The organism is Streptomyces albicerus (assembly GCF_008905045.1).
GTDB lineage: Bacteria > Actinomycetota > Actinomycetes > Streptomycetales > Streptomycetaceae > Streptomyces > Streptomyces albicerus.
In genome coordinates, this window is record NZ_VWMY01000002.1 from 197,999 (window position 1) to 313,341 (window position 115,343).

The following is a 115,343-nucleotide window of genomic DNA, read 5'->3' on the forward strand; positions in this document are numbered from 1 at the left end:
GGGTCAACGACTGGGCGATGCTCGACCCCGCGGTGCCCTTCGGCGGAGTCAAGGCCTCCGGCTTCGGCCGCGAGTACGGGCCCGAGGCGCTCGCCTCCTACACCAAGGTCAAGTCCGTCGTCATCTCGCTCGACTGAGCGCCCCACCGCAGGCTCACCCTCACTCAAGGGAGTTCGCAGTATGTCCACCACCACTCGCGCGGCCGTGGTCGAGTCCGGGGGAGCGTCCTTCACCCTCTCCGACGTCGAGCTCGACGAGCCCCGCGCCCATGAAGCCCTGGTCCGTATCGTGGCCGCGGGCCTGTGCCACACGGACCTCGGAGTCGCGAGCGGCGGTCTGCCGTTCCCGCTGCCCGGCGTCCTGGGGCACGAGGGAGCCGGGATCGTCGAGGCCGTCGGCCCGGACGTCACCGGTGTCGAGCCCGGCGACCATGTCGTGCTGTCCTTCACCTCCTGCGGTTCCTGCCGCAACTGCCGCGATGGCCACCCGGCGTACTGCGCCGCCTGGCTGCCGCTGAACCTCCTCGGCGGCCGTCGCGCCGACGGCTCGGCCACCATCAGCCGGGACGGGACCCCGCTCGGCGGCCACTTCTTCGGCCAGTCCTCCTTCGCCGAGCGGGCGTTGGTGGACGAGCGCAGCCTCGTCAAGGTCGACAAGGACGTACCGCTGGAGTCCCTCGCACCCCTGGGCTGCGGCGTACAGACCGGCGTCGGCGCCGTCTGGAACGTGATCAAGCCCGAGGCGGGCAGCAGTCTCCTGGTCCTGGGTGCCGGAGCCGTCGGCCTGTCCGCCGTGATGGCCGCCCGCCTCACGCCCGCCACCACCATCATCGCCGTCGACAAGGTCGGCGAACGCCTGGCACTGGCCCGGGAGTTGGGCGCCACGCACACCGTCAACGCGGGCGAGGCCGATGTCGCCGAGGCGGTACTGGAGCTCACCGGCGGCCAGGGCGCCGACGGCGTCGTGGAGACCACGGGCAGCGTCGCCGTCCTGCGCAAGGGAGCCGACGCGCTCGCCCCGCGCGGCACCCTGGTCGTCGTCGGCGCCCCGCCGTTCGGCACCGAAGTCGCCCTGGACGTCAACGCGTTGCTCCCCGGCAGGCGGGTCGTCGGCCTGACCCTCGGCGACAGCGAGACCCAGACCGACATCCCCGCCCTGGTCCAACTGGTCCGCGACGGCCGCCTCCCCCTGGACCGCCTGATCGGCCACTACCCGTTCGCGGACATCGACCAGGCGGTACGAGACATGAGCGCGGGCAAGACAATCAAGCCGGTACTCACCTTCGGCTAGAGCGGGCACTACCTTCGCCTCTACCAGCGACGGCCACGACGGCGCCCCTTGAGGGGCGCGGGGAACTGCGCGACCAGCCACGACGGTCCCGCAGTCAAAGAACGACCCTCTGCCACCCCGCGCCCCACAACGACCTACCGCACTCGCAGAGCACGCTTCCCCACAGCCCGGCCGGTGTCGCCCAGCGCATCCGACCGGCTGCGACTGACGTCCTAGTGGGTAGCGTCCCATCGGGGGGCGTGCAGGGCCACGAGCAGACGCCACACCTTGTGCGCGATCTCCTCCGGGGAGCCTTCGATGAGCCCGTGCAACCAGTCGGCGAGGACGCCCGCGAAGGTCGCGGCGACGGCGGAGGCGACGAGGGGGGCCTCCGGGGCGCCGACGAGCTCGCGCTCGGCGAGGCTGCGGGCGCGCAGGTCCTGGTGGAGCACACGGCCGAGCGGTCCGCCGCCGCCCGGGCTCAACAGGGCGCGGTAGAGCGGGGCATGAGGGGGGAGGCCCGCGAAGAACGTGAGCAGCGCGGCAGGCGCCGACCTGGGGTCGGGCCGGCCCCGCCACGCGTGCAGGGCGTCCACGGCGTCGCGTACGACATCGGCGCAGGCGTCGACGGCCAGCGCCTCCAGGTCGGCGTAGTGCAGATAGAACGTGGCCCGGCCGACCCCGGCCGCCCGCACCAGCGCCGCGACGCTGACCTCCGCGAGCGGCCGCCGCGCGCACTCGTCGAGGAGGGCCCGGCGCAGCCTGGCCCGCGTGCGCTCGGCCCGGGGATCGGAGGTCACCGTGCGGCGAGGACGGCGGCGAGGGCGAGCGCGCCGGGCAGGGCCTGCGCGAACAGGATGCGACGGTTCGCGGTGACCGTCCCGTACACGCCCGCGACGATCACGCACACCAGGAAGAAGACCTGCGCGCGGAACCCCGTCGGGTCGTCGGCGACCAGTCCCCATACGAGGCCGGCCGCGAGGAATCCGTTGTAGAGCCCCTGGTTGGCGGCCAGCGCGGCGGTGGCCTTGGCCATCTCCGGGTCGAACCCGTGCAGCCCGCGCCCCGGCTTGCGCTCCCACAGGAACATCTCCAGAACCAGGATGTACGCGTGCAGGACGGCGACGAGGCCGACCAGCACGTTCGCGAGTGTCTGCATCGGGGTGAGCTCCTTCGGGGGTACTTCCTGGAAAGGTTTCCTGGACAGGTGTCCACCATACATGGACACCTGTCCAGGAAATCTCCCTGCGGCGATGCACACTGCCCGGCGGCCCTGTCAGACCCAGCCGCTAACGTCCTGTCCCATGAATGACCACCACGACCAGGCAGTCGTCCGCCCGGCCCGCCCCGAGGACATCCCCGCGCTCGTCGCCTCCAGCGCGGCCCTGTTCGCCGAGGACGCGGGCACGCGTGACGCGACCGTCGACGTCAACTGGCCGCACGTGCACGGCGCGGAGCGTTTCGCGTCGGGTCTGGACGACCCGGCGCGGCTGCTGCTCGTGGCCGAGCGCGCCGGCGAGGTCATAGGCCACCTCGCCGGCGAGGTCGCGGACGGCTCGGCCAGGCGCCCCGTGAAGATCGCCACTCTGCTCAGCATGTACGTGCGCCCGGCCCACCGCGGCACCCTGACCGGAGCGCGGCTCGTGGCGGACTTCCTCGACTGGGCGCGGAAACAGGGCGCCCAGCAGGCGGAGGTGACGGCGTACGCGGCCAACGCGGACGCGATCCGGTTCTACGAGCGCAACGGCTTCGGACCGCACACGCTCACCCTCGGCCAGTCGCTGTGACGCTCACCTTGCCCGGGCCGCCCTCCGGAGGTTGAGCGCCCGCAGGGCCAGCTGCATCTCGAACTGGGCGGTGGGGTCGTGGAGTCGCTCGCCGAACAGCTCGTCGAGCTGGCGCATGCGGTAGCGGACCGTCTGCGGATGCACGGCGAGGCGAGAGGCGACCTCGCTCGCGTTGTGGCCGCACTGCAGCCAGCTGAGGAGCGTCTCCGCGAGGCGCTGGCGCTGTGGCAGGCGGATGGCGTCCAGGGGGCGCAGATGCCGGTCGGCCATCGCCTCCACCAGAGCCTCGTCGCGGAACAGCAGCAGCGTCGCCAGGTGGTCCCGGCAGCGCACCATCTCCGTGTCCGGCAGCACGCCCCGCCGGGCCAGATCCAGTGCCTCGGCCGCCCACCGCAGCGACCTCGCCCCCTCTTGGAGCGGGACGCTCGGCCCCATGACGGCCCGTAACCCCTGGAGCGCCCCGGCGACGGCACGCGCCCGCCCGGGACCCTCCGGGTCGGGCACCACCAGCACGGCCGGCCGTACGTCGAACCGCGCCAGGAACTCCGGCGGCACGATGGGCCGCGCCGCCCCGGGCCGCGCCCCGTGGTCGATGACGACCACGGCCAGCGAGCGGGGCACGGGCCACTGCGCGGTGTGCGCGAGATCGGTGATGGCCGCGACCGACGCGGGCGGATCCACGATCAGCAGATCGATCAGCCGCGTACGCCGCTGCTGGAGCTCACCGGCCGCGTGCAGCCGCGCCTCCGTGTACCCCGCCGTCGTCGCGGCCGCCATCTCGTCGAGGTGCAGGAACAACGCCTCCCCGAACGCGGCCAGCACATGACGCGGCAGCAGATCGGCGTCGACCAGCGCGTTGATCCGACGCCACGCGACCCGTGCGCCGAGCCGCAGCGCCGACTGGAACGAGTCGAGACTGCGCCCCTCGTCCGCCTCGCCCCGGCCGATGCGCTGATACGTCGCCTTCACCGGCTCCCAGTCGGTGTCGGGCTTCGCCATCCGCTCCAGAAATCCCTGCAGTGCGTGCTCCACGCCCTGGTGCACGACGTGCATGTACGTGTCGTCCGTCGGCCGCGCGTACTCCGGGATCTCGGTTCTGATCGCCTGCACGACCTCGTCCGTGATGTCGGCGAAGTACGGTCTGAGCTGGTCGTGCAGGCCCGAAGGGAACGCCTTGAACGGGCCGCCCGTCTCCTCGGCCCTCGCTGTGGCGTTCGTGACCTCGCTCTCCAGAATGCGGAATCCGTTCACGCAGCGGCTCCTTCTGCGCACGTGAAGTGGGGCACTGTGAAGATACCCGCACGGATTGTGCCGAGCTTCATCGGTGACTGACAGGGCTGGGCCCGGTGTTTGTCACTTCATGACAAGCGGAATCCTGGTCCGCGCCGCCACCACCCGCCGATGGCGTCCACGACGGCGCAGCGTCACCAACGTCACGAGGGCGCCCGCCAGTACGCAGCACGCCGCGAGCCGGAGCCCCAAGTCGTAGCCCTCCAGGAAGGCATCGCGCGGATCTGTGCCCGCCCGCAGTTCGGCGCTCTCACGCCGGGTGAGGACCACCCCCACCAGGACCACCCCGAACACACCCGAGACCTCACGCGCCGCGCTCACCAGACCGGTCGCCATCCCGATCCCGGCCTCCGGGACCAGGGCGAGACAGCGCACCGTCAGGGGAGTGGTGAACGCCGAACCCCAGCCGATCAGCAGCAGCCCCGGCTGCAGATCCCAGAAGCCGGCCTGGGCGCCCGTCCCCGAGACGTACAGCAGGCCGACCGCCACCAGGCCGAGGCCCGCCGCGATCGAGACATGGGCGCCCAGCGCACGGGCCGCGAGCTCGGCCACCGGCGTCCCGAGCAGCAGCGCACCCGCCAGCGGCAGAAAGGCGAGCCCTGCCATGGTCGGCGAGAAACCGAGCACCCGCTGGAGATAGAGGGCCGTGAAGAAGAACACCCCGTTGACCCCGATGCCCCACAGCACCTGCGCGACGACCCCGCCGGTGAGGAACCGGTCGCGCAGCAGCCGGAGTTCGACGAGCGGCCGCGCCGTCCGGGCCTCCACGAGGACGAACACACAGGCGGCGACCGCCGCAACGCCCAGGCACAGCAGCACGGGCGCGGCGCCGAACCCGTGCTCCCCGCCGCGCACGAGACCGTACGTCAGCAGATAGAGCGCGAGTACGGACAGGACCACACCCGGCAGATCGAAGCCGCCGCGGCGAGGGACCGACCTGGCGGGCACGGCAGGCATCAGCAGCAGGGCGATCAGCCCGAAGGGGATGTTGAGCGCGAACACCCAGCCCCAGCCCCACCGCTGGGTGACGAAGCCGCCGACCACGGGCCCCAGCGCCAGCGCGACAGCCAGCGCCGCCGTCCACAGGCCCACGGCCGTCGAGCGCAGCCGCGCGGGCAGGTCGACCGCGATGACCGCGAGCGAGGCCGGAATGACCAGCGCGGCCCCGACGCCCTGCACCGTGCGGGCCCCGATCAGCACACCACCGCTGTCCGCGAAGGCGGCCGCCGCCGACGCCGCCGTGAAGATCGCGATCCCGGCGGCCAGCACGGACCGGCGCCCGAACAGATCGGTCAGCCGCCCGCCGGGCAGCAGCAGCGCGCCGAAACTGAGCACATAGCCGGCGGCCACCCACTCCAAGTCCGGGACGCTCAGGCCCAGTTCTCGCTGCACGGTCGGCAGGGCGACATTGATGACCGTGTTGTCGAGCGTCGTGATGAACCCGGTCAGCGTGAGCAGGGAGAACAGCGCGAACAGCCGTGCACGTCCCACGAGACGCTCCTTCCGCCGTCGCACGGATTGTCGGCGGGGGAGAGGCGCCCGGGCTCTGGCCCACGGCATGGAATCGACGGTGTGCCTTTGTCAGAGAACTGACAGAAGGCGGGAGACGAACTGTCAGCACGTCGTCTAACCCGTCATCGTCCGGAGGCGGAACCTGGGTCACCGCCCCGCGCCGACGCAATGGTTCAACTCGCGCCGTAGCCGACCCAGTTGGAGCCGCCCATGACCTCCGCCCGGCCCGCCGCCGACGCAGCCTCACTCACGGACCATCTGAGGCACTGGGCCAGACACCGGCCGCAGCAACGCGCCTTCAGTCACGTCGACTTCCCCGACAGCTCCTCCACCGGACTGCACCGCACGCTCGGCTGGCGCGCCCTCGACGCCCGGGCCAGAGCGGTCGCCGCCCGCCTCGTCACCGTCGCGACCCCCGGCGAACGGGCCGCCCTCGTGCTGCCCCAAGGCCTCGACTACGCCGCCGGGTTCCTCGGCTGCCTGTATGCGCGCGTGATCGCCGTACCGCTCTTCGGCCCCCAACTCCCCGGCCACGAAGGAAGGCTGGCGGCCGTCCTCGCCGACTGCGAACCAGCCTGTCTGCTCACCGACTCCGGCACGGCTCCCGCGATACGCGCCTTCGTCCGGGACCGGGACCTGCCGGACGTCCCGACCGTACCCATCGACCAACTCCCCATCCAGCGCGGCGGATTCGAATACTTCGAAGACACAGACGAACCTGAGCCCGCCGCGGAGCCGGACGACATCGCGTACCTCCAGTACACCTCCGGCTCCACCCGCAGCCCGGCCGGCGTGATGATCAGCCACGCCAACGTCGTCGCCAACGCCCGCCAGGCCATCGACGCGTTCGTCGCCGATCCGGAGGCCGCCACGACGGTCGGCTGGCTGCCGCTCTTCCACGACATGGGCCTCGTCCTCAGCATCGCCGCGCCCGTCGTGGGCGGTTTCCCGTCCGTCCTCATGGACCCCCTCGCCTTCCTCCAGGACCCCTCCCGCTGGCTGCGCCTCCTCGGCTCGTACGAGGGAACCATCAGCGCCGCCCCGAACTTCGCGTACGACTACTGCGTGGCCCGCACCGACCCGGTGCTCGTCGACGAACTCCGCCTGGACCGCGTACGGGTGCTCATCAACGGCAGCGAGCCGGTCCGGGCCGGGACGGTGGACCGCTTCGGTACCGCCTTCGCGCCCGCCGGGCTCGACCCCGCGGCGCACTGTCCGGCGTACGGCCTGGCGGAGGCCACCGTGTTCGTGACCGCGAGCTCCCCGGACGCGCCTCCCCCGACCGTCGCCTGCGACGCCGACGCGCTCGCGGAGGGGCGGATCGAGGAGACGACGGACGAGGGAGCGGCCCTGCTCGTCTCCTGCGGGGCACCCGTCGGGCAGGAGCTGCGGATCGCCGGTGCGGACGGTGCCGTGCTGCCGGAAGGGCGGGTCGGCGAGATCCAGCTGCGCGGTCCCAACATCGGGCTCGGCTACTGGAAGCGCGCCGGGCTCACGGCCGAGACCTTCGGCTTCGGCGCGGCGGGGGACTGGCTGCGGACGGGGGACCTCGGTGCCCTGCACGACGGCCGGCTCCTCGTCACCGGGCGCCTCAAGGACGTACTCATCGTGGACGGGCGCAACCACTACCCCCAGGACATCGAGGAGACCGTACAGACGGCCGTCTCGCTGGTCCGCCCGGACCGGCTCGCCGCGTTCGGAGTGACCCGGCCGGACGACGTGGGCGAGGAGCTGGTCGTGGTCGCGGAGCACCGGCGGGACACCGAACCGGCGGAGGAGGACATCCGGAGCGCCGAACGCGCCGTACGCGCCGCGGTCTCGGCCCGCCACGGCCTGCGCCTCGGCTCGCTGCTGCTCGTCCCGCCCGGCTCCGTCCCCCGTACGAGCAGCGGCAAGGTGTCCCGCACGGCCGCCCGGGCACGCTTCCTCGACGGCGGGTTCGGGCCGCGATGAGCGCGTCACGTGCGGAGATCCGCGGGCTGGTCGCGGAACGGCTCCAGGCCTGGTACGGCGTGTCCCCGGACGAGTTGCCCGACGACCGCCCCTTGGCGGAGGCCGGACTGACCTCACGGGACGCGCTGGCGCTCACGGCAGCACTGAGCGAGCTGGCGGGACGGCGGCTGCCGGACACGTTGTTGTGGGACGCCCCGACAGTCGACGCGCTGGCGGGACGGCTGGGTGAGGACGAGCCCCGTCAGGGGCGCGAGGCTGTGACATACGCGGCCTCGCCGCATGGGCGCGACCAGTCACCGACGGCCCGCACGTCCTCTCCTCCATCAACCCCCGTCACCCAGTCGACCCCTGTTGCCGTCATCGGTCTCGGCTGCCGCTTCCCCGGCGGTGTCACCTCCCCCGACGCGTACTGGCGGCTGCTCACCGAGGGCCGCGACGCCGTCGGCACGCTTCCGACCGGCCGATGGGACCCCTTCGTGCGGGATCCGGAACGGCTGCCCGACGACGTGAGCCGGCACGGCGCCTTCCTCGGCGGTCTCGACGACATCGCGGGCTTCGACGCCGAGTTCTTCGGCATCCCCGCGCACGAGGCCACCGCCATGGACCCCCAGCACCGCATGCTTCTCGAAGTCACCCGCGAGGCCCTCGACCACGCGGCCCTGTCCGCGCCCACGCTCGCGGGCACCCGCACCGGCGTCTTCGTGGGCATCAGCGGCAACGAGTACGCGCACCTCACGACCGCCGACCTCCGTGCGGTGGACGCCTGGACGGCCACCGGCGCGGCCCTGAGCATCGCCGCGGGCCGGCTGTCGTACGCCCTCGACCTGCGCGGCCCCAGCCTGTCCGTCGACACGGCGTGCTCCTCGTCGCTGGTCGCGGTCCATCACGCCGTACGCAGCCTGCTGACGGGCGAGAGCGACACGGCGCTCGCCGCCGGGGTGAACCTGCTCCTGACCCCCGCCGTCACCCTCGGTTTCCAACGCGCGGGCGCCCTCGCCCCGGACGGCCGCTGCAAGGCCTTCGACGCCACCGCCGACGGGATCGTACGAGGCGAGGGCTGCGGAGTCGTCGTACTGAAACGGCTCACGGACGCCGAACGCGACGGCGACCGCGTCCTCGCGGTGATCCGCGGGACGGCCGTCAACTCCGACGGCCGCTCCAACGGCCTGACGGCCCCCAACGCCGAGGCCCAGCGTGCCCTCCTCGCCGAGGCGCACGCCGATCCGGCGACCGTGGACTACGTCGAGGCGCACGGCACCGGCACCGCCCTCGGCGACCCGATCGAGGCGGACGCCCTCGGCGCCGTACTCGGCCGTGACCGCTCCATGGAACAACCTCTCCTGATCGGCTCGGCCAAGACGAACCTCGGCCACCTGGAGGCCGCCGCCGGCATCGCGGGCCTGATCAAGACCGTGCTCGCCCTGCACCACGGCGAGATCCCCGCCCACCTCCACTTCACCCGCCAGGGTCCGCACGCCGACCTCGACGCGCTCGGCCTGCGCGTGGTCACCTCGCCCGAACCCTGGCCCCGCTACTCGGGCACGGCCACCGCGGGTGTGTCGGCCTTCGGCTTCGGCGGTACGAACGCCCATGTCGTCCTCTCCGAACACCGTCCAGTCGGCCGGGCGAACAGCTCTTGCGAGCGCCCCGCGCTGCTCCTGCTCGACGGGCCGACAAAAGAGCGTGTGCGCGCGTACGCGGGCGAGTTGGCCGCCTGGCTGGACACCCCCGACAGCCGGCGCGTACGCGACTGTGATCTCGCCCGCACCCTGGCCGGCCGCATCGGCCGCGGTCGGCATCGCGCGGCCCTCGTCACCCGGGACCGCACGGAGACGACCACCGCGCTCAGCCGCCTCGCCGCGGGCGACCCCTCGCCGCATCTCATCACGGGGGAGGGAACACCGGGCGGACCCGGCCCTGTGGTGTGGGTCTTCTCCGGTTACGGCTCCCAGTGGCCCGGCATGGCCGGCCGACTCCTCGCGACGGAAGAGGTGTTCGCGGCCGCCGTCGACCGACTGGAACCACTCCTGCGCGAACACGCGGACCTCTCCCTGCGCGCCGGACTCCGGCCCGACGCCGACCTGTCGACGCCCGCCACCGTGATGCCCGTCCTGTACGGAGTCCAGGTCGCCCTAGCCGAACTGTGGCGCTCGTACGGCCTCGAACCCGCCGCCGTCATTGGCCACTCCCTTGGCGAGATCGCGGCGGCGGTCGTGTCGGGCGCGCTGGACGAGGCGACCGGCGCCCGCATCGTCGCCGTACGGTCCCGGCTGCTGGACCGGCTGACCGGCGGAGCCATGGCGGTCGTGGACCTCCCGGCCGCCGAAATCCCTTTGCTGGCAAGGGAGTTCCGCACGCTGGAAGTCGCCGTGCACGCCTCGCCGATGCAGAGCGTGGTCACGGGCTCGGCCGAGGACGTCGCCGGGCTGATCGCCCGGGTGACCGAAGCCGGCGGGTTCGCCCGTTCGCTGGGTGTGTCGGGAGCGGGGCACTCGCCCGAAGTCGATCCGCTGCTACCGGAGTTCGCGTGGGAGCTGGGCGAGGTTCGGCACACCGCGCCCCGCTGTCGCCGCTACTCCACCGCGCTCGGCGATCCCCGCGAGGCCGTGCCCTGCGACACGGAGTACTGGGCTGCCAACCTGCGCAACCCCGTCCGCTTCGCACAGGCGGTACGCGCGGCCGCCGAGGACGGACACCGCGTCTTCATCGAAGTCGCCCCGCACGCAACGCAGTTGCACCCGCTGACCGAGACCCTGCGGGAGGCCGGCGCGGCGGACGCGCTGATCGTCCCCACGCTGCGCCGCGACACCGACGACGCACTCGCCTTCCGCACCTCGCTGGCCACACTGCTCGTCCACGGTGTGCGGGTGGCCCAGCCACGGGAGGGCCTGCACCCCGAGGGGCGCATCATGGACGTCCCGCCGCCGCGCTGGCGTCATCGCCGGTTCTGGGCGGGGGAGAAGACGGCGGACGAGCCGCTCCCGGCCGAGCCGACCGACCGGAGTGCGGGTCCCCTTGAGCGCCTTCAGCGGTGCGTGGCCGGAGTCATGGGCTACAGCCCCGACCATCTCGACCCCGACACTCCGTTGACCGACCTCGGACTGGACTCCCTCACGGCCGTGCGGATACGGGCCGTCGTCGAGGGGGAGTTCGACGTCGAGGTGGAACCGGGTGTGCTGCTGAGGCGAGGCACGCTGAGAGGGGTTGCGGAGCTCCTGGGGGCCGGGGGAGAGCCGGTGAAGGCCGGCGGCCGGGGACAGCAGGGGACCGCGGCGAGCTCCGACTCAGAGACGGTCGGGCGCGATGGGCCCACGGTCGATCCCGTTCGCGGGGCGGTCGGAAGCGAAGCAGCCATAGCGCGCCCGGTTCGCGGGGCGGTCGGGCGCGAACGTCCCGTGGCAAGCCGCGCCTCCGAGGCGGTCGGGCTCCAAGGGACCATGGGGCACCAAGGGACTTTGGCGAGTCCCGCCTCCGGGGCCCCCGCACGGAGCAGTGCGGCGACAAGTCCCGCGCGCAAGCACCCCACCGGCCCCGCGCCCCTGCGCACCTTCCCCGCCGACGGCCCCCGCACCCCCCTCTTCCTCGCCCACGCCGCAGGCGGATCCGCGGACGTCTACGCCCGGCTGGCACACCGCCTCGACGGTGACCGCCCCGTGTACGGCTTCGACCGGCAGGCCGATCCCGACGATGTGCCCGGACGGGCCGCGGAGTTCGCCCGGCGCGTGCGGGAGGTGCGCCCCAACGGCCCCTGGGCGGTGGGTGGTTGGTCGTACGGCGGCGTGCTCGCGCACGAGGCGGCCGGACTTCTCGCCCCGCACGGGAGAGTCTGCGCCCTGATCCTGCTCGACTCGGTCCTGCCCCTGGCCACCCGCCTCACCTCGGCGGACCTGGCCCTACGGCACTTCCGGGACTTCGCCGCGTACGTGGAACGCACCTACGGCACCCCGCTCGACCTGCCGTACGACGAACTCGCCGGGCTCGACGACACGGAACAGATCGACCTGGTCATCAAGGTGCTGAGGGACACCGTCGACCTGCCGGACGCCGTCCTCGAGCACCAGCGCACCTCGTATCTGGACCTCCGCGGCGGCGAGCGTCACAAGCCCGGTCGGTACACCGGCCGCACCCTGCTCTACCGGGCGAGCGAGCCCGCCCCGCACACGGTCCGCGACCCCCGCTACGAGCGCGGCGACGCGACGCTCGGCTGGGACGCGCACTGCACCGACCTGACCGTCGTCCCGCTCCCCGGCCACCACCTGTCGCTGCTCGACCCACCGGTCGTCGACGAACTGGCCCGACTGCTCACACGCGAGCTGCGGGACTCCTGAAGGGACTTGCCGCCATGGCTCAGAAGCGCAGATTTGCCGCTCTCGCGGTGACAACCGCCCTGCTCAGCACGGGAGTTGTGCTCACCGCCCCGCCCGCGGCGGCCGCTCCCGCCGTAGCGGTGGCCGAGGGCGCCACCATCGTCGGCGAGAAGTGGCTGGACGCCCGTACCGTCGACCTCACGGTCGCCTCCCCGGCGGTCGGTGCCAACCTCCCCGTACGCGTGGTCCTGCCGACCGGATACGCCGCACACCCGGGCCGCACCTGGCCCGTCCTCTATCTCCTCCAGGGCGCGCACGACGACTACACGTCCTGGACCCGCGAGACGGACGTCGTCGACTTCCTCGCCGGCCAGAACGTCCTCACCGTGATGCCGTCGTCCGGCCCCACCGGCATCCCCACTGACTGGTGGAACTACGGCAGTTCCGACGCACCGGACTACGAGAAGTTCCAAGTCGACGAGCTGATGGGCCTGTTGCGGCAGAAGTTCCGGGCGGGGACGACCCGCGCCGTGGCCGGAGTCTCCACCGGCGGCTATGGAGCCCTGGCGTTCGCCGCCCGGCATCCCGGCACCTTCGGAGCGGCCGCCTCGTACAGCGGGGTCCTCGACACCACGGCTTTCGGCATGCCGACCGTGCTCAACGCGATCGTCGCCCGGGAACAGCTGCTGCCGCTGACCCTCTGGGGCAGCCCGCTGCTCAACCGGGACAACTGGGCGCGGCACAACCCGTACGCGCAGGCCCACAACCTCAAGGGCACGAAGTTGTACGTCTCCCAGGGCAGCGGACTGCCCAGCAATGACTTCGGCAACCTCGAAGGTGCGGTGCTCGAAGGCGTGCTGTGGTCCCAAGCACACCGATTTACACGGCAGTTGGAAGCCCTGGACATCCCGGCCCAGGTGCACTTCTACAGCGGGGGAGTGCACAACTGGCCGAACTGGCGGCAGGAGTTCAAGGCCTCGTGGCCGACGCTCGCGGCGGGTCTCGGCCTGAGCTGACCTCGGGCCCCGGTCTGAGCCGATCCCTTGCCCGAGCCGACTCTTCAAGGAGGAACCACCATGGATGCCCTGGCCGAAGCCGTCGTCGCGGGAGCCGCCCGCACCGAACTGGAGCACCTCCCGTTACCCGACCGCTTCACCGCCGCCCATCTGCGCGCGGAGGACGTGGACAGCTTCACCGGCGTCGCCGACAAGGACGTCCGCAAGTCCATCCACCTCGGCGACGTACCGATGCCCGAACTCGCCCCGAACGAGGTCCTGGTGGCCGTCATGGCGAGCGGCATCAACTACAACACCGTCTGGTCGGCGATGTTCGAACCCATCCCGACCTTCGCCTTCCTGAAGCACTTCGGCCGCCAGGACCGCTGGGCGGCCCGGCACGACCAGCCCTTCCACGTGATCGGCTCGGACGCCTCCGGCGTCGTCGTGCGCACCGGTTCGGGTGTGCGCCGATGGCAGGTCGGCGACCACGTCGCGGTGAGCCCGGTGTACGTCGACGAGGAGGACCCGGCGACCCACGCCGACGGCATGCTGGGCACCGGCATGCTGGCGTGGGGCTTCGAGACCAACTACGGCGGACTGGCCCACTACGCCGTCGCCCGGACCAGCCAACTCCTTCCCAAACCAGCCCACTTGACCTGGGAGGAGGCCGCCTCGAACCCGCTGTGCGCGGGAACGGCGTACCGCATGCTCGTCAGCGACCGGGGTGCCCGGATGACACAGGGCGACGTCGTCCTGATCTGGGGAGCGGCGGGCGGCCTCGGTGCGTACGCGGTCCAACTCGTCCGCAACGGCGGGGGCATCGCCGTCGGCGTCGTCAGCAGCGAGCGGAAGGCGGAGTACGCCCGCCGCCTGGGCTGCCACCATGTGATCAACCGGGAGGAGATCGGCCTCAGCGGCAGCAAGGCGCCCGCCGATCCCGCCGTGGTCGGCAAGCGGCTCGGCAAGCTGATCCGGGCCGCGACGGGCGAGGACCCGCACATCGTCTTCGAGCACGTCGGCCGGGCCACCTTCGGCGTCTCCGTCTTCGTCGTCCGCCGTGGTGGCTCGGTGGTGACCTGCGGCTCCAGCACCGGCTACCAGCACGAGTTCGACAACCGCTACCTCTGGATGCGCCTCAAGCGCGTCATCGGCAGCCACGGCTCCAACCTCCACGAGCAGGCCGCCGTCGGCCGCCTCCTCGACCTCGGCCACCTCACGCCCGCGCTCACCGAGACCTACCCCCTCGCCGACGCGGCCGAGGCGGCCCGCCTGGTCCAGAACAACGCCCACCTGGGCAAGGTCGGCGTCCTCGGCTTGGCTCCGACGCTTGGCCTCGGCGTCACGGACCCTGAACGCCGGAAGACGCTCACTGCCCGGGCGTGAGCGTCTTCCGGAAGCACACCCGGTCCTGCCCGGGCCCGTCGTAGTCACGGTGCACGGGCAGACCGCCGACCGCGTCGTCACCCGCCTCGAGGGTGAATCCCAGGGCGCGGTGGAAAGCGATGGACCCGGTGTTCCCGGGCGAGGTGATCGCCCGCACCTCGCTGCGGCCCGCCTCGGCGGCGCGCCGCAGGAACTCGTAGTACAGGGCGCGGGCCACACCTCGGCCCCGCAACTCCGGGTCCACGCCCACGAAATGGACGTACGCCTGGTCCTCGTCGTCCGCGGAGTAGAAGCCGATCAGGAATCCCGTGATCTCCCGCCCCTCGTCCTCCCACACCAGGCTCGTGCCGGCGAAGAACTGCAGGAACAGCCGCGGCAGCAGCAGCGACAACTCGCGCGCCTCCTCGGGAGTGCGCGAGTCGCCCCACCACTTCTGGACGCAGACGACGATCGTGGGGTGATCCCCGACGCGGGCTGGGCATATACGCGGCATCAGTCGAGCTGCTCCCCCTTCTTCTGGACCCGTTCGCGGGGCTGGGCGGTCATCTTGAGGGTGCTGGGCCTTACGGTGGCGCGGGCCACAGGGCGGATGCTCTGGCCGGGGGCGAGGTCGAGGCGCCAGGTCCGGGTGAGGGTCGCGATCGCAGTGGTGATCTCGGCCTGGGCGAAGCGGTCGCCGATGCACTTGTGCTTGCCCGCGCCGAAAGGGAGGAACGCTCCGTCGGCGAGCTGCGCCTGGCTCTTGTCCAGCCATCGATCGGGGTTGAAGCGCAGGGGGTCGGGGAACAGTTCGGCGTCGCGGTGCAGTGCGTGCTGACAGTAGGCGAGTTCGGTGTCGGCCGGGATTTCCCACTGGCCGAGACGGGTCGGTTGGAGAGTGCGGCGAGTGACGAGCCAGCCGGTGTGGTGCAGGCGGAGGGCTTCGGTGATGACGCGGCCCAGGTAGGGCAGTTGCGTGAGGTCGTCGAAGGTGACAGGCCGTTCGCCGAGCACGTCGTGGAGTTCGGTCTGGACGCGCTCGTCGATCGCGGGGTCGCGTGCGAGCTCGTAGAGCACCCAGGACAGTACGGACGCGGTGGTTTCGGTACCGGCTACCGCCAGCGTCAGGATCTCCGAGCAGATCTGGTGACCCGTCAGCGGCTGCCCGGTCGCCTCGTCCTGCGCCTGCAACAGCAGGGACAGCATGTCCCCGGTGTCGCGGCCGGACGCCCGCAGTGTGTCCACCGCCTCACCGATGGTGGCACGCACGGCGTCGCGGGCGGCGGTGAAGCGCCGGTTGGCGGGCAGCGGCAGTTTCTCCGCCCAGTCCGGCAGCATGATGCGGGTGCCGACGCCGTTCATGACCACCGACAGGTCGCTGCGCAGCCGGTGGAAGGCCGCCTCGTCGATGCTGGCGGAGAAGACGGTCGCGGAGAGCATGTCGAGGGAGAGTTTGACCATCACCTCGCGTACGTCGAGGACCTGGCCTGGCTGCCAGCGGGTCATGGCGGTGGTGACCTGCTCGCGCATGAGGTCGACGTACCGGGTGATCTCGGCGTGGCGGAAGGCCGGCTGGAGTTGGCGGCGTTTGCGGACGTGCTCGGTGCCCGCGGCCGTGACCACGCTGTCGCCGAGCAGCTGGCCCATCTTCTCGAAGAACCGGCCCTTGTCGAGGGTGGGGGCGACGTCGACGAGCATCGTTCGGATCAGGGCGGGGTCGTTGACGACGAGGGTTGGCTGCTTGGGTTGGAGGCGTATCTCGACGAGGGGGCCGTATCCGCGCAGTGAGGCGATGAACGAGAGGTTGTCGCGCATGAGCGGTATCGCGTGGCCGAGCAGCGGGAGCGATCCCGCCGCCTTGGGTATGGGGGGAGGCGCTGCGATGGTCATGAGTTCCCCTTCACGAAGATGACACCATGACTTCCCTCCTTGGCCCTGCAGCCAATCCCGCATTCCGCGTGGTATCGGCCACGTGAAGAGTGCCAAGGAGCTGCGAACCTGTGGTGTATCCACGGATCGAGTCGCATCGTTGTGAGCGGTCGTGGTGATGAGTAGGGGTATTTGTCGACTCGAATGTCCCAGGTCGGAGCATGGCCAAAGCTGCGGCCATGTGGTGGGAGAGGTTGATTCTCAGGAGATCAAACCCGATAAGGTTCCCTGAGGCGCGGCGAGTTGACGCGATCACAATCGGTTGTCGCTCGTTGCCCACGCATGCCCGTTGCGCGGGGGAACACACCACGCGACGAGTGCCGCCCGAGCTTTCACCCCCCGTTCGATCGTGTTGCTTCGAAGGATGCACATGGAACTTGCCACTCCGCCACCGGCGGCGCGGGCACCGGTCGCTTGGTACAGCTGGTGGCTGCTGCCACTGACCTTGGGTACTGGGACCGTCGTCGCCGCGGTCACGGGCTCCGACCAGACCCGAATAACCGCGATCGTCGCCGGGGCCGTGGCGACGACAGCAAGTGCTGTCTGCGTACGGCTCCTTATCCGATCACAGCGTCAACTGCACGGCAGTGCAGCCGAGTTCAGGACCTCGCAGGCCGAGCACTCCCAGCAGTGGCAGCAGCATGTGGCCGGCCTGGAGCGGAAGTACGCGGCCGAGCGCTCATCTCACGACGCACAGCTGGCGGAGCAGTCCAAGGCGTACGAGGCGCGGATCGCCGAGCAGGCCCAGGCCTGGCAGGTGCAGCTGGACCGGCAGCAGGCCGCCGTCGCTCTGCTCGCCGACACCCAGTTGCCGGACGCGCTGAAGCGGTTGCGCAGCGGTGAGGCCATCGACGACGTGCTGCCCACCGTCAACCAGTGCGCGGAGGTCAGCCCCGACCTGCGGGCCGAGTTGCGCAAGGTCCTGAGGACCGCGCTCATCGGCGTGGAGCAGGAGTTCAACCGCTCCACCTCCGCCGAACAGGCCGTCATCAGCATCGGCAGCCGCATCCACGTGCTGACCAGCAAGCTGCGCGGCCGGCTGCACGAGATGCAGGGCGAGCACGGCAGACTGCCCTCCGTCGCCCAGGGCCTGATGGAGCTGGACCAGCAACTCGGCCCCGCCGACTCACTGGCTGCGAGCATCGGCGTACTCGGCGGCTCGGACCGGCCCGGTCGGCAGTGGCAGGAACCGCAGCGACTGCTCAGCGTGGTCCGCGGCGGCATCGGCCGGATCAAGGACTTCGACCGCGTCCAGGTCCAGCACCTGCCCGAACTCGGCGTCGACGGCGGCCTCGTCGATCACCTCACGCTGGTCTTCGCCCACCTGCTGGACAACGCGGCACGCTACTCACCTCCCACCGAACCGGTGATTGTTTCCGGCAAGGAGGTGCCCAACGGCGTCGGCATCGAGATCCAGGACTCCGGCAAGGGACTGACCGAGGAGAAGAAGCGGGAGGCGCTCCAGGCACTCGAGGGCGAAGCCGCCGGCCCGGGTCTCGGAGGCGTGTCCGAGGACGCCCATCTCGGCCTCCGAGTGGTGGGGACCTTGGCCCGCCGCTACGGCATCAGGGTCACCTTCGCGGACTCGCCCTGGCTCGGCACCTCAGTGGTCATCGTGGTACCGCACAAGTACTTCAGCCAGCTGCCCGCCGCCGTCACGACCCCGGCTCCGGCCGCTCAGGTCTCCGCCGCGCCGGACACCGGTTCGCTCCCGGCCGAGGAAACGACGCAGGCCGAGCCGGAGGGGGCCGGGGACACCACGCCCGGCGGTCTGCCCAGGCGCCGAAGGCGGGCCGAGTCCGAGCGGCCCAAGCCGGCCGCACGCGAAGACGAGTCCACCGCCACCGCCTCGCACGCGGTGCCGCCGGACGAATCCTTCGCCGGCCTGGCCGCCTTCGCCACGGCCGGACGCGAGTCGACCGCCGGGCGTGAGGCGACCGCCGGACGTGAGTCCACAGAGCACCGCACTGAAGAGAGCGACTAGTCCACATGACGCAACAGGGAACCGACGTGAGCTGGGCGCTGCGCGATCTGGTCGAGAGCATCCAGGAGATCCGCTTCGCCCTCGTGGCCTCCAGCGACGGCAAGGCAATCACCTCCTACGGCGCCGACGACCCCGACGACGTGGACCGTTTCGCCGCCGTCGTGGCGGGCCTGCAGGCGCTGGCCCAGCCCGTGGCCGAGCAGTTCCCCAAATACGCGGGGCAACTACGCCTCGCGATGATCGAGGTCGACGGCGGTCACCTCTTCGTGGTGCGGGCCGGCGTGGAGACGTACCTCGGAGTCCTCGCCAAGGAAGGGCTCGACCAGGGCCTGCTCGGCCACCAGATGAGGGATCTGGCCCGCAGGATGGGTGAGCTCCTCGGCACCACTCCGCGCCTGGAGGAGCACTCTGGATGAGTGGTCCCAGCGGACCCCTGAACCCGTCCGGTCTGGAGCGCTACTACGTCCTCACAGGCGGCCGCAGCGGACCGGGCGGTTCGGCGTCGAGCCTTGACGTGGCGACCCTCATCATCTCCCGCGCCGCGGCCGTCCCCGGCATGCAGCACGAGCACGAGGAGATCCTCCGGCGCTGCCGCGATCCGCTGTCGGTGGCCGAACTGGGCGCCCACCTCGGATTGCCCTTCAACATTCTCGCGGTGCTCTTGGCCGATCTGCTGGACGCAGGACGCGTTGAAGCCCGTGACCCCATCCCGGCATCGAACGCCGGTCGCGGGCCCGACCTCGCGCTCCTTGAGGAGGTACTCAGTGGACTTGAAAGGCTTTGACCATCCCGACCGGCAGGCGGCCGACGGCACTCTGCCGGCCGGCGCCCGCTCGGTGAAGGTGATGATCGCCGGCGGATTCGGCACCGGAAAGACCACCATGGTCCGCTCGGTCAGCGACATCAAGCCGCTCACCACCGAGGAGACGCTGACCCAGGCCAGCGCCGACGTCGACAACCTGATCGGAGTGGCGGACAAGCAGGAGACCACCGTCAGCCTCGACTTCGGCAAGATCGGCATCAACGACCAGCTGGTGCTCTACCTGTTCGGCACACCGGGCCAGGAGCGGTTCTGGTTCCTGTGGAACGGCCTGTTCAAGGGCGCGCTCGGGGCCGTGGTCCTGGTCGACACGCGGCGACTGGCCTCCAGCTTCCGGGCGATCGAGGAGATGGAGCGGCAGAACGTCCCGTTTGTCATCGCGCTCAATGTCTTCCCCGACTCCAAGGACCACCCGGTCGAAGAGATCCGCGACGCCCTGGACATCTCTCCGCACACCCCGATCGTGTCCTGTGACGCCCGCGACCGGGCCTCCAGTCGTGATGTGCTCATCGCGCTGATACGTCATCTCAAGGAACGCTCTGCCGTCGCTCTGGAGTCCCGATGACCGATCACCCCTTGAACGGTCCCGATTCCCCGCGTGGCTGCCCCGTCGCGCATGGAGGGGGAGACGGACTCACCCGCCTCTACGGGCCCGAGGCGGCGACGGATCCATACGGTATCTACGCCAGGCTGCGCAAGGAACACGGGCCTGTGGCGCCGGTACTGCTCGAAGGCGATGTCCCCGCCTGGCTGGTCCTCGGTTACCGGGAGTGCAGGAGGGTGCTCGACAATCCCCGCCAGTTCGCCCGGGATTCGCGGATCTGGCGGGACTGGAAGGAAGGCCGCGTCGACGGCGCCTCGCCACTGATGCAGATGGTGGGCTGGCGCCCCGACTGCGTTTCCCAGGACGGCGAACCGCACCGCAGGCTGCGCGGCGCCGTCAACGACAACCTGCAGGCCGTGGCGAGCCGCGGCATCCGCCGCCATGTCACGCACTTCGCGAACAAGCAGATCGACGCGTTCGCCGAGGCGGGCAGCGCCGACCTCGTGGCCGAGTACGCCGAGTACCTGCCGATGCTCGTACTCACGAGGGTCTTCGGACTCGCGGAGGGTGAGGGGCGGCGGCTGGCCGAGTCCTCGGCTCAGGTGATCAAGGGTGGCGCGGAGGCGCTCACCCACAACGACCGCATCATGCAGATCCTCGGCGAACTCGCCGAGCGCAAGCGTATGGAGCCCGGTTCCGACTTCACCACCGGGCTCATGGAGCACCACGCCGACCTCGACGACGACGAGGTCCTCAGCCATCTGCGGTTGGTGCTGATCGCCGCGCACACCACCACCAGCAACCTGCTGGCCCGTGTGCTGCAACTGGTCCTCACCGATACCACGCGGCTCTCCGGGCTGGTCAGTGGACAACTGAACATCTCCGCGGTCGTCGAGGAGGTGATGTGGAGTACCCCGCCGCTGTCGGTCCTGCCGGGCCGGTTCGCCACTGCCGACCTCGAACTCGGCGGTCACCGCATCCATGAGGGCGACCTGCTGGTGCTCGGCCTGACCGCGGGTAACGTCGACCCGGAGATCCGTCCCGACGTCGGCATCTCCGTGCACGGAAACCAGTCGCATCTCGCGTTCAGCAGCGGCCCGCACGAGTGCCCGGGGCAGAACATCGGACAGGCCATCATCGAGACGGCCGTCGACGTCCTGCTGCACCGACTGCCGGGCCTGCGCCTCGCGGTGGCGCCCGAGCAGCTCACCTCAACGGCCTCCAGTTGGGAGGCGCGACTGGACCGGCTCCCGGTCGAGTTCGCCGTATAGAAGTACGTGCCGCTCAGCAGCCTGAGCGGGAACAGGAGCCCGTTCGGCCGACCACCGGGAGGCGGTCGGCCGAACGTGTCCGTGCGCCGGACTGTTTCCGTGCGTCAGACCGCGAGCGGGCCGTCGGCTTTGAGCAGGCCGTTCGACGTCAGACCGCGAGCAGGTCGTCCAACGACCCCTTGCCCGCCAACTCGGCGGCAGCCGCGGGGCTTTCCTTGTCAGCCGCGTAGCGGCCCGAGGTCAGGGCCCACTCGTAGTTGCCGTTGATCCAGTGCTGGATGGCCTCGACGCCCATCCCGACCCGGACGCGCTCGTCCTCGTCCAGGCCGAGCTCGTCGCACATCTGCGGTACCTGCGCCTCGAGTTCGAGGTACTCGGTGAGACAGTCCGTGGTCATCTTGACCGCCTCGTCGGCGGCCTCCTGCCAGCTGTAGCGGCGCTCGCGGTGCAGGACGGCTATCAGGTTGTGGCCGTCCCCTCTGCGTTTCTCGCGCTCGAAGGAGTGGATGTCGTTCATGAACCCGATGGTGTCGGCGGCGAGGTCCCGCATCCGCGCCATCAGCGGATGCGCCTGCACCTCGGCGGGCACCTCGAAGCCACGGCTGCGCTCCCCGGCGTCGATGCTGTGATGGATGCCGACCGTACGACGGCGGAACGCGGCGTACTCCTGGAGGTCGAGCGTGCCGGCCAGGCCGCGCGCCGCCAGGTCGACCTCCTCCGTGTGCGCCACGAGGAAGCGGCCCCAAGAGGCCGCGAACCGCGTACGCCATGTCAGAGACATGCCATCCGAAAGATGCGCCCAGACCTCGGCCCAGGCCATCGTGATCGGGCACATCACCCGGGGGGTGATGCCCGCCGGCCGCAAGGGGGTGACGATGAGCTCCCGCGCGACCTCCGCTATACGGTCGGCGCGGTCGGGTCGACCCGTGTCGAACTGGTCATCGAAGAGGAAAGCCAGGGAGAACCAGTTCATCAGGACGACCATGTCGTCGGCCGACGCGTGAGGATACGTACGGGCTGCCGCCTGGGGCAGATCCCAGGAGCGGTACTCCTCGAAACCGGCCTGGCTGCGCACCAGGCCCTTGTCCCATACCCAGCGCAGATGGCGCGAGCGGGCGTACTCGAGATGTTCGCTGACCGGGGTGGAAAAGGGGAGGTCGAACCTGACGTCCTGCGGCATTCGCGTCCTCTCTTGAGACGATTCACAGGGCCCCCCACCCCCTGTGGGCGAGCGTCGAATTTGACGCACGCTGACTCGAACTGCGCTTCCCGAGACGAAAGTTGACTCGATTTGCGCTACGAGACTGCCCCGATCGTAAATGATCTATGCCGCGACCTCGGTGACTTGACCGTGACCTGCGTTACACCACTCCGTGACCTGGGCGACTCGTCGGTCTCCGTGGCCGAATGGGCACGGTCGACGCCCGATGGACACGGTCGAAGCCGGTGCGGCGGGTTCGCGGCACACTTGAGGCCGTCCGGATGTCATGACCACAGAGCGCCGATCACCTCAGGAGGCCTTTCCGCGATGAACCCGCCCGCCCGTACCCCGAAGCAGCGCAAGCAGGACACCCTGGACCGGCTGGCGAACGACGTGGACGCCTGGGTGGCCACGGCCGAGAGCGGTACGCCGTATCTGGTCCCGCTCTCCTTCCTCTGGGACGGCGCGACCCTGCTCGTCGCCACCCCCGCCGCAAGCCCGACCGGCCGCAACCTGCGGTCGACCGGCAGAGCCCGTCTCGGCATCGGCCCCACCCGTGACGTCGTCCTGATCGAGGGCACGGTGGAGACGCTGGCCCCCGCCGAGCTGCCGGACGGAGTCGGCGACACCTTCGCGGTCAAGACCGGTTTCGACCCCCGCCAACTCACCACCGCCTACCTCTACTTCCGCGTCCGCCCGCAGCGTGTGCAGGCCTGGCGCGAGGTCAACGAACTGGACGGCCGTGACCTCATGAGGGACGGGCGGTGGCTCGTGGCCGACTGATTCCGCGCGGTGGGGTACCCGGTCGCCATGGAGCTGTGGGCGGATCGCCGCCCGCGCCCGGTCGGTGTACGGAGGAGACATGGCACTGGTGATGGCAGGCGTCGTGGTGCTGGACTGCGCCGAGCCCGAGAAACTCGCCTCGTTCTACAAGGAGTTGCTGGAGGGCGAGGAGACGGACGCGACGGCGAACCGGGTGGAGATCAGGGGTGCCGACGGGATCCGGATCGCGTTCCGGCGCGATGTGAAGGCCACTCCGCCGAGCTGGCCGCGCCCCGAGAACGCCCTCCAGGCCCACCTGGACTTCCATGTGGAGGACCTCGACGAGGCGGAGCGCAGGGTCATCGGGCTTGGCGGCCGGCCACTGGAGACAAAGGACGCCGGTGGTCCGTTCGAGGAGCGGGGATACGCCGACCCCGCCGGCCACTCGTTCACCCTGCGCTGCGTCCGGGCCACCGCTCCCAAGCAGGGCTGAACGGCCAGGACCGAACGAGCAGGACCGAACGAGCAGGACCGAACGAGCAGGACCGAACGAGCAGGACCGAACGAGCAGGGCCGAACTGTCAGCCGCTGTGCGCGCGCAGGGCCGCCAGGGCGCGGTCCGCGTGCACGCTCATCTTGATCTCGCTGCGCACCACGTCCAGTATCTTCCGGTCCTCGGAGATCACGAACGTGACCCGCTTCGTGGGTGCCAGCGAGAAGCCGCGCTTCACCCCGAACCGCTCACGGATCACACCCTCCGGGTCGGACAGCAGCGGGAACCCGAGAGTGTGCTTCCCCGCGAACTCCTGCTGGCGCTCGACCGTGTCACCGCTGATCCCCACCGGACGCGCCCCCACGGCGGCGAACTCGGCGGCCAGATCGCGGAAATGGCACGCCTCGGCGGTGCAGCCGGCGGTGAGCGCCGCAGGATAGAAGAACAGCACGACGGGCCCTTCGCCCACCAGCTCGGAGAGGCTCCGGGACGTGCCGGTCTCGTCGGGCAGCGTGAAGTCCTCGACGGTGTCGCCGACCTCTATCTGGTTCTTCACGGTTCGATCCCCTGACTCCCGGCCACCTGTGTGGAGGCCAACCGTACTGGGGACGGTGCGGGAGTCAGTCGCGGCCCCCCTTGTCACCGGAGGGCCACACTCCGGTGGACCGCTCGATGGCTGTCGCCCCCGTACGGTCCACCGCGCTGCGTACGACTGCGAAGATCGCCCCCTGGACGGCCGAGGCCAGCAGCACCTCGCCCCAGCTGCGGTCCTTGTCCAGCGCGTCGGGCGCGTCCTCCTCGTGGCGCAGCGCCTTCCAGGTCGCCCGGAACGCCATCCCGGCCAGGGCCCCGCTCATCCAGCCGAGCAGGAACCCCAGGGGCTTGTAGGCGAGGGGCAGCTTCTTCTTTCGCACCTGGGTCTCCTTCGGCTCGTGTTTCCCGGACCCTTGGCGAGTGTCCCGATCAGCGGCGAATACGCGGCCCGGCGGTCGATGCGCGACCAGTTCGGACTCGGTTGCGCGACAGGCTCGGACACGGTTGCGGGGCCGGTCCGGACACGGTTGCGCGGCCGGTTCAGGGCCGGCCCGCCGCCGGTACTTCCTCGCCCGAGCGCACGGGTCCCGGCGGACTGCCCTCCCCGAACGGGCGCCCGCCCAGCTCCTCGCGCCCATGGGACGTCAGCCAGCCGGACAGATCCGGACCGAGCGGCACGATGCCGGTCGGGTTGATGCCCTCGTGCACCTGGTAGTAGTGCCGCTTGATGTGGTCGAAGTCGACGGTGTCCCCGAACCCGGGCGTCTGGTAGAGATCACGGGCATACGCCCACAGGACCTGGTTCTCCGTCAACTTCCAGCGGTTGCACTTGAAATGGCCGTGATAGACGGCGTCGAACCGGACCAGCGTGGTGAACAGCCGGATGTCCGCCTCCGTGATCGTGTCCCCGACCAGGTACCGCCGCTCCGCGAGCCGGTCCGACAGCAACTCCAGCCGTCGGAAGACGCCCGCGCAGGCTGCCGTGTACTCGACCTGTTCGGTGGCGAACCCGGCCCGGTACACCCCGTTGTTGACGTCCTCGTACACCTCCGCCATGACCTCGTCGATCTCGTCGCGGAGCGGTACCGGATAGAGGTCGGGCGCCCCTTCCCGGTGCAGGGCCGTCCACTCGGTGGCGAGGTCCAGGGTGATCTGCTGGTAGTCGTTGGTCACCAGGCGGCCGGTCGGTACGTCCACGATCGCGGGCACGCTGACACCGCCCGGAGGGTCCGGCTCGCGCGCTTCGTACGCCTCGCCGAGGTACCGGATGCCGAGTACGGGATCGCGGCCGCCCGGATCCAGCCTGAACCGCCAGCTCCGGTCGTCCTGGATCGGGTCGGCGATCGCCATCGACAGGGCGTCCTCCAGTCCCAGCAGCCGCCGCGAGATCACCGCGCGGCTCGCCCAGGGACAGGCCCGGCTGACGACCAGCCGGTAGCGCCCGGACTCGACCGGCCAGCCGTCCCGGCCGTCCGCCGTGACGCGGTCCGTGAAGTGGCTCTTTGACCGCTTGAAGGACTTCCTCCCGTACGCGCGGTTGCCCTCGGTGTCACCCATGACGCCTTTCCTTCCGTACGTGTGCTCCGGTGCGAGTTCCCCGAAATCGGCCCTCACCCCTGTGTGAGGGCGGGTGACCGGGGCATTCGGCCGTAGTGACTCGTAAGCCCACCCGCTCGGACCGCAGGACACGCGTCACCGTGCTGGTGGCCCTGGCCGCCAACCTCGTGATCGCTGTGGCCAAGGCCGTGGGCGGCCTCGTCGCGGCGTCGCCCGCGCTGCTCTCGGAGGCCGCACACTCGGTGGCCGACAGCCTGAACGAGGTCTTCCTCCTCGCCGCCCTGCGCCGCAGCCGACGCCCTGCCGACAGAAAGCACCCCTTCGGCTACGGAAAGGAACGCTTCTTCTGGTCTCTCCTGGCCGCCGTCGGGATCTTCGTGATGGGTGGCTGCTTCTCCTTCTTCCAGGGCTTCGACGCCCTCAGGAGGGGAAGTACGGAGTCCCACGACGGCTACGTGGCGGGGCTCGTGGTCCTCGTCGTGTCCCTGCTGGCCGAGGGGACATCCCTCGTTCGCGCTCTGCACCAGGTACGCAAACAGGGCGGCCTCGCCTCCGGAGCCCGTGACCCGGCCCTGCGGACGGTCGTCGCGGAGGACAGCACCGCCGTGTTCGGTGTGTCCCTGGCGATCGCCGGGATGGGCCTTCACATGGTCACGGGACGGATCGTCTGGGAGGCGTCGGCGTCGTTCGCCATCGGTGCACTGCTCGTGTACGTGGCGTACCGGCTGGGCCGTGACGCGCGCGACCAGCTGATCGGGCAGGCCGCGGATCCGGAGCCGGCCCGCCGGATCCGCGCCCTGCTGGAGGCGCAGCCCGAGATCGACTCGGTGGAGTCCCTGCTGACCATGCAGCTCGGCCCCGAGTCGACCCTCGTGGCCGCCCGCGTCGACCTGACCCCCGGCCTGGACAGCGAGGAGGTCGAGCTGGTCGCCGTGCGCATCAAACGGTCCGTGTCCCGGACGATTCCGGAGGCCGACCAGATCTTCCTCGACGTGACGGACGCCCCCACCGCACGCCGCGCCGCGCGGGCAGCTCGCGCCGGCTCCCGCCCCGGGGCAGACGACGCCGGCCCCGCCGCGACGGGGGAGCGCGGCGGGGCCTGAGCCTCGGATGCCCTGTGGGCGGCGAATCATGCCTGCCTTTTTCGAACAATTCCGGGACCCGGTGAAAAGGCTGGTGACTCCGTCGCGACGGCCACCGACGGACCCTCTCACCAAGGGGGAACGGGGGAGTGGCCCGTACCGGGACGGAGTCCGGTACGGGCCACGGTCATGCTCCAGAGCCGGTCGAGCCGGTCACTACCCAGCGGCCGGCTCCAGGACGAATACCGGGATCTCCCGGTCGGTCTTCTTCTGGTAGTCGGCGTACGGCGGATACGCCGCGACCGCCCGCTCCCACCACAGGGCCTTCTCCTCGCCGGTCACTTCCCGCGCCGTCATGTCCTGGCGCGCCGGGCCGTCCTGAAGCTCCACCTGGGGATCGGCGACGACGTTGTGGTACCAGACAGGGTGAGAGGGCGCGCCGCCCAGCGAGGCGACGGCCGCGTAGCGGCCCTCGTGCTCCACGCGCATGAGCGGCGTCTTGCGGAGCTTGCCGCTCTTGGCGCCACGCGTGGTCAGCAGGATCACGGGCATCCCCGTGTCCATCAACGTCGTTCCCTCGGTTCCGCCGGAGCTCTCGTACAACTCCACCTGCTCGCGTACCCACTGGGTGGGGCTGGGTTCGTACTCGCCCTCAAGAGGCATGACATCCATCCCATCGATCGTTGATCGTGCCTACGGCTTGTTCCGCTTCAAGATTCAACACGCTCACCTTTGGGATTTCATCCCTCCCGCACGCCGCTCCGGCTCCCGCCGTACGCCGACGACTGCCGCCGAATACTCGGGTGCGGTTGACGTCGGCCTGCCCTTAGGCTCCCGGTCGAGGGCTGACAAGGCGCCCTGTCGACAGCGGTCAGTCAGTGGATCGGAGATGCACAGGGAATGACCTGTCAATTGTTCGCGCTCTGCTTCGATGCGATCGAGCCGCTGCGTCTCGCGCGGTTCTGGTCCGGGGTCCTGGATTGGGAGTTGGCCGACGATCCACACGACGGCATCACACTCCTGCCCAGTGATGACACCGGGTTCCGACTCCGTTTCCTCCCGACCCAGGAGCAGAAGGCCGGCCAGAACCGGATGCACTTCGATCTGACGAGTACCTCGCTGGAGGATCAGCAGCAGACGGTGGCCAGGGCGCTGGGACTTGGCGGACAGCACATCGACATCGGCCAACGCCCGGAAGAGGGCCATGTGGTGCTCGCCGACCCCGAGGGCAACGAGTTCTGCGTCATCGAGCCGGGCAACAAGTTCCTCGCCGACTGCGGATTCATCGGGGCGCTGGCCTGCGACGGTTCGCAGGAAGTCGGGTACTTCTGGAGCGAGACACTGGGGTGGCCGCTGGTCTGGGACCAGGACCAGGAGACCGCGATCCGCTCGCCGCACGGCGGTCCGAAGATCACGTGGGGTGGTCCACCGGTGGCGCCGAAGACAGGCAAGGACCGGCTGCATTTCGACCTCACTCCACCTGTCCACGGCGATCGGCAGGCAGAGGTCGACCGTCTGCTCTCCCTCGGAGCCACTCGAATGGGCACCGGCCAGGGCGAGGTCGACCGGGTGGAGTTGGCCGATCCCGACGGCAACGAGTTCAGTGTGTTGACGCCCCGGTAGCGCACCAGAACGGATCGCTCGGCGCCAGCGGGTCGGCGCTGTCCAGGAGGAGCCGCCGCCAGCCGACGGCGTCGTCACTGCTTGACCGGACCATGACGGCGACACGCGTGGCACAGGGGCCGTTGCGCGGCGGCCCGTCACGACGGCGCCACGAGCATGCGTACGGCCAGCGCCAGGATCACGGCACTGGACACCAGCGCCGTCACCAGTCGTCCGCGCCGGCCCGTCAGCACCCGGCCCAGCAACGCCCCGCCGCCCGCGAGCAGCAGTTGCCAGCTGGCCGACGCGGCGAAGGCGGCGAGGACGAACACGCCCTGTTCCAGAGGGGCCGCGGCCGCGCCGGCACTGCCGCCGAGCACCAGCGCCGCGAAGTAGACGACGGTGGTGGGGTTCAGCATCGTGATGCCCAGCAGGGCAAGGTAGGCGCGGCCGGGGCTCATGGGGGTCCGGTCGGAGCGGGTGGCGAGCCGTTGCTTCCGGTACTGGCGGAGCGCGGTGAGTCCGCCCCGTACGGCCAGGGCGACGAGCACGAGTCCCGAGGCCCAGCGCAGCGGGACCAGTACGGGCTGCAGCGCCGTGGCGAGTGCGGCACCGCCGACGGCGGCCACCAGAGCGTAGAGCCCGTCGGCCGTGGCCACGCCGAGCGCTGCGCACACGCCGATCCGCAGGGACGTACGGGCGGTGAGGGAGACGAGGTAGGTCGCGACCGCTCCGACGGGGATGGCGATGCCATAGCCCGCGAGAAGCCCCGCGACGAGCGCGGCGGTCACGACCGCGGAAGCGAGAGCCTCCAGGGCCGGCCGGACTGCTGCTGGACCCGCACCGGCAGAGCGGCGGCGGAGGTCAGCGGCAGAAGGGCTTCGGTGGTGGTCATGGGCAGATGCTGGCGGCGGGGCGGCTGCCGGGGCAACTCATTTATGGCGTCCGGGAGATCAGGGCGTACGTGATCGCGTACGCCGCTCTCGTCGGGCGATGGGCAGCACACCGCCCGACGACACCGGCACGACCGCCGCGGAGGCGCTCCCTCCCGGACGGCTCAGAACGGGAAGTGCGCCTGCTGCGTGGCCAGCGTCACCCAGCGCGTGTTGCTGAACGCCTCGACGCCCCAGCGCCCGCCGAAGCGCCCGTATCCGCTGGCCTTGAACCCGCCGAAGGGGGCGTTGGGCTCGTCGGCGACGGACTGGTCGTTGACGTGCACGATGCCCGTACGGATCCGGCGGGCGAGCTTGAGCCCGTGGGTGCCGTTCTCGGTGATGATCCCGCAGGTCAGCCCGTGTTGCGTGGCGTTGGCGAAGGTGACCGCCTCATCGTCCGTGGCGAAGGTGCTGATCACGGTGAGCGGACCGAACGCCTCGCCGTGGTACAGCTCGGCGTCCTCGGGCAGGTCGGTGAGCACGGTCGCCGGGTGCACGGCACCCTCGGGGGCGGCGCCGCCGGTCAGCACGGTGGCCCCCTTGGCGACGGCGTCCTCGACGAGTGCCGCGACACGGCGGGCCGCGTCCCTGGTGACGAGCGGGCCGATGACGTTGTGCGGATCGGCGGGGTCGCCCGACGCGAGCGACTCGGTCTTCGCGGTGAACTTGGCCGTGAACTCCTCGGCGAGGCTCTCGTGGACGAGGATCCGGTCGGCGGACATGCAGATCTGGCCGGAGTTCATGAAGACGGAGAAGACCGCGGCGTCGACCGCGTAGTCGACGTCGGCGTCGTCCAGCACGATCACCGAGTTCTTGCCGCCGAGTTCCAGGACCGCGGGCTTCAGATGCCGGGCCGCGTGCACGCCGATGATCCGGCCGACGCCGGTGGAGCCGGTGAAGTTGACGGCCCGTACGCGCTCGTCGGCGACCAGGGCCTCGGCGACGGCGGCCGCGTCCTCGGGAGCGTTGGTGATCACGTTCAGGACGCCGTCGGGCAGGCCCGCGTCGCGCAGGACGTCCGCGATGAACAGACCGCAGGCGATGGGCGCGTCCTCGCTCGGCTTCATCACCACGGTGTTGCCCGCGGCGAGCGGCGCGGCGACGGCACGGACGCCCAGGATGACCGGGGCGTTCCACGGCGAGAAGGCCGCCACGACACCCACCGGTTCGCGGACCGCGAGCCCCAGAGCGCCCTCCTTCTGCGCGCTCAGCACCTCGCCGCGCGGTGCGGTCGTCGCGGCGGCGGCCTCGCGGAGCATGTTCGCGGCGAGACCGACATTGAACATGGCCCAGGGCCGGGTCCCGCCGACCTCGCCCGCCATGATCCGTACGGCATCCTCCGTGCGGGCCTCCAGCAGGTCGGCCGCGTCGAGGAAGATCTTGCGTCGCTGCGCCGGACCGAGCGCCGCCCAGTCGGCGAACGCGGCATCCGCGGCGTCCACGGCCCGGGTGACGTCCTCGACGCCGGCCGCGGCGACCGTGGCGTACACCTCCGAGCTGAAGGGATTGACGTCCTCGGCGGTGCGGCCGGAGGCCGCGGCCAGGTCCTTGCCGCCGATCAGCAGGTCACGATGGAGGGTCATGCGCGGCTCTTCCCGTCGTGTGCGGCGATGCGACCGCGCTCCGGGGCGGAATCGCGGACGTTCGCCTGGTGAACAAATCTCCGTTGAATCTTCAAATTGGAGTCTGCAACTCGACGGGCCATCAGTCAATGGCCGACTGCCCCGCCATACCCCTTCACCAGCATCCGGGCTGCCAGCCCCGCCTGCACGGCGGGCTCCGCGCCGCTCTGCTCGATGGCGGCGGTGACCATGGCCCCCTCCGCCAGCAGAAACAGCTGATCGGCCAGGCCCGCGGGCAGCCCGGCATCGCTCGCGAGTCCGGACAGGTAGCCCTTGAAGGCCCGCTTGTGGGAGCGGACCTGGGCGGCGACCCGCTCCGAGGTGGCGCCGAGTTCGCCGTACGAGTTGATCCAGGCGCAGCCGCGGAAATCGGGCTCGCGGAACCACTGTCCGAGCCAGTCGTAGACGGCGAGGATGCGCCGCCCCGGATCCTCGTGGCCCTCGACGTGCTCGGCGAGCCGCTGCCGCCAGCGCACGTCGCGCCGCTCCAGGTAGGCCACCACCAGTTGCTCCTTTGCGGGGAACAGCTGGTAGAGCCGCTTGAGCGAGACCCCCGAGGCGCCGCGGATGTCGTCCATACCGACGGACTGTATGCCGCGCCCGTAGAACAGCCTCTCCGCCGCGTCCAGGGCCTGCTCCCTGGCGACCATGCTGTCCATGTACCGGCCAACTCCTTGACGTCTTGACGCGAGAACCATCGTTCTCCTACGTTAGCAGTCACCGGGGAGAACGATCGTTCTCGCACCCGGTGCGCCACGGTCGAGAGGAACCCGCCATGACAGCCCGCCCGCCCCTGCCGCCCTTCACCCGGGAGACCGCCGCCCAGAAGGTCCAGGCCGCCGAGGACGCCTGGAACACCCGCGATCCCCACAAGGTCTCGCTCGCCTACTCGGAGGACTCGGTCTGGCGCAACCGCGGCACCTTCGTCACCGGCCGTGCCCAGATCGTGGAGCTGCTCACCGAGAAGTGGCGGCGCGAGCAGGAGTACGCCCTGCGCAAGGACCTCTGGGCCTTCGACGGCAACCGCATCGCCGTCCGCTTCCAGTACGAGTCCCGCGACGCAGACGGCCAGTGGTGGCGCTCCTACGGCAACGAGCTGTGGGAGTTCGACGAGCACGGCCTGATGACCCGACGCGAGGCCAGCATCAACGACGTACCGATCGAGGAGAAGGAACGCCGGATCTTCGGGCCGCGTCCCGACTCCGAGCGCGGGGAGTCGTTCCCGGTTCAGTAGCGTTCTCAGTAGGGTTCCCGAGTGACTGAACAGGCCAGGAACCCCTTCCTCTACGTCGTCGTCTGCGCCGCCCAAGTCGCCGAGGACGTCGGTGAGTTGATCACCTTGGCCCAGGACCGGAGCTGGGACGTGGGGGTCATCGCGACCCCGCTCGCGACGGGCTTCTTCGACACCGCGGCGGTCGAGGCGCGGACCGGTCGCCCGATCCGCTCCGCCTGGCGGTCACCGGGCGACCCGCGTCCGTTCCCGGACCCGGATGCCGTCGCCGTGGCGCCCGCGACCTTCAACACCATCAACAAGTGGGCGGCGGGAATCTCCGACACCCTTGCCCTCGGCACCCTCTGCGAGGCGTACGGCATGGGTGTGCCGATCTCCGTACTCCCTTGCGTGAGCGAGGCGTTGACCGCCCATCCCGCCTACCGGGAAAGCCTGAAACGGCTGCGCGGGATGGGGGTCAGGTTCGGCGAGCACGCCTTCGGCGGTCCGGTGGGCCGCGGGGCCCGCTGGGAACAGGCCCTGGACCTGCTGGATCGGTGATCCGGTCCGGACGGGCTCAGCGGCCCAGCTCGGCCCGCAGCTCCGGCTGCGGCAGCTTCCGGGGAAGGTGCGCAGTGCGCGGAAGATGCCGCCGATGCCGAGGGTGTCGCCGATGCCTCCGTCAGCGGGTCCTGCGGACGTAGTCGGCGCTGCCCGGCGTCGACACCAGCACATCCCGGCGCACGATGCTCAGCCGGTCACCGAATCCCGAACGGGCCTTCTTCAGGCCGTTGTCCGTGTACTCGACGACGACGACCCGGTCGTCGAACGCCTCCGCGTACTCACCGCACTCGTCGTACTCGCCGCACTCCTCCGCGACCGCGAAGTCGAGCCCCGTACGGGCCCGTTGGCCGGCCAGTTCCACGGTGTTCTTCTGGGCGATGGCCAGGCCGCGGGCGTGCGCGTGCGTCGAGAGCAGCCTGATGAAGGACGTGGCGTCGTCCGCGCTCAGCAGGCGGCGGGAGCGGGTGTAGCTGTCGAAGTTGTCCGGCTCGACGGCGTCGTAGCCCTTGTCCGCGCAGCCGTCGATCCATTGGTTGATCCGGGCCGCGACGCGTTTGCGTTTCGCGGGCGTGCCGATGTCGAGCAGCGCCTCGTCCCAGTCGCCGTCCACGACGACCTTGCCCTTCTTGTCCCGCAGCAGCAGGTCGGCGGGCCAGTCGTCCCGCTCGTCGGGCTGGGCCTGGAAGGCGTTGACGTAACAGATGTTGTACATGCCGCGCGCAGGTTCCGCCGTACGGTCGCGGGCGACGATGCGGACGCCGTCCGGCGGCGGGTAGGCGCCGCCGATCTGGTAGTCGAACCCGGCGTGCACGGGCGGCAGTCGGACGGTCTTCGGGCTCGGCTTTCTGGTGTCGTCCGTGCTCTTGCCGTCCGGGTCCGACGTACAGGAAGCCAGTGCCGCGAGGACGATCAGGGCGGCGGCCGCCCTGAGTACTCCCACTCGGGCGCCACGCTTGACGGGCATGTCCGCTCCATCAATCGCGAGTACGACCCCGCCTCGGAACCATGGCGGTCCTGGCGACTTTGGCCGGACTGAGAACCTTGTCCGCTACCGGCTGGGCGCACCTCTGCGTACCGGGGCTGCGCGCCTCGGCACGCCCAGGATCAAAGCGTGCGAAAACCCGCGCGTCAAGTTCGCGTGGACCGCGATGCCGGCACCCGCACCACGGCAACCCGCCCGTCGGCCGGAGGAGTTGACGCATGCCCATCGGAATCACACGCGGGCGCCGACGAGCGGGTCGGGTGCCTCGTCGAGCGGGTCGGCTGGGCGGTCGTCGACCTCGGTCCGCTGAGGGTCGGCGGCCGCCTGCTGCAGTTCCCAGGCGGCCCGTTGCCGACGCTGGGCCTGATCCTGGAGCGCTGAGCCGACCGGAGGTCCTAGTGTTGGATCATGACCGGAGACCACGTCACTCTCGCCGTCCACGACCACGGCGGCGAGGGCGCGCCCCTCGTGCTGCTGCACGGTGCCGGCCGCACGCTCGCCGACTGGGCCGCCGTCGCCCCACTCCTCGCGCGCCACCACCGAGTGCTGGCCCTGGATCTGCGGGGCCACGGGCTCTCCCAGGACGGGACGTGGAGCTTTCCGGAGGTGCTCGCCGACATCGAGACGGTACTGGACGAGCACGGGATGCCCGGGGCGCTTCCCGTCGGCCACTCCCTCGGCGGGATGCTCGCCGTCCAGTACGCCCTCGACCACCCGGAGGTCACGCCCGGCGCGGTGAACCTGGACGGCTACTCGTGGGGGCGGCCCGACCAGTACGTCGGCCTCGAGTCCTCGTACGTCGAGGAACGGCTCGCCCAGGTAGGGGAGTTGTCCGCGCAGGCCCTGGGCAGGGTCCTTCCCCCAGGAGGCCTGAAGGACCTGCTCGCCCAGCAGCGGGCGATGTCCGCGCAACTGGGCATTCCGTACGAGCTGCTGGAGGCGGGCGTGCGGCGTTCCGTCCACGAACGCGCCGACGGGCAGCTGGAGTTGCGGCCCGGGCGGGAGCACGCGCTGCAGTTGCTGGCCGCGATCGACTCGCTCGACCTCTTCGCGCTCTTCCGCCGCATGGACCGTCCGCTGCTGCTCGGTCGCGCGCTGCGGCCCGTGCCGTCGATCCCCGGCCTCGACTGGTTCGACGAGCTGATGGCGGCCTATGCGAAGGGGCTCGCCCGGGATCTCGCCCAACTGGCGGAGCAGCGCGCCGAGGTGACCGTCGCGGAGATCGACGGCACCCACGCGATGCTGCTCGAGAACCCACGCGCGGTCGCCGACGCGATTCTCGGATTCACCGCGGGACTTTCCGCCGAGTGACTGCGGGAGGTTCCCGGCCCCTGAGCCCGGCCATGCTGCCGCGCCGGGAGAGCCGGGCTACCGTTTCGTGAGGCCGACGCCCCGCGCCCGACGCCCGATGTCCGACGCCGTCCGGATGCAAGGAGAGCCGTGAGCACCCCGCACAAGCCGCTCGTGATCCTGCGCGCCGCCCCGCACCCCAAGGAACGCATCTTCTCCCCGGACGCGCTGGCCCGTCTCCACGACCGGTTCACCGTCGTGGAACCCGACACCGAGGCAGCCCTCGACGAGGCCCTGCCCGAAGCCTTCGCCATCATCGGCCAACCCGACCTGCCGGCCGAACGCCTGGCCAAGGCAGGCGAGTTGAGGGCCCTGCTCAACGTCGAGGGCAACTTCTTCCCCAACGTCGACTACGACGGGTGCTTCCAGCGCGGCATCCACGTCCTGGGCTGCGGCCCCGCGTACGCCCAGGCCGTCGCCGAGTACGCCCTCGGGCTCGCGCTGGACCTCGCGCGCGGCATCAGCCGTGAGGACCGCGCCTTCCGCGCCGGGCGGGAGCGGTACGTGTCCGAGGGCAACACCGACGCCGTACTGCTGCGCGGCGCGGACGTCGGCCTGATCGGCTTCGGGAACCTCGGCCGCAGCCTCCACCCGCTCCTCGCACCCTTCCGCCCCACCCTCCGCGTGTACGACCCGTGGCTGCCGCCAACGGTTCTGCGTGAGCAGGGGCTCGTCCCGGCCACGCTCGACGAGACCCTGGCCCGCAGCCGGTTCGTCTTCGTGCTGGCCACCGTCACCGACGAGAGCCGCCATCTGCTCGGCGAGCGCGAACTCGGCCTGCTGCCAGACGGCGCCCGGCTGGTGCTCGTCAGCCGGGCCCCCGTCGTCGATTTCCCGGCGCTGCTCGCGCGGGTCGCCGAGGGCCGGCTGCTGGCGGGCATCGACGTCTGGCCCGCCGAACCCGTCGCCGCCGACGACCCCGCCCGCGGCTTGGAGGGACTGGTGCTCTCCGCCCACCGGGCGGGCGGCATCCCGGAAGCCTTCCTGAGCATCGGCGACATGGTCGTCGACGACCTGACGCTGCTGGCCCAGGGGCTGCCGCCGGCCCGTATGCAGGTCGCCGCACGCGAACTCGTCGGCCGCTACCGCAACCGTCCCGTCACCTGAAGGGCCCGGACATGAACATCCCCTGCGAGGGCCTTCTCTTCGACAACGACGGCGTCCTGGTCGACTCCGACCTCGGCGTCGACCAGGCGTGGAGCCAGTGGGCCCGCGCCCGCGGACTGCCCGCCGACCGGGTGACCGCGATGGTGCACGGCCGGCGCTCCGCCGACACCGTCGCGCTGCTGGTGCCCGACCCGGCGGAGCGGCCCGCCGCCCTCGCCGAGATCGACCGCCTGGAGATCGAGGCCGCCGCGACGACGACCGCCCTGCCGGGCGCCCTCGACCTCCTGACCGGCCTGTTGAGGGGCAGCTGGGCCGTCGTGACCTCCGGAGTCACCGCGCTCGCCCGGGCCCGCCTCGCCGCCGCGGGCCTTCCGCTGCCGCCCGTGCTGATCACCGCGGACGACGTCAGCCATGGCAAACCCGCCCCCGACGGCTACCTCGCCGCTGCCGGGAAGCTCGGCGTGGATCCGGCACGCGCGGTCGTCTTCGAGGACAGCGCCGCGGGCGCGGCGGCCGGGGCCGCGGCGGGCGCGTACGTCATCGGCGTCGGGCCGCGCGGTCTGGACACCGGCGCCTCCGTCGTCGTACGGGATCTGCGCGGGCTGACCTGGCGGGACGGCCAACTCGTCCTGGACGCGGCGGAGTTGTTGCGTTCCTGACTCAGTGGGGTCCCGACTCAGTGGGGTCCCGCCGGTGCGAACTCCGTACCGCACGGGCCCGCGCCCTCGCTCTCCCGCAGCGGGACGGGCTCGCCGCTCATCGTCAGGGTGCGGTAGAAGGTGCCGATGCGTTCCGTGGAGCGGCCGACGTAGTGACCGATGTACGAGCGGCGGAAGCGGTCGGCGCTGCGGTTGGGCTGGGAGCCGTGCACCAGGCTGCCGTTGAAGAAGAGGACATCGCCCGGCCGCATGTCGACGGGAACGGGGGCCAGGCCGGGCGGCGGCGGAACGTACTCGCGGGCGAACGACAGCCCCTCGTCGGCCTCTTCGGGGCAGAACACGTCCATGCGGTGGGTGCCCGGGACCACCTCCAGGCCCCCGTTCTCCCGGTCGATCACATCGCAGGCGATCCACGCGGCGACGCAGGTGCCCGGCTCGACGCGAAGGTAGAAGTTGTCCTGGTGCAGGGCCTGGCCACGGGCGCCCGGCGGCTTGAAGTAGAACATGCTCTGCGCGGCCAACACCTCGTCGCCCAGCAGGAGTTCGAGGATGTCGCGCAGCCGGGGTGCGAGGAGGAAGCGCCGGGCCATGTCGTTGATGCGGTGCGGGTGCATGACCCGGGGGTAGACACGCAGCGGGTCGGCGGGACCGGAGGTCTCGGTCGCGCGGGGTTCGAAGTGCCCGGGGACCGGGCCGGCGGCGTGCAGCGCGGCGAACTCGGCGCACAGCGCGTCGATCTCGGCCGGGGCGAACAGCCCGCGCGCCACCGTGAAGCCGTTCTCCTCGAAGTCCGCCACGAAGTGCCGCTCGACTTCCGTGTCCCTGTCCCTGTCCGTGACTGCCATGCGACCGTCCCTTCGCGTCGATGTCCTGCATACCTCACGCTAGGTCTCAGCGCCTTCCGGGAGGATGCCTGTGCATGCTGACGAGTTGCCCGAGCCTGCTGTCCCGTCGCCGCCGCCGGGCCTGGTGACCGTGGGCCGGTTCGACCAGTCCACCGGCTACAGCGTCAACCGGCCGAGCGGCGCCGACAGCTGGCTCTTCATCTGGACCACGGGCGGTGAGGGGCGGCTGGCCCAGGGCGCCGCGACGACGCGGGCGGGCGCGGGGGACCTGGTCGTCCTCGGCCCGGGCGTGCCCCACCGCTACACGGTCGCGCCGGGCGCGCGGCACTGGGCGTTCTGGTGGATGCACTGCCAGGCCCGGCCGGCCTGGGCGGACTGGCTGCGGCCGTACGCGCTCGGAGATCGGCTGTACGCGGTCACGCCGGTCCCGGGCGGCGTGAGGGGCCGACTGGAGTCGGCGTTCCGGCGGATCCTGGCGGACGCCCGGTGGACCGGAGAGGGCGCCCCGCCCGAGGGGGAGCCCGAGGACGGCAGGGTCGCGGTGGCCCACGGAACCGCCGCCCGCGAGCTGACCCTCTGCTCGCTGGAGGCGATCGTTCTGCTCGCCACCGCCACGGCGCGCGGGGAACCGGACCGGTCTGGCATCGACGCCCGCATCCGCCAGGCCGAGGCACGCATCGCGGCCGACCCGGGGGCGCCGCACACCGTGGAGTCGCTGGCCGCCGGCGTGTCGCTCTCGCCGTCCCGGTTCGCGCACCTGTTCACCCAGCAGCTCGGCCAGTCCCCGATGCGGGCGCTGCTCGCCGCCCGGCTGTTGCACGCCGCGCGACTGCTGGAAGCCACCGACCTGCCGGTGGAACGGGTCGCGGCGGCCTCCGGCTTCACCAGCCCGTTCCACTTCAACCGGGTCTTCCGGCAACGCTACGGAGCCCCGCCCGGCGCGTACCGGGCGGGACTCCGACGCTGACACCTGCCGCTTACCAGCGCAGCAGCAGGATCACGCCCGCTTCTCGGACGCGGACTTCTCGGACGGGCAGCGCTCCGCGGCGAAGGCGGCCAGCCAGGCGAGCGGGGCGTTCCAGTTGATGGCCACCTCGTTGGTGGAGTACGAGCCGATGTCGTCGATGAAGCAGGCCGCGGGCGCGCAGCCCGCCAGGTGCTCCTGTGCCACCGGGTCCTGCAGACCGCTGTTGGGACCGCCCGCGACGGAGCCCGCCGGCGGGTTCGGCAGCGAGGGGTCGTACTGGTTCGCCCAGAACCGGTGGTGCTGGTTGCGGGCGTACGTGTCGCCGTAGCCGGTGATGTAGGAGACGTCGAGGGCGTTGCGGCCCAGCAGATAGTCCATCGACTCCAACACCCCGGCGCGGTACCGCTGTTGACCGGTCAGCGCGTAGGCGGTGGCCATCACGATCGCGTTGTTGGCGACCTGGCCGTTGGAGCCCCACACGTACCCGGTGGTGGGGAGGGGCACCGCGTAGCCCTGTCCGGCCATCGTCGACAGGTGACCGTCCGCGGCGGCCGTCACCGAAGCGCGCACACGCCTGATGTCGGATGCGGGCAGCCTGTTCGGCACGGTCGCCAGGGTGAGCCTGCCGAGCGCCGCGGTCTCGGCCCAGTTGAAGCCGGACGGAGTGAACACGCCGGACGAGGTGTGCCAGGGCGAGGAGGTGACCGCGTCCCGGTAGACGCGCTCCCCGGTCGCCGCGTACAACTCGGCGGCCGCCCAGTAGAAGTCGTCGGTGACCTGCGCGTCGCCGTAGGGGCCACCGCCCGTGCTGTCCGAATCCGGTGCGTACAGCGCGGGGTTGGCCTTGGCCGCGGTCCATGCCGTGCGCGCCGCGGTCAGACACCGGTTCGCGTACGCGGAGTCGTACGGCCTGATGACGCGGGCGCACTGAGCCGCCGTGGCCGCGAGGTTGAGCGTGGCCGCGGTGGACGGACGGTGCAACTCGCGTGGCTGGGCGTCCAGTTCGGGACGGGTCGGAAGCCCCGTCCAGGCGGCGTCGTGGATCTTGTGAAAGGCCATGCCGGCGTACGGCTTGCCTTCGGGCACCTGCATCCGCATCAGGAAGTCGAGCTCCCAGCGCGCCTCGTCGAGGACGTCGGGCACGCCGTTGCCGCGCTCGGGGATCCGCAGGGTCGAGTCGCCGAGCGCGGACGCGGTGCCCGCCCGCTCGGCCCGGGCGAAGGAGTCGACGAGCAGCCAGGTGGAGATCCCGCCGTTGACGACGTACTTGCCGTGGTCGCCCGCGTCGTACCAGCCGCCCCGCACGTCCTGGGTGTAGTCGCACACTCCGGCCTGACAGGGCACGTTCGTGTCGCCCTGGTTCGGTGCGACACCGAGGTGCCCGGCTGGCCGCGCGTAGGCGGGGCCCACCAGCGAGGCCTCGATCGGGGTGCCGCTGCGCTGGTGGTAGAAGAACGCCATCGCGTCGGAGCGCAGGCCGTCGTAGAGATCCGCGCGGATGTCGAAGGGCGCGCTGCTCTGCCCGTCGACCACCAGCACGTACCCCGAGCCCGCCTTCCGGTGGGCGGAGAAGTCCGCCACGTGGGTCGCCTCGCCCGCGGCCGCGTCCGTGCCCCGTACGACGGTCCGGCCGGAGGCGGCCACGGCGCCCGACGCTTTGCGCAACTGCCAGGTCAGGGGCTGGGCGGCCGAGGAGACCACGGTGGCGCGCTTGGGTCCGTCCGGCAGATAGCCCGCCTGGTTGACCCGCACGGGCGTCGTCGCGGCGGCGGCCGGATCCGCGACGGACGGGGCGGCGGCAGACTGCAGCCCGGAGGCGCCGGGAGCGAGGGCCAGCCCGCCGGAGAGCAGGGCCGCCGTCAGCAGGGCGGCCGTCGTGCGTCTTCTTGTACGTCGTCTCGCGGGGCGGCGGTGCACGTGCGGGAACGTGAGCATGGAGCGCCTCCCGGTGCCTGGAACGGGGTCCATGGATGCCGTCCCGTGCGGACGGCAGGATGTGTGGGAGCGCTCCCAAAACGGAGCATTACATGGCCATGCCACACCGTCAATGCTCCGTGCACAACCTGACCGAGGTGCACCGGCCGACCGGCTGAGGTGGGCGGCGGAAAGTGCTGTCACGAGTGCGGAACTCAGGATTCGCCCTCCGGGGAGTGATTGTCGGTGTCGTTAAATCGAATCAGACCGTGCGTCGCCGAGGTGAACGTCGTGTGATGAGTACCCCGTTGCCGGCCTCCTTCCACTCGCCCATGAGTTGCACATTCCAACGGAATGCCGAGGCGCTTGCCACTTCCCCACTGATGCCAAATCGGTACTTACCTCAGGTAACTTGGGGCTTCGGCATTCCGAATGTCTTTGCTCGGCCCTTCTGTTGACACTTTGTCTCCGTCAAATGACCTGCAGAGAAAAGAGGATTGAGAGCGTTCTCTTGTTCTGTGGCGGTGCGCTGTGCAAAGGTGCACCCCTCAGCGTGCAGGGAATTCCGTACCTATTGGTATGGACTTTTTCTGCAGGGGCTATGGAGGAAAGTGCACGTGAACGACGCGACCCCGTCGGAATCCCCCGCGACCGGCAGCATGTTCGATGCGACGGATGAACGGCTCGCGGCCGACCTGAAGAAGGGGTCGGGCAAGAGGCCCGCCCACTATCCCGCCGGGGAACTGCTGGCCCGGCACCGGGTTGCGGTCTTCTCGTACGCGCGGCTGTGTACGAACGGCGCGCAGTACGCCGGAATGCTCACCACCGCAGCATTCACCCGGCTCTTCGGGGAATCCGTGCGGCACGCGGGGCCGAAGGCCGCGTGGCGGCCGCAGCTGCTGGTCACCGTGCGTCGAATAGCGGGCGAGTGGGACGCGGACAAACGCCGGGAGCTGCTCCATCCCGAGTTGCAGTCGGGCCCTGGCGACAGCCGCGCCGCGGAGCGGCTTCTCCCGCCGGAGAACCGGCGGCTGGTGTCCCGTGCGTTCCATCGGCTGCCGGAAGCCGCCCGCTGCGTCCTCTGGCACGCCGAGGTCGAGGCCGAGGACCTCGCGGTGCCGGCCCGCCTGCTCGGTCTCGACGTCGAGGACGCCTCCGCTGAGCTGGAACGGGCGCGGGAACTGTTCCGCCAGAACTGCCTGGACGCCCATCGGGAACTCGCACCCGACAAGGAATGCCGCCACTACAGCCGGCTGCTGGACGTGTCGCTGCGGCGCGGCGGCAGCATCTGCCCCGATCTGCGGCAGCACCTGGCCGACTGCGAGCACTGCCGGTTCACGGCCGACCAACTGAACCAGTCCGGCGGTCACCTGGCGGTCGTGCTGGCCGAGGGCGTACTCGGCTGGGCGGCCCGGCCGTACCTCGACTCCAGACCTGGCCGTCGCGCGGTCATCGAGGACGCGGAGTCGGGCCCGGCGACGCCCCAGGCACCGGGGGCCGGCCCCGATTCCGGCACCGGTCGGCACACGGGGGTCGGGTCCCACGCAGGTCCGGGCTCCCACCTGGACGCGGGTCCGCTGTCGGGAGTGGGCTCCCGTGTGGACACGGGCCCTCACTCGGGTACGGACGCTCAGTCAGGTACGGACGCTCATACGGCCGCGGGCTTCGACCTGGCTACCGGCCGTCCCGGAGACACGGCCACTCCGGGGGCCACGGGCAATGACTGGGGCGACATTCCGTACAGGGACTTCGAGCGCTACCCGGGCACCGGCTCCCGCTCGGACGCGGGCTCCGACCCGGGCACCGGCTTCGACGCAGGTGCCGGCTCCGACTGGAGCAACGCTTCTCAACCGGCTGCCGACCACCACCCGGACAGCGATTCCCCCGCGGGTGCCGGCGCCCGCTACCCGGGCACTGACTCCCTCCCGGGTGCCGGCTCCTACCCGGCTGCCGGCGCCAGGCTCGACGACGGCCCTTACCCGGACACCGGGCCGCACTCGGGTACCGACTCGCACCGAGGCGCCGGTCCTCGGCCGGGAACAGATCGCCACCCCGGAACCGGCTCCCGGCCCCGTACCGGACCTCGCCACGCCGTGCGGCTTCCTCCGCATGCCGATGGCCGTCCCGGTGAACCCGGCAGGCGCTCCCCGCGCCGTCGGAATCTCGCGCTGGCCGTGCTCGCCGTGAGCGGATGCGTGCTCGTGCCGCTCGCTCTGTGGTCCGGGGGCGGGGACGACGCCGGTCTGCCCGCCTCCTCGGGTGCGGGGGCGACGTCCGGTGAACCCGAGGACCGGCCGACCAGGATCGGCGGGGGCGACGCGGCGCCCGGCACCCTGAGCGGGCGGCTCCGCAATGCCGCGAGCGGCGACTGTGTCGGCATCGCCGACGGCGAGGCGGCCGAGGGCGCGGAAGTCCTGGTCGCCACCTGCACCTCCTCGGAGCGGCAGCAGTGGGCGTACGAGAGCGACGGTTTGCTGCGGAGCCTGGCCGACAAGGACCTGTGCCTCGACTCGAAGCTCCCTTCCGTGGTCCGGCTGGGTCGGTGCGACGGCGAGAAGGACCGCGAGGCCGTCCGCTACGACCTCACCCTTGAGGGAAATCTGGTGCCCCTGGGGCGGCCGACCCTCGCGCTGGCACCTGTCTCGGAGGACGAGGGGACGGGCCTTGTCCTCAAGTCCCGTAAGGACGGCCCGAGTCAGCGCTGGGAGTTCGACTCCTCGGTGGACTCGCTCCAGATGGAGTGGATCACCTCGTACACGAACAGCGACACGGCGAAGCCCACCGCCGGTCCGGAGCCCACCCGCACGCCACCGCCTCAGTCGCCGAAGCCCACGCCTTCCGAAGCGTCCCCGCCGCCACAGCCCACGACGCCCGCTCCCACTCCCGGTTGGGTGTGTTACGGCTACTACTGCTGGTACGACGGATCCGGCGGCGGTGGCGCCGGCGGCGGTGGCGCCGGCTACGGAGGTGGCGGTTACGGAGGTGGCGGATACGGAGGCTACGGCGGCGGATATGGCGGAGGTTACGGCGGCTACGGGGGCGGTTACGGCGGCGGCCGGTGACCGGACGGCCCGCCAAACGTCGCGGCTCCGCCTCGCCGCGGCCCGTCACTCCTCGCCCAGCGCCAGCTCCGCCCAGATCGTCTTGCCTTCGGGGGTATGGCGGCTGCCCCAGCGCTGGGTGAGCTGGGCGACCAGCAGCAGACCGCGCCCGCCCTCGTCGAAGATCTTGGCGCGGCGCAGATGCGGCGCGGTGTGGCTGGCGTCCGACACCTCGACGATCAGCGTCGTGGCGTCGTGGATGAGGCGCAGCCGGATGGGGCGCTCGCCGTACCGGATGGCGTTGGTGACGAGTTCGCTGACCACGAGCTCGGTCGTGAAGGCCGCCTCGCTCAACTCCCAGACGTCCAGCTGCTGGACGACCTGCTTGCGGATCGGGCCGACGAGGGCGGGATCGGCGGGGGTGTCCCAGGTCGCGACCTGCGAGGCCGGCAGTCCCTTCGTCCGGGCGAGCAACAGGGCCACGTCGTCGGACGCGCCGGTCGGCGGGAGCAGCGACTGGAGGATGTCGTGGCAGGTCTCGTCGAGGGAGCCCGAGCCGCGTGCCAGCGCCCGGGACAGCAGCCGGCGGCTCTCGTCGAGGTCACGGTCGCGGCTCTCGATCAGACCGTCGGTGTAGAGGGTGAGCACGGTGCCCTCGGGGAGCCTGAGCTCGGTCGACTCGAACGGCAGCCCGCCCAGGCCGAGCGGCGGCCCCGGCGGTACGTCGATCTCCTCGGGCGGGCCGTCCGGCGGCAGCATCACCGGGGGCGGGTGGCCCGCCCGGGCGAGCGTGACGCCGCGGGTGACCGGGTCGTACACCGCGTACAGGCAGGTGGCCCCGACCTCGCCCGTGGTCCCCTCGCTGCCCGCCTCCGCGGAGAGCCGTACGACCAGGTCGTCGAGGTGGGTGAGCAACTCGTCCGGTGCCAGGTCGATGTCGGCGAGCGTGCGGACGGCGGTCCGTAGCCGTCCCATGGTGGCCGACGCCTGCACGCCGTGGCCGACGACGTCACCGACGACCATGGCGACCCGCATTCCCGACAGCGGGATCACGTCGAACCAGTCGCCGCCGACCCCGGCCCGGGCCGCCGGCAGATAGCGCGAGGCCGCCTCGACGGCGGCCGTGCGCGGCAGGGTCCGGGGCAGCAGACTGCGCTGGAGGGCGATCGCCGTCTCGCGCTCGCGGGAGAACCGGCGGGCGTTGTCGATGCAGACGGCCGCCCTGGCCGTGACCTCCTCGGCCAGCAGAACGTCGTCGGCCGTGAAGGGGTCGGGCCGCCGGAACCGGGTCAGGACGGCGACGCCCAGCGTCGCGCCGCGGGCCAGGATCGGCACGGACATCGTCGAGTGGATGCCGTACTCCCTGACGCGCTCGCCGCGCACCGGGTCCCAGGCGAGCCAGTCCGAGAGCGTGCTCGCGGGATCCGCGGCCACGATGGGCCGGCCTGCCACCATGGAGTCGGCCTGTGGCGAGGAGACGGGGTAGACGTCGAGCTGGCCCAGCTTGACCACCGCCTCCGGATTGCCGGGGTTCACCGACCGGTGGGCGGCGCGGCGCAGGCTCACGGGGGCGGAGATCGGTCCGGTGTGCGGCTCGCCTCCGTGCTCCGGCGGGTCCACGAGGTCGACGCTGACGAAGTCGGCGAGCGCGGGCACGCAGACATCGGCCAGCTCCTGGGCCGTACGGGTGACGTCGAGGGTGGAGCCGATGCGGATGCTCGCCTCGTTCACGATCTGGAGGCGCTCCCGGGCGAGGTACTGCTCGGTGAAGTCGTGGGCGGACAGACAGACGCCGCGCACCCTGCCCGCGACGTCGGTCAGCGGCGCCAGCCGCGCCAGCCAGGCCTGTGCGCGGTCCGCGCCACCGGTGCCCAGATACGTCTGCACGTCATTGCTCTGCCCGGTCAGGAGCACCCGGAGCATGTGTCCCTCGAGCTCGTCGTTCTGCGGCATGCCACCGATCTCGGGGAGCCGCAGCCCGCGGACGCGGTCCTCCGGGAGGCCCATCGACTGGGCCATCACCGCGTTGATCCGGCGCAGCCGCAGCCGCTCGTCGAAGAGGGCGGTGGCGCAGGGTGACTGATCGAGGAACCCGGCGGCGAGGGAAGCGTCCTCCGCGGGAGGCTCGTCGCTCTCCAGCGGCGTGACGACGAGCCAGTCGCTGCGGTCGCCGAGCTCGGGCCGTCGCCGGTGCGCGAGCAGCCATACGTGGCGGGTCCGGCCGTCGCGGTGGCGCAGCGCGAGGGTGGCGCTCCAGCGGTTGTCGGCCGACGGGGGCCGTACGACCTCGGCGTCCGGTGCCAGCACACGTGCGGCGGGCAGACCCACGACCTCGGCCGGCGCATGGCCGAGCAGGCGCCGGGCGCCTTCGCTCCACTCGACGAGGATGCCGTCGCCGTCGATGACGGCTCGTGCCGTGGCGGTCTCGTCGAACGGGTAGCCCGGGCCGTCGCCCGCTGTTTCTCTGTGGCTCCTCATCGCCGCCACTCCATCGCGCACACTCACAGTGAACAGGTGAGTCACTTGTGTTCCAGCCTAGTGTGTCGAGGTCCTCCGTACATGGCACACCGGATCGCGCACCATGAACCCCGCCGCCTGTCCAGTCCGTCCGCCACGGTGGGTTTCAGGCCGATGTGACGCGACGGACAGAATGCGCTTACCGGAGTCTTGACGGTCAGGTGTGTCACACCGTCAGAATCTGTTTGTTCGCGAGCAGTTGTGAGCATTTTGGAGCCCTTGACGAGAGGGAATCGCCATGACGGTGACTCGCAGGTCGGTACTGATCGCAGGAACAGCGGCCCCGGTGGTCCTCGCGGGCGACGCATGGGCCGCCGAGGGAGCCGGCCCCGGGGCCCGGCCCGCAGCGGGAGGGCGGACCGTCCCGCTCCGCGACGGCTGGCGCTTCGCACTCGTCAACCCTTCCGGCATCACCGATCCCACCGGCGCGTACGCCCGGGCCGCCGAGCCCGGCTACGACGACTCGAAGTGGCGGCGGGTCGCCGTGCCGCACGACTGGAGCATCGAACTCAGCCCCACCACCGAGCACGGTACGACCAGCGGAACCGGGTTCCTCCCCGGCGGCCTCGGCTGGTACCGCATTGCCTTCACCCTGCCGAGGGCGTACGCGGGCAAGTGCGTCTCCGTCGAGTTCGACGGCGTCTACATGGACTCGTCCGTCTACTGCAACGGCAAGCTCGTCGGCGAACACCCCTACGGCTACACGGGGTTCGCCCTCGACCTCACCGATCTGCTGCACACGGACGGCACCACCGCCAACGTCATCGCCGTCAAGGTCCAGAACCAACTCCCCAGCAGCCGCTGGTACTCGGGCAGCGGCATCTACCGCGAAGCCCGCCTCGTCGTCACCGAACCGGTGCACGTCCAGCGGTGGGGTACGTATGTGACGACCCCGGAGATCACGGACGATCGCGCGCTGGTGCGGGTGCGGACGAGCGTCATGAACGAGGCCGGGGCCGCGAGACGGGTCGAGGTCAGATCCGCGGTCGTCGACCCCGGCGGCCGCACGGTCGCGCGGGAGGCGACCACGATCGAGGTCGGGAACACGGTGACGGAGACCCACCAACTAACCCTGAAGAAACCGAAGTTGTGGTCCTTCGACACCCCGCACCGCTACACCCTGCACACCGAACTCCGCGTCGACGGCGAGACCACCGACACCTACCGCACCCCCTTCGGTGTCCGCCGGGTCGTCATCGACGCCGACAACGGGATGACCCTGAACGGCACCTACGTCAAACTCCGCGGCGTCAATCTCCACCACGACCTCGGCGCGCTCGGCGCGGCCGTCAGTGCGGACGCCGTGGAACGCCAGCTGAAGATCATGCGGAGCATGGGTGTCAACGCCCTGCGCACCGCGCACAATCCGCCCGCTCCCGAGGTGATCGAGGCCTGTGAGCGGCTCGGCATCGTGATGGTGGTGGAGGCCTTCGACTGCTGGCGGCGCGGCAAGAACCGCTACGACTACGGGCGTTTCTTCGACGAGTGGTCCGACCGGGACATCGCGGAGATGGTGCTGGCGGCCCGCAACTCGCCCGCCGTCATCATGTGGTCCATCGGCAACGAGATCCCCGACTCGACCTCGACCGCCGGTCTCGCCATGGCCGACCGGCTCATCGACGACGTACGGAGACTCGACCCGACCCGGCCGATCGTGATCGGCTCCGACAAGTACCGCGGCCTGCCCGCCGTCGGCTCGCCGGCCGACCTGATGCTCGCCAAGATCGACGGGCTCGGCCTCAACTACAACACCGCCGCCTCGGTCGACGCCCTGCACGCCCGCTATCCGCGCCTCTTCCTCTTCGAGTCGGAGTCCTCGTCCGAGACCTCCACCCGCGGGACGTACCAGGAGCCGGAGCACCTGAACACGGGCGAGAACCACACCCCGGGCAGACGCGCCACGTCCTCGTACGACAACAACCTCGCCTCCTGGACCATGAGCGGCGAGTACGGGCTGAAGAAGGACCGGGACCGGAAGTGGTTCACGGGGGAGTTCCTGTGGTCCGGCATCGACTACATCGGGGAGCCGACGCCGTACGACGTGTTCCCGGTGAAGGCGTCCTTCTTCGGCGCGGTGGACACGGCCGGCTTCCCCAAGGACATGTACCACCTCTTCAAGAGCCAGTGGACCGACGAACCCATGGTCCATCTGCTCCCCATGAACTGGACCGACCACCGCCCGGGCGACGTGGTGGAGGTCTGGGCGTACTCCAACGTGGACACGGTCGAGCTGTTCCTCAACGGAAAGTCCCTGGGCACAAGGAAGTTCGAGGAGAAGAAGACTGGCGACGGACGCACGTACCTGGAGACCACCGAGGCGACCGGAGACGACAAGACCGTCACCGGCGGTCCCTGGCCCGGGAGTTACACCAGCCCGAACGGCAGCGCGGGCAAGCTCCACCTCCTGTGGAAGGTGCCGTTCGCGCCCGGCGAGCTGAAGGCGGTGGCCCGGCGTGACGGCAGGACCGTGGCCACCGACGTCCTGCGCACCGCGGGGAAGCCGCACGCGGTGCGTCTCACGCCCGACCGCAAGTCCCTTGCGGCGGACGGCAGTTCACTGTGCTTCGTGACCGCGGAGGTGGTCGACGCCCGTGGCGTGATGGTGCCGGACGCCGACCACTCCATCGCCTTCGAGGTCGAGGGCGGATCACTCGCCGGGGTCGACAACGGGCGCGAGGAGAGCGCCGAGCGCTATCAGGCGAGCACGCGCACCGCCTTCCACGGCAAGGCCCTGGTGATCGTCCGCTCTGGAACCGAGGCCGGGCGGCTCACGGTCCGGGCACGCTCGGCAGGACTGCGGACGGCGACCGTGAGCGTACGCACCACGGCCGCGCGCCCCGAGGTCCTCACCCCGGCGGCGGACTTCGCGCCCGACCCGGGACCGGGCGCGCCCAACTACCCCATGGCGGACGCCAGTTACTCGGGCCGTCCGGACACCCTGCCCGCCGCGATGCTCGACGGCGATGCGGCCACCGGCTGGTCCAACGGGTTCAGCAAGGCGGCCACGCCCCTGCTGCCCGTCTTCGACGGCGCCCGCGAGGAGGACTGGGTGTCCGTCGCGTGGGGCCGGGCCCGCACCGTCGACCGGATCGAGGTCTCCTTCACGGTCGACGCCACGCACTCCCTGCCCGCCACGATCGAGGTCGCCTACTGGGACGGCCACCGCCATCTGCCCGTCGAGGGGGCCGACGTCGACTGGGCCACCGCGTCCGACGCACCGACGGTGATCACCTTCGACGCCGTACGCGGCAGCCGGCTCCGGCTCACCATGACGAGCCGCCACCCGGGCGAGCCCCGGGGCGCCCTGCGGATCAGCCGTCTGGAGGTGCCGACTCGCTGAGCTCGCGCTCGCCGGCCGGATCGGCCACCTGGTACTCCTCGGCCGTATGGGCCTCCCGGTACTCCTCGGCCGTCGGCTTCGCGATCTGCGCGCCGTCGCCGTACAGCCCGCGCGACAGCCGGGCGCGCAGACGCAGGGCGCGGCCTGTGCGGTTGGGCACGCCGTTCGTGTCCTGTGCCGGGCCGAGTTCGAGCGGCCGCGGCTGCTCGTGCTGGGTGAGGGTGTGCAGTTCGGCGGGGGAGAGGGGCCGGTGCAGTTCGACGTACTCGCCGTGCGGGAGGCGTTTGATCACGCCGGTCTCGCGGCCGTGCAACACCAGCTCGCGGTCCCGGCGTTGGAGCGCGAGGCAGATGCGCCGGGTCAGGACGAAGACGATCACCGGGACGACGAAGAGAGCGATCCGGACGGCCCAGGTGACCGTGTTGATCGACAAATGGAAGCGGGTGGCCACGATGTCGTTGCCGCCGCCCGCGAGCAGGATGAGATAGATGCTGATCCACGCCGTGCCGATGGACGTACGGACCGGCCGGTTGCGCGGGCGGTCCAGCAGATGGTGCTCGCGTTTGTCACCCGTGACCCAGGATTCCAGGAACGGATAGACGCCGATGAAGAGCAGCAGCAGCGGGAAGACGACGATCGGGATCAGCACGCCGAGGACCAGCGTGTGCCCGGCCACGGTGATCTCCCAGCCCGGCATGATGCGCACCAGGCCCTCCGCGAAGCCCAGATACCAGTCCGGCTGGGCTCCCGTGGACACCTGGTCGGAGCGGTAAGGACCGTACGACCAGACCGGGTTGATCGTCGCGATCCCCGAGATGAGCGTGATCACCCCGAACACCAGGAAGAAGAAGCCGCCCGCCTTCGCCATGTAGACCGGCATGAACGGCGTGCCCACGACGTTCCGTTCGGTTTTCCCGGGGCCGGGGAACTGCGTGTGCTTGTGGTAGAAGACCAGGATCAGATGGGCCACCACCAGCGCCGCCATGATCCCGGGGATCACCAGGATGTGCAGCGAGTAGAAGCGGGCGACGATGTCGTCCCCCGGGTACTCGCCGCCGAATATGAAGAACGACAGATACGTCCCGATGATCGGCACCGACAGGATCGCGCCGTCCACGAACCGCATTCCGGTGCCGGACAGCAGATCGTCCGGCAGCGAGTAGCCGAAGAGCCCCTCGAACAGGCCGAGGAACAGCAGCGTCCAGCCGAACAGCCAGTTGATCTCACGAGGCTTGCGGAATGAGCCCGTGAAGAAGTGCCGCATCATGTGCATGAGCATTCCGGCGATGAAGATCAGCGCGGCCCAGTGGTGGATCTGCCGGATCAGCAGACCGCCCCGCACGTCGAAGCTGATGTCCAGCGTCGAGGCGTACGCCTCCGACATCCGCACGCCGTTGAGCGGGACGTAACTGCCCTGGTACGTCACCTCGTTCATCGACGGATGGAAGAACAGCGTCAGATAGACGCCGGTCAGGATCAGGATGATGAAGCTGTAGAGGCAGATCTCCCCGAGCAGGAACGACCAGTGGTCCGGGAAGACCTTCCGCAGGTACTTCTTGCCGAGGCTGGTGGTGCCGAGGCGCCCGTCGAACCAGTCGGCGACACGCTGGCCGGAGGATGCCTCCTCATGCACGCGTCGCCCGGAGGGGGCCTTCTCGGCCGGTCGTTCGGTGGTGGTCACGCGTCCTCCTCCTTCAGGTGCACGTGGGCGAGCTTGTCGGGGTTGGTGACGATGTAGACGCCGGACACCCGGTCGCCCTCCGGGGTGAGATCCATGACCATGACCGCGTACGGGGACTCGCCCGCGAACAGCACCGCGGAGTCGTCGCCGTTGACGCGCCGGTAGCGGATGTCCAGCTCCACCTCGCCGCCGCCCCGCGAGCTGTAGGAGGTGAGGAGGCGGATGACCTTGTCCCGCCCGTGCACCGGCCGCAGCCCCGCCCGGCGCCGCTTGCCGCCGGCATCGGTCCACACCGTCACGTCCGGGGCGAGGATCTCCATCAGCGCGCCGATGTCCCCGCCGAGTGCGGCGGCCACGAACCGCTCGGTCGCCTCCTTCCGCACCCGCGGATGCGCTTCGTACAGCGGACGGCGGGCGTGCACATGTTGTCGGGCGCGGTGCGCGAGCTGGCGTACGGCCGCGGGGCTGCGGTCGATGACCTCCGCGATCTCGGTGTGGGCGTAACCGAACACCTCGTTGAGGACGAACACCGCCCGCTCCAGCGGGGTCAGTGACTCCAGGACGACGAGCATCGCCATCGACACGGACTCGGCTCGCAGGACGCGGTCGGCGGCGTCCGCGGGCGCCTCGTCCACCGCCTCGGCCACGAGGGGCTCGGGCAGCCACGGACCGACGTATGTCTCGCGCCGGCGGCTGATCACGGCCCGTCGCTTCAGCGCGTGGTTCACCGCGATGCGCACGAGGTACGCGCGCGGGTTGCCGATCTCCTGGAGCGGTGACCGGCCACGGCTGCCGGACCAGGACAGCCAGGTGTCCTGGAGTACGTCCTCGGTGTCGGCGACGCTGCCGAGCATGTTGTAGACGATCGCGAACAACAGCTCGCGGTGGTCCATGAACAGGCGAGTCGCCGTGCTCAGGGCCTCGTCGGTCTCCGGTGCCGGACTTTCGGACATGCCTGTTGCCTCCCGTAGCGCGCTCACTACTGCGAGGGCTTCAGGGACCCGGAATGTGACAACCCACAGGGAAATGTGACGTAGGTCTCAGCCGAGTTGTCCTGCGTCGCACCGCCCGCCGGATCCGCCATCCAGTTCCGTGGATCGTCGCCGGCATCCCGGCTGCCGACCGCGCCGCGTTCTTCGTGACGATGCCGGCGCCCGTTCAAGTGCTGAACAGCCTTTTCCGGGAGGGGAGTTACCGCAGACGGGGTATGTGGCGGGCCTGACCGGTCTGCCGCCCGCCGGGCACCCGCCGTGCCACGCGGAGCGGCCCGGGCCGCGTCACCCACGGGCGCCGTACGCGGCGCTCACACTCCCGCAGGTACCGCTGAGCACCTCTCCTGACCTGCGGGTATTTACGAGTAAGTACCCGCGCGGTACCGTGAGGGCATGCCAGCTCTCAACGTGGAATTCAGCGAGCGCGAGCTCGAGGATCTGCGGCAGATCGCCAAGGAGCGCGGTACGTCGATGAAGGCCCTGGTTCGCGAGGCGGCCGCGGCCGACATAGTGCGGCACCGAGCTCTGCAGGAAGGCGCGGACGTCTTCCGCCGGTTCTTCGCGGCGCACGCGGACGAGTTCGCCGCGGCCTTCCCGGACGACGAACCACCCACCAAGGGCGAGGGGCGGGCCGCCTGACTCATGGCCCCCGTCATCCATATCGACGTGCCCTGGCTGCTCCAGCGCCATGAAGAGGTGCTGCCCGACCAGCCGACCGTCAACGACTTCTCCGTGCTCGTGGCCGCCGTGGCCCGGCACCGCGTGGACCCGCCCCGGCTAGGCGTGGACTCCGACCCGGCCTGGCGCGCCGCCGCGCTCCTGCACACCCTGGCCCTGCTGAAGCCGCTGCCGTCCGCCAACGCCCGTTTCGCCTGCGCGACGGCGGTCTCGTACATGTTCGTGAGCGGCGTGGGGATCGACCCGCCGTACGGAGCCCTCGTCGACCTCGCCCGCGACCTGATGTCCGGCAAGGCGGACGTCTTCGCGGCCGCCGACCGCCTGCGGTCCTGGCAGATCTGAGAGCCTGAGCCACCCCGCAGCGGATCCGGGCGCCCCCGCAGCCCGACCCGCCCTCGGGGCCGCCGACCGAGGGCGGGAGGATCGGGGTCGGCGGCCGATTTCGCGCGGGAGAGCCGCCGTCCCGCGCGGGGCCTCCGAGAAAGGCCACTATCAGTGCACTACGGACCTCCGCGCGCCGGGAGCGTGCGCGGGGCGCCGGCGCGTGCGCGCCGTTCACACGGGGCGCTTGGCAACGAATACCGTTTCGAAAATCGATGCGACCGAGGCGAGTTGCCCGACGTGGGGGACTGACTTTCCTTCAATGCGTAGATGTTGCTGAAGTAGCTCAAGTGCCTTGTTGGGTGTGAGAGTTTTGTGCAAGGGTGAACTTCCCCGCACATGGCCAATGGTCAGGTCTGATTCGCTGCTCGGGATTTCATCGTGCCGTGGGGCCCAAAAGGCACACGGCCGACGGACGTCGAGTGGTCGACGTCCCGGCCGCTTTCCGTGCGCCAAGCCCAAAAGGTATGCACCAACCAGGAGCTCCTTTTCGGCGGTCAGAACTTCTGTGTGCCACCTTGTGCCTTGGAAGGAAACCGCTCAGTGCACACCCCCCACCCCCCTCGTCCCGCCTATCCGCCCCGCTCCGGAGCCGCTCCCGGGGAATCCGACGAGAGCCTCGCGGCCCTCCTCAGAGCGCAGCCGGAGGGCGAGTTCCACCACTCCGTCGCGCTGCTGCTCGCGCGGCACTGGCAGCCGACCCACGACTACGCCGTCATCTGCCTCGCTTCCTCGGCGAACGTCGCCTCCATGGTCACCGCTGCCGCCTTCCAGCAGGTCCTTGAACGCCTGCGGCGCGCCGGGTCCGCCGTCGCCCTGCGTCCCCAACTCCTGGTGGCCGTACGGGACATCATCAAGGTGTGGTCCGCGGAGGACCGGATATCCGATGTGCTGCCGGATCTCCGGAAACCCGCCGGGGGTCGCGGTATGCGCGCGACGAAGTCCATGACACCGGAAAATCGCAAGCTCGCCGAGCGTTCTTTCCAGGCCCTCCCGGGACTCCACCAGTGCGTGCTGTGGCACACCGAGGTCGAGGCCGAGCACATATCCGTACCAGCCGGTCTGCTGGGTATGGATGCCGACACCGCGTCGGCCGCCCTGGAGCAGGCTCGCGAGAAATTCCGCGAGGGCTGCGTACGGGCCCATCGTGAACTCGCGCCGAACAAGGATTGCCGCTACTACAACCGTCTCCTGGACGTCCCGATTCGGCGCGGCGGGGCCTTGCTCCCCGATGTGCAGCAGCATCTGCTGGAGTGCCGCTTCTGCCGATACGCGGCCGAGCAACTCAGTCATTTCGAGGGCGGGTTGGGCGGGATCCTCGCCGAAGCGGTGCTCGGCTGGGGCGCACGCCGGTATCTCGAGTCGCGGCCGAGCCGCGGCCACTCGGGCCTCCGCCCCGGCCGTTACAGCGGCAGACGCCCGGGCAGCGGCGGCCGCCCCCGTCTGCTGTCCCAGCTCGCCCCCCGGCAGCCCAGGCAGGGGCGGCACTCCTCGCCGAGCCCGCGGCACTCGAAGGCCCTCCTCACCGGAGCGGGCCTGGTCTCCGCGGCGCTGCTCGGGACCGTTCTGGTCAGCAGCCTGTGGTCGGAGGACGAAGGCGGCGCCGACCCCTCGGCCTCCGCCGGTGCGTCCAGCAGCCTCGCCCCCGGACCCGGCGGACAGACCCCGCCCGCCATGTCGTCGTCCCCGCCCAACTCGGCCGCCCTGCCCACGCCGCCCGCACAGACCCGGCTGCGCAACCTCGCCGCGGACCTCTGCCTCGACATCAAGGGCGGCACGGCGAAGGCCGGCGTCGGCACCAAGCTGGAGACGTGTTCCGCGGCCGGGACGCAGCGGTGGTCGTACGAGGAGGACGGGCTCCTGCGCAGCGTCGACAACCCCGAGCTGTGCCTGGACTCCCATGTGGACGCCGGCGTGGTCGTCCTGGGCCCCTGCGCCGCCGCGTCCGCCAAACGGGGCGACGACGTGCGCTACGACCTCACGGTGCAGGGCGAGTTGCTGCCGCGCTGGCGGGAGGGGCTCGCCGTCGCTCCCTCCTCCAACGACCCGGACGCGGAGGTGGTGGTGAAGATCCGCGACAGGTCGGACGAACAGCGCTGGCTGACCGATGCCGCGACGGCCAGCCCCGAGTCGTTGTCGATCGCCGGAACGGGCGCGCCGTCCAGCCGCCCGGTCACCGACACGCCGCCCGCCGGCAAGCGCGTCGACTCGGACTCCGAATGCGCCGAGCCGACGTGCGACGTCCAGCCGTCGGCCGCGGAGACGGACGCAGCGCCGGAGCCGACCTCCACCGCCTCGGGGCCCTACACGCCGCGCCGCGCCACGACCGTCGACAACTCCGACCCGCAGTCCGCGCCACCCCTGCCCCTTCTGCAGGCGGAGTCGGTCGCGGACCTCGGTCTCTGACCCCGGGTGCTATGAGACGACATCCCGGGGCGGCTTGCCCGTCAGGAACTCGGTGACGTTCTCGACGGCGGCCAGCGCGATCCGTACGAGGGTCTCGCGGGTGACGCCCGCGGCGTGCGGCGAGAGCACCACGTTCGGGGCCTTGAGCAGACGCAGGGCCGGGGTGGGCGGCTCGGGGTCGAAGACGTCGATGCCCGCCCCGGCCAGGGCGCCCGCCTCGAGCGCGTCCGCGAGGGCGTCCTGGTCGATCAGCGCGCCCCGCGCGGTGTTGACGACGAACGCGGTCGGCTTGAGCAGCGCGAGCTTCCCGGCGTCGAGGAGATGCCGGGTCGTGTCATTGAGCGGCGCGTGCAGCGTGACGTAGTCCGACGTGCGCAGCAGCTCGTCGAGACCGACATGGCGGGCGCCGCCGAGCCGGGCCTCGGTCTCCGCGTCGACGGACCGCGGCCCGGCGTACAGGACGGTCATGTCGAACGCGACCGCGCGCCGGGCGACCTCCTGGCCGATGTGGCCGAGTCCGATCACACCGAGGGTCTTGCCGGACAGTTCGGTGATCGACCGCTGGAGCCGTGGCAGCGCCCAGTCGGCGTCGACGAGCGCGGTGTGCGCCGGGATCAGCTGCTTGGCCAGAGCGAGCATCAGAGCGAAGGTCTGCTCAGCGACGTTCTGTTTCTCGGCGCCGCTGGAGCCGATGTTGCACACGGGTATGTTCCGGGCGCGGGCCGCGTCGAGGTCCACGTAGTCGAAGCCGTGGCTGGCGCACTGGATGAGCTCCAACTCCCGTGAGGCGGCGAGGTGTTCGGCGGTGACCGGGCCGAGCCCGGTGATGATGACGCGGGCCTCGCGCAGCGCCGCCGGGTCCTCGTCGGCCGCCTCGACGACCGTGACGCGGGCCTCCGCGGGGAACAGCGTGGCGAGACCGGCTCCCGTCGAACGGCCGCCCACATGGGGCGAGATGACGGCCAGGACGTTCCTGACGCCGGTGGAGGTGGGGGACTCGGCGGTCATGCGGTCTCCTCCGCGAGGTCGTCGGCGCTGAGCGTCGCCGGTTCCGCGTGTCCGGACAGCGCGAGGGTGAGATCGAGCTCGGCGAGCAGGCAGCGGATGACGTGCTCCACGCCCGCCTGACCGTCGAGGCCGAGCCCATAGACGTACGGACGCCCGACGAGCACTGCCTTGGCGCCGAGCGCGAGCGCTTTGACGATGTCGTCGCCCGTGCGGATCCCGCTGTCGAAGAGGACGGTCAGCCGGTCGCCGGCCGCCTCCACCACCCGGGGCAGCGCGTCGGCGGCGGCGACGGAGCCGGCCACCTGACGGCCGCCGTGGTTCGAGACGACCACACCGTCCATGCCGGCGGTGACGGCCCGGCGCGCGTCGTCCGGGTGCAGGATGCCCTTGAGCACGATCGGACCGTCCCAGTTCTCGCGCAGGAACTCCAGGTCCGGCCAGGTCTTCCCGGGATCCGCGAACATCCCCACGAAGTGCATCACCGCCGCGTTCGGGTCCTCGTGCACCGGCTTCGCCAGGCCCGCCTGGAACGCCGGGTCGGAGAAGTAGTTGGCGGTGCCCACCCCGTGCAGGAACGGCAGGTACGCCTGGTCCAGGTCGCGGGGCCGCCAGGCGAGCAGCGGCGTGTCCAGCGTGACGAACAGCGCGGTGAATCCGGCCGCCTTCGCCCGGTTCAGGAAACTCCTCGTGACCTCGCGGTCCTTCGCCCAGTACAGCTGGAACCAGCGCTCCCCGTCACCCATCGCCTCCGCGACCTGCTCCATGGGCGTGCTGGAGGCCGAGGACAGGATGTACGGCACGCCCTGCGCGGCGGCGGCCCGCGCGGCGGCCGACTCGGCGTCCGGGTGCATGATCGACAGGACGCCGACCGGCGCGAGCGCGAGCGGCGCGGGCAGCGAGCGCCCCAGTACCTCGACGGCCAGGTCGCGTTCATGAACGTCGCGCAGCATGCGCGGCACGATCCGGCGGCGGTCGAGGGCCTCTCGATTCGCGCGCGCCGTACTGCCGTTGCCCGCGCTGCCCGCCACATAGCCCACGGGACCCGGCCCGAGGCGCCGCTCGGTCATCTCCTCCAGCCGTGTCAGATCGGTGGGCAGCCGGGGTACCGCACCCGTCATGCCGTTCAGGTAGATCTCGTACTGGAAGTCCGCCCAGTGCTTCGTCATCCGTACGTCCCGCCTCTCGCCCCTGATCTCGCCTTCGAGACCGCGTTGTCCGCGCGGGAGACCGCGCGCTGTTCCCGCTGGAGACACCGCTGTTCCTGCGACGATCCTGTCGAGCGGAACAAGATCCGTCCACCGTGGGCGCGCACTCGCTCCGCTGGAAATACCGGTGATGACACTGCTGGCCGGTGGGGGCGGGTCGCGCCGTTCCCCACGCCCCTTACGGGGCGCGGTACCGCATGGACTTCGCCATGGCCGCTTAGGCGCGGGTGACCCGGATCACGCTGCGAACGACACGCGTACGGCGACCAGTTCGCCGGACGGGCCGAGGTCGGCCGACACGGGGAACCAGCCGTCGCCCTGACCGGTCATGGTGCACAGCACGCGCGCGCCGCCGACCTCGACGGTTCCGGCCTCGACCACCGAGGCACGGACCTCGCGCATGACCTGCCAGTGGTGGGAGTGCGGGCGGAAGTCCACCATCAGCCGCCGACGCGATTCGGCGTCCTTCCAGTCGAAGAGGGCGCAGGCCCGGCGCATCGCCTCGGGGACGGTCAGGCCCGTCCAGCCCCGGACCCCGTCCTCGCCGGGCTCGCCCAGCGGGGGAGCCCCGAACTCCGCCGCCGCCTCTTCCTCGGCGGCACCCCAGAAGGCGACATCGGCGAGCCCGTCCACGGGCTCGTCGTGCTGCCAGGCGTTGAGCGCGTCGGCGTCCCCGAAGAGCACACGGGCCCAGTCGACGCGGATGTCCCCGAGCTCCACGGACTTGGCGGCGGGGGCCGGGCCGACTGGGATCACGATGCCCGCCCCCGACGCCAGCACGGGGAGGGCCCGGTCCCGGGGCAGCCCGCCCAGCGCCACGACCGGCACCCCGTGCATCAGAAAGGAGCCCCCGCCCCGCGCCGCGCACCGCCGTACCCGCTCCCGGTGCGGCACCCGCTCGGCACACGCCTCGAGGCGGGCGTCGAAGCCGTGCTCCCGGCAGTGCGCGTCGAAGCGTTCCCGCAGCCGCGCGCCTTGGGACGCCGGGATGTCGTGGAGCATCCGGCCGGGCTGCCGGTCGAAGGAGTGGGCCGCGGTGTCGGCGTCGGGACCGGTGATCGCGAAGTCGGTCGCCCCGCTCACATCGGCGGCAACCACCGGATCCTTGACGCCGAACGCCCCCGGGTCCACCTCCGCCGGCGAGCGCTCCCCGCTCCACATGCCGAGGTGACCACCGTCGACGATCACCAACTCACCGGACGGACACGTGATCGCGCCCAGCTCGTAGATCTTTTCCATGGCCGGGCAGTCTACGAAGGCTCCGTTCCCGAGCGGCCCCCCTGCCGCGAGGGCTGTCTGGTTTTCGCTCCCGGAACCGTGAGGAGCCCTCAGGAGCCTTCGGCCGCCAACACCGGTCGGCTCGCGTCGGCCTCGCTCCCCGGCCCGGTGATCGGGGGCACCGGAACGTCGACGGTACGCACCAGCCGCGCGCCCTCGGGCCCGTACGCCGCCCGCGGTTCGGGGAAGAACCACAGCAGGGACAGGAACAGGACGGCCGAAACGGCCAGCGATATCGGCAGACCGATGTCGACCCCGCCGGCCAGATCGCCGAGCGGACCCACGAACTGGCCGGGGATGTTCGTGAAGAGGACCCCGATCAGGGCGGAGACCCACCAGGCGGTCATGCCGCGCCAGTTCCAGCCGTGTGCGAACCAGTAACGGCCGCCCCGTTGGCGCCGGTTGAAGACCTGGAGCGCGTCGGGGTCGTACCAGCCGCGCCGGGTGAGGAAGCCCAGCATCATCACGACCATCCACGGCGTCGTACACGTGATGATCATCGTGGCGAACGTCGAGATGCTCTGTACGAGGTCGAAGCCGAAGCGTCCGACGAAGATGAACGCGATGGACAACACGCCCACCAGCACGGTCGCCTGGACCCGGGACAGGCGCGGGAACACCGACGAGAAGTCGAGGCCGGTCCCGTACAGCGAGGTCGTGCCCGTCGACATGCCGCCGATCAGCGCGAGCAGACACACCGGCAGGAAGAACCAGCTCGGCGAGATGGCCAGCAGCCCGCCCACGAAGTTCGGGGCCTCGGGAGCGACGTACTCCGGGGCCTTGGTCGCGATGATGCTCGCGGTCGCCAGGCCGAAGACGAACGGCAGCAGGGTCGCGATCTGCGACAGGAACGCGGCACCGATCACCCGGCGGCGGGGCGTGCTCGCCGGGATGTAGCGCGACCAGTCGCCGAGGAACGCGCCGAAGGACACCGGGTTCGACAGCACGATCAGCGCGGAGCCGATGAACGACGGCCAGAACAGGTCCTGCGTCGCCGCGTCCGCCGACGCCGTGAAGACGCCCGCGTACGAGGGGTCGAAGTCTCCGGCGAAGGCCACCGCGCCGAGCAGGAACAGCAGGGTCGCGGAGGTCACCGCGACCTTGTTGACGAACAGCATGAAGCGGAACCCGTACACGCACACCGCGAGCACCAGCCCGGCGAACAGCGCGTACGCGACGACGTACGACAGGTCGCCGCGCTCCAGGCCGAAGAGCCGGTGCGCGCCGCCGACCAGGGCGTCACCCGAGCTCCACACCGAGATGGAGAAGAACGCGACCGCGGTGAGCAGTGACAGGAACGAGCCGACGACGCGGCCGTGCACCCCCAGGTGGGCGGAGGAGGAGACGGCGTTGTTCGTGCCGTTGACCGGTCCGAAGACCGCCATCGGGCACAGGATCAGCGCACCCGCGAGCACCCCGAGGAGCGTTGCCGCGAGCCCCTGCCAGAAGGACAGGCCGAAGAGGATGGGGAAGGCCCCGAGGACGCAGGTGGAGAAGGTGTTGGCCCCGCCGAAGGCGAGCCGGAAGAGATCGAGCGGGCTCGCGGTGCGGTCCGCGTCGGGGATCCGCTCGACGCCGTACGGCTCGACCTCGGTGAGCGACGGTGGTGGCATGGCGGGAGAGTTCTCGGGCGAGGGCGACGAGGACGACGGGGAAGGCGAGGGGGACAAGGGGGCTCCAGCGAAGGGCCGATACCCGGCGCGGCGGTAGGGCGGGGGAGCGCGCGGTGACGCGGCTGGCCGGACGGCGTGTCGCTGTCGCAGGGATACGCGGAGCACGGGGATGCCGTCCCTTGGTGCGGTGGTCTGCCGAAGTTAAGGGGCAGGCCGAGAGCCGCACCAGTGGACGGACCATCCAACTTTGCGGCCGCAGGTGGACGAATGCTCCATCGGCTGCGGTCAGTTGTCTGTGGAAGTGTCGCCGGGTGTGTCCTCGGGAGCGTCTCCCGGGGTGTCCTCGGGTTCGTGGCCCGGAGCGTCGGGCCCCTGTGCGCGGACCCGCTGGACGTGCTCCAGGGAGTCCCGCAACTCCGCGAGCCAGTCGTCCGCGTGGCGCTCGACGAGACGTACGCACCAGGCGAGCGCCTCGCTGCGGCTGCGCGCGACTCCGGCGGCGATCAGGGTGTCGAGGACCTGCCGCTGGGGCTGCCGCAGCCGGGTCATGACGGGCGCGGCGACATGCGTGAACAGGGCGCGCTCGGTTCCGCACTCCACGCCCCACGAGACCTTCTTGCGGAAGCGGTGCTCGGCCTCGCGGGCCACGGCGATACGGGCGTCGCGGGTGCGCTCGCGGAACTCCTGGACCCGGGAGTCGACGGCGGCCTCCCGCTCGGCGTCCGAGGCGCCCTCGGCGAGCCGGGGTTCGGGAATGCGGCCGATGACGGTGATCTCCTCGCGGTCGACCGTGACCTCGCTGAGGCTCTCGAAGAGATCGTCGGGCAAACGGCCGGCGAACCAGCCGCGCAATTTCTCGTGCTGTTCGGCTGTAATCATGTAATGACGATTACTCGCTTGCGGAGCAGGCGCAAGGGGTCGGTCTTCAGCTGGAAGCGGAATGTTTCAGGCCTATTGCTGAGCAGTACATATCCGGCCAGCGTGTCCACTCGCGGACGCGGAGTCCGCTCAGTTCCGGGTCGGGCCTGTTCGAATTCCGTAACTTCACGCCACTGATTCAACACGCAATGTTACTGAAACGCGTGGGGTCGAGGTGAGTTTCCGTCGCGGACTCGGCAGACTCGCGCTCGCCGAACCGGCACTCGACCGAGCCGGTACGGCAACCAACCGAGCGGAAGGATGCACACAATGCCGAACACCGCGCGCTGGGCAGCGACCATCACGCTGACGGCCACCGCCGTATGCGGACCCCTCGCGGGGACCGCACTCGCCGCCCCCTCGCCGCACTCGCTCTACGCCCCCTCGTCCCTGGTGCTCACCATGGGCCACGGCGAGATCGCGGCCGACACCACTCCCGAACGCGCGGTCACCCTGACCTGTGCGCCGACCGCCTCGGGGAGCCACCCGGCCGTGGCGTCGGCCTGTGCCGAACTCCGGGCGTCCGGCGGGGACTTCGACGCCCTGCCCGGCAGATCCGGCGGCATGTGCACCCGCGAATACGATCCCGTCGTCGTCACGGTCGACGGAGTCTGGCAGGGCAAGCGCGTCTCCTACGAGCGCACCTTCTCCAACGAGTGCGTGAAGAACTCCTACGGGATGGCCGTCTTCACGTTCTGAGAGACCGGGGTCGCGCGGTCCCCCGTGTGCGTCGACGGAGGCTCGCGGATGCGGATGGGGAGTGCGAGTCCCGTCGCGGAGTGCCACGCGATCTCGCAACAGGGGCCGGTGGAGACGGAGTGGGGCCGTCTCCGCCGGCCCCGGCGTTTTTCTGCCGGCTCCGGCCGTGTCTCCGCTTACCTCGGCGTATCTCTGCTTACCCCGGCATCACTCGGACACGGTGACGCTCCAGAACCCCACCTCGCGGTAGTCGGAGTCGTAGACGGCCGCCCCGTCACCGGGCTTCAGCTCGTAGTGCTGGAGGTTCCCGCCCCAGTAGCGCAGGATCCGCCCCAGCTCCCGGACGGCGTTCCCGTCCCAGGCGGTGTCGCCCATGTCGACTTCGAGAAGGAACTTCATGTCGGCGCTCTCCTCTTCCGTTCTTCCGTGGCGATGTGCCGCTCGCCGCTCCTTCAATCGTTTCATTGAAGTGCTTCTTGAGACTTGACCCGACTGCATGCTGGCCCGGACTCGCGACATACTCTGAAACCCTCAAATCACGGTCGGAGAGCAGGGCGAGGAGTCAGGGTGAGCGACCGACTGCGGGCCGTCGACCTCGCGCGCACGGCCGGTATTTCGACGCAGCAGGTCCGCAACTACGTGGAGACGGGGATCCTGCCGCCCGTCGGACGCACGGACAGCGGCTACCGGGTGTTCACGGCCGCACACGCCGAAGCGCTCACCGCCGCCCGCGCGCTGGCCGAGGGGCACGGCTGGCCGACGACCGGCGCGATCATGCGTGCCGTCCACGGCGACGACCTGGAGGCCGCGCTCGCCGTGCTCGACGCGAGCCACGCCGAACTCCACCAGGACCGGACCGAACTCGCCGAGGTCATCAGGGCCCTGGACACGCTGGTCACGCACGACACCGAGCCGACGGACCGCGGCGGTCTGCGCATCGGCGAAGTGGCCGACGCCATCGGCGTACAGACCCCCGTACTGCGCCTGTGGGAGGCCCGTGGCCTGCTGCGGCCCACGCGGGAGAGGGGCACCCGATACCGCCGTTACTCTGCGTCCGAGGCGCGACTGGCGCAGGTCGTCGCGCTGCTGCGACGCGGCAACCACCCGTTCTCCACGATCGGTTCGGTCCTGGCCGAGCTGCGCACCACCGGCAACCCCGAGCGCGTGCGGGCCGAACTGGCCGGGCGGGAGCGTGAGTTGCACCGCCGGAGCCTGAGCAGGCTGCGGGGGTCGGCCGCTCTGCACGCGTACCTCCAGCGGCGTACGAAAACGTTTTAAGCGATCTCCGCAGGTCGGCGGGCGTCCCACACCACGGCCAACTACCGGTGTGTGTCAGAAGTGTTGACCCCGCATTGGAAACGTTTTAATTTCCCCTCACCCAACAGCCGGAGACGAGGAGGTTCCGTGGCCGCGGTGGTGCGGGAGCGCACAGGTACAGAAGCGGTGACCCCTTCCCGTCACCATCCGAACGGTGCGCGTACGAAGCGAAAAGGTTTCCAGAGCCGCAGAAGCCGGACGCTGTTCCTGTTGATGCTGCCCGGGCTCGGCTACTTCCTGGTGTTCCACTACGGCGCGCTGGCCGGCAACGTCATCGCGTTCAAGGACTACGTGCCCTTCGACGGCATCTGGGGCAGTCCGTGGGTCGGCCTGGGCAACTTCCAACGGATGTTCCAGGACGCCGAGTTCTGGGACGCGGTCCTCAACACCCTCTGGATCGCGGTCCTCCAGATCGTCTTCTACTTCCCCGTGCCGCTCGCCCTCGCCCTGCTCCTGCACACCTTGACCTGGAGCACCGTCCGCCGCTTCGTGCAGTCGGTGGCGTATCTGCCGCACTTCATCTCATGGGTGATCGTCGTCGCCCTGTTCCAGCAGGTCCTCGGCGACACCGGCATGCTGAACGGCTATCTCGGCGACGCGGGCCTGAGCACCGTCGACATCATCGGCAACCCCGACGCCTTCAAACCGCTCACCGTCGCCCAGGTGATCTGGAAGGACGCAGGCTGGGGCACGATCATCTTCCTCGCCGCGCTCTCCCAGGTCGACGAGCAGCAGTACGAGGCCGCCGCCATCGACGGCGCCGGACCCTGGCGGCGCTTCTGGCACGTCACGCTGCCCGCCATCCGGCCGGTGATCGTGCTGTTGCTCATCATGCGGCTCGGCGACATCCTCTCCGTCGGCTTCGAGCAGATGCTCCTCCAGCGCGACGCGGTGGGCCCGGAGGCCGCGGAGATCATCGACACCTTCGTCTACTACCAGGGCATCGTCGGCGGCGACTACGGATTCGCCGCCGCCGCGGGCCTGTTCAAGGGCGTCATCGGCGCCCTGCTCGTCTACGCGGCCAACAAGGTCGCCCACCGCCTCGGCGAACAGGGGGTCTACAAGTGAGCGCTTCCGCCCGGCCCGCCTGGATGGAGAAGCCCAGGCCGACGACCCAGGCTGCGAAGGCCGTCGCACTCGTGGTCGTGGTGCTCCTGGTCTGTGTGCCGTTCCTCGTGATCCTCTCGACCTCGCTCGCCTCGCCCAAGGAGGTGGTCGACAACGGAGGCTGGGTGCTGTGGCCGACGGAGCCGACCACTCAGGCGTACCGAGACATCTTCGAGGGCGGAATCGTCACCCACGCCCTCGGCGTCAGCGCCGGCGTGACCGTGGTCGGCACCCTGTTCAGCCTCTTCTGCACGGTCACGCTCGCCTATGCCCTGTCACGCCCCGGCGTCTTCGGCGGCCGGCCCGTACTGCTCCTCGTGCTGTTCACGTTCCTCTTCCCGCCCGGCATCATCCCCAGCTTCCTGCTGGTCAAGGAGCTGGGCCTGCTTGACTCGTACGGGTCGCTGATCTTCCCCGTGCTGATCAACGTGTTCAACCTGGTGGTCATGCGCGGGTTCTTCCAGTCGATTCCCGAGGAGTTGTACGAGGCCGCGCGGCTGGACGGCGCGGGGGACTGGCGGGTCCTGTGGTCCGTCGTGCTGCCGTTGTCCAAGGCGGCGCTGGCTGTCGTCGGCCTCTTCTACGCGGTGGCGTACTGGAACTCCTGGTTCTACGCCTCGCTCTATCTGGAGAGCGACCACTGGCCGCTCCAACAGGTACTGCGCACCTATGTGGTGGCCGGCTCGGGGCTCACTGACGCCGCCACGAGCGAGGGCACGGTCAATGCTCCGCAGACCGTGCAGATGGCGGTGCTGGTGATCGCCACGGTGCCGATTCTTTTGATCTATCCGTTCCTGCAGAAGTACTTCACGAAGGGTGTGCTCACCGGGGCGATCAAGAGCTAGCGCTCCGCTGATGAGGCACGTCGCCTGCGGGCCGGCTGTGACTGGTCGCGCCCACGCGGCGGAGCCGCATATCGATACAGCCCCGCGCCCCTTACGGGGCGAGCCAGTCGTCCAGAGCCAGTCGTCCAGAGCTGGGAGAACACGTATGTCCAGTACACCGCTGTCCCGTCGTGCCCTGATGCGTACCGCTGCCGTGGGCACTCTCGCGCTTGCCGCGCCGGCCGCCCTGACCGCCTGTTCCACGGAGTCGGGTGGTGACGGGGTGTCCAACGCGGGCAAGAAGCTGGCACCCTGGCCCGGCTACAAGGCCTTCGCGGGGCCGAAGCCGGATCTCGCGCCCACCGCGGAGGGAGTCCAGCCCGGGTACACCTCGTACCCGTCCGACCTGGCGCAGTCGGTCTCCCGCACCCCCGGTGACGGCTCCACGGTCAAGGTGATGTCGGTGTCCTTCGGTACGCCGCCGAAGCCGGCCGCATCGAACCGGTTCTGGCAGGCCGTGGAGAAGGCCCTCGGTGTGAAGATCGAGTACACGGTCATCTCGCAGTCCGACTACCAGAAGAAGATGGCCACCGTGATGGCGGGCGACCCGGGTGAACTCCCGGACATCATCAACATCTTCTCCGGGTTCGCGCTTCCGCGCGAGGCCCAGTTCGTGCAGCGCCGCGCCGAGGACCTGACGCCGTTCCTCTCGGGAGACGCGGTAGAGGACTACCCGAACCTCGCGAACATCCCGACCCACGCCTGGCGCGACATGGGCCGCATCGGCGGGCGCATCTACGGCATCCCTCTGGAGCGTCCGCTGCCCGGCTCCACGCTCTGGCTCAACGAGGAGTACTTCGAGGCCGCCGGGATGAAGGAGGGCTGGACCGACCAGGACTTCGCGGCGGTGGCCAAGAAGGGGACGAGTGGGAAGAAGTACGCCCTGGGGGCGGCGGTCGGGTCCACGTTCGGTGACGGCTTCCACTCCGCGGCCCACGGCGTCCACGCACGCGGCTGGTCGGTGAAGGAGGACGGCACGTTCCTGCCGTCCGCGGCCGACGAGCGCTACAAGCAGATGCTCGACTTCCAGTCCCGGCTGCGCAAGGCGGGCTCCTACCACCCCGACGCCACCTCCATCTCGCAGCTCGACATGATCGCCCTCTACTACAACGGGACGGTCGGCTCCGTGCAGGACGGATTCGGCGGCTACCTTCCCAAGTTCCTCGAGCCGAGCCGGAAGTACACCCCGGCAGCCGCTCTCCCGTACAGCGTGGGCGGTACCCCCGGCGGCATCGTCGGGGCGCGCCGCTCGTTCGGCTACACGATTCTCAAGAAGGCGAAGAAGGAGCGTGTTCAGCTGCTGCTGCGCGTACTCGACTACCTCGCTGCGCCGTTCGGCAGCAAGGAATGGGAACTCGTCCACTACGGAGTGGAAGGCACCCACTTCACACGGGCCAAGGACGGCTCGCCCGAGCCCAACGACCTCGGCCAGGTCGAGAACAACACCAACCTGCCGCTGAAGTATCTCGCCGAAGGCCCCCAGGCGCTGTTCGTGCCCGGCATGCCCGACGCGGTGAAGGCCCTGCACGCCTGGCAGACGAAGACCGTCCCGCACGCCATCCGCAATGCCTCGTACGGGCTCCAGTCCCGGACGTACACCTCTCAGGGCACCACCCTCGACACGCTCCTCAAGGACACCGCTACCGGGATCATCGCCGGACGCACGCCGCTCTCCGAGTGGGACGCGACGGTCAAGACGTGGCGTCAGCGAGGTGGCGACAGAATGGCCGAGGAGTTCGCCGAGGACTACGCCGCGAACAACTGATGTGGCAGGTCGGGCGGTTGTGAGGGGAGACGCGGGGGAGATGGGCAACGACATGACAGAGGCGGAGCCGACGGCGAAGCGGCGCGTGACCATTCGCGAGGTCGCCGAGCGGGCAGGCGTGTCCATGGCCACCGTCTCGCGCGTGCTCAGCGGCAACCACCCGGTGCCCGCGTCGACCCGGGCCCGTGTGCTCCGCGCGGCCCGCGACCTCGACTATGTCGCCAACGCGCACGCCCGCGCCCTGGTCGGCGGCGGCCGCAAGATGGTCGCCGTCGTCCTGCGACAGGTCACCAGCCCCTTCTACGCGCAGGTCGCCGAGGGCGTGGAGGCGGAGGCGGCCGCGCGCGGCTGGCTGTGTCTGGTCGGCACCACCGGCGGGGATCCGCAACGCGAGCTGGAATTCGTGCAGTTGATGCGCGAGGAGGGCGCCCGCCTGGTGATCCTCGTCGGCGGGGTCGTCGAGGACGACGCCTACCGGGAGCGCGTCGCGCACTATGCGCACGCCCTCGATTCGGCCGGCGCCCGTCTCGTGCTGTGCGGCCGGCCCGCGCCCGACCCCGACATCCCGGCACTCGTCGTCGAGTTCGACAACGAGGCAGGGGCCCACGCCATCACCGGCCATCTGCTCTCGGCGGGCCACCGCGGGATCGTGTTCCTCGGCGGGCTGCCCGGCAACACGGCCCTCGACGCGCGCGTCGCCGGCTACCGGACCGCACTCGCCGAGCACGGCCTGCCGCCCGAGGCCGCCCACGTCATCGACTGCGGCCTCGGCCGGGCGGCGGGCCACCGGGCGATGACCCAACTCCTCAAGGAGACACCGGACTTCACGGCCGTCTTCGCCGGGGACGACATGGTCGCCGCCGGAGCCCTGCGGGCCATCGCCGACGCCGGACTGCGCGTACCCGACGACATCTCGGTAGTCGGCTACAACGACATCCCGCTCGCCGAGGACTTCAACCCCCCGCTCACCACAGTGCGCACGCCCGCCGAGGAACTCGGCCGGGCCGCCGTGCGCATCGCCCTGCGCGACCCCGAGCACGCAGCGGGCGCCCACCATCTGCTCGGCACCCACATCGTCGTACGCGACAGCGTCCAGCCGCCCCCACCGGGGCGCCCCCACTGACGGAGGACCCACCCCCGTATGACCGCGCCGCATGTGTCGCTCCCCGACCCGACGCACTCGTCCCAACTGCCGCCCCCCGACCTCGCACAGTCACCCGTCACCGGCTGGACACGCGCCCACTGGGAGGCGATGGCCGACCGCCTCCTGGACGGCATACTCCCTTACGCCTCAAGGGAGTTGGCGCAATACCGGCTGCCCGGCCGGGCCAGCCACTCCGGGTCCTGGTCCGACGGCCTTGAAGGCTACGCACGCTCGTTCCTGCTCGCCGCCTGCCGTATCGCGGGCTCCGGCGGGCGGGTCTCGCCGGAGCTGATCGAGCGGTACGCGGCCGGACTCGCCGCCGGGACCGACCCGGACGGCGCGGACCGCTGGCCGCCCATCGCCGACCGGGCCCAGCCCATGGTCGAGGCCGCCTCGATCGCGATCGCCCTGCACGAGACCCGGCCGTGGATCTGGGACCGGCTCGACGACGCGGTACGCCAGCGGGTGGTCACGTGGCTCGGCGGGTTCGTGGGCGCCGAGGCGAACGACTCCAACTGGCGGCTCTTCCAGGTCATCACGGAGGAGTTCCTCGCCTCCGTGGGGGCCCCGCACAGCCGCGCCGAGATCGACGGCGGCCTCGCGCGGCTGGAGGACTGGTACCGGGGCGGCGGCTGGTACACCGACGGCGACGGCCGCAAGTTCGACTACTACAACGCCTGGGCGCTGCACCTGTACCCGATCCTGTGGGCCCGCATCGCCGGACCGCGCGCGGACGTCTCGCTGACGGCCGACCACCGGGACCGGCTGCGTGAATTCCTGGGCGCGCACCAGTACTTCTTCGGCTCCGACGGCGCGCCCGTCCACCAAGGCCGCTCGCTCACCTACCGTTACGCGACGGCCGCCCCGCTGTGGGCCGGCGCGCTCGCCGACGCGACCCCGCTGCCGCCCGGACGCACCCGCCGGCTGGCCTCGGGCGCGCTCAAGCACTTCGCCGACCGGGGGGTGCCCGACGAACGGGGACTGCTCAGCCTGGGCTGGTACCGGCCCTTCCTCCCGGTCACCCAGCGGTACTCGGGGCCCGCCTCGCCGTACTGGGCGAGCAAGGCGTTCCTCGGCCTGTTGCTCCCCGCCGACCACTCCGTCTGGACGGATCCCGAGGAACCGAGCCCGGTGGACACGGCGGACAGGTATCTGGCGCTGCCCGCGCCCGGCTGGCTGCTCCACTCGACCGCCGCCGACGGGCTCGTACGACTCGTCAACCACGGCAGCGACCGGTTGCCGCCGCCCCCGGCCGAGGCCGAGGACAGCCCGCACTACACGAAGTTCGCGTACTCGGGCGCCACGGCCCCGGACACTCCGGCGGCCGGTACGGCGACGACCGGGCCCGACAACCACATCGCCCTGCTCACGGCAGACGGAACGGCGGTCTCGCGGCGCGGCCGGATCCACCCACTCGGCGCGGCAGGACGCCGCGCCGCGTCCTGGCACCGGGCGGTCCTGCCGGGCTCCGAGGAGGGACACCGCATCGAGACGACCAGCGTGGTCCACGGCCCCTGGGAGGTGCGGGTCCACCGGGTCGACGGGCCGCCGGGAGCCGTCGTACGCGAAGGGGGGTGGGCGGTGGCCGACGAGAGCGGGCCGTTGGCGGAGGCCGCGGGGCCGGGATGGGCGCTGGCGCGTCGTCAGCGGGACGGCCTCACGAGTGCGGTCGTCGCGTTGCACGGCTGGGAGGCGCCCGGGGCCGACGAACTGCCGCACGGCGCGGTCGCACAGGCTCGCGGTGTCAACGCCTACGGCGAGTACTCCGCCACGCCCTGTCTCCGGCTCCCCGCACACCCGGGCCGCCCCCACCTCCTGGTGACCCTCGTCGTGCTCAGCGCCGACCCGGTGCGGCCCTGCGATCCCGAGGCGCTGCGGGCGCGGGCCGGGGCGCGGGTCACTGCGGAGGGGACGGTGGTGGTGCGCTTCCCTGACGGGACGGAGGAGGAAGTTCCGGCAGGGGCGGGAAGCGCCTGAGGAGTCCCGAGGCGCGTAACAGCCGGTGGATGCGGGGCTGGTCGGAGACGAGACGGAGGGTGCCGCCCCGCTTCTTCGCCCGGCGATCGGCCCGGCACAGCACGCGCAGCCCCGAGCAGTCGAAGAACTCCACCGCACGGAGGTCGACCAGAACGTGGGGCGCCGGACTCGCGGTCGCGGCGTCCAAGTGCTCGGCCAGGGCGCCGGCTGTCGCCATGTCTATCTCGCCCAGCACCCCGACGACCGTGAACCCGCCGCTCAGATAGCTGTGGGCGTACGGATTCGCCGGAGGAAGTCCGGACTCCGCCGCGCCGCACTCGGGCAGTCCAGCGGCATGGTCATGGGATTCCGGCGGCATGGCGGCTCCACCTCTACAGGGGAGGGCGTATTTGATCTCGGTAGTTACCCCGGCCGCACCGGAACCATCCCTGCCGCAGGCTCCGCAAGATCTAGTTCACTCGACCAAGTGAATTCCGAGGGTAACCATTGACTTTTGGTCTTTGTGTTTGCTCAACGCGCCCTGTTCAACGGGCTGTTGCGGACGTAAAGTCGCGGTGCTGCCCAAGCCCCCGGCCGCGCCGCTGTCCGCACGATTCTTGATGACTGTCTGACCAAGGAGGGTTGGCAGTGGGAACGCCGGTACGTACTCCGCCAGGCGGACCGTCACTGCTGACCGAGTGCGGACTCATGGAACCCGTGCTGGAGATGGAGTTCACCGCGCACTTCTCCCGCTCGGAGGGGAAGTCGGCGGCGGAGGCGGCCGCCGTGGCGGTGACGCGGGCGATCGACGCCCCGCTGTCGTTCCTCTCCCCGGTCCTCGACGCGGGCCGCTCCGCGAGCAGATGCCTGCTGACGCGCAGCGCCGCGGACCTGTGCCGGATCGTCCTCACCGCGGACCCCACGGGCATCACCGTGGCGGCCACCGACGACGTCGCGGTCTCGCTGGACTCCGACGACCAGACCGGCGCCAAGCATCTGCCGCTTCTGGCCGTCGTCGACGGACTGTGCGTGCACCACGGGCCGGACGGCCATGTGTGGGTCGTATGGAAGGGCTCGTGGCGGGGGAGGGCCTAGGGCCCTTCTGACGAAGCCGCGCAGCCTTAATGCATATGATGTGCAAGTGCGCGACTACTGCATAAGAACGGCGACCCCCGGCGACCTCGACGGCGCGCGGTCCGTGATGCTCGACACCGTCTACCGGGACTTCGGCACCGGGTACGTACCTCGCTGGCACCGCGACATCATCGACCTCGACCACGCCTATCTCGCGCCCGTCCGGCACACCCTGCTGGTCGCGGTCGACGAGCGGGACGGCACGGTGGCCGCGACCGCCGCGCTCGACTCCCGCGGCCCGGCCCATCCGCCCAACCCGCGCCACCTCGCCCAGCGCTACCCCTCCGGGGAGACCGCCCAGCTGCGGCGCGTGTATGTCCGCCCCGAGCACCGGCGACGGGGCCTCGCCCGGCAACTCGTCGGCCGCCTCCTCGACTTCGCGACGGCGGACGGCGGCTACCGCGCCGTCTACCTGCACACCGACCCTGCCGTGCCGGGCGCCGAGGCGTTCTGGCGTTCACTGGGCAAGGCGATCCACGACGAGCGCGAGGAACCCGGCGGCGGCCAGGGGATCGTCCACTTCGAAGTCCCCCTGGCCTGACGAACCCTCTCACTCGCAGCCAGCACGCACCCCCACGCATCACCCCCACGAAGAAAGAGACCATGCGCTCTCTGCCGCGCCGTCGCCGGTTCGTCGTCGGCCTCCTGCTCGCACCCCTGCTCACCGGCTGCTTCGCCTCCGACGGCGGCAACGAATCCGCAGGCAGCCCGGACGGCTCCCGGCTGAGGGTCGCCCTCGCCTTCCCGCCCGCCGAGAACTTCTCCCCGTACGGAGCCGACGCCACCCTCCTCAGCAGGCTCGGTGTCACGGAGGGACTGACCCGCCTCGACGCCAACGGTGCCGCGGTCCCCGCGCTCGCCGAGTCGTGGAGCCGCGAGAACGACCGCAGTTGGCTGTTCACCCTGCGGGACGCGGCTTTCCAGGACGGCACCGAGGTCACACCGAAGGCCGTCGCCGCGTCCCTCACCCGTGCCGCGAACGCCGAGCCCGTGACCGCCGCGCTGTCCGGCGTCGAGCTCACCGCCGAGCCCGCGGGCGACGGACGGGTCCGGGTGACCACCGCCGACCCCGACCCCGTACTGCCACTGCGCCTGTCGAGCCCCGGCCTGGTCGTCCTTTCGGACAAGGCGTACGCGAAGAAGGACGCCGTCAGCCCGGTCGGCACCGCCACTGGACCCTTCGAGCTCACCAAGGTCACCGGCACCACCGCGGCCACCCTGGACCGTTTCGACGACTACTGGGGCGGCCGCGCTCAGGCCTCCGGCGTCGACGCGAAGTTCATAGCCGACGGCACGGCCCGTACGAACGCGCTGCGCACCGGCGAGGCCGACATCGCCGAGGCCGTGCCGGTCTCGCAGGCGGCGTCCCTGGACGAGGCGACCCGCCGCGAGACGGCCACCACCCGGACCACGAGCCTGCTCCTCAACACCAAGTCCGGCGCCTTCAAGAACCCGAGGGTACGGGCCGCCGCCCGCGAGGCGATCGACACGTCCGCCCTCGCCAAGGGCGTCTACGAGGGGTACGCCGACCCCGGCGTCGGCATCTACGGACCCGCTCTGACCTGGGCGGCCGACAAGCGTGTCGAGCCGACCGGCCGGGCCGAGGCGGGGGTCGCCGACGGTACTTCGGTCACCGTGGCCACGTACGACAACCGGCCCGAGCTGCCCGAGGTCGCCCAGGTGCTCAAGCAGCAGCTGGAGAAGGCCGGGTTCAAGGTGAAGCTGGAGGTGCGCGAGTACTCGCGGCTCGAAAGCGACGCGCTGGCCGGGAAGTTCGACGCGCTCGTGTCCGCCCGCAACACCATGCTGGACACCGGCGACCCCGTCTCGATCCTCGCCAGCGACTACACCTGCGACGGCAGCTACAACCTGGCGCAGCTGTGCGACAAGGACGTCGACAAGGACGTCTCCCGGGCGGAGTCGGTCGCCGACACCGCGAAGCGGCAGGACGCGGCGATGACCGCGGAGGCGGCGATCCTCGGCACGGACGCCGTCGTGCCGCTGGTCCACCAGCGGATCATCACCGGCGTCGGCGCCGAGGTGAGGGGTGTGCTGCTCGATCCGTACGAGCGCAGCCTCGTCGGCGTCGGCACGCGGCGCTGACGGGCGGCGGCGCACGTGCTCAAGGCCGTCGTACGAGGTGGCGCGCCGGTGGTGCTGTGGCGTGCTGCCCTTGTCGCCGCCCTGCTGTGCGGCGTCGGGCTGCTCCCGTGGCTGTCGCGCACGGACCCGGCACTCACCGTGCTCAAGGCTCGGTCGGCGGAGCGCACCCCGACGCCTGAAGTACTGGCAGCGATACGCTCCCAACTCGGCCTGGACGCCGGGCCGTTGAAGCTGCTGGGCGACTGGCTCGGCGGTCTGTCGGCAGGAGACGCGGGCCGGTCGTGGATCTCGGGTGCGGAGGTCACGCCGTCGGTCGTCCAGGCACTCGGGGTCTCGCTCCTACTGATGAGCGGGGCGCTGTTCGTCGCGATGGTCACGGCGGGAGCCGTGTGCGCGCGAAGCCTGTGGCTCGGCTCGGGGCGACGGCTCGACGATCGGCGCTCCGCAGGCACCGGATCGGCGCTGCTCTCCACTCTGCCCGACTTCCTGACCGCCTCGGTGCTCGCCGCCGTCGTGGGCGTACAGCTCGGCTGGCTGCCCGCGCTCGGCTGGTACGGACCCCAGTGGATGGTGCTGCCCGCGCTGTCGCTCGGCCTGCCCGCGGGCGCGCTGCTCGGGCGGATGCTCGACGATCTGCTGCCAGGCGCGTTCGCCGAACCGTGGGCGCTGGCGGCTGCGGCGCGCGGAGTCCCCGGCCGGAGCATCGCCAGGCAGGCGCTGCGCCGTTGCGTCCCCGGACTCCTGCCGAACCTCGGGCTGTTCGTCGTCGGCCTGACCGGCGGCGCGGTAGCCGTGGAGCAGATCTTCGACATCCCCGGGCTCGGGCGGCTGACCCTCCAGGCGGCAGTGGCGCAGGACCTGCCCGTCCTCCAGGCCGGCACGCTGGCCCTCGTCCTGCTGGCGGCGGTCGCCGGAGGGCTCGCCCGGCTCGCGGCCCGAATCCTGATCGGCCCGGCCCTGCGCGACGGCGCGCTCTCCTCGCTGCACCGCCCGGCCCCGCCGCGGCCCACGACGCTGCCCCTTCTCTACGGCGGGCTGCTGCTCGGCGTCATCGCGCTGGGCCTCGCTCGGAACCCGTTGGAGCTGGACACCACGGACCGGCTCCAATCCCCTTCCTGGGCGCACCCGTTCGGCACCGACGCGCTGGGGCGCGATGTGCTGGCGCGGGTCGGCCACGGGGCACTGAGCACGCTGGCCCTGGCCGTCGCGGTGAGCGCGGCCGCGCTTCTCGTGGGCGTACTGCTGGGCCTGCTGCCGCGGTTCTCCGGCCCACTGGTCGACACGGTCAACGCCGTTCCGCCGGTCCTCGCCGCGCTCCTCGTCACCGGCATCGCGGGCAGCGGGCCCGCGACCCCGGCCCTCGCGGTGACCGCCGTCGCCTGGGCGCCGCTCGCGGCCCATACCTCCGCGTTGCTCCAACAGGAGCGCGCCACCACGCACTTGACGGCGACGCGTGCCCTGGGCGCGAGCCCGTTCCAGTTGCTCCGCCTCGAACTCCTCCCGGCGGTCCTGCCCCCGGTCGTGCGCCACGCGTTGCTGCGCCTCCCGGGTGTGGCCCTGGCCCTGGCGGCTCTGGGCTTCCTGGGCCTCGGCGCCCAGCCGCCGTCGCCGGAGTGGGGCCTGCTCCTGTCCGAGAACCAGCCGTACGCCGAACGAGCGCCCTGGGCCGTACTGGCACCGGCCGCGGCGCTGGCTCTGCTGGGGGCGGTGGCGGTTACGGGTGGGCGTGGGGTGCGGTGGCCCGGAGTGCGCCGGGTCCGGGAGTGGCGGCGAGGCGGGAGCGGGGCCGAGACGGTGACAGAGCGTGGGGCGAGAGCAGGGGAGCGGGAGTCGATGGCGGAGGATTCGGCAGTGCATCCAGTGGGGGATGGGACGGAGGAGGCTGTGGCTGTGGGCTCGGCGGGCGACGCTTCGAAGGTAGGTCCCGCAGGCCCGGCAGGTCCCGCAGGTCCCGCAGGTCCCGCAGGCCCGGTGGGCTCGGCCGTTTCGGCAGATCCGGCCGGTTCGGTGCGGAGGCGGGATGCCTGAGCAGTCGCCCTCCCAGCCCCGGACCCAGACCCAGACCCAGACAGCGATCCAGGCCCCGCACGGTAGCCGCACCACCAAAGCCCGGCCCACGCGGAGATTCCTTTCGTCCCTGCGGACCTTCACTGCCCTCAATCCGCTGCTCCGCCTCCTCATCCTCACTCAACTCGCCTTCAATATCGGCTTCTTCGCCGTGCTGCCGTTCCTTGCCGAGCATCTCGGGACAGCGATCGGCATGGCGGGATGGCTGGTCGGGCTGGTGCTGGGGCTGCGGACGTTCAGCCAGCAGGGGCTGTTTGTGGTGGGCGGGGCACTGGCGGACCGGTACGGGGTCCGGCCGGTGGTGCTCGCCGGCTGCGTGCTGCGGATCGCAGGCTTCGGCTGGCTCGGCTACGCGGAGACGAGCTGGGCGGTCATCGGAGCCGTCCTCCTGATCGGTTTCGCCGCCGCGCTGTTCTCGCCCGCCGTCGAGTCGGAGGTGGCCCGGCAGGCGGTGTGCAGGGAGGAGGCGGGCGAGGGCCCGCGTACACACGTACTGGCCCTGTTCACCGTGGCGGGCCAGGCCGGCGCGTTCCTCGGCCCGCTCATCGGCGCGCTGCTGCTGGCCGTGGACTTCCGCGCGGTCTGTCTCGCCGGAGCCGGAGTCTTCGTACTCGTGCTGGCCGGACACGCGTGGCTGCTGCCGCAGCGCATCCCCGGCCGGGCCCGCGTGCAGAGCCGCGGTGGTGTCCACGGCCTGGTGCGCAACCGTCGCTTCCTGGCCCTGTGCTGCGCGTACGGCGCCTATCTGCTGGCGTACAACCAGCTGTACCAGCTCCTCCCCGTCGAGGTGGAGCGTGCGGCGGGCTCGCAGGCGCCGCTGGCCTGGCTGTTCGCGCTGTCCTCGCTGCTGGTCGTGACGGCCCAGCTGCCGGTCACGCGCTGGGCGGGGGACCGGCTCGACCTGCGGCGGTCCATGTCGGCGGGGCTGGTGCTGATCGCGGCGGGCTTCGCGGTGGTGGCCGTGGCCCGGCCCGCCGCGTGGACGGGAACCGTGGGGCTCCTGCCCGCGGCGGGCTACGTCGTCCTGCTCACCCTCGGTCAGATGCTCGTCGCGCCCGCCGCCCGCGCCTGGGTGCCCGACCTCGCCGACGACGGCAGGCTCGGCCTCTACACCGGCGCGTTGTCCTCGGTCTCCGGCCTCATCGTCCTCGTGGGCAGCGCGGCCACCGGCTCCCTCCTCGACACGGACCTGCCGCCGGCCGTGCCCTGGCTCGTCCTCGCCGCGATCCCCGTCACGGCGGTGGTCCTGCTGCCACGCCACGCGAAAGAGGGGCCGCCGTCTCCCTGAAGACGGCGGCCCCTCGGCTTGCGGTGGGTCACATGTGGAGCGGCTTGTGGTGGCTCACATATGGATGACCGGCGCGGCCTCCGCGTCCTGCTCGGGAACCCCGCGGCGGTAGAGCAGGAAGGCGATCACGGCGCCCGCCACGAAGAAGCCCGCGGACCACCAGAAGGCGGTGGTGTAGCTCTCGATCGTCGACTGGGCCTGGACCAGCTTGTCGGTGGCGTCCTTGCCGGACAGGTAGTTGGTCGCGGCGCTCGCGGCGAGCGTGTTGAGAAGCGCGGTGCCGATGGAACCGCCCACCTGCTGCATGGTGTTGACCGTCGCGGAGGCGACGCCCGCGTCCTCGGGTGCGACTCCGCTGGTGGCCAGGGCCATCGCGGGCGGCATCACGATGCCGAGGCCCGCGCCGATCAGGATCAGCTGCGGCAGTACGGCCGTCGAGAAGTCGGAGTCGACCCCGATGCCGGTCAGCCAGGCCATGGCGATCGCGGCGATGGCGAAGCCCGCCGGGATGACGGCCTTCGGCCCGATGCGGGGTACCAGGACCGTGGTGGAGATCTGCGCCGTGACCATCAGGGCCGCCATCATCGGCAGGAAGGCCAGACCCGTCTTGGTCGGGCTGAAGCCCAGGTTCAGCTGCAGGTAGTAGGTGAGGAAGAGGAAGACACCGAACATGCCCGCACCGGTGACGAGGACGGCGACGAACGAGGCCCCGCGCGTCCGGTCGAGCAGAACGCGCATCGGCAGCAGCGGGTGCGCGGCGCGGGTCTGCCACCAGGCGAACACCGTCAGGAGCACCCCGCCCGCGACCAGGAAGCCCCAGGTCTGGGTCGAACTCCAGTCGTGCGTCTCGGCGTTGGAGAAGCCGTAGACGACGGAGAAGAGACCGGCGGAGACCAGCAGCGCGCCCGGCAGGTCCAGCTTGGAGTTCGCCGCGTCACGGTGGTTGTTCAGCAGCATCCAGCCGCCCACGAAGGCGACGACGGCGAAGATGACATTGACGTACAGGGTCCAGCGCCAGTCCAGCGCGTCCGTCAGCACCCCACCGAGCAGCAGACCGAGCGCACCGCCCGCACCGGCGATCGCGCCGTAGACGCTGAATGCCCTGGCGCGCTCCTTGGCGTCGGTGAAGGTCGTGTTGAGGAGCGAGAGCGCGGCGGGCGCGAGGAGCGCGCCGAAGACGCCCTGGAGGGCACGCGCGGCGACCAGCATCCCGAAGCTGTTCGCCGCGCCGCCGAGCACGGAGGCCGCGGCGAATCCGGCGACTCCGATCAGGAAGGCGGGCTTGCGTCCGAAGAGGTCGGCTATCCGGCCGCCCAGCAGAAGCAACGAGGCGAAGGCCAGCGCGTACGCGGTGACGACCCACTGCCGGTTGCCGTCGGAGAACCCGAGGTCCGCCTGCGCCGACGGCAGCGCGATGTTCACGATGGTCGCGTCCAGCACCACCATCAGCTGCGCGATCGCGACGATCGCGAGAATCCACCATCGCTTCGCCGACGGCGCCGTGCCCGGCGCCTCCGCTGTGCCCTTGCGGGCATCTTTGGCCAGAGTCTGAGTCTTGGACATGGGAGCACCACTCCAGGGAAAGTCGCTCGACAGAGGAGTTCAGAAACGAAACCGTTTCGTACGCCTAGAGACTAGACCACTTTTATCGAAACGGCAAAGTTTCGCTAGCGGGGAAAAGGTCTATGCCTTGACGGGAATATAACCGCCGAGGCATATTGGACCCATGTCCGATGCCTCCCTCTGGACCGCCCTCGCCGACCCGCACCGGCGGGCCATCGTCGGGCTTCTCCTGGAGCGGCCGCGGCCGGTCGGCGAGATCGTCGAGGCGTGCGGTCTGAGTCAGCCGAGCACGTCGAAGCACCTGAAGGTGCTGCGGGACGCGGGCCTGGTCCGCGTACGGCAGGACGCGCAGCGCCGGGTCTACGCGCTCGACCCGGCGCCGATCGCGGAGCTCGACGCGTGGCTGGCCCCGTACCGCAAGCTCTGGAACACCAGCCTCGACGCGCTCGGCCGACGCCTCGACGAGACGGCGACGGCGTCAGCGACGGCGGCGGCGTCAGCGACAGGGACGGCAACGGGGGAGTCGTCGGACGAAGCAGATCCAGCCCCCTCCCCGAAGGACTGAGCCACCATGTCCACGGAAACCACCGGCACGTACCTCACCCTGGACGACGGCCGCCCGGCCGTTCGCTTCAGCCGCACCTATGACCACCCCATCGACCGCGTCTGGCAGTTCGTGACCGACACGGACGAGCTGGCCCACTGGTTCCCGTCCCACGCCGAGATCGAGCTGCGTGAAGGCGGCACGATCAAGTTCAGCGGCGACCCGAACCTGGAGGACGCGACGGGCCGTGTCCTCGCGGTCGATCCGCCCCGGCATCTCTCCTTCAGCTGGGGCGGCGACGAACTGCGCTTCGACCTCGAGGAGTTGGACGAGAAGCGCACCCGCTTCACATTGACCAACGTCCTGGAGGCCGAGAACACGGCCGCCCGTAACGGCGCCGGCTGGGAGGTGTGCCTCTCCGCCCTCGACGCGCACGCCCGGGGCGAGGTGTTCGAAGGCCCGCACGCCGGTGCCGGTGCGCCATGGCAGGAGGTCTACCAGGCGTACGTCGAGGCCGGCATCCCCTCGGGAGCTCCGATCCCGGGGACCGACTGACGGCTCACTGCATCTGCCGCCGCACCAGCTCGTGCAGCCGCCCGCCCGTGTCCGCCAACAGCTGTGCGGGCGGGCCCTGCTGGGCGACCCGGCCGTCCTCCATCACGATGACGCGGTCCGCGTCCATGACGGTGGACAGACGGTGCGCGATCACCACGCGCGTGGCGTTGAGCGCGCGGGTGCTCTCGATCACCGTGCGCTGGGTCTCGTTGTCGAGGGCGCTGGTCGCCTCGTCGAAGAAGAGGATGCGCGGGCGGCGGATCAGGGCCTGGGCGATCATCAGCCGCTGGCGCTGGCCGCCGGAGATCGCGCCACTGCCGGAGACGATCGTGTGCAGGCCCATCGGCATGCGCTTGATGTCCTCGGCGAGACCGGCCATCTCGGCGGCCGCCATCGCCTCCTCGGGCGTGTAGGGCTCGGTGCCGCAGATGACGTCCAGGATCGAGCCGGTGAACGGCTGCGCGTGCTGGAGCACGACACCGCACTGGCGGCGTACGGCCGACTGGTCGAGTGCGGCCAGATCCTGGCCGTCGTACAGAACACTTCCCGAGACCGGTTTGTCGAAGCCGATGAGCAGCCGCAGCAGGGTGGACTTGCCGCAGCCGCTGGGGCCGACGATCGCGACGAACTCGCCCGGCCCGATCGCGAAGGACACATCGTCGAGGACGAGCGGCCCGTCGTCGGTGTACCGGAAGGACAGCTTCTTCGCCTCGATGGCGCCGGACAGTTCGGCGGGGCGCGTGCTCGCCACCCGCACCTCGGGCGTCGCGTCGAGGACCGGCTTGATCTCCTCGAACATCGGCAGCGCGGCGACCATCGAGACGAACGAGCCTGTCAGCTGGGTGACCGAAGTCAGCAGCATGGTCATCGAGGTGTTGAACGTCAGGAAGGCGGCGGCCGAAAGGGAGCCGCGCGCGGGGCCCGCCAGCAACATGAACATGATGAGGGAGCAGAGCGGCAGGTACACCGCGCCCAGCACCGTCGTGAGGTTCTTGATCCGGCCCACTCGCTGTTGCAGCTCACGGCTGCGCGCGAACTCGCTCGCCCAGGCCGCGTACGCGTAGTTCTCCGCCGCCGCGACCCGCAGTTTGGGCAGGCCCCGCAGGGTCTGGAAGGCCTGGTTGTTGAGCTTGTTGCTGAGCACGACCAGCCGGCGCTGCCAGCGCACCTGCCACAGCCCGAGCCCCAGGAACACCGCGGCGATCACGACGAGCATGCCGATCGCGGCGAGTGCCATGGGCACGCTGTACCAGAACAGCAGGGCGAGGTTCATCGCGCCGACCGTGACCGACTGGACGACCACGGGGCCGACGCCCGCCATCATGCGGCGGATGGCGCTGATACCCATGGCGGCACTGGCCAGCTCACCCGTGGAGCGAGAGGTGAAGAACTTCGTCGGCAGCCGCAACAGCCGGTCCCACACGGCCGGTTGGAGCGTGGCCTCGATACGGCCCTCCACCCGCAGCATGGTGAGGTTCTGCATCAGCATGAACGCCGCCGACACCACACTGGCGATCATGATGGCCAGACAGAACTGGACGATCAGGCTCTCCTGGGCCTTCGGCACGTACTCGCCGAGCACCTTCCCGGTGGCGATCGGCACCAGCGCACCCAGCGCCACCGTCACCAGCCCGCTGATCGCGAGGTTGCGCATGTCGCCGCCGGTGCCCTGGAGGCTGAACCGCAGCAGCCGCAGCGGGCTCAACCGGCGCTCGGGCAGCGGCCGGTAGAACATCACCGCACGCGGCTCGAACTCCGCCGCGTTGGCCTTCTCCACCGGCGTCTCACGCCCGCTCGACGGATGCACCGCCACGTAACCGCCGCGCCGCCACAGCAGCGCGGCCGGGGCGCCGGACGCGACCCGGTGCCCCACCAGGGGACCGATGTTGTCGTGCCACCAGCGCCCGTCGAGCCGTACGGCACGCGCCCGGACCCGGGAGGCGAGCGCGATCCGCTCGACGGGGTCGAGGCGGTCGCTCTCCGCGCCGCCCTGCGCGGGGTCGGCCAGGGTGATCCCGGCCGCGCGGGCGACGAGCCTGCAGGCGGCGTACGTGGCATCGGCGTCCGCCGCGCCCGGGCCCGACGCCGAGCGCTTGGATATGGAGGCCAGGAGTGTTCGGTCGGCTTGGGCGCGGACCGCTTCGCCGGCCTTGATGCCCGCGGCCGTACGGTTCTCGTGGGTGCGCTCCAGCTGCTCGATCCAGCGGTCGAGCGTGGCCAGCAGCCGGTACTGCTGGTCGACCATGGCCTGCCACATCGCCGGGTCGACCAGCAGATCGGCCGCGGCTTCGGCGCCGTACATGGAGCCGTACTGCACACTGCCCGGCGGCACCTGCATCCACAGGATGTCTTCGTCCGTCAGCGCCGCGCCCCGCTCGGTCGCGAGGGGCGCCTCGAACAGGATGGCCAGACCGCGGCCGACGCCGAGCGAGAGGGCGTACTCCAGCGGGCTCGTCGCCGGGGGTACGTACTGGGGGTTGCCGTACGCGTCGTACGTCCAGGTCTCTGTCTGCGGGGGCTGGTACAGCTCGCGCAGAGAGATGCGGCGCAGGACGCACTCGCGCAGCGGCCTGCCCACGAGGGTGTGCTGGGGTCCCGCGACCGGGCCGAGCAGCAGCGAGCCCGCTTCGAGGCGGCCGAGGTGATGCCAGTGGCCCTGCTGGGCGGCGTCGACGGCGAACAGGTCCATGGCGCCGGACGCGACGAGCCACAGCACGTGCGGGCCTTCGAGGTCCAGCCGGTTGAGGCCGGAGCCGTCGACCGGGGTGCCCATGCCACCGAGCGCGGCGAGTACGTAGTCGCCCTCGGTGACGGGCTGTTGGTGCTGCCCGCTCTGTTCGTACTGCTCGCTCTGTTCGTACTGCTGGTTCTGCTGGTTCTGTTGGTACGCGGACGTCATCTCATCGCTCCCTGACCAGCTCGGCGTACGCGCCGCCGGCCGCCACCAGGGCGTCGTGACGCCCGCGTTCCACGATCGTGCCGTGCTGCAGGACCACGATCTCGTCGCTGTCGCGCACGGTGCTGAGCCGGTGCGCGATCACCACGCAGGCGCAGCCGCGCTTGCGGAGGTTGTCCATGACGATCTGCTCGGTCTCCGCGTCCAGGGCGCTCGTCACCTCGTCGAGGACCAGGATGCTGGGCCTGCGCACCAACGCCCGTGCGATCTCCAGGCGTTGGCGCTGGCCGCCGGAGAAGTTGCGCCCGTCCTGCTCGACACGGCTCTGGATACCGCCGGGGCGGCGCATCACGACGTCGTACAGCGCCGCGTCCTCCAGCGCTGCGACCACGGCCTCGTCCGGGACCGACGGATCCCACAGCGCGATGTTGTCGCGGACCGTGCCCTCGAACAGGAACACGTCCTGGTCGACGAAGGAGACGGAGGCCGCGAGCGCGCCCCGCGGGATGTCCTCCAGACGCTGCCCGTCGATCCGGATCACGCCCTCCCAAGGCGCGTAGAGCCCCGAAATCAGCCTGGACACCGTGGACTTGCCGCTGCCGGAGCCGCCGACGAGGGCGACCTGCTGGCCCGGGCCGACGGTCAGTGAGAAACCGGAAAGGAGCGGCTTGTCGAGCGGGCTGTAGCCGAACGTGATGTTTTCCAGCTCCACATGGCCGTGCAGCCTGCGGGTGCTGTCGCTCGCGCCCCGGCGTGAGTAGAGGGGGTCGGCCGCGAAGTTCTCGACGTCCTTCAGCCGGGCCACGTCCGCCGCGAAGTCCTGGATACGCCCCGCGACGCCGTTGAGCCGGGTGATCGGCGCGGTGAAGCGGGTCACCAGCGCCTGGAACGCGACGAGCAGACCGACGGATATGTGCCCCTCCACGGCCCGCATACCGCCGATCCACAGGATGAGCGCGCTGTTGAGCGTCGCCAGCGTCGGCGCCACCACCCCCAGCCAGGCACTCGGCACGCCGAGGCGCTGCTGTTCCTCCAGCGTGGTGGCGTGCTGCCCGGCCCACTTGCGGAAGTAGCCCTCCTCGCCGCCGGTCGCCTTCATCGTCTCGATCAACTGGAGGCCGGTGTACGCCGTGTTGGTGAGCCGCGCGCTGTCGGCCCGCAGCTTGGCCGTACGCGTCGCGCGCAGCCGGATCACCACGCGCATCGCCACGATGTTGAGCAGCGCGACCCCGATGCCCACGGCGGTGAGCTGCGGGTCGTAGGTGTAGAGCAGCACGGCGTAGAGGACCACGACGACCGCGTCCACGCCCGCCGCCGCGAGGTCCCGGGCCAGTGTCTCGGCCACCGCGTCGTTCGACTGGAGCCGCTGCACCAGGTCGGCCGGGCTGCGCTGGGAGAAGAAGGTGACCGGCAGGCGCAGCAGATGCCGGAGGAACTTCGCGCTGCTGAGCGTGGACGAGATGATGCGGCCGCGCAGCAGGTTCGCCTGTTGCAGCCAGGTCAGCACGACCGTCAGCAGTACCGTCGCGCCCATCGACGCGAACAGCACCCCGAGCAGCGAGGTCTGCCCGCCGATCAGGAACATGTCGATGTAGGTGCGGCTGAGCGCGGGCACCGCCGCCCCGACCGCCACCAGCAACAGGCTCGCCAGGACCGCGGCCGGCATGGTGCCCGACGTGCCGCGCAGCCGGGCCGGCATGGCGCCCATGACACCCGGCTTGCGGCCGCCCTTCTTGAAGTCCGGCCCCGGTTCCAGGACCAGCACGACACCGGTGAAGCTGGTGTCGAAGTCCTCCATGGGGACGAAACGGCGGCCCTTGCCGGGGTCGTTGATGTGCACCCCGCGCCTGCCGAAGCGCCGCCCCATGCCGTCGTAGACGACGTAGTGGTTGAACTCCCAGAACAGGATGGCCGGTGCCCGCACCTCGGCGAGCGCCGCCGTGTCCATCTGCATGCCCTTGGCCGTCAGGTCGTAACTGCGCGCCGCCTTCAGCAGGTTGCTGGCGCGTGAGCCGTCGCGCGAGACGCCGCAGGCGATGCGCAGTTCCTCCAGCGGGATGTGCCGGCCGTAGTGACCGAGCACCATCGCGAGCGAGGCGGCGCCGCACTCCACGGCCTCCATCTGCAGGACGGTGGGCGTACGGACGGTCTTGACCCGGCCTTTGGGGACGGTGCGCTTGGGCGGCGTGGCGCGGCGGCGGCCCCGTACCGGCGGCGGCAGTTGCGATCCCGCGGTGCCCGCGCCGGTGGCGGTGGTGGCGGTGCTGTCCTGGGGGGCGGTCACGGGAGCAGCCAATCGATCGGACGCTGATCGTCCAGGCGGATCGAGCCGGAGGCCGCGGTCATGGAGCTCAGCCGGAACGGCGGACCCTCCGCGGAGGACCACTTGTAGCCGGACTTCGTGCCCGACGACCGGTCGAGCCGGACGAGAACGGCCACCGGCCTGCCCTTCTTCGTGAACTGCTCGCCCAGCTGGCTGTCGCCGAGGAAGGCGGCGATCTGCTGCTCGCTCTGGGCGGCCCGGTCGACCGACTTCACATGGCCGCGCAGCACCCCGTACTGCTGGGTGGGCGCGGACTGGACGGTGAGATCGACGGCGGCGTTCGAGGGGATCGTGGCGGCGTTCTCGGCGGGCACGTACACCGTCGCGTACAGCGGGTCGTCCGCGTCGGCGACCTTCTCCACGGCGGCGACGTTCGTGCCTGTGGTGATGATCGCGCCGATCGTGGCGGCGAGCCCGGTGACCCGACCCGCGGCGACACTGCGTACGACCGTTTCGCCCTTTTCCGTACGGACCTTGAGCACGGGAGCGTTCGCGGCGATCCGCCGGCCCTGCTCGACGAGGACCGCGGTGACCTGGCCGGAGACGGGGCTCTGCAGGAGGTAACTGCCCTGCCCGTGCGTGAGGATGGCGGGCGCGCTCACCGTGGACGCCACGGAACCCGTCACGGCCCAGACCGACGCGGCCGCCATGACGACCACCGTCACGGACAGCACGAGCCACCCCTGGGGGCGGGCGAAGCGCACCGGGAGGTCCAGCTCTTCCGGCGACTGGAGCTTGGCGAGGGCCTGTTGGCGGAACTGCACGGGTCTTCCCTCACCTGCGAGAAACTGATGAGCGGCTCTGGCGAGCCGACTGGGTTACGGCATCCGTAAGTCCCGGAACCGGCAAGCGGTTCCGGGACTCACGGCACGCTATGCGATCACAGAGGTGATCAGAGACCGGCGACCAGGCCCGTGACCGGGGCGGTGTTCAGCCCGGTCGCGCCCTCGACGGTGCCAACGGCGGTGTCGACCAGGCCGGAAACCGGGGCGATGCCGTCGACGATGCCCGTGACGGTGCCGAGCGCGTTGACCGAAAGGCCGCCGGAGACGTTGTCGAGCTCGGCGTCGGAGATCTCGACGGTCGCAACCTGGGGGGTGGAGTTCATGGTGGAACTTCCCTTCCTATTGATATTCACAAGGGGGGAGCGGCCCCCTCTGGGGGACAGATGGTCGGCCGCGCACGCGGGCATCCGGATCCCGGAACCGGGAACCGTCGAGTGACCCCCGCGGTGCAAAGGATCAAAGCACGGTGCCGCGCCGCGCATCCAATCAACGGCCTATGTGATCAGGGCATTTGAGTCCCGGATCGGCTCATCCGTGCAGGCGTGCGCACGCCTCGGTGGCGACTTCTTCACATGCCCCCGGGGTGATTCACATTTCAGTGACGAAGGCCGCGAACCCGAATCGGGCACACCTCGCCAAAGACGCGGCACGCGACGATCCGCTGTGCAGATTCGTCGCGTGCCGTGACCCGAGTGCGTATTCGATGTGCAGATTTGCTGAAGCCGGGATTCCGCTCCATCCCACGAACGGGCTGTTACTGCGTGGTAGCGGAGTGCAAGCCGATGGCCTCTGTTACGGGAGTGGTGTCGGACCTACTTCTTGAGGAACCGTCAGATGGGCTTCTCCGGAACGCCCTTACTGCGGACGAGGTCCTACGGCTCAGCCGAGCTTCTTGATGAGCTCGGCGGCGAGCGGGGCGGAGGAGGCGGGGTTCTGGCCGGTGACGAGGTTGCGGTCGACGACCACGTACGGGGCCCACGGCTCGCCCTCCTGGAAGTCGGCGCCGATCTCCACCAGACGGTCCTGGAGCAGCCACCTGGCCTTGTCGGCCAAACCGGCCTGGGTCTCCTCCGTGTTGGTGAAGCCGGTCAGGCGGCGGCCCGCGAAGGCGTTTCCGCCGTCCCCCTTCGTGGCGGCCAGCAGCGCGGCCGGGCCGTGGCAGACGACGCCGAGCGGCTTGCCCGACTCCAGGGCGAGGGTGAGGAGCCGGCCCGAGTCGGTGTTGACGGCGAGGTCCTCCATGGGGCCGTGGCCGCCGGGGTAGAAGACGGCCGCGTACTCGTCGAGGTCCACGTCCTCCAGACGGATCGGGTGCTGCAGCTCGGTGAACGAGTCGAGGGCGGCGGCGACCTTGTCGGCACCCTCCTGGCCGCCGTTGAACTCGGCGGCCAGGCTGCCCCGGTCCACGGTCGGCACGACACCGCCCGGGGTGGCCACGACGACCTCGTGCCCTGCGGCCTTGAAGGCCTCGTACGGGGCGACGGCCTCCTCGGCCCAGAAGCCGGTCGGGTGCTTGGTGCCGTCGGCGAGAGTCCAGAAATCGGTACCGGTCACTACGAAAAGAATCTTCGACATGACTCGAAGGTAGGCCGATGGGGCGCGGAGATCCAATAGGGGATCCATTGGGGGGCATCGGATTTCCAATGGCATCACGGGAATAGACCCGAATGGACCCGGTATCCCTGAATGTCGCCCTTCTGCTCGCCGGAACGGAACGCGTGGGAACGGAACGCATCGGAACGGAACGCATCGGAACGGAATCCGTCGGAACGGAATACGGATCTCAGCCGAGCAGCGCGTAAACCGTGCTCGCGCGCGCGGCGACTTCCTCCGTGCCCTCGGCGGTCATCGTGATGTCGGCGAACGCCATCCGGCGGCCGAGCTTCGTGACGACCACCTCGATCAGCACGTCGGCGTCCGTGACCGCACGCTGGAACGTCGTGGACTGCTGGACCGTGGTCATCGGCCCGTACGCGCCACGCGCCGCCGACACCGCGATCACCGTCGCCGTGTCCGCCGCGGCCATCAGAGCCTGGCCGGACAGCGAGCCGCCCTCCCGCGAGAGCCGATCGGACCAGGGAAGCCGCAGCACCGCCCGCCGGTGGTCCAGCGTCTCGACGGACAGGCCGAGTTCGAGCACCCAGGGGGCGAAGTTGTCCGCGAGGATCTTGTCCGCATCAGCGGTGGTCAGCGTCATACGGCCATTGTTCCCCGCCGTCGGCGGGAGGGCTCCTGGGACACGTGATTCGTGCTTTCGCAAAGGAAGTTGAGAAAGGACGTTGAACGCCACACGCACCGCATGCGTACCTACAGCCATCCAGGCGCCCGCAGTCAGCTGCCATTCGGTAGCTCGGACCCCCCAGTCCCCAGGAGGTCAAGAAGTTGAGTCACAAGCGGATACCGAAGCGCAAGGCCGTCATAGCCGCAGGAAGTGTGGTGGCGCTCGGTGCGGCAGCACTCATCCTGCCCAACGCGATGGCGTCCCAGACCGATGCGACGGAAGGTGCCGCCCCCAGAACGGTGAAGGCCGCGGAAGCGTCTGACCTCGCCTCCCAACTGGCCGAACTGCTCGGTGAAGACTATGCCGGTGGGTACTACGACGCCGACAAGCAGCAGCTCATCATCAATGTCGTGGGCGACGACAACAACATCATCCTGGGGGAGAAGGCGGGCGCCGTCGTCCGTCAGGTCGAGAACAGCACGGCCGAACTCACGGCGGCCTCGCAGACGCTGAAGGCCGAGGCGACCGTCCCCGGCACCTCGTGGGCCGTCGACCCCCGGACGAACAAGATCCAGGTCACCGCCGACAGCACCGTCACGGGCGCAAAGTGGGACCAGGTGGAGTCGACCGTCCAGAGCCTCGGTACGGGCATGGCGACCATCAAGAAGTCCGCCGGTACCTTCAAGACGTTCCTCGAGGGCGGTGACGCCATCTTCGGCGGCGGTGCCCGCTGCTCGGCCGGCTTCAACGTCACCGCCGACGACGGCGCCCCGGCCTTCCTGACGGCGGGCCACTGCGGTGTCGCCACCGCCGAGTGGTCGGACTCGGAAGCCGGCGCGCCGATCGGCACGGTCGAGGCCGCCACGTTCCCCGGCGAGGGCGACTTCGCCCTCGTCAAGTACGACGACCCGGCGACCGAGGCACCCAGCACGGTGAACACCGGCCAGGAGAGCGTGGAGATCACGCAGGCCGCGGAGGCCGCGGTCGGCCAGGCGGTCATCCGGATGGGCAGCACCACGGGCCTGAACGAGGGTGAGGTCACCGGCCTCAACGCCACCGTGAACTACCCGGAGGGCACGGTCACCGGTCTCATCCAGACCAACGTCTGCGCCGAGCCCGGCGACAGCGGCGGCTCCCTGTTCACCGCGGACGGCAGCGCGATCGGCCTGACCTCGGGCGGCAGCGGCGACTGCACCATCGGCGGCGAGACCTTCTTCCAGCCGGTGACCACCGCGCTGGAGGCGGTCGGCGCGACGCTCGGCGCCGCCGGCGCCGGTGGCGCGGGCGAAGAGGCCGGCGCCGGTGAAGAGGCTGGTGCCGGTGAAGAGGCTGGTGCCGGCGAGGAAGCCGGTGCTGGTGAAGAGGCTGGTGCCGGCGAAGAGGCCGGTGCTGGTGAAGAGGCTGGTGCCGGCGAAGAGGCCGGCGCTGGTGAGGAAGCCGGAGTCGGTGGTCAGGCCGAGGACGGCTCGGGTCTGACGAACAACCAGTGACCTGACCGTACGTCAGTAACGGTCGTGGCAGAGCGGCTCGGTCCTCCGGCGGGAGGACCGGGCCGCTTCGCGCGTGGAGGGGGACCTGGGGTGGCACGTCGTCTGCGGACCGTTTGTGGCTGGTCGCGCAGTTCCCCGCTCCTCTGACGGGTGCCTGCCTCTGACGGGCGCCCGTCCCTGATGGTGCACCCGTCAGTCAACCCGCGCCCGAAGCAGCAGCAGTGCCACGTCGTCGACCCGTTCCCGTTCCGTTCCGCTGTGGCGTACGAGGCCGTCGGCCACCTCGTCCAGCGGGCGGTCGCCGATCTCGGTGAGCCGCTCGGCGAGCCCGGCCAGGGCGTCCTCGATGTCCACACCGGGGGACTCGATCAGACCGTCGGTGTAGAGGGCGAGCAGGGAGCCGGGCGGCAGCGCGACATCGGTCGTCGGGTAGGTGGCGGCCGCGTCGATGCCGAGCAGTGGCCCGCCGGCCAGGTCGAGCACGCGTACCTTCCCGTCCGGCCGTCTCAGCAGGGGCGGCGGATGACCGGCCCGGGCCATCACAGCCTGGCCGTGCGCCGGGTCCAGACGCAGATAGACGCAGCTCGCGAAGAGATCGGTACCCAGGTCGATCAGCAGCCGGTTGGTGCTGCTCATGACCTCCCCGGGCCGTTGGCCGACGGTCGTGTAGGCGCGTACGGCGGTACGGATCTGCCCCATCAGCCCGGCCGCGGTGACGTTGTGGCCCTGCACGTCCCCGATCACCGCCGCGGCCTCGCCGGCCGTCGGGACCAGGTCGTAGAAGTCGCCGCCGATCTCCATGCCCTGGGTGGCGGGCAGATAGCGGGCGGCCGCCTCGATGCCGGGCAGCGACGGCAGCGAGTGCGGCAGCAGCGCGGCCTGCAGACCGTGCGCCAGCTGGTGCTTCGCGTCGTACAGGCGGGCGCGCTCGAGGGCCTGCGCGATCAGCCCGCTGAGACTGGTCAGTACGGCACGCTCGTCCGCTGGGAAGGGATGCGGTTCGGCGTAAGCGAGGACACAGGTGCCGACCGGCCGCCCGGATGCGATGAGCGGCAGATACGCCCAGGCCGCCATGCCGTCGGGCGTGGCGTGCCGGGCCGGATAGAGGCGCTCCAGCTGCTGGCGGGAGTCGAAGAAGGCGGGCACACCACTGCTCAGGGCGTGCGCGCCCGGAGTCTGCTCGGTCAGCGGCCTCCCGTCGAACCGCTCCACGACATGCGGATCCGGATAGCCGCGGTGCCCGAGAACGTGCAGTCGGCCGCCTTGGGAGCCGAGGATCACCAGCGCCTGGCTGCCGACGGCGGGCGCGATCTCGTCCGCCACCAGCTGCACCACGTCCTGTACGCCCACCGCCTCGGTGAGCGCCCCGGCCAGGCTCAGCACCTGCGAGATGGTGACGAGGCGTGTGCCGGTGTCCCCGTGCTGGAACCCCGCGCGGCCTTCTTGCGCCACGGCCCGCGCCCGGCTGATGCGCAGGCTCAGCCCGTTCGTACTGGGATAGAGCCGGAACGACAGCCACTCGGACGGCGGCCGGAGTGCCACGAACGACGTCACCTGCTGGCTCATCAGCGCGGCACGGTAGCGGTCCTCGTAGACCGGATCGTTCAGCCACGGCACGGACGCCCACAGCTGGGTGCCCAGCAGACCGCTGACCGGCAGGCCGAGCAGCTTGGCCGCCGCCGCGTTGGCGAAGCTGATCCGGCCGTGCAGATCGAGCGCGCACAGCCCGTACGGCAGCCGCGCCACCATCCGCGCGGCCTCCACCGTGCCGAGCGTTCCGGCCACGGTCGCCACCGACGCCGGGGCGAGCAGATCGGGCTCCGGGTGGACCGGATGGCCCTCCTCGGCGGCCCGCTCCAGCCGCAGCGCGAGCCGGTCGCAGGCGGCCATGAGGTGGTCCCGCTCCCGGTCGGACAGCTCTGTCGGACGTGTGCCCGGCCAGGTCACGAAGATCGCCCCGTAGGTGGCCCGGTCGGTCGCCACGGGCAGCGCGGCCAGCGCGAACGGGTACGGCAGGACGACGGCGATCCGCGGATAGTGGCGGGCCATGTCCTCCTCGCCGGCCACCCAGACGAGCCGCCGCTCGCGCGCCGCGTCCGACACCGGGATCGGCGCGCTCAGCCCCACCCGCTCCCAGGGCGCCGCGAACGCCCTGGGCAGCCCGGCCATCACCGCCATCTCCAGCACCGGCTCCCCGGGAGTCAGCAGATACACCGCGCCCGAGTGCGCGTGCACGTCGTCCATGAGCGCGGCGAGCGTCAGCGACAGCAGCGGCCGGCCGACCGGCGACGGGGCGGCTTCCCGTGCCTGCCCGGACACCTGCCCTTCGGACACGCCGACCACCTCCTCCCTCGGACACGCGAAGGAGCCCAGGGGTCAAGGCTCCCTCGGGAGGGCGGTTCCCGCACGGCGAGCGGCCCGGGCGGTGGCTCCGGCGGATGCGTGTGTGTACCCCCTGGTCGCCGGCCCATGCCCCCGGAACCGGAGGGCGCCGCGGAGCGAGTGCGCGCCCGTGCGCTCCCGCGCACCGTGTTGGCCGGTTCTGCATGCCCCGGACAGGTGCGCCGCGCTCCCCAGTGGGCACGCGCAGAGCACAACGGAACAGTCGGGCGGAGGACAGAAGGGACGGATGTGATCCGGGTGCTTCTGGTGCACGACGTGTGTCTGGTGCGGTCGGTCATGGCGCAGTGGCTCCGCTGTGAACCCGACTTGACGGTGTTCGACGCCCCGTGGCGCGGTGCGCCCGGGAGCGCTCGATCCTTACGGCCCGACGTCTGCGCGGCGGATCTCGAGCGCGTGGACTCGTACGAGATGCCGCCGCTCGGCGAGTTGTGCCCGCGGGGCGGGACGGAGCCCCGGCTGCTGGTGCTGGCCACGGGGCGCAGACCCGGTCTCCTGCGGCGCGCGTTCGACGCCGGGGCCCTCGGTTACGTGGACAAGGAGAGCCCACCGGAGCGGCTGGTCTCCGCGATACGGCGCGTGTCCGAGGGAGAACGCTTCGTCGACGACTCGCTGGGCTTCGGTTTCCTCAAGGCCGCCCGGATGCCGCTGACCCGGCGGGAGCTGAGTGTGCTCTCACTCGCCGCCGAGGGCGCCTCCGTGGCGGAGATCGCCAGGAGCCTTCATCTGTCCAACGGGACCGTACGCAACTACATGGCGGCGATCACGCGGAAGACCGGGGCCCGCAACCGCGTCGACGCCATCCGCATCTCGCAGGGCGAGGGCTGGCTGTGACGTCCCCGGCAGCCGGTCGGCCGGGGCTTTGCCGGCCGGCTGCCAGGTGCCGACCAGGTCGCGGTAGAGCGGCGACCGCTCCAGCAGCTCGCCATGGCTGCCGTACGCGGTCCGACGGCCGTCCATGACCAGGACCCGGTCGGCCCGGAGGGCGGAGCTGACGCGGTGCGCGACCACCACGAGCGTGCCGCTCCGCCGCGCGAAGGCGCGCTCCGCGCGGTCCTCCGCCTCCGGGTCCAGATGACAGGTCGCCTCGTCGAGCAGGGCGAGGGGAGCGTGCGCGAGGTAGGCGCGGGTCAGGGCGATGAGCTGGCGCTCCCCTGCGGAGAGGGCTCCGGGGTCGACGGAGGCCGTCGGGCCGCCGAGTCTGTCGAGCAGAGCGGTGAGACCGACGGCCTCGGCCGCGGCCAGCAGCTCCGCCTCCGGCACGGGCGCCGGCCGCAGGTGGCCGAGGTTCTCGGCGAGCGTGCCGGTGAAGACGTATGCCTCCTGCGGGATCAGTACGCGAGTGGGTGTCGCGGGGTGTCCGGGCACCGGGCGTACGTCGATGGAGCCCCTGGTCGGTTCGAGGAGTCCGGCCATGAGTGCCGTGAGCGTGGACTTGCCGATGCCGCTCGGGCCCACGATCGCCAGGTGGGTGCCATGGGGGATGAGCAGGTCGAGGCCCTCGATGACCGGCTCGCTGGAGGGGCCGTAGGCGAAGGTGACGGAGGAGAGGGCGACGGCGGGGGGAGGAGCGGAGTGCGCGACGGCTGAGGGGGGAGCCGAATTCCGTATCGGGGCGGTCGCCGGTGCCGGGGCGTCCGGTGTGAGTCGGCGGAGTACGACCGCCAGCCGGGAGCCGCTCGTGCCCAGGCCGTGGATCAGGTTCTGGAGGGCCGGGAGCAGCGACTGGGTGACGTAGGCGAGGGCGCCCACCAGGGCGCCGGGCGTGACGCCGTGGGCGAGGAGCCAGGGGGCGGTCGCGAGCAGGAGGACGATCGGGAGTTGTCCGCCGATCGCGAGGGACACCACGCGCAGGACGCCCCAGCGGGCCAGGGAGCGCGCGGCGCGCTGCTCGGCCGCGATCCGCGCGCTCACGTCGGCGGCGACCTGTTCCTCGGCACCGGCTGCGGTGATGTCCCGCAACGCGGGGCAGACGGCACCCAGTTGGGCGGCGAGATCCTCGTCGGCGACGAGGAACGCCTCCTGGCGGCGGGTCAGAGGTCGCAGGGTCAGCGCGAACAGGGCCAGGCCGGCGAAGAGCGGTGGCGCCACCACGAGCACCAGCAGCGGCGCGAGCGAGAACAGGCCGATGAGCGCGCCCGCGGCGGTGAACACGAACGAGCGCGACACCATCACGAGTCCGGCGAAGGTGTCGCGGGCGATCTCCACCTGCTGGGTGAGCCGGGACAGCGCGCCCCTGTCCGCGTCCCGCACCCCTCGCTCGACCACGTTCCGCACGAGCCGGTCCCGCAACGGCTCGACCAGCGCTGCCACGGCTCCGTAGACCCGCCCGGTGCCATACGCCCCGACGACCACGGCGACGGCGGCGGCGCCGAGCCAGCCGAGACCGACGCCCACCCGTCCCGCCAGGAACCCCGCGTCGAGGGCCCGCGCGAGCGCGTACCCGGTGAGGAAGGTCTGCCCCGTCTCCAGCACGGACCACGCGGCGAGCCGCACGACCACGCTCCGCCTGGCCCACAGGAAGCGCAGTCCGCGCCGGTGGACGCCGCTGCGCCGGTCCGACGCCGGGCTCACGGAGCGCTCGGCGCGCGGCGCCTCGCTTCCGGACCGGCGGTCGTCCAGTAGGTCCGAGGAGCTCATCGGCTCCCTCCGCTCTGCTCGCCACCCGGCGGCGCATCACCCTCGTACGGGGCCGCACCGCCCCCGAACACCCGCCGGTACTCGGCCACTTCCCACAACTCCGCATGCCGCCCCACCGCCCGCACCCGCCCTCCGTCCAGCCACGCCACCGTGTCCGCCCGCGCCGCCGTGGACGCCCGGTGGGCGACGACCAGGCGGCTGCCTCCGGGCGTATGGCGGAAGAGCGCCTCGGTGACGCGGTGTTCCGTCACCGTGTCGAGGCTCGACAGCGCGTCGTCCAGGATCAGAAGCCGCCCGCCGCGGGCGAACGCCCGTGCCAGGCCGAGGCGTTGGGACTCGCCGCCGGAGAGCGGGGCTTCGGCGCAGGGTGTCGCGAAGCCGCGGGGCAGACGGTGTACGAAGTCGTCGGCGCGGGCGGTACGGGCGGCTGCCCGGATCCGGTCCGGGGGCGGCGGAGGGTGGCCGAAGCCGATCGTGTCTTCGATGGTGTCGCCGAGCAGGGCGGGGCGTTCGAAGGCGTAACCGATCGCGCGGCGCAGTTCGCGCCGGTCCAGCTCGCGCAGCGGCACTCCGTCGAGCAGCACTTCGCCGCTGTCCGGGTCGGCGAGCCGTCCGGCGACGGCGGCGAGCAGTGACTTGCCCGTGCCCGAGCGTCCGACGACGGCCAGTGTGGTCCCGCCCGGCACGACGAGGTCGACACCGTCCAGCACGGTCCGCCCGGCACGCCGGACAGTCACCTCGCACAGTTCTAACCGGCCCTGTCCCGGCGGGAGATGACGCTTCCCGTAGGTCGCCGCGGGCTCGTCCAGCATGGCGCCGAGACGTCGCCCCGAAGCCCGCGCCTCGACCAGTCCGCCGAGCCGGCCGACCAGTATGCCGACGCCCGTCGCCAGCACCGCGTACCGCGAGGCGGCGAGCAACTCGCCGATGGAAAGCCGGTGTTGGGCGATCAGCAGGCCCGCCGTGGCCAGCACCGCGATCTGCAGCAGCGGCGCCACCGCCACGGCCTGCGCGGCGGCGCGCCCCTGGACACGCCACATCCGGTGGCCCTCGCGGGACAGTTCGGGGAGAGGCCGCAGGATGCGCGCCACTTCCTTGTCGGCGGTTCCGCCCGCCGCGATGGTGCGCGCACCGCCGATGGCCTCCGACAGTGCGCCCGCGATCCGCCCCTGCGCGTCCTGGTAACGCGCCACGCACTCCGACGAGTTGATCGTGAAGGCCCGGAGCACCGCCGCCACGACGGGTGCCCCGCCCAGGAACACCAACGCCAACCAGGGGTTGATCAACCAGAGCGCCACCACAGCTCCGACCGGAGCGGCCAGGGCGGCGAGGACACCGGCGAGGCCGGCCGGGGCGGTTCCGGCCTGTGCGGCGTTGCCGACCAGACGCGCGACGAGTTCGCCCGGCCTGAACCGGCCGGCGGCCCGCGGTCCCACGCCCAGCACGTGCCCTGTCAGGCGCTCGCGCAGCCACGCCGTGGCCCGGGCGTTCGTGGTCGCGCCGAGCACCGTCTCGCACGCGTCGAGCACGGCGAGCGCGAGTACCAAGGCGGTGCAGTACAGCACCCAGCGCGTGGCGCGGGAGGGATCCGTCAGCAGGACGTCGAGGGTCCGGCCCAGCGCGGCCGGCAGCAGCAGGCTCGCCGCCGTCGCGGCCGTGGTCAACAACCCGAGGGTCACACAGCGGACGCCGCTGTGCCGGGTCGCCGCACGCAACAGCGCACCACCGTGCAGGACCCCGGGCGGCCCCTCCCCACGAGGGGTCGGGAACCGCCCGGAGCCGTAGGAACGCGGTGCTGTCAGAGACACAGGGTGATGCTGGCGGCGCTGACGCACGAGAGCAGGCTGAGGGTGCTGTTCGCGGCACCGTCCATGTGCTCGTCGGTCTCCATCGTCTGCAGGTCGAGAAGTGCCATGTCGTTTTCCTTTCCCTGTGGGGGACGGGGGTTGGATCACGACTCCGCCGTGCGGCGGAACCGCGTATCAGGGCTGCCGTCGCGGCGGCGGCAGGAACGGCAGATGGGCGGGGACCTCGCCGTCGAGGGCGGCGCCGAGCGCGAGCAGGCACCCTGCCGTTCCGGTGCCCAGGTCCATGGAGAGGCGCATCATCTGGTGCCCGGGGAAGGCCAGTTGGCCCTGATAGGGCATCGCGAACCAGCCGAGCCCGGCGACCTGCGCGGCGAGCTGTTCGGCAGCCGCGCCCGTGCGGCTCAGATGCAGGATCATGCCGGCCCGGCCCTGGAACAACCCGGGCTGCGCGTAGAAACGTGAGGTGGCGGCGATCAGGATGCCCGAGCGCGCCCGCTCGAACTCGTCCCGACCGGCTGTGTCTTCGCTGTCCTCGCCCCGGCCCGCTGTGTCTTCGCTGTCCTCGTCCAGGCCGGCCCTGTCTCCGCCGTCCTCTTCCCGGCCCGCCTCCACGTGCGCGAGGTAGTCGTCGACGACCATGCCGATTCCCGCGCTGCCGTCGCCGAGATAGGGCAGCGTGCGCCGGCCCTCGTCGACCTCCAGGCTGCCGCCCCGCTGTACGACACAGCATTCGAGGTCCCGCCGCAGCGCGTCGGCCGCCGCCGTCAGCAGCGCGGGGTCACCGGTCGCCTCATAGCGGCGCAGCAGGAACAGCGCGGGCCCGCTCGCGCCGCGGAGGAGCCCGGCACGCCGGTTCTTCTTCGGGCCGGGCCGCGGCTCGGCGAGCCGCTCCCGCAGGATCCGTGCCACCTCCGCGGCCCGTGCGTCCAGCTCCGACTCCCCGGTCGTGCACGCCAGTCGGTCGAGCACCAGGCCGAGTCCGGCGAGCCCTCCGCGCAGGTCGGACGACAGCTTCCGCCACTTCTCCGTGAGCACACCGTCGACGAGGTCCAGCGCCCGCTGCCGGTGCCCGAGCCGGTCGAGTACGTACGCCACGCCCGCCAGCCCGTCGTACAGCCCGAGCGGCGTTCCGGCCGGCACCGGGTCGGTGTGGTCGAGCAGCCAGCGCTCGCCCTCCTCGTACCGGCCCGCGCCGGTCTCGGCCAGGGCGTACAGCACGCCCGCCGCTCCGTACGCGAGTCCGAGCCCGCCACCGTCGGAGAACTGGGCGATGTCGCCCGGAAAGAGGCGGTCGTCGCGCTCCGGGGTGGCCGAGGCGAGGATCGCCTTGACCATGGAGTCACGGCTGTACGGCCAGTCGCCGGGCTCGGCGAGGGTCGCGTACGGCGAGGCGGCGGCGGACTGCGAGGCGGCTTCGGGAGCCGGTGAGGCGGCCGCGGGGCTCGATGAGGCGGCCGCGGGGCTCGATGAGGCGGCCGCGGGGCTCGGCGAGGCGGCCGCGGGAGCCGGTCCGTCCGCCGAGGGAGTCGAGGAGACCCGCGTGATCTCGGCGACCGCCTCCTCCAGGAACTGCCGTGGTACGTCCGGGAATTGCCCGGAGATGACCTCGGCGAGGTGCGCCGCCTTGGCGCGGTCCACCACGAACAGCGTGGTGACCGGCATGAACAGCGCGAGCCGCAGACACGCGAGCGCGTACCGGTCCACGTCCGCGCCCGTCCGGTCCGGCGGTGCGAAGAACCCCGGGTGGGCGACGACTTGGCGGCCGTTCTCCTCGATCGGTGCCGCCGCCTCGAAGTCGAGAAGGGCGACCGACTGTTCGTCGGGGGCGACCATGATGTTGAACACGTGCAGGTCGTTGAAGACCATCCCGCGCGCGTGCACCGCCTCGACCGCCTGCTCGACCAGGCGGTGGATGCGCAGCGCCCAGGCCGAGTAGTCGGCGACGGCGGCGGGGTCCGGCTCCGGGGAGAGCAGCGGATGCCGTTCGGCGAAGAAGGAGTTGAGTGGCCGCCCCTCCAGAAAGTCCATGACGAGGAAGCGGTGGTCACCGAGCGTGAACCAGTCACGCACCTCGGGCACCACACCGAGCCCGGACAACCGCTCCAGGGCGTACCTCTCCCGTTCTAGCCGGGCGACGGCGTCCGCCCCGTCGGCGGCCAGGCCCGCGTGCGGCCGCCCTTCCTTGAGGACGACCCGGCGCCCGTCCCGGGTGTCGACGCCCGCGTAAACCCCGCCGCCGTTGGAGAAGTGCAGGGCCTTCTCGATGCGGTACGGCAGGTCGCCCACGGTCGTCGTGTTGCGCGCCGCCAGCTGCGGTTCCAGGAACGCCGGCAGCGTCACCCACTCCGGCACCTGGAAGGAGGGCGCCCGCCGGTCCGGCACGAGCCGCCCCTCGCCGTTCCGCACGGCGGGCACGAGCGTGCCGCGCTCATCGACGACGAAGGACCGCGCGAACGCGCCGTAGCGCACATACAGCGGCCCGTCGTTCCAGCGCAGGTCGGTGAGGATGTACGGGCCTTCAAGGCCGTCCAGTAACTCACCCAACTCCCGTAGGGTGACGTGGAGTTGCTCCTCGTCCGCCGGGTAGACGGTGACGAACTTCCCGCTGGTGTCGCGGGCGGCGTACTTGACGTTCCGCAGATGGAGCAGATGCGGCCCCGGCACGAACTTGAACGGGATCCGCCGCGGCACGCAGTAGTCCCACACGGCCGCCGCGATCCGCTCCGCGTTCTCCCGCGTGGCCGACGAGTGGATCTTCCAGCCCTGGGCCGGCCCGGACCGCGGCCTGCCCTCCCCGTCGACGGGCGTCATCGTCAGCCAGTCCCCGATCCGCGCCGCCCGCCACCCCTCAGGCACCGGACGCCGGGCCGGCTCGTAGGCGGGCGCCGCGTCGCTGCCCTCCCCGGCCGATCGGTCCGGCGTTTCGTAGAAGTGTCTGTCGGCCAGCGCGTAGACCTCGTACCGCTCGTCCATCGGATTCCCCTCGACGGCTCCCGCCCGAGCCTTCCATCCGGCCGAGGGCCCGGGACAGTCACGGCTGTCATGAGGTCACCGTGAAGAATGCACGGCTTCTTTCCGGACATCCGGGACGTCCTCACAAGCCGCCGGCGGCTCCGGGCCCGGCGCGCACCGCGCCCACCCGCCATACGCAGCGTGACCCCTGCCGGTGGACTTTTCGGTGACGTCCGAGGACGGTCGTGGGGCCGTCGAGGCGTCGGGGGCCCCGGCCCGGCGTACGCCCGCCGACCCGCCACCTGGCCCCGGAACGGTCACAGGGGCTGCGCGAGCGTCCTGGAAGCGCTGTAATTGCGGACGTGGTCAGTGAGGGCGCTGCGGGACGCAGAACGAGAACGCTGCGTGCCGAACTTGCCCTCAAGGCGCTCCACGCGGATCTCGGCTCCGTGGAACGACTGCGGAGCGTGCTCGAACAGGCACTCGTTTTCAGTGGCGCGACGATCGCCGTCGTGTACGCGCCGGGCGAGGGCGGTGACCAGCTGTGTCTGATCGAGTCGGCGGGTGTGCCCCGGGCCCTGTACGGGCTGCGTGACAGCTACCCGCTCTCCGGCGGCTCGCCCGCGGCGGACGCCTATCGGCTCGGGCAGCCTCTGTGGCTGAGCCCCGAGGAGCTCGCGGTGAGCCCCGGCGCCCGGCGGATGCCCGCCGGGGACTTCTGGCTGGCCGCCGTGCCGCTGCCGCCCGACCCGCGCGGCGGCGGGTGTCTGGTCGCCGTGAGCGAGAGCCCTGGCGGCTTCCACACGGAGGACCGCAAGTGCCTGGAGCTGCTCGCCGAGGCCGTCTCCTTCCCGCCCACGTCCGGGGACACCGTCTCCGAGGAACTGGCCAGCAGCTCGTTCAGCCTGGCCATGGACACCGGGCACGTCGAGGTCGACGACGAGATGCTGGAGCTGTTCGGGCTCGACCCCGACGAGTTCGACGGCAAGGTCGAGACCCTGCTGGGCATGACCGTGCCGGAGGACCTGCCCTCACTGATGTCCGTGGTGGAGGCCGACCACATGTCCATCGGCGAACGCGAGCTGGAGTTCCGCATCCTCCAGCCCACCGGCCAGCAGCGGTGGCTCAGGCTGCGCGCCCGGCTGCTGGCCGCCGCCGAGGGGCGCCCCTCCCGGCTGGTGGGAACCGTCGCCGACGCCTCGAAGCTGCGCTCCGGCGGCAACGAAGTGGCTCGCGTCCAGCGCCTCGCCGCCGCCCTCGCCACCGCGGGCACCGTCCGCGACGTCAGCCAGGCCGTCGTCACCGCCCTGCGCCGCCCCCTGATGGCCGACCGGATCGCCCTGGCCGAGCTGGAGGGCGACCGCCTCGTCGTCACCGTCCTCGACCCGCCGGAGCCGGAGGCCTGGCCCGAGGTGTGGCGCACCGAGTGGCGCTCGGAGTGGCCCGACGCGCCCGTACGCACCATGCCGACCCTGGCGGCCGCCCTGCGCGAGGGCCGTGCGGCGATCTGGCCCGCCGGAACCCCGCTGGAACCGGCGCTCGCCGACGTCGGCCCCGGCGGCCTCGCCGTCCTGCCGCTGCCGGCCGGCGGCCGTATGGCCGGCGCCTGCCTCATCGGCTGGGACACCCCGCACGACTTCGGCCCCGACGAGCGCGCCCTGCTCACCGCCTCCGCGGGACTCGCGGGCCAGGCCCTGATGCGCGCCCACGCCTTCGACGCCGAACACGAGCTCGTCGGCATGCTCCAGCGCACCCTCCTGCCGCGCCGGCTGCCGCCCCTGCCCGGCGCGGTCGCCGTCGCCCGCTATCTGCCCACCACGGCGGGCCTGGAGGTCGGCGGGGACTGGTACGACGTGATCCCGCTGCCCGACAACCACGTCGCCCTCGTCATCGGCGACGTCCAGGGACACAACGCCGGAGCCGCCACCCTCATGGGCCAGATGCGCACCGCCCTGCGCGCGTACGCCGTCGAGGGCCACCCCCCGGACGTGGTGGTCTCGCACGCCAACCGGCTGCTCATGGACATGGAGACCGACCTCTTCGCCACCTGCTGCTACGTCGACGTCGACTTGGCGGAGGGCACCGCCTGGTGCGTACGCGCCGGACATCTGCCGCCCGTCCTGCGCCACCCGGACGGCAGCACCGAGATCGTCGTCACCGCGGGCGGCCCGCCGCTCGGCGTCATCACACAGGCCGACTTCCCGATGAGCCCGCTGCCGCTCCAGCCCGGCACCGTCGTGGCCCTCACCACGGACGGCCTGGTCGAGTCCGCCGAACTCGACATGGAGGACGGTCTGGACCGACTGGCCGAGGCGCTGGCCGCCGCCGACCCCGCCCGCCTCGGACTCGTCGCCGACGCCCTGCTCGCGGACGCCAACCGCAGCGACGACGTGGCCCTGCTCCTCATGCGCTACGACGGCATGGACCTACGGCCGCTGCGCGAGAGCTGGACGGTGTGGCGCGTACCCGAGGCCGTCCGGCACGCCCGCCGCTTCACCAAGCGCACCCTGCGCGCCTGGGGCGTGACGGAGGATTCCGACGCCATCCTCCTGGTCGTCTCCGAACTGGTCACCAACGCCCTCGTGCACACCGACGGCCAGGTCCGCCTGGACCTCACCCTCATCAACAGCCGCTTCCGCATCGCCGTCGCCGACATCTCACCGCGTACACCCATCAAGCCCACCAGCATCGGCTGGGAGGCCACCGGCGGCCGCGGCATCCTCCTCGTCGAGGCCCTGTCGGCGGCCTGGGGAACGGTGCCGGTCAGCGGCGGCAAACAGGTGTGGGCCGAGCTCGTCCTGACCGAACCGCCCGCCCCAGGGCCCTCCTGACGGATCTCCGTGGGAGAAGGACCCTAGGCTGAGCGGCGTGCGCCTCCTGCTGATGTCCGACACCCACCTCCCCAAGCGCGCCAGGCAACTCCCCGCGCCGCTCCTCGCCGAACTACCGCGCGCCGACGTCGTGATCCACGCCGGCGACTGGGTGGACGTCGCCACGCTCGACCTCCTGGAGAGCCGTTCGCAACGCCTCATCGGTGTCTACGGCAACAACGACGGTCCCGCGCTCAGGGCCCGCCTCCCCGAGGTCGCGCACGCCGAGCTCGACGGACTGCGGTTCGGAGTCGTCCACGAGACGGGCGCCGCACAGGGCCGCGAGAGCCGCTGCGCCGCCCGCTTCCCCGACCTCGACGTCCTGGTCTTCGGCCACAGCCACATCCCCTGGGACACCACGGCTCCCACGGGCCTGCGGCTCCTGAACCCGGGCTCGCCCACCGACCGCCGACGCCAGCCGCACTGCACGTACATGACCGCGACCGTCGCGAACGGCGAGCTGACCGACGTCCAGCTGCACAAGCTGCCGCCCCGTAATTCGGTGGACGGCTGACGGTCCGGCAGATGGGATGGGTCGGCCGCATCCCGGTCCGCACCCAGGAGTTGACCCTTGTCATCCGGTGACTCGCACGCCAACGACGACGTGACCCTCGACCACGACGACGAGGTGAGCATCGACCACGACGACGTGACCATCGACCACGAGGACGAGGACGACGTGACCATCGACGTCGATCTCGTCCGCCGGCTGCTCGCCGCGCAGTTCCCGCAGTGGGCGGAGCTGCCGATCTCGCCGGTTCCCCGGTCCGGGATGGACAACGCGACGTTCCGGCTGGGCAACGTCCTGTCCGTACGGCTGCCCCGCTACTCCCGCTGGATCGGGCAGGTGGAGCGGGAACACCGGTGGCTGCCGCTGCTCGCCCCGCAGCTGCCGCTGACGGTGTCGGAGCCGCTCGCGGTGGGGCAGCCGGGGGAGGGCTACCCGTTCCCCTGGTCGGTCTACCGCTGGCTGGAGGGTGAGACGGCGACCACCGAAGGGCTCGCCGATCCGGTGCGGGCGGCCGAGCAGCTGGCCGAGTTCATCACCGCGCTGCGGAAGATCGACGCCACCGGCGGCCCCGGACCGCAGTGGAGCAACGCGTTCCGCGGCGTGCCGATGGGTGACGAGCGCGACTCGCTGGCCGCCGAGGCCGTCGTCCGGCCCAAGATCGCCAAACTGCGGGGCATGGTCGACACCGATGTGGTCACGGCCGTGTGGGAGGCGGCGCTCGCGGCGCCCGCCTGGGACGGGCCGCCGGTCTGGTTCCACGGCGACCTCGCCACCGGAAACCTGCTGTCCGTCGACGGCCATCTCAGCGCGGTCATCGACTTCGGCACGCTGGGCGTGGGCGACCCGGCCGTCGACGTGCTGCCCGCGTGGAAGTTCCTCCCCGACGAGGCGCGCGGCACCTTCCGCGAGGTGCTCGACGTGGACGACGCCACCTGGGCGCGCGGGCGCGGCTGGGCGCTCGCCGGGTCACTGCCCGTGCCCGACGACCCGTTCTTCCAGCAGGACCCGGCCCGCGTGACCACCGCCCTGCGTCACCTCGACGCGATCATCGCCGACTTCCGCGACGACGCCTGAGACGACCTGCGCGACGTCCCCTGAGCCGCCGGACGACCAGCGCCGCGACGACGACCGCCGCCGCGGCGGCCACGGCGTGCTTGGCGACCGACGGACCCGCCGTCCTCAGGAGGTCGATCGGTTCGACGGGCGAGGGCGCGGTGTCCGCCGGTTCGGCGGCCGTGGGCTCCGGCCGCTGCTGAAGCTGCTCGGAGAGACACGACGCGAACTGTCCGACCAGCTTGTCGCCCACCTCGGCCATCACCCCGCGCCCGAACTGGGCCGGGCGCCCGGTCACGGTCAGATCCGTGCGGACCGACACCGCCGTACCGCCGTCGTCCTGTTCGGTGAGCGTGCCCGTGACGGTGGCCCGCGCCGTTCCCTGGCCGCGGGTCTCCTTGCCACTGGCGATGAGCACCATCCGGTACGCGGACTCGTCCTGCTCCTCGAAGACGGCGGTGCCCTTGTACGTCACGGTGACCGGCCCGACCCTGACCTTCACCGAGCCGGTCACGGTCTTGCCGTCGTACTCGTCCACGGTCGCCCCGGGCATGCACGGAGCGACCCGTTCGATGTCGAGGAGCATCGGCCAGGCCTCCTGGACCGGGACCGGGACGGTGAACTCGTGGTGCAGTTCCATCAGTTCCTCCTCGTCATTGTTCCCACGGGTGGATCGCCCCGGCCGTCGCCGTCAGCGGAGCGCCGCTGCCGCCCCAGCGCAGCGCGACGATCTCGGCGGCGACGGACACGGCCACCTCCTCGGGCGTACGTGCCCCGAGGTCGAGGCCGACCGGCGAGCGGAGCCTGCCGAACTCGGGTTCGCCGAGCCCGGCTTCCCGCAGCCGTTTCATCCGTTCGTCGTGCGTACGGCGGCTGCCCATCGCCCCGATGTACGCGGCCGGCCGGCGCAGCGCCTCCTCAAGGAGCGGGACGTCGAACTTGGGGTCGTGGGTGAGGACGCAGATCACCGTGCGTTCGTCGGTGGCGGTGGAGTGCAGATAGCGGTGCGGCCACTCGACGACGACCTCCACGCCCTCCGGGAAGCGTTTCGGGGTGGCGAAGACGGGGCGGGCGTCGCACACGGTGACCCGGTAGCCGAGGAAGGCGCCGATACGGGCCACCGCCGCCGCGTAGTCGATCGCCCCGAAGACCAGCATGCGCGGCGGGGGAGCGAAGGAGTGCAGGAATACCGTCACGGCGTCCTCGCGCCGCTCGCCGTGCGGGCCGTAGTGCCGCTGACCTGTGGCGCCCAGGGCCAGTTCGCCCCGTGCGTCGGCGGTCACCGCCACGTCCAGGCCCGTCGTGCCGAGTGTGCCGGACACCTCGTGCTCCCAGACGGCGAGCGTCGCGCCGCGCTGCGCCGGGCCGTCGATGACCGTCGCCACGGTCACCGGGCGGCCCGCGGCCACGGACTCGGCGACCGCCCCGAAGGACGGGTCGAGGTCGACCGTGACGGGCCGTACGAGCAAGGTGATCTCCCCGCCGCAGGTCAGCCCCACGGCGAACGCGTCCTCGTCGCTGTACCCGAAGGTCTCGAGCCGTGCCTCGCCGGATTCCACCACGTCCTGGGCCAGCTCGAAGACCGCGCCTTCGACACAGCCGCCGGACACGTTGCCCACGACCTCGTCACCGGGCCCGACGGCCATGGCGGCGCCCGGATCGCGCGGCGCGCTCCGGCTGACGGCGACGACGGTGGCGAGCCCGAAGGGGGAGCCCTCCGTGTACCACTGGCTGAGCGCCGGGAGGATCTCACGCATCGTCCGCTCCTCTCACCACCGCGGCCAGGCGTTCCAGCGCGGCCAGGCTGTGTCCCTCGACGAAAGAGTCAACGCTCGGCAGCGCTGCCGCCATACCGGCGGCGAGGGGCGCGTACCCGGGGCGGGCCTTGCGGGGATTGGCCCAGATCACGCGGTGGGCCAGCCGGTGGAGGCGTCGCATCTGGGCCGCGAGCAGCTCCGGATCACCGCGCTCCCAGCCGTCCGACAGCACGACGACCACCGCGCCGCGTGCCATGCCGCGCTGCCCCCACCGGTCGAGGAAGGCCCGCAGCAGCTCGCCGAGCCGGGTGCCGCCGCGCCAGTCCGGTACGGCCGCCGCGACCGCGGCCAGCGCCGTGTCGGGATCGCGGTGTGTCAGCTCACGGGTCACCCGGGTCAGCCTGGTGCCGATGGTGAACACCTCGGTGCGCACCCGGCCGCCGTGCGAGGCGGCGTGCGCGAACCGCAGCAGCGCGTCCGCGTACGCCGCCATCGAACCGCTCACATCCACCAGCAGCACCACCCGGCGCGGCCGCTCGGCCCGCGCCCGCAACCGGGGCAGCGCGGGCTCGCCACCTCGCCGCAGCACCTCCCTCACCGTGCGCCGTGGATCGACGACCCCGCGCCGGGCCGGCCGCAGCCGTGCGGTACGCCGGGGTTCGCCGCGCAATGCGAACACGGCGAGCAGACGCCGCAGTTGGCCCCGCTCGGCCTCGGTGAGCCCGGCGAAGTCGCGGTGCCGCAGCACTTCGGCGGAGCTCGCGAGGGCGGCCGTGGGTTCGGCGTCCCGCTCGCCTTCGAGCGGTGTACGGGGAGTCGGCGCCGCCTCCCGTACGGTCACCCGCAGCCGCGGCGGGGGAGCGCCGCGCGCCGCCCGGCCCTCGGCGGCCGTGCCCCCGAAGTACGCGGCGAACACCCGGTCGTAGCGCTCCAGATCGTCCCGGCTCCCGCACAGCGTGAGCCGCCCCGACCAGTACACGTCGGACCGCATCCCGGGCCGCAGCACGTCGAGCGCGCCGAGGAAGGCCTGTACGCGGTCGGGTCCCGCGTCGACCCCGGCGGCGCGCAGGGCCCGGGCGAAGCCGACCAGCACGGCGGGCGCGTCGACCGCCACCGACCCGGCGTGGTCCGCTGCTCCGGCCTCGCGCTCCATGCTCCTCACCTCATGCCCCGCGCACCGCGAGCAATGCCGCCAGATCGAGCCCGCGGGCTCGCTCCATGTCCTCCCGGTACTTCAGCACCGAGCCCAGAGTCGCCACCGCCAGCTCCGCGTCGACCTCCGTCGCGCCCAACGCGTCCAGCGCCTCCGCCCAGTCGATCGTCTCCGCGACGCCGGGCGGCTTCACCAGATCCTCCCTGCGCAGCGCCTGGACGAGAGTGGTCACCTGCTCGGCAAGACGCGCCGTCACCCCCGGCAACCGCCGCCGTACGATGGCGAGTTCGCGGGCGAAGCCGGGATGGTCGAACCAGTGGTACAGACAGCGCCGCTTCAGGGCGTCGTGCACCTCTCGGGTGCGGTTCGACGTGAGCACCACGACCGGCGGCGACTCGGCGCGCAGGGTGCCGAGTTCGGGGATCGTGACCGTGTACTCGGACAGCAGCTCCAGCAGGAACGCCTCGAACTCGTCGTCGGCGCGGTCGACTTCGTCGACGAGCAGCACGCACGGCTGGGTCTCCAGGGCCCGCAGCAGCGGCCGGGCGACCAGGAACCGGCGCCCGTACAGCTCGCCCTCAAGGCGGTCCGCGTCGGTGACACCGGCCGCTTCGGCCGCCCGCAGATGCAGCAGCTGGCGCGGGAAGTCCCAGTCGTAGAGCGCCTGGGACGCGTCGATGCCCTCGTAGCACTGGAGGCGGATCAACGGGGCGTCCAGCGCGGCGGCGAGGGCGGACGCGAGCGAGGTCTTTCCCACGCCCGCGTCCCCCTCGCAGAAGATCGGCCGACGCAGCCGCAGCGCCAGAAAGCACGCGACCGCCAGCCCCTCGTCGACGAGATACCCGGTCCCTTCGAGCCGCTCCCGCACGTCGTCGGGGCCCTCCGGCCAGGCCGGCGCACCGCGAGCCGGTCCGCCGTCGCCGATCGTCCTGCCCTCGGCAGAACGGCCGTCGGGACGTACGTCATCGGCCGATCCACTGTCTTTGGCCGAGCCGGCGTCGGCCGAGCCGGCGTCGGCCGAGCCGCCGTGGGACCCGCCCTCCTCGGCCGTGCCGCTGTCGCCCGAGCCGTCGTCGGGCAGTCCCTCGGCGGCCAAGCTCTCAGCGTGCCCGGACGCCGGCTCGGACCCTGAGCCCTCCATACGCGCGATCGGCCCTCACCCCATCCCCGCGGCGGCCAGCACCGCCCGTCGCGTGAGCACGCGGGCGAGGTGGGCCCGGTACTCGGGCGAGGCCGAGGCATCGGCGGACGGCCGGGTCCCCTCCGCCGCCGACTGGGCGGCCCGCGCGACTCCGTCCGCAGCCGCCCCGGCGAGCGCTTCCTCGGTCGCCGAGGCCCGCAGCGGAGTGGACCCCATGTTGCTGAGCCCGATCCGCGCCTCGGCGATGTGCCCGTTGTCGCGCCGCACGAGCGCCGCCACGCCGACCATGGGCCAGGCCTGGGCCACCCGGCTGAACTTCTCGTAGTGGAAGCCCCACCCGGCGGACTCGTCGGTCTTCGGCAGCCGCACTTCCACCAGCAACTCGTCCGGCCGCAGCGCGGTCTGGAGGTAGTCGACGAAGAACTCCCGTGCCGGGATGGTTCGTTGACCCTGCGGTCCCACCGCGACCAGCTCCGCGCCGAGCGCGAGCGCCACCGCCGGCAGATCACCGCCCGGATCGGCGTGCGCGAGCGAGCCGCCGAGGGTGCCCCGGTGGCGTACGGCGGGGTCGGCGACCGTTGCCGTGGCCGCCGCGAGGAGGCCGGCGTGCCGGCGTACCAGCGGATCGGCGATGACGTCGTGGTGCGTGGTCATCGCGCCGACGACAAGTGAGTCGCCGTCCTCGCACACCCCGCGCAGGCTGGGGATCCGGCCGACGTCGACGACCAGTTCGGGGAAGGCGAGCCGCAGCCGCAGCAGCGGCAGCAGGCTCTGCCCGCCGGCCAGCACCTTGGCGTCCTCGCCCGCGTCCGCGAGCGTCCGTACGGCCTCGTCGACGCTCGCCGGCCTGGCGTACTCGAATGCCGGAGGAATCATGACGACTGGGCCTCCTTCCCTGACTCCCTCGATTGAGCGGACTGCAGGGCCTCCCAGACCCGCCCGGGCGAACACGGCATCGCGATGTCCTGGACGCCCAGCGGTCGCAGGGCGTCCACGATCGCGTTGACGACCGCGGGCGTCGAGGCGATCGTCCCGGCCTCGCCGACTCCCTTGACCCCCAAGGGGTTCGAGGTTGCGGGCGTCTCCGTGCGGCCGGTCGTGAACTCCGGCAGGTCCGGCGCGGAGGGCACCAGGTAGTCGGCCATGGTGCCGGAGACGAGGTTGCCCTCGTCGTCGTACACCGCCTCCTCGTACAGCGCCTGCGCGATGCCCTGGGCGAGCCCGCCGTGCACCTGCCCCTCGACGATCACCGGGTTGATGACGCGGCCGACGTCGTCGACACAGACGTAGGAACGGATCGAGGTCCGCCCGGTCTCCGTGTCGACCTCGACGGCGCACAGGTGCGTGCCGTGCGGATAGGAGAAGTTCTCCGGGTCGACCAGGTGCTCGGCGTTGATGGTCGGTTCCATGCCGTCGGGCAGATCGTGCGAGGAGAACGTCTCGAAGGCGACCTCCTGGATCGTCCTGCGGGCCTCGGGCGACCCCTTCACGGAGAACACGCCCTGCGTGAACTCCAGGTCGTGCTCGTTGGCCTCCAGCAGATGCGCGGCCACCTTCCGCGCCTTGGCGACCACCTTCTGGGCCGCGTGATGGACGGCCGCGCCTCCGACGACGAGCGACCGCGACCCGTACGTGTCCATGCCCTGTGGCGCGGCCTTGGTGTCGCCGTGCACGACCTCGACGTCCTCGAAGGGCACCCCGAGCGCGTCGGCGGCGATCTGGCTCCAGCAGGTCTCGTGCCCCTGTCCGTGCGGACTGGTGCCGGTGACCACTTCGACCTTGCCGGTGGGCAGCATGCGGATGCTCGCCGCCTCCCAGCCGCCCGCCGCGTACCGCAGATCCCGCAGCACCCGGCTCGGCGCGAGCCCGCACATCTCGGTGTACGTCGACACGCCGATGCCGAGCCGCACGGAGTCACCGCTCTCGTTGCGCTTGACCTGCTCGGCCCGCAGCTCGTCGTATCCGAAGAGGGCGAGGGCCTTGTCGGTGGCGGCCTCGTAGTTGCCGCTGTCGTACGTCAGACCGGAGATCGACGTGTACGGGAACTCCTCGTGCCCGATCCAGTTCCGGCGCCGCAACTCCACCGGATCCAGGCCGACTTCGACGGCCAGCTCGTCCATGATCCGCTCGATGGCGTACGTGGCCTCCGGGCGCCCGGCGCCCCGGTACGCGTCCGTGGGCGTGCGCGTCGTGAACACACCCGTGCACGTGAAGTCGTACGCGTCCATCTTGTAGATCGCCGGGTACATGAAGGCGCCCAGGATCGGGATGCCCGGCGTGACGAGCATCAGGTAGGCGCCCATGTCGGCGAGCAGATCGACCTTCAGGCCGAGCAGTTTGCCCTCGCGGGTCGCGGCGATCTCGATGTCCTGGATCTGGCCGCGCCCGTGGTGGGTGGCGAGGTAGCCCTCGGAGCGGGTCTCGGTCCATTTGACCGGCCGTCCGAGGCGCCGCGCGACGTCGAGGGCGATGACCTCCTCGCCGTACACCTGGAGCTTGGAGCCGAAGCCGCCGCCGACGTCGGGGGCGATCACGCGCAGTTTCTGCTCGGGCACGCCGGTGACCATGGACAGCATCACCCGCAGGACGTGCGGGACCTGGGTCGCCGAGTACACGGTGTATTCGCCGGACGCGGGGAGCGGGGTGACGACCACCGCGCGCGGCTCCATGGCATTGGGGATGAGGCGCTGCTGGAGGTAGCGGCGGTGCAGGACGACATCGGCGCGCTGTTTGACCGTCTCGTAGTTCTCACCGGTGGCCAGCGGCCAGACGAAGCAGCGGTTGGTGCCTTTGTCGGCGTGGACCAGCGGGGCGCCGTCGGTGAGCGCGGCCTCCAGGTCGAGCACCGGGGGCAGCGGCTCGTAGTCGACCTCGATCGCTTCGAGCGCGTCGGCGGCCGCGTACCGGTCGCGGGCCACGACGACCGCCACCGGGTCGCCCGCGTATCGCACCTCGTCGACCGCGACAGCCGGGTGGTCGGGCAGCACGATGTCCTCGGTCACCGGCCAGGCGCACGGCAGCGACGCGGTGCCCTCCGAGAGATCGCGCCCGGTGAACGCGGCGATGACGCCGGGTCGTTCGAGCGCGGGCGCGACGTCGACGCGGTCGATCCGGGCATGCGCCATCGGGCTGCGCAGGATCGCCAGGTGCAGCAGTCCGTTGACGCTGATGTTGTCGGTCCAGTTGGTCTGGCCGGTGACGAGCCGGGCGTCCTCCTTGCGGGGACGGGAGCGGCCGACCTCGCGCTCGGTGAGCTGCTCGCTCATGTCGTGACCTCCTGTCCGGAAGCCGTAGAGGACGCGGAAGCCGGAGAGGATGCGGAGGCTTCGGAGGCGGCGAGGACCGCGCGCACGATGTTCTGGTAGCCGGTGCACCGGCAGAGGTTGCCCTCCAGGGCATGCCGTACGGCGTCCGCGCTCGGGTGGGGGTTCTCGCGGAGGAGGCCACGCGCGGCCATGATCATCCCCGGGGTGCAGTACCCGCACTGCAGGGCGTGCCGCTCGTGGAACGCCGTCTGCAGGGGATGCCACTCCCCGTTCGTGGCGAGCCCCTGGACGGTGGTCACTTCGCTCCCGTCGGTCTGGACCGCGAGGACGGAGCAGCTCTTGACGGTCTCTCCGTCCAGGTCGACCGTGCAGGCCCCGCAGTTGGAGGTGTCGCAGCCAATCGGGGTGCCGGTCAGACCGAGCCGGTCACGCAGATAGTGGATCAGCAGAAGACGGGGCTCCACCTCGTCCTCGTACGTCGTGCCGTCCACCTTCACCGAGATGCGGGTCATGTGCCCTCCCAGGGAGCCGTGAGGGAAATCAGCCACCGGACGTGATGTGCGTCACTCTAGGACCGCGTCCCGGGACGGGCGAGTGCTGCGGCAGGCCTTTGTTGAGCGTTAATCCGTTGCCTCCGCGCGTCACCGCCTGCTGGACTGCAAGGGACCACTCGGCAGAGATCAAGGAGCAGCAATGCGCGCACCGTTCATGTCCACCCAGGAAGGAATCACTCCCACTCCAAAGGACATGACGCCCGGTGCACATGCTGAACCTGGGAATTCTGGCGCACGTAGACGCCGGTAAGACAAGCCTGACCGAGCGACTGCTGTACACCGTCGGTGTCATCGACGAGATCGGCAGCGTCGATGACGGCAGCACCCAGACCGACTCCCTGGCGCTGGAACGCCGGCGAGGTATCACGATCAAGTCCGCCGTCGTGTCCTTCGCGATCGACGACATCATCGTAAATCTGATCGACACACCCGGCCATCCGGACTTCATCGCCGAGGTGGAGCGGGTACTGAGCGTGCTCGACGGCGCGGTCCTCGTGATCTCGGCCGTGGAAGGCGTGCAGGCGCAGACGCGCGTACTGATGCGGACGCTGCGGCGGCTGCGCATTCCGACGCTGATCTTCGTGAACAAGATCGACCGTCGCGGGGCCGACACGGACCGCGTGCTCAGGAGCATCTCGGAACGGCTCACTCCGGCGATCGTGCCGATGGGCCGGGTCGACGGCATCAGCACGCGCGACGCCCGCGCCACCGCGCACACCGGGTTCACCGCCGGCATGCTCGACGTCCTCTCGGCGCATGACGACGCGCTGCTGACCTCGTACGTCGAGGACACCGTCTCGTACGGGCAACTCCGTGCCTCCCTCGCCGAGCAGACCCGGCGGACGCTGGTCCACCCGGTGTTCTTCGGCTCCGCCATCACGGGCGCGGGCATGGACGGGCTGATCTCCGGCATCAAGGAACTCTTGCCGGCCGCCGACGGGAAGCCCGACGGCCCGGTGTCCGGGACCGTCTTCAAGGTCGAGCGGGGACCTGCGGGGGAGAAGATCGCGTACGCGCGGATGTTCTCGGGCACCGTACGCACCCGGGACCGGCTGACCTTCGGCGACGGCGACGGCGAGGGCGACGGTGGCGGTGGCGGTGGCGGACGCGACAGGGAGGGGAAGGTCACCGCGATCAGCGTCTTCGAGCGGGGCTCCGCAGTCCAGGAGACGTCCGTGTCCGCCGGACGGATCGGCAAGCTCTGGGGCCTCGGCGACATCCGCATCGGCGACACCATCGGCGTACCGCGTCAGCAGTCGGGGGAGTGGTCGCGAGAGGAGCCGGGGGAGCAGTCGGCGGAGGGGCCACGGCGCCAGTCCGGCGAGCGGCACCACTTCTCCCCGCCGACACTCGAAACGGTCGTCGTGCCCCGCCGTACCGCCGACAAGGGCGCCCTGCACACCGCGCTCACCCAACTCGCCGAGCAGGACCCGCTGATCAACCTGCGCCAGGACGAGAAGCGCCAGGAGATCTCCGTGTCCCTCTACGGCGAGGTGCAGAAGGAGGTCATCCAGGCGACCCTCGCCGACGAGTTCGGCCTGGACGTCGACTTCCGTGAGACGACGACGATCTGCGTCGAACGGCCCGTCGGCAGCGGCGAGGCGGTCGAGTTCAACGGGAAGGACCCCAACCCGTTCCTCGCGACGGTCGGACTGCGCGTCGACCCGGCACCGGTCGGCTCCGGCGTGGAGTTCCGGCTGGAGGTCGAGCTCGGGTCGATGCCGTACGCCTTCTTCAAGGCCGTCGAGGACACCGTGAAGGAGACGCTGACCCAGGGAATCCACGGCTGGCAGGTCTCCGACTGCACGGTCAGCATGACGCACTCCGGCTACTCGCCCCGGCAGAGCCACGCGCACCAGGGCTTCGACAAGAGCATGTCGAGCACGGGGGCCGACTTCCGCGGACTCACTCCGCTCGTCCTGATGGACGCGCTGCGGCGGGCCGGCACCCAGGTGTACGAGCCGATGCACCGCTTCCGCCTCGAAGCCCCGGCGGACATGCTGGGCGCGCTCCTGCCGGTCCTCGCCAGGCTGCGGGCCGTGCCGCAGACGACCGAGACCCGGGGCAGGGCATGCGTGCTGGAGGGCGCGGTCCCCGCGGCCCAGGTACACGAACTGGAGCAGCAGCTACCGGCGTTGACCCGTGGCGAGGGCGAGCTGGAGTCCGCCTTCGACCACTATGCGCCGGTCGCGCGCGGCACGGTCCCGGAGCGGCCGCGAACCGATCACAACCCGCTCAACCGCAAGGAGTATCTACTGAACGTGACGCGGAGAGTCAGCGGGTGATCGTCATAACGTCCCTGCGAAAAACGTGACTTACTCTCAAGTCAGGAGTATTGACGGGCCAAAGATGCGCGCGGGACTGTTGTGGACATGTCGAAGTTGCGTGCGCATCTGCTCGGCGTCCTCGTACTCCTCACCGGCCTCCTGACGACCACCGGAGCCCAGCCCGCCTCCGCCCTCCCTGACGACCTCTGGTTCGACCCGGCCGCCGCGGCGACCCTCACCGTCCAGAACGGCCGCTTCACCGACGGCCTCGGCCGCGAGGTCGTCCTGCGCGGCTACAACGTCTCCGGCGAGACCAAACTCGACGAGAACCACGGCCTGCCGTTCGCCTCCGTCGCCGACGCCAAGAAGTCCGCCACCGCGCTGCGTGCCCTCGGTGGCGGCAACTCGGTCCGCTTCCTGCTCTCCTGGGCGTACGCCGAACCCGTCCGCGGCCAGGTGGACACCGCGTATCTCGCAGCCGCCACCGACCAGATGCGTGCCTTCCTGGACGCCGGAATCCGCGTCTACCCGGACTTCCACCAGGACCTCTACTCCCGGCACCTCTTCGACCCCGACAGCTGGTACACCGGCGACGGCGCCCCCAAGTGGGCCGTCGACGCGGGCGACTACCCGGACGAGTACTGCGGCATCTGCCCCTTCTGGGGCCAGAACATCACGTCGAACGCGGCCGTGACGGAGGCGTCCCACGACTTCTGGCACAACGCCTACGGACTCCAGGACGCCTTCCTCACCACCGCCCAGCGCACCATGGCGTACGTCGAACAGCACCTGACCGACGCCCAGTTCGCGGGCGTCATCGGCTTCGACCCGTACAACGAGCCCCACGCCGGCACCTACGACTCCGGCCAGACCAGCCGCGCCTGGGAGAAGGACGTCCTGTGGCCGTTCTATGAGAAGTTCCGGGCGCGGATGGACGCGGCGGGCTGGCAGGACAAGCCCGCCTTCGTGGAGCCGAACCTCTTCTGGAACGCCAACCTCGACTTCCAGAAGCAGGAGGGCGGCCTCCTCGACGCGGGCAAACTCGGGCCGGACTACGTCTTCAACACCCACTTCTACGACCAGAAGGCGATCTCGGGCATCTTCATGTGGGGCAAGGCGGGTGACGGGCAGTACGCCACCGACTTCGGGACCGTCCGCGACCGGGCCGCGGCCGCCGGCACGGCGGGGATCATCAGCGAGTTCGGCCACCCACTCGCGGGGAACGTCTCCGACAAGGCGCCGACCGTCCTCAAGGCGATGTACCAGGCCCTCGACTCCCGTGTACCGGGGGCCAGTTGGTGGTCCAAGCCCGCTCAGTCGGGTCCCGTCCTGTCCGGTTCGCAGTGGCAGTGGGACATCTACAACGGCCGCCACAAAGAGCTGATGAACGGCAACCCCGACAAGGTGCTCACCGCCGGTGACGCCTGGAACGACGAGGACCTCTCGGCCGTACGCCTCGACGACTCGGGCAAGGCCGTACTGCGCCAGGACGCCCGGCTCCTCGACCGGGTCTACCCGAGCGCTACGGCGGGCAAGACGGTCGCCTTCACCTACGAGGACCGTTCGCGGGACGGCTCCACGACCCTGACCTGGAACCCGGTCCCGAGTTCACTTCCGCGCGTGGCCGAGCTGGTGGGATCCGGACAGTACTCGCTCCTGT

General features: G+C 71.1%; 94 protein-coding genes and 1 pseudogene (2 of these 95 running past the window's edge). 49 read left to right on the top strand and 46 right to left on the bottom strand.

The features are described from left to right. A protein-coding gene (locus tag GAS53_RS02485; protein ID WP_151475714.1) for an aldehyde dehydrogenase family protein crosses the window boundary here: on the top strand, positions 1–137 show its end. The gene continues 1,321 nt to the left of window position 1, outside the view; only the last 137 of its 1,458 coding nucleotides appear in the window; its start codon lies beyond the left edge, outside the window; it ends in the stop codon at positions 135–137. Positions 138–180: 43 nt separating this feature from the next. Beyond that, complete coding sequence (locus GAS53_RS02490; protein ID WP_151475715.1) at positions 181–1,290, top strand: NAD(P)-dependent alcohol dehydrogenase; 1,110 nt, start codon at positions 181–183, stop codon at positions 1,288–1,290. Positions 1,291–1,502: 212 nt separating this feature from the next. On the opposite strand, the gene GAS53_RS02495 is transcribed toward GAS53_RS02490, so the two are convergent. Continuing rightward, positions 1,503–2,069: a TetR/AcrR family transcriptional regulator gene (locus GAS53_RS02495; protein WP_151475716.1), complete on the bottom strand. Its 567-nt coding sequence runs from the start codon at positions 2,067–2,069 to the stop codon at positions 1,503–1,505. Next, positions 2,066–2,428: a DUF1304 domain-containing protein gene (locus GAS53_RS02500; RefSeq protein ID WP_151475717.1), complete on the bottom strand. Its 363-nt coding sequence runs from the start codon at positions 2,426–2,428 to the stop codon at positions 2,066–2,068. Before GAS53_RS02500 ends, GAS53_RS02495 begins: the two co-directional genes overlap by 4 nt. 145 nt (positions 2,429–2,573) lie before the next feature. Between GAS53_RS02500 and GAS53_RS02505 the strand changes: the two genes are divergently transcribed. Continuing rightward, complete coding sequence (locus GAS53_RS02505; protein WP_151475718.1) at positions 2,574–3,056, top strand: GNAT family N-acetyltransferase; 483 nt, start codon at positions 2,574–2,576, stop codon at positions 3,054–3,056. Between the two features lie 3 nt (positions 3,057–3,059). Here the strand turns inward: GAS53_RS02505 and GAS53_RS02510 are convergent, their stop codons facing one another. Beyond that, entirely contained in the window at positions 3,060–4,307 is a 1,248-nt protein-coding gene (locus tag GAS53_RS02510) for a PucR family transcriptional regulator (protein ID WP_225858673.1), read from the bottom strand. A gap of 102 nt (positions 4,308–4,409) precedes the next feature. Continuing rightward, positions 4,410–5,837: an MFS transporter gene (locus GAS53_RS02515; RefSeq protein ID WP_225858675.1), complete on the bottom strand. Its 1,428-nt coding sequence runs from the start codon at positions 5,835–5,837 to the stop codon at positions 4,410–4,412. Between the two features lie 231 nt (positions 5,838–6,068). Here GAS53_RS02515 and GAS53_RS02520 point away from each other — a divergent pair, with 231 nt between their 5' ends. From GAS53_RS02520 to ccrA, 4 genes are read left to right on the top strand one after another with little or no spacing between them, the layout of a single operon-like run. Continuing rightward, positions 6,069–7,811, top strand: coding sequence for a fatty acyl-AMP ligase (locus GAS53_RS02520; protein WP_151475720.1), 1,743 nt, complete (start codon positions 6,069–6,071; stop codon positions 7,809–7,811). Beyond that, positions 7,808–12,139: a type I polyketide synthase gene (locus GAS53_RS02525; protein WP_151475721.1), complete on the top strand. Its 4,332-nt coding sequence runs from the start codon at positions 7,808–7,810 to the stop codon at positions 12,137–12,139. The genes GAS53_RS02520 and GAS53_RS02525 overlap by 4 nt, the downstream gene beginning before the upstream one ends. 14 nt (positions 12,140–12,153) lie before the next feature. Beyond that, positions 12,154–13,134, top strand: a complete 981-nt coding sequence (locus GAS53_RS02530) for an alpha/beta hydrolase (protein ID WP_151475722.1) — start codon at positions 12,154–12,156, stop codon at positions 13,132–13,134. Positions 13,135–13,194: 60 nt separating this feature from the next. Further along, entirely contained in the window at positions 13,195–14,499 is a 1,305-nt protein-coding gene (ccrA, locus tag GAS53_RS02535) for a crotonyl-CoA carboxylase/reductase (RefSeq protein ID WP_151475723.1), read from the top strand. On the opposite strand, the gene GAS53_RS02540 is transcribed toward ccrA, so the two are convergent. Then, positions 14,483–14,992 carry a GNAT family N-acetyltransferase gene (locus GAS53_RS02540; protein WP_151475724.1) on the bottom strand — a complete coding sequence of 170 codons (510 nt, stop codon included), beginning with the start codon at positions 14,990–14,992 and terminating at the stop codon, positions 14,483–14,485. The two genes, ccrA and GAS53_RS02540, sit on opposite strands and share 17 nt — an antisense overlap. Next, positions 14,992–16,368 carry a cytochrome P450 gene (locus GAS53_RS02545; protein WP_151475725.1) on the bottom strand — a complete coding sequence of 459 codons (1,377 nt, stop codon included), beginning with the start codon at positions 16,366–16,368 and terminating at the stop codon, positions 14,992–14,994. The genes GAS53_RS02540 and GAS53_RS02545 overlap by 1 nt, the downstream gene beginning before the upstream one ends. A 409-nt stretch (positions 16,369–16,777) precedes the next feature. Between GAS53_RS02545 and GAS53_RS02550 the strand changes: the two genes are divergently transcribed. The 5 genes from GAS53_RS02550 to GAS53_RS02570 are packed head-to-tail and all read left to right on the top strand — an operon-like array spanning position 16,778 to position 21,026. Further along, positions 16,778–18,391, top strand: coding sequence for a sensor histidine kinase (locus GAS53_RS02550; RefSeq protein WP_151475726.1), 1,614 nt, complete (start codon positions 16,778–16,780; stop codon positions 18,389–18,391). Between the two features lie 5 nt (positions 18,392–18,396). Continuing rightward, positions 18,397–18,807, top strand: a complete 411-nt coding sequence (locus tag GAS53_RS02555; protein ID WP_151475727.1) for a roadblock/LC7 domain-containing protein — start codon at positions 18,397–18,399, stop codon at positions 18,805–18,807. After that, positions 18,804–19,175 carry a DUF742 domain-containing protein gene (locus GAS53_RS02560; protein WP_151475728.1) on the top strand — a complete coding sequence of 124 codons (372 nt, stop codon included), beginning with the start codon at positions 18,804–18,806 and terminating at the stop codon, positions 19,173–19,175. Before GAS53_RS02555 ends, GAS53_RS02560 begins: the two co-directional genes overlap by 4 nt. Then, complete coding sequence (locus GAS53_RS02565; protein WP_151475729.1) at positions 19,156–19,776, top strand: GTP-binding protein; 621 nt, start codon at positions 19,156–19,158, stop codon at positions 19,774–19,776. Before GAS53_RS02560 ends, GAS53_RS02565 begins: the two co-directional genes overlap by 20 nt. After that, entirely contained in the window at positions 19,773–21,026 is a 1,254-nt protein-coding gene (locus GAS53_RS02570; protein ID WP_151475730.1) for a cytochrome P450, read from the top strand. Before GAS53_RS02565 ends, GAS53_RS02570 begins: the two co-directional genes overlap by 4 nt. A gap of 148 nt (positions 21,027–21,174) precedes the next feature. On the opposite strand, the gene GAS53_RS02575 is transcribed toward GAS53_RS02570, so the two are convergent. Beyond that, on the bottom strand, positions 21,175–22,206 hold the full coding sequence (locus GAS53_RS02575; RefSeq protein ID WP_151475731.1) for a 7-epi-alpha-eudesmol synthase: 1,032 nt from the start codon (positions 22,204–22,206) through the stop codon (positions 21,175–21,177). A gap of 348 nt (positions 22,207–22,554) precedes the next feature. On the opposite strand from GAS53_RS02575, the gene GAS53_RS02580 reads away from it, so the two are divergent. Next, positions 22,555–23,010, top strand: a complete 456-nt coding sequence (locus GAS53_RS02580) for a pyridoxamine 5'-phosphate oxidase family protein (RefSeq protein ID WP_151475732.1) — start codon at positions 22,555–22,557, stop codon at positions 23,008–23,010. 79 nt (positions 23,011–23,089) lie between these two features. Further along, positions 23,090–23,482 (top strand): VOC family protein, encoded by a 393-nt coding sequence (locus GAS53_RS02585; protein ID WP_151475733.1) that lies wholly within the window; start codon positions 23,090–23,092, stop codon positions 23,480–23,482. An 88-nt stretch (positions 23,483–23,570) separates the two neighbouring features. On the opposite strand, the gene GAS53_RS02590 is transcribed toward GAS53_RS02585, so the two are convergent. From GAS53_RS02590 to GAS53_RS02600, 3 genes are all read right to left on the bottom strand, one after another. Continuing rightward, positions 23,571–24,038: a peroxiredoxin gene (locus tag GAS53_RS02590; protein WP_151475734.1), complete on the bottom strand. Its 468-nt coding sequence runs from the start codon at positions 24,036–24,038 to the stop codon at positions 23,571–23,573. Positions 24,039–24,102: 64 nt separating this feature from the next. After that, positions 24,103–24,396 (bottom strand): DUF4235 domain-containing protein, encoded by a 294-nt coding sequence (locus GAS53_RS02595; RefSeq protein ID WP_151475735.1) that lies wholly within the window; start codon positions 24,394–24,396, stop codon positions 24,103–24,105. Positions 24,397–24,556: 160 nt separating this feature from the next. Continuing rightward, positions 24,557–25,573 carry a glutathione S-transferase family protein gene (locus tag GAS53_RS02600; RefSeq protein ID WP_151475736.1) on the bottom strand — a complete coding sequence of 339 codons (1,017 nt, stop codon included), beginning with the start codon at positions 25,571–25,573 and terminating at the stop codon, positions 24,557–24,559. Positions 25,574–25,668: 95 nt separating this feature from the next. On the opposite strand from GAS53_RS02600, the gene GAS53_RS02605 reads away from it, so the two are divergent. Next, a complete protein-coding gene (locus GAS53_RS02605; RefSeq protein ID WP_151475737.1) occupies positions 25,669–26,676 on the top strand; it encodes a cation diffusion facilitator family transporter in 1,008 nt (335 codons plus the stop codon). Positions 26,677–26,871: 195 nt separating this feature from the next. Here GAS53_RS02605 and GAS53_RS02610 read toward each other — a convergent pair whose 3' ends face one another. Next, positions 26,872–27,318, bottom strand: coding sequence for a nitroreductase family deazaflavin-dependent oxidoreductase (locus GAS53_RS02610; RefSeq protein ID WP_151475817.1), 447 nt, complete (start codon positions 27,316–27,318; stop codon positions 26,872–26,874). Between the two features lie 237 nt (positions 27,319–27,555). On the opposite strand from GAS53_RS02610, the gene GAS53_RS02615 reads away from it, so the two are divergent. Next, complete coding sequence (locus tag GAS53_RS02615; RefSeq protein WP_151475738.1) at positions 27,556–28,278, top strand: VOC family protein; 723 nt, start codon at positions 27,556–27,558, stop codon at positions 28,276–28,278. Positions 28,279–28,415: 137 nt separating this feature from the next. Here GAS53_RS02615 and GAS53_RS02620 read toward each other — a convergent pair whose 3' ends face one another. The 3 genes from GAS53_RS02620 to GAS53_RS02630 form a co-directional block, all read right to left on the bottom strand. Further along, positions 28,416–29,048: a LysE family transporter gene (locus GAS53_RS02620; protein WP_151475739.1), complete on the bottom strand. Its 633-nt coding sequence runs from the start codon at positions 29,046–29,048 to the stop codon at positions 28,416–28,418. A gap of 266 nt (positions 29,049–29,314) precedes the next feature. Then, positions 29,315–30,775 (bottom strand): aldehyde dehydrogenase family protein, encoded by a 1,461-nt coding sequence (locus GAS53_RS02625; protein ID WP_151475740.1) that lies wholly within the window; start codon positions 30,773–30,775, stop codon positions 29,315–29,317. Positions 30,776–30,900: 125 nt separating this feature from the next. Next, positions 30,901–31,473 carry a TetR/AcrR family transcriptional regulator gene (locus tag GAS53_RS02630; RefSeq protein ID WP_151475741.1) on the bottom strand — a complete coding sequence of 191 codons (573 nt, stop codon included), beginning with the start codon at positions 31,471–31,473 and terminating at the stop codon, positions 30,901–30,903. Between the two features lie 116 nt (positions 31,474–31,589). Between GAS53_RS02630 and GAS53_RS02635 the strand changes: the two genes are divergently transcribed. Together GAS53_RS02635 and GAS53_RS02640 are read left to right on the top strand one after the other, a co-directional pair. Then, positions 31,590–32,048, top strand: a complete 459-nt coding sequence (locus tag GAS53_RS02635; protein WP_151475742.1) for a nuclear transport factor 2 family protein — start codon at positions 31,590–31,592, stop codon at positions 32,046–32,048. A gap of 21 nt (positions 32,049–32,069) precedes the next feature. Beyond that, entirely contained in the window at positions 32,070–32,585 is a 516-nt protein-coding gene (locus GAS53_RS02640; RefSeq protein ID WP_151475743.1) for a flavoprotein, read from the top strand. Positions 32,586–32,706: 121 nt separating this feature from the next. Here the strand turns inward: GAS53_RS02640 and GAS53_RS02645 are convergent, their stop codons facing one another. Further along, positions 32,707–33,552: an endo alpha-1,4 polygalactosaminidase gene (locus GAS53_RS02645; RefSeq protein WP_151475744.1), complete on the bottom strand. Its 846-nt coding sequence runs from the start codon at positions 33,550–33,552 to the stop codon at positions 32,707–32,709. A gap of 174 nt (positions 33,553–33,726) precedes the next feature. On the opposite strand from GAS53_RS02645, the gene GAS53_RS54930 reads away from it, so the two are divergent. From GAS53_RS54930 to GAS53_RS02665, 4 genes are all read left to right on the top strand, one after another. Beyond that, a complete protein-coding gene (locus GAS53_RS54930) occupies positions 33,727–33,951 on the top strand; it encodes a hypothetical protein (RefSeq protein WP_192582908.1) in 225 nt (74 codons plus the stop codon). A 27-nt stretch (positions 33,952–33,978) separates the two neighbouring features. Then, entirely contained in the window at positions 33,979–34,881 is a 903-nt protein-coding gene (locus GAS53_RS02655; protein ID WP_151475745.1) for an alpha/beta fold hydrolase, read from the top strand. A 129-nt stretch (positions 34,882–35,010) separates the two neighbouring features. Further along, positions 35,011–36,027, top strand: a complete 1,017-nt coding sequence (locus GAS53_RS02660) for an NAD(P)-dependent oxidoreductase (RefSeq protein ID WP_151475746.1) — start codon at positions 35,011–35,013, stop codon at positions 36,025–36,027. Between the two features lie 11 nt (positions 36,028–36,038). Next, entirely contained in the window at positions 36,039–36,686 is a 648-nt protein-coding gene (locus tag GAS53_RS02665) for an HAD-IA family hydrolase (protein WP_151475747.1), read from the top strand. A 17-nt stretch (positions 36,687–36,703) separates the two neighbouring features. Here GAS53_RS02665 and GAS53_RS02670 read toward each other — a convergent pair whose 3' ends face one another. Then, complete coding sequence (locus tag GAS53_RS02670; RefSeq protein ID WP_151475748.1) at positions 36,704–37,531, bottom strand: phytanoyl-CoA dioxygenase family protein; 828 nt, start codon at positions 37,529–37,531, stop codon at positions 36,704–36,706. A gap of 64 nt (positions 37,532–37,595) precedes the next feature. On the opposite strand from GAS53_RS02670, the gene GAS53_RS02675 reads away from it, so the two are divergent. Continuing rightward, positions 37,596–38,498, top strand: coding sequence for a helix-turn-helix domain-containing protein (locus GAS53_RS02675; RefSeq protein WP_151475749.1), 903 nt, complete (start codon positions 37,596–37,598; stop codon positions 38,496–38,498). Positions 38,499–38,528: 30 nt separating this feature from the next. Here the strand turns inward: GAS53_RS02675 and GAS53_RS02680 are convergent, their stop codons facing one another. After that, entirely contained in the window at positions 38,529–40,433 is a 1,905-nt protein-coding gene (locus tag GAS53_RS02680) for a glycoside hydrolase family 9 protein (protein ID WP_192582909.1), read from the bottom strand. A gap of 596 nt (positions 40,434–41,029) precedes the next feature. Between GAS53_RS02680 and GAS53_RS57935 the strand changes: the two genes are divergently transcribed. Then, positions 41,030–43,474 carry a ricin-type beta-trefoil lectin domain protein gene (locus GAS53_RS57935; protein WP_151475751.1) on the top strand — a complete coding sequence of 815 codons (2,445 nt, stop codon included), beginning with the start codon at positions 41,030–41,032 and terminating at the stop codon, positions 43,472–43,474. A gap of 45 nt (positions 43,475–43,519) precedes the next feature. Here GAS53_RS57935 and GAS53_RS02690 read toward each other — a convergent pair whose 3' ends face one another. Then, positions 43,520–45,931: a SpoIIE family protein phosphatase gene (locus tag GAS53_RS02690; RefSeq protein WP_151475752.1), complete on the bottom strand. Its 2,412-nt coding sequence runs from the start codon at positions 45,929–45,931 to the stop codon at positions 43,520–43,522. 277 nt (positions 45,932–46,208) lie between these two features. On the opposite strand from GAS53_RS02690, the gene GAS53_RS02695 reads away from it, so the two are divergent. Beyond that, positions 46,209–49,310: a glycoside hydrolase family 2 TIM barrel-domain containing protein gene (locus GAS53_RS02695; RefSeq protein ID WP_151475753.1), complete on the top strand. Its 3,102-nt coding sequence runs from the start codon at positions 46,209–46,211 to the stop codon at positions 49,308–49,310. On the opposite strand, the gene qcrB is transcribed toward GAS53_RS02695, so the two are convergent. Both qcrB and sigJ read right to left on the bottom strand, forming a co-directional pair. Then, positions 49,282–50,991 (bottom strand): cytochrome bc1 complex cytochrome b subunit, encoded by a 1,710-nt coding sequence (qcrB, locus tag GAS53_RS02700; RefSeq protein WP_404829166.1) that lies wholly within the window; start codon positions 50,989–50,991, stop codon positions 49,282–49,284. The two genes, GAS53_RS02695 and qcrB, sit on opposite strands and share 29 nt — an antisense overlap. Then, on the bottom strand, positions 50,988–51,944 hold the full coding sequence (gene sigJ, locus GAS53_RS02705; protein WP_151475754.1) for an RNA polymerase sigma factor SigJ: 957 nt from the start codon (positions 51,942–51,944) through the stop codon (positions 50,988–50,990). The genes qcrB and sigJ overlap by 4 nt, the downstream gene beginning before the upstream one ends. Before the next feature lie 432 nt (positions 51,945–52,376). Here sigJ and GAS53_RS02710 point away from each other — a divergent pair, with 432 nt between their 5' ends. From GAS53_RS02710 to GAS53_RS02720, 3 genes are all read left to right on the top strand, one after another. Further along, on the top strand, positions 52,377–52,622 hold the full coding sequence (locus tag GAS53_RS02710) for a hypothetical protein (RefSeq protein ID WP_055617648.1): 246 nt from the start codon (positions 52,377–52,379) through the stop codon (positions 52,620–52,622). Positions 52,623–52,625: 3 nt separating this feature from the next. After that, the gene (locus GAS53_RS02715) at positions 52,626–53,003 is read left to right on the top strand and encodes a toxin Doc (RefSeq protein ID WP_151475755.1); all 378 of its coding nucleotides are present in this window, start codon (positions 52,626–52,628) and stop codon (positions 53,001–53,003) included. 582 nt (positions 53,004–53,585) lie between these two features. Continuing rightward, positions 53,586–55,448, top strand: a complete 1,863-nt coding sequence (locus GAS53_RS02720; protein ID WP_151475756.1) for an RICIN domain-containing protein — start codon at positions 53,586–53,588, stop codon at positions 55,446–55,448. A gap of 9 nt (positions 55,449–55,457) precedes the next feature. Here GAS53_RS02720 and GAS53_RS02725 read toward each other — a convergent pair whose 3' ends face one another. The 5 genes from GAS53_RS02725 to GAS53_RS02745 all read right to left on the bottom strand — a co-directional run bounded on the left by GAS53_RS02725 (position 55,458) and on the right by GAS53_RS02745 (position 61,431). Next, positions 55,458–56,456 (bottom strand): 2-hydroxyacid dehydrogenase, encoded by a 999-nt coding sequence (locus tag GAS53_RS02725; protein WP_151475757.1) that lies wholly within the window; start codon positions 56,454–56,456, stop codon positions 55,458–55,460. Beyond that, on the bottom strand, positions 56,453–57,622 hold the full coding sequence (locus GAS53_RS02730; RefSeq protein WP_151475758.1) for a lactate 2-monooxygenase: 1,170 nt from the start codon (positions 57,620–57,622) through the stop codon (positions 56,453–56,455). Before GAS53_RS02730 ends, GAS53_RS02725 begins: the two co-directional genes overlap by 4 nt. Positions 57,623–57,898: 276 nt before the next feature. Next, positions 57,899–58,900 carry a hypothetical protein gene (locus GAS53_RS02735; protein WP_151475759.1) on the bottom strand — a complete coding sequence of 334 codons (1,002 nt, stop codon included), beginning with the start codon at positions 58,898–58,900 and terminating at the stop codon, positions 57,899–57,901. 89 nt (positions 58,901–58,989) lie between these two features. After that, on the bottom strand, positions 58,990–60,552 hold the full coding sequence (locus GAS53_RS02740; protein ID WP_151475760.1) for a purine-cytosine permease family protein: 1,563 nt from the start codon (positions 60,550–60,552) through the stop codon (positions 58,990–58,992). Between the two features lie 285 nt (positions 60,553–60,837). Continuing rightward, complete coding sequence (locus tag GAS53_RS02745) at positions 60,838–61,431, bottom strand: hypothetical protein (RefSeq protein ID WP_151475761.1); 594 nt, start codon at positions 61,429–61,431, stop codon at positions 60,838–60,840. Between the two features lie 309 nt (positions 61,432–61,740). Here GAS53_RS02745 and GAS53_RS02750 point away from each other — a divergent pair, with 309 nt between their 5' ends. Next, positions 61,741–62,169: a protease inhibitor gene (locus GAS53_RS02750; protein WP_151475762.1), complete on the top strand. Its 429-nt coding sequence runs from the start codon at positions 61,741–61,743 to the stop codon at positions 62,167–62,169. Positions 62,170–62,376: 207 nt separating this feature from the next. Here GAS53_RS02750 and GAS53_RS02755 read toward each other — a convergent pair whose 3' ends face one another. Then, entirely contained in the window at positions 62,377–62,568 is a 192-nt protein-coding gene (locus GAS53_RS02755; protein ID WP_151475763.1) for a hypothetical protein, read from the bottom strand. Positions 62,569–62,736: 168 nt separating this feature from the next. Here GAS53_RS02755 and GAS53_RS02760 point away from each other — a divergent pair, with 168 nt between their 5' ends. The 6 genes from GAS53_RS02760 to GAS53_RS02785 all read left to right on the top strand — a co-directional run bounded on the left by GAS53_RS02760 (position 62,737) and on the right by GAS53_RS02785 (position 70,363). Beyond that, positions 62,737–63,447, top strand: coding sequence for a MerR family transcriptional regulator (locus GAS53_RS02760; RefSeq protein ID WP_151475764.1), 711 nt, complete (start codon positions 62,737–62,739; stop codon positions 63,445–63,447). Between the two features lie 252 nt (positions 63,448–63,699). Further along, a complete protein-coding gene (locus tag GAS53_RS02765; protein ID WP_151475819.1) occupies positions 63,700–64,554 on the top strand; it encodes an ABC transporter permease in 855 nt (284 codons plus the stop codon). Next, positions 64,551–65,438, top strand: a complete 888-nt coding sequence (locus GAS53_RS02770) for a carbohydrate ABC transporter permease (protein ID WP_151475765.1) — start codon at positions 64,551–64,553, stop codon at positions 65,436–65,438. The genes GAS53_RS02765 and GAS53_RS02770 overlap by 4 nt, the downstream gene beginning before the upstream one ends. A gap of 145 nt (positions 65,439–65,583) precedes the next feature. Beyond that, positions 65,584–67,242: an extracellular solute-binding protein gene (locus GAS53_RS02775; RefSeq protein WP_151475766.1), complete on the top strand. Its 1,659-nt coding sequence runs from the start codon at positions 65,584–65,586 to the stop codon at positions 67,240–67,242. 40 nt (positions 67,243–67,282) lie between these two features. Then, the gene (locus GAS53_RS02780) at positions 67,283–68,365 is read left to right on the top strand and encodes a LacI family DNA-binding transcriptional regulator (RefSeq protein ID WP_151475767.1); all 1,083 of its coding nucleotides are present in this window, start codon (positions 67,283–67,285) and stop codon (positions 68,363–68,365) included. Between the two features lie 18 nt (positions 68,366–68,383). Continuing rightward, positions 68,384–70,363, top strand: coding sequence for a DUF2264 domain-containing protein (locus tag GAS53_RS02785; protein WP_151475768.1), 1,980 nt, complete (start codon positions 68,384–68,386; stop codon positions 70,361–70,363). Here GAS53_RS02785 and GAS53_RS02790 read toward each other — a convergent pair. After that, positions 70,284–70,721: an STAS domain-containing protein gene (locus GAS53_RS02790; protein WP_151475769.1), complete on the bottom strand. Its 438-nt coding sequence runs from the start codon at positions 70,719–70,721 to the stop codon at positions 70,284–70,286. The genes GAS53_RS02785 and GAS53_RS02790 overlap by 80 nt on opposite strands. Positions 70,722–70,990: 269 nt before the next feature. On the opposite strand from GAS53_RS02790, the gene GAS53_RS02795 reads away from it, so the two are divergent. The 5 genes from GAS53_RS02795 to GAS53_RS02815 all read left to right on the top strand — a co-directional run bounded on the left by GAS53_RS02795 (position 70,991) and on the right by GAS53_RS02815 (position 76,934). Next, positions 70,991–71,437, top strand: a complete 447-nt coding sequence (locus tag GAS53_RS02795; protein WP_151475770.1) for a hypothetical protein — start codon at positions 70,991–70,993, stop codon at positions 71,435–71,437. A gap of 46 nt (positions 71,438–71,483) precedes the next feature. Further along, positions 71,484–72,017 (top strand): GNAT family N-acetyltransferase, encoded by a 534-nt coding sequence (locus GAS53_RS02800; protein ID WP_192582910.1) that lies wholly within the window; start codon positions 71,484–71,486, stop codon positions 72,015–72,017. A 62-nt stretch (positions 72,018–72,079) separates the two neighbouring features. Next, positions 72,080–73,579, top strand: coding sequence for an ABC transporter substrate-binding protein (locus GAS53_RS02805; RefSeq protein ID WP_151475772.1), 1,500 nt, complete (start codon positions 72,080–72,082; stop codon positions 73,577–73,579). Positions 73,580–73,627: 48 nt separating this feature from the next. Beyond that, complete coding sequence (locus GAS53_RS02810) at positions 73,628–75,607, top strand: ABC transporter permease subunit (protein ID WP_225858676.1); 1,980 nt, start codon at positions 73,628–73,630, stop codon at positions 75,605–75,607. Further along, positions 75,600–76,934 (top strand): MDR family MFS transporter, encoded by a 1,335-nt coding sequence (locus GAS53_RS02815; RefSeq protein ID WP_151475773.1) that lies wholly within the window; start codon positions 75,600–75,602, stop codon positions 76,932–76,934. The genes GAS53_RS02810 and GAS53_RS02815 overlap by 8 nt, the downstream gene beginning before the upstream one ends. 54 nt (positions 76,935–76,988) lie before the next feature. On the opposite strand, the gene GAS53_RS02820 is transcribed toward GAS53_RS02815, so the two are convergent. Next, positions 76,989–78,497 (bottom strand): MFS transporter, encoded by a 1,509-nt coding sequence (locus tag GAS53_RS02820; protein WP_151475774.1) that lies wholly within the window; start codon positions 78,495–78,497, stop codon positions 76,989–76,991. A gap of 163 nt (positions 78,498–78,660) precedes the next feature. Here GAS53_RS02820 and GAS53_RS02825 point away from each other — a divergent pair, with 163 nt between their 5' ends. Further along, the gene (locus GAS53_RS02825; RefSeq protein WP_225858677.1) at positions 78,661–79,062 is read left to right on the top strand and encodes an ArsR/SmtB family transcription factor; all 402 of its coding nucleotides are present in this window, start codon (positions 78,661–78,663) and stop codon (positions 79,060–79,062) included. 6 nt (positions 79,063–79,068) lie between these two features. Beyond that, complete coding sequence (locus tag GAS53_RS02830; RefSeq protein ID WP_151475775.1) at positions 79,069–79,596, top strand: SRPBCC family protein; 528 nt, start codon at positions 79,069–79,071, stop codon at positions 79,594–79,596. A 4-nt stretch (positions 79,597–79,600) separates the two neighbouring features. Here the strand turns inward: GAS53_RS02830 and GAS53_RS02835 are convergent, their stop codons facing one another. The 6 genes from GAS53_RS02835 to GAS53_RS02860 all read right to left on the bottom strand — a co-directional run bounded on the left by GAS53_RS02835 (position 79,601) and on the right by GAS53_RS02860 (position 87,797). After that, positions 79,601–82,369: an NHLP bacteriocin export ABC transporter permease/ATPase subunit gene (locus tag GAS53_RS02835; RefSeq protein WP_225858682.1), complete on the bottom strand. Its 2,769-nt coding sequence runs from the start codon at positions 82,367–82,369 to the stop codon at positions 79,601–79,603. Between the two features lie 127 nt (positions 82,370–82,496). Continuing rightward, positions 82,497–84,713 (bottom strand): NHLP family bacteriocin export ABC transporter peptidase/permease/ATPase subunit, encoded by a 2,217-nt coding sequence (locus GAS53_RS02840; RefSeq protein WP_151475820.1) that lies wholly within the window; start codon positions 84,711–84,713, stop codon positions 82,497–82,499. 59 nt (positions 84,714–84,772) lie between these two features. Next, positions 84,773–85,579 (bottom strand): HlyD family efflux transporter periplasmic adaptor subunit, encoded by an 807-nt coding sequence (locus GAS53_RS02845; protein WP_151475777.1) that lies wholly within the window; start codon positions 85,577–85,579, stop codon positions 84,773–84,775. A 128-nt stretch (positions 85,580–85,707) separates the two neighbouring features. Continuing rightward, positions 85,708–85,923, bottom strand: coding sequence for a type A2 lantipeptide (locus tag GAS53_RS02850; protein WP_151475778.1), 216 nt, complete (start codon positions 85,921–85,923; stop codon positions 85,708–85,710). A gap of 556 nt (positions 85,924–86,479) precedes the next feature. Then, positions 86,480–87,175 carry a type 1 glutamine amidotransferase domain-containing protein gene (locus GAS53_RS02855; RefSeq protein ID WP_151475779.1) on the bottom strand — a complete coding sequence of 232 codons (696 nt, stop codon included), beginning with the start codon at positions 87,173–87,175 and terminating at the stop codon, positions 86,480–86,482. Positions 87,176–87,383: 208 nt separating this feature from the next. Next, on the bottom strand, positions 87,384–87,797 hold the full coding sequence (locus GAS53_RS02860; protein WP_151475780.1) for a PaaI family thioesterase: 414 nt from the start codon (positions 87,795–87,797) through the stop codon (positions 87,384–87,386). 185 nt (positions 87,798–87,982) lie between these two features. Between GAS53_RS02860 and GAS53_RS02865 the strand changes: the two genes are divergently transcribed. Next, positions 87,983–89,311, top strand: a complete 1,329-nt coding sequence (locus GAS53_RS02865; RefSeq protein ID WP_151475781.1) for a S1 family peptidase — start codon at positions 87,983–87,985, stop codon at positions 89,309–89,311. 192 nt (positions 89,312–89,503) lie between these two features. On the opposite strand, the gene GAS53_RS02870 is transcribed toward GAS53_RS02865, so the two are convergent. Next, positions 89,504–91,654: a SpoIIE family protein phosphatase gene (locus tag GAS53_RS02870; RefSeq protein ID WP_151475782.1), complete on the bottom strand. Its 2,151-nt coding sequence runs from the start codon at positions 91,652–91,654 to the stop codon at positions 89,504–89,506. A 468-nt stretch (positions 91,655–92,122) separates the two neighbouring features. On the opposite strand from GAS53_RS02870, the pseudogene GAS53_RS57940 reads away from it, so the two are divergent. Beyond that, positions 92,123–92,461: pseudogene (locus GAS53_RS57940) on the top strand (LuxR C-terminal-related transcriptional regulator); the annotation flags it as partial. Here the strand turns inward: GAS53_RS57940 and GAS53_RS57945 are convergent. The 4 genes from GAS53_RS57945 to lanKC all read right to left on the bottom strand — a co-directional run bounded on the left by GAS53_RS57945 (position 92,387) and on the right by lanKC (position 99,132). Beyond that, positions 92,387–94,351, bottom strand: coding sequence for an ATP-binding cassette domain-containing protein (locus tag GAS53_RS57945; RefSeq protein ID WP_151475783.1), 1,965 nt, complete (start codon positions 94,349–94,351; stop codon positions 92,387–92,389). The pseudogene GAS53_RS57940 and the gene GAS53_RS57945 sit on opposite strands and share 75 nt — an antisense overlap. Next, complete coding sequence (locus tag GAS53_RS02880) at positions 94,348–96,159, bottom strand: ABC transporter ATP-binding protein (RefSeq protein ID WP_404829167.1); 1,812 nt, start codon at positions 96,157–96,159, stop codon at positions 94,348–94,350. Before GAS53_RS02880 ends, GAS53_RS57945 begins: the two co-directional genes overlap by 4 nt. Continuing rightward, a complete protein-coding gene (locus tag GAS53_RS02885; RefSeq protein WP_151475784.1) occupies positions 96,150–96,266 on the bottom strand; it encodes a SapB/AmfS family lanthipeptide in 117 nt (38 codons plus the stop codon). The genes GAS53_RS02880 and GAS53_RS02885 overlap by 10 nt, the downstream gene beginning before the upstream one ends. Positions 96,267–96,333: 67 nt before the next feature. Beyond that, complete coding sequence (lanKC, locus tag GAS53_RS02890) at positions 96,334–99,132, bottom strand: class III lanthionine synthetase LanKC (protein ID WP_151475785.1); 2,799 nt, start codon at positions 99,130–99,132, stop codon at positions 96,334–96,336. Positions 99,133–99,473: 341 nt separating this feature from the next. Between lanKC and GAS53_RS02895 the strand changes: the two genes are divergently transcribed. The 3 genes from GAS53_RS02895 to GAS53_RS02905 are packed head-to-tail and all read left to right on the top strand — an operon-like array spanning position 99,474 to position 103,566. Continuing rightward, positions 99,474–101,942, top strand: a complete 2,469-nt coding sequence (locus GAS53_RS02895) for a SpoIIE family protein phosphatase (RefSeq protein ID WP_151475786.1) — start codon at positions 99,474–99,476, stop codon at positions 101,940–101,942. Between the two features lie 37 nt (positions 101,943–101,979). Beyond that, positions 101,980–102,495, top strand: a complete 516-nt coding sequence (locus GAS53_RS02900; RefSeq protein ID WP_151475787.1) for a metallophosphoesterase family protein — start codon at positions 101,980–101,982, stop codon at positions 102,493–102,495. A 57-nt stretch (positions 102,496–102,552) separates the two neighbouring features. Continuing rightward, positions 102,553–103,566, top strand: a complete 1,014-nt coding sequence (locus GAS53_RS02905; RefSeq protein WP_225858679.1) for an aminoglycoside phosphotransferase family protein — start codon at positions 102,553–102,555, stop codon at positions 103,564–103,566. Here the strand turns inward: GAS53_RS02905 and GAS53_RS02910 are convergent. From GAS53_RS02910 to GAS53_RS02940, 7 genes are all read right to left on the bottom strand, one after another. Then, positions 103,538–104,185: an SRPBCC family protein gene (locus tag GAS53_RS02910; RefSeq protein ID WP_151475788.1), complete on the bottom strand. Its 648-nt coding sequence runs from the start codon at positions 104,183–104,185 to the stop codon at positions 103,538–103,540. The two genes, GAS53_RS02905 and GAS53_RS02910, sit on opposite strands and share 29 nt — an antisense overlap. A 13-nt stretch (positions 104,186–104,198) precedes the next feature. Then, entirely contained in the window at positions 104,199–105,302 is a 1,104-nt protein-coding gene (locus GAS53_RS02915; RefSeq protein WP_151475789.1) for an XdhC family protein, read from the bottom strand. Then, positions 105,295–106,455, bottom strand: a complete 1,161-nt coding sequence (locus GAS53_RS02920; protein WP_151475790.1) for a vWA domain-containing protein — start codon at positions 106,453–106,455, stop codon at positions 105,295–105,297. The genes GAS53_RS02915 and GAS53_RS02920 overlap by 8 nt, the downstream gene beginning before the upstream one ends. 10 nt (positions 106,456–106,465) lie before the next feature. Continuing rightward, the gene (locus tag GAS53_RS02925) at positions 106,466–107,380 is read right to left on the bottom strand and encodes an AAA family ATPase (protein ID WP_151475823.1); all 915 of its coding nucleotides are present in this window, start codon (positions 107,378–107,380) and stop codon (positions 106,466–106,468) included. 231 nt (positions 107,381–107,611) lie between these two features. Beyond that, positions 107,612–108,472 carry an FAD binding domain-containing protein gene (locus GAS53_RS02930; RefSeq protein WP_151475791.1) on the bottom strand — a complete coding sequence of 287 codons (861 nt, stop codon included), beginning with the start codon at positions 108,470–108,472 and terminating at the stop codon, positions 107,612–107,614. Next, on the bottom strand, positions 108,469–110,862 hold the full coding sequence (locus tag GAS53_RS02935) for a xanthine dehydrogenase family protein molybdopterin-binding subunit (protein WP_151475792.1): 2,394 nt from the start codon (positions 110,860–110,862) through the stop codon (positions 108,469–108,471). Before GAS53_RS02935 ends, GAS53_RS02930 begins: the two co-directional genes overlap by 4 nt. Further along, on the bottom strand, positions 110,859–111,374 hold the full coding sequence (locus GAS53_RS02940; protein WP_151475793.1) for a (2Fe-2S)-binding protein: 516 nt from the start codon (positions 111,372–111,374) through the stop codon (positions 110,859–110,861). The genes GAS53_RS02935 and GAS53_RS02940 overlap by 4 nt, the downstream gene beginning before the upstream one ends. 245 nt (positions 111,375–111,619) lie before the next feature. Between GAS53_RS02940 and GAS53_RS02945 the strand changes: the two genes are divergently transcribed. Next, positions 111,620–113,701: an elongation factor G gene (locus tag GAS53_RS02945; RefSeq protein WP_151475794.1), complete on the top strand. Its 2,082-nt coding sequence runs from the start codon at positions 111,620–111,622 to the stop codon at positions 113,699–113,701. 87 nt (positions 113,702–113,788) lie between these two features. After that, positions 113,789–115,343, top strand: partial view of a cellulase family glycosylhydrolase gene (locus GAS53_RS02950; protein ID WP_151475795.1) — the 5' portion only. It continues 308 nt past the right edge of the window; 1,555 of the gene's 1,863 nt are visible here — the first part of the coding sequence; its start codon is at positions 113,789–113,791; the stop codon falls past the right edge of the window.

Excerpts from the sequence above, each read along its gene's own strand:
- GAS53_RS02885 (WP_151475784.1), bottom strand. The coding sequence starts at position 96,266 with ATGGCACTTCTCGACCTGCAGACGATGGAGACCGACGAGCACATGGAC.
- GAS53_RS02785 (WP_151475768.1), top strand. The coding sequence starts at position 68,384 with ATGACCGCGCCGCATGTGTCGCTCCCCGACCCGACGCACTCGTCCCAA.
- GAS53_RS02940 (WP_151475793.1), bottom strand. The coding sequence starts at position 111,374 with ATGACCCGCATCTCGGTGAAGGTGGACGGCACGACGTACGAGGACGAG.
- GAS53_RS02775 (WP_151475766.1), top strand. The coding sequence starts at position 65,584 with ATGTCCAGTACACCGCTGTCCCGTCGTGCCCTGATGCGTACCGCTGCC.
- GAS53_RS02935 (WP_151475792.1), bottom strand. The coding sequence starts at position 110,862 with ATGAGCGAGCAGCTCACCGAGCGCGAGGTCGGCCGCTCCCGTCCCCGC.
- GAS53_RS02630 (WP_151475741.1), bottom strand. The coding sequence starts at position 31,473 with ATGGACAGCATGGTCGCCAGGGAGCAGGCCCTGGACGCGGCGGAGAGG.
- GAS53_RS02735 (WP_151475759.1), bottom strand. The coding sequence starts at position 58,900 with ATGGAAAAGATCTACGAGCTGGGCGCGATCACGTGTCCGTCCGGTGAG.
- GAS53_RS02765 (WP_151475819.1), top strand. The coding sequence starts at position 63,700 with ATGCTGCCCGGGCTCGGCTACTTCCTGGTGTTCCACTACGGCGCGCTG.
- GAS53_RS02930 (WP_151475791.1), bottom strand. The coding sequence starts at position 108,472 with ATGATTCCTCCGGCATTCGAGTACGCCAGGCCGGCGAGCGTCGACGAG.
- GAS53_RS02505 (WP_151475718.1), top strand. The coding sequence starts at position 2,574 with ATGAATGACCACCACGACCAGGCAGTCGTCCGCCCGGCCCGCCCCGAG.
- sigJ (WP_151475754.1), bottom strand. The coding sequence starts at position 51,944 with ATGTCCGAAAGTCCGGCACCGGAGACCGACGAGGCCCTGAGCACGGCG.
- GAS53_RS02815 (WP_151475773.1), top strand. The coding sequence starts at position 75,600 with ATGCCTGAGCAGTCGCCCTCCCAGCCCCGGACCCAGACCCAGACCCAG.
- GAS53_RS02615 (WP_151475738.1), top strand. The coding sequence starts at position 27,556 with ATGACCTGTCAATTGTTCGCGCTCTGCTTCGATGCGATCGAGCCGCTG.
- GAS53_RS02530 (WP_151475722.1), top strand. The coding sequence starts at position 12,154 with ATGGCTCAGAAGCGCAGATTTGCCGCTCTCGCGGTGACAACCGCCCTG.
- GAS53_RS02920 (WP_151475790.1), bottom strand. The coding sequence starts at position 106,455 with ATGGAGCGCGAGGCCGGAGCAGCGGACCACGCCGGGTCGGTGGCGGTC.
- GAS53_RS02585 (WP_151475733.1), top strand. The coding sequence starts at position 23,090 with ATGGCACTGGTGATGGCAGGCGTCGTGGTGCTGGACTGCGCCGAGCCC.
- GAS53_RS02575 (WP_151475731.1), bottom strand. The coding sequence starts at position 22,206 with ATGCCGCAGGACGTCAGGTTCGACCTCCCCTTTTCCACCCCGGTCAGC.
- GAS53_RS02500 (WP_151475717.1), bottom strand. The coding sequence starts at position 2,428 with ATGCAGACACTCGCGAACGTGCTGGTCGGCCTCGTCGCCGTCCTGCAC.
- GAS53_RS02850 (WP_151475778.1), bottom strand. The coding sequence starts at position 85,923 with ATGAACTCCACCCCCCAGGTTGCGACCGTCGAGATCTCCGACGCCGAG.
- GAS53_RS02730 (WP_151475758.1), bottom strand. The coding sequence starts at position 57,622 with ATGACGAAGCACTGGGCGGACTTCCAGTACGAGATCTACCTGAACGGC.
- GAS53_RS02750 (WP_151475762.1), top strand. The coding sequence starts at position 61,741 with ATGCCGAACACCGCGCGCTGGGCAGCGACCATCACGCTGACGGCCACC.
- GAS53_RS57945 (WP_151475783.1), bottom strand. The coding sequence starts at position 94,351 with ATGAGCTCCTCGGACCTACTGGACGACCGCCGGTCCGGAAGCGAGGCG.
- GAS53_RS02820 (WP_151475774.1), bottom strand. The coding sequence starts at position 78,497 with ATGTCCAAGACTCAGACTCTGGCCAAAGATGCCCGCAAGGGCACAGCG.
- GAS53_RS02635 (WP_151475742.1), top strand. The coding sequence starts at position 31,590 with ATGACAGCCCGCCCGCCCCTGCCGCCCTTCACCCGGGAGACCGCCGCC.
- GAS53_RS02560 (WP_151475728.1), top strand. The coding sequence starts at position 18,804 with ATGAGTGGTCCCAGCGGACCCCTGAACCCGTCCGGTCTGGAGCGCTAC.
- GAS53_RS02645 (WP_151475744.1), bottom strand. The coding sequence starts at position 33,552 with ATGCCCGTCAAGCGTGGCGCCCGAGTGGGAGTACTCAGGGCGGCCGCC.
- GAS53_RS02855 (WP_151475779.1), bottom strand. The coding sequence starts at position 87,175 with ATGTCGAAGATTCTTTTCGTAGTGACCGGTACCGATTTCTGGACTCTC.
- GAS53_RS02715 (WP_151475755.1), top strand. The coding sequence starts at position 52,626 with ATGGCCCCCGTCATCCATATCGACGTGCCCTGGCTGCTCCAGCGCCAT.
- GAS53_RS02825 (WP_225858677.1), top strand. The coding sequence starts at position 78,661 with ATGTCCGATGCCTCCCTCTGGACCGCCCTCGCCGACCCGCACCGGCGG.
- GAS53_RS02695 (WP_151475753.1), top strand. The coding sequence starts at position 46,209 with ATGACGGTGACTCGCAGGTCGGTACTGATCGCAGGAACAGCGGCCCCG.
- GAS53_RS02790 (WP_151475769.1), bottom strand. The coding sequence starts at position 70,721 with ATGCCGCCGGAATCCCATGACCATGCCGCTGGACTGCCCGAGTGCGGC.
- GAS53_RS02490 (WP_151475715.1), top strand. The coding sequence starts at position 181 with ATGTCCACCACCACTCGCGCGGCCGTGGTCGAGTCCGGGGGAGCGTCC.
- GAS53_RS02710 (WP_055617648.1), top strand. The coding sequence starts at position 52,377 with ATGCCAGCTCTCAACGTGGAATTCAGCGAGCGCGAGCTCGAGGATCTG.
- GAS53_RS02835 (WP_225858682.1), bottom strand. The coding sequence starts at position 82,369 with ATGGGCACCCCGGTCGACGGCTCCGGCCTCAACCGGCTGGACCTCGAA.
- GAS53_RS02755 (WP_151475763.1), bottom strand. The coding sequence starts at position 62,568 with ATGAAGTTCCTTCTCGAAGTCGACATGGGCGACACCGCCTGGGACGGG.
- GAS53_RS02525 (WP_151475721.1), top strand. The coding sequence starts at position 7,808 with ATGAGCGCGTCACGTGCGGAGATCCGCGGGCTGGTCGCGGAACGGCTC.
- GAS53_RS02780 (WP_151475767.1), top strand. The coding sequence starts at position 67,283 with ATGGGCAACGACATGACAGAGGCGGAGCCGACGGCGAAGCGGCGCGTG.
- lanKC (WP_151475785.1), bottom strand. The coding sequence starts at position 99,132 with ATGGACGAGCGGTACGAGGTCTACGCGCTGGCCGACAGACACTTCTAC.
- GAS53_RS02725 (WP_151475757.1), bottom strand. The coding sequence starts at position 56,456 with ATGACCGCCGAGTCCCCCACCTCCACCGGCGTCAGGAACGTCCTGGCC.
- GAS53_RS02545 (WP_151475725.1), bottom strand. The coding sequence starts at position 16,368 with ATGACCATCGCAGCGCCTCCCCCCATACCCAAGGCGGCGGGATCGCTC.
- GAS53_RS02580 (WP_151475732.1), top strand. The coding sequence starts at position 22,555 with ATGAACCCGCCCGCCCGTACCCCGAAGCAGCGCAAGCAGGACACCCTG.
- GAS53_RS02555 (WP_151475727.1), top strand. The coding sequence starts at position 18,397 with ATGACGCAACAGGGAACCGACGTGAGCTGGGCGCTGCGCGATCTGGTC.
- GAS53_RS02860 (WP_151475780.1), bottom strand. The coding sequence starts at position 87,797 with ATGACGCTGACCACCGCTGATGCGGACAAGATCCTCGCGGACAACTTC.
- GAS53_RS02665 (WP_151475747.1), top strand. The coding sequence starts at position 36,039 with ATGAACATCCCCTGCGAGGGCCTTCTCTTCGACAACGACGGCGTCCTG.
- GAS53_RS02830 (WP_151475775.1), top strand. The coding sequence starts at position 79,069 with ATGTCCACGGAAACCACCGGCACGTACCTCACCCTGGACGACGGCCGC.
- GAS53_RS02675 (WP_151475749.1), top strand. The coding sequence starts at position 37,596 with ATGCCTGTGCATGCTGACGAGTTGCCCGAGCCTGCTGTCCCGTCGCCG.
- GAS53_RS02805 (WP_151475772.1), top strand. The coding sequence starts at position 72,080 with ATGCGCTCTCTGCCGCGCCGTCGCCGGTTCGTCGTCGGCCTCCTGCTC.
- GAS53_RS02910 (WP_151475788.1), bottom strand. The coding sequence starts at position 104,185 with ATGGAACTGCACCACGAGTTCACCGTCCCGGTCCCGGTCCAGGAGGCC.
- GAS53_RS02655 (WP_151475745.1), top strand. The coding sequence starts at position 33,979 with ATGACCGGAGACCACGTCACTCTCGCCGTCCACGACCACGGCGGCGAG.
- GAS53_RS02570 (WP_151475730.1), top strand. The coding sequence starts at position 19,773 with ATGACCGATCACCCCTTGAACGGTCCCGATTCCCCGCGTGGCTGCCCC.
- GAS53_RS02740 (WP_151475760.1), bottom strand. The coding sequence starts at position 60,552 with ATGCCACCACCGTCGCTCACCGAGGTCGAGCCGTACGGCGTCGAGCGG.
- GAS53_RS02680 (WP_192582909.1), bottom strand. The coding sequence starts at position 40,433 with ATGCTCACGTTCCCGCACGTGCACCGCCGCCCCGCGAGACGACGTACA.
- GAS53_RS02600 (WP_151475736.1), bottom strand. The coding sequence starts at position 25,573 with ATGGGTGACACCGAGGGCAACCGCGCGTACGGGAGGAAGTCCTTCAAG.
- GAS53_RS02540 (WP_151475724.1), bottom strand. The coding sequence starts at position 14,992 with ATGCCGCGTATATGCCCAGCCCGCGTCGGGGATCACCCCACGATCGTC.
- GAS53_RS02670 (WP_151475748.1), bottom strand. The coding sequence starts at position 37,531 with ATGGCAGTCACGGACAGGGACAGGGACACGGAAGTCGAGCGGCACTTC.
- GAS53_RS02690 (WP_151475752.1), bottom strand. The coding sequence starts at position 45,931 with ATGAGGAGCCACAGAGAAACAGCGGGCGACGGCCCGGGCTACCCGTTC.
- GAS53_RS02610 (WP_151475817.1), bottom strand. The coding sequence starts at position 27,318 with ATGCCTCTTGAGGGCGAGTACGAACCCAGCCCCACCCAGTGGGTACGC.
- ccrA (WP_151475723.1), top strand. The coding sequence starts at position 13,195 with ATGGATGCCCTGGCCGAAGCCGTCGTCGCGGGAGCCGCCCGCACCGAA.
- GAS53_RS02520 (WP_151475720.1), top strand. The coding sequence starts at position 6,069 with ATGACCTCCGCCCGGCCCGCCGCCGACGCAGCCTCACTCACGGACCAT.
- GAS53_RS02915 (WP_151475789.1), bottom strand. The coding sequence starts at position 105,302 with ATGCGTGAGATCCTCCCGGCGCTCAGCCAGTGGTACACGGAGGGCTCC.
- GAS53_RS02745 (WP_151475761.1), bottom strand. The coding sequence starts at position 61,431 with ATGATTACAGCCGAACAGCACGAGAAATTGCGCGGCTGGTTCGCCGGC.
- GAS53_RS02625 (WP_151475740.1), bottom strand. The coding sequence starts at position 30,775 with ATGACCCTCCATCGTGACCTGCTGATCGGCGGCAAGGACCTGGCCGCG.
- GAS53_RS02550 (WP_151475726.1), top strand. The coding sequence starts at position 16,778 with ATGGAACTTGCCACTCCGCCACCGGCGGCGCGGGCACCGGTCGCTTGG.